This window comes from Paenibacillus algorifonticola, from assembly GCF_000971975.1.
Lineage (GTDB): Bacteria > Bacillota > Bacilli > Paenibacillales > Paenibacillaceae > Pristimantibacillus > Pristimantibacillus algorifonticola.
Map to the genome: position 1 here is coordinate 1 of NZ_LAQO01000016.1, position 115,343 is coordinate 115,343.

At 48.0% G+C, this 115,343-nt stretch carries 113 protein-coding genes and 1 pseudogene; 88 read left to right on the top strand and 26 right to left on the bottom strand.

Features of this window, described 5'->3' with window-relative positions:
• Nucleotides 1–138: 138 nt before the first annotated feature.
• The 5 genes from WH37_RS20250 to WH37_RS20265 form a co-directional block, all read right to left on the bottom strand.
• Entirely contained in the window at nt 139–1,071 is a 933-nt protein-coding gene (locus WH37_RS20250; RefSeq protein WP_046232457.1) for a prenyltransferase/squalene oxidase repeat-containing protein, read from the bottom strand.
• Between the two features lie 192 nt (nt 1,072–1,263).
• Complete coding sequence (locus WH37_RS20255) at nt 1,264–1,602, bottom strand: VOC family protein (protein ID WP_046232458.1); 339 nt, start codon at nt 1,600–1,602, stop codon at nt 1,264–1,266.
• Nucleotides 1,603–1,738: 136 nt separating this feature from the next.
• Nucleotides 1,739–1,879 (bottom strand): hypothetical protein, encoded by a 141-nt coding sequence (locus WH37_RS35670; protein WP_156182345.1) that lies wholly within the window; start codon nt 1,877–1,879, stop codon nt 1,739–1,741.
• Nucleotides 1,872–2,420 (bottom strand): methylated-DNA--[protein]-cysteine S-methyltransferase, encoded by a 549-nt coding sequence (locus WH37_RS20260; protein ID WP_046232459.1) that lies wholly within the window; start codon nt 2,418–2,420, stop codon nt 1,872–1,874. Before WH37_RS20260 ends, WH37_RS35670 begins: the two co-directional genes overlap by 8 nt.
• On the bottom strand, nt 2,417–3,076 hold the full coding sequence (locus WH37_RS20265) for a bifunctional transcriptional activator/DNA repair enzyme AdaA (protein WP_082110925.1): 660 nt from the start codon (nt 3,074–3,076) through the stop codon (nt 2,417–2,419). The genes WH37_RS20260 and WH37_RS20265 overlap by 4 nt, the downstream gene beginning before the upstream one ends.
• Before the next feature lie 266 nt (nt 3,077–3,342).
• On the opposite strand from WH37_RS20265, the gene WH37_RS20270 reads away from it, so the two are divergent.
• The 13 genes from WH37_RS20270 to WH37_RS20335 all read left to right on the top strand — a co-directional run bounded on the left by WH37_RS20270 (nt 3,343) and on the right by WH37_RS20335 (nt 17,392).
• The gene (locus WH37_RS20270; protein ID WP_046232607.1) at nt 3,343–5,319 is read left to right on the top strand and encodes an AraC family transcriptional regulator; all 1,977 of its coding nucleotides are present in this window, start codon (nt 3,343–3,345) and stop codon (nt 5,317–5,319) included.
• A gap of 252 nt (nt 5,320–5,571) precedes the next feature.
• On the top strand, nt 5,572–7,128 hold the full coding sequence (locus WH37_RS20275; RefSeq protein WP_046232460.1) for an ABC-F family ATP-binding cassette domain-containing protein: 1,557 nt from the start codon (nt 5,572–5,574) through the stop codon (nt 7,126–7,128).
• 110 nt (nt 7,129–7,238) lie between these two features.
• The gene (locus tag WH37_RS20280; protein ID WP_046232608.1) at nt 7,239–7,697 is read left to right on the top strand and encodes an OsmC family protein; all 459 of its coding nucleotides are present in this window, start codon (nt 7,239–7,241) and stop codon (nt 7,695–7,697) included.
• Between the two features lie 133 nt (nt 7,698–7,830).
• Nucleotides 7,831–8,247 (top strand): RrF2 family transcriptional regulator, encoded by a 417-nt coding sequence (locus WH37_RS20285; RefSeq protein WP_046232461.1) that lies wholly within the window; start codon nt 7,831–7,833, stop codon nt 8,245–8,247.
• Nucleotides 8,248–8,349: 102 nt separating this feature from the next.
• On the top strand, nt 8,350–9,219 hold the full coding sequence (locus tag WH37_RS20290) for an aldo/keto reductase (RefSeq protein WP_046232462.1): 870 nt from the start codon (nt 8,350–8,352) through the stop codon (nt 9,217–9,219).
• A 129-nt stretch (nt 9,220–9,348) separates the two neighbouring features.
• Nucleotides 9,349–11,295, top strand: a complete 1,947-nt coding sequence (locus tag WH37_RS20295) for an AraC family transcriptional regulator (protein WP_046232463.1) — start codon at nt 9,349–9,351, stop codon at nt 11,293–11,295.
• Between the two features lie 237 nt (nt 11,296–11,532).
• On the top strand, nt 11,533–11,949 hold the full coding sequence (locus tag WH37_RS20300; RefSeq protein WP_046232464.1) for a GNAT family N-acetyltransferase: 417 nt from the start codon (nt 11,533–11,535) through the stop codon (nt 11,947–11,949).
• 204 nt (nt 11,950–12,153) lie between these two features.
• The gene (locus WH37_RS20305; RefSeq protein WP_052737103.1) at nt 12,154–13,215 is read left to right on the top strand and encodes an HD-GYP domain-containing protein; all 1,062 of its coding nucleotides are present in this window, start codon (nt 12,154–12,156) and stop codon (nt 13,213–13,215) included.
• Between the two features lie 117 nt (nt 13,216–13,332).
• Nucleotides 13,333–14,217 (top strand): GNAT family N-acetyltransferase, encoded by an 885-nt coding sequence (locus WH37_RS37270; protein WP_331458066.1) that lies wholly within the window; start codon nt 13,333–13,335, stop codon nt 14,215–14,217.
• Between the two features lie 100 nt (nt 14,218–14,317).
• Nucleotides 14,318–15,007, top strand: coding sequence for a response regulator transcription factor (locus WH37_RS20320; RefSeq protein WP_046232465.1), 690 nt, complete (start codon nt 14,318–14,320; stop codon nt 15,005–15,007).
• A 254-nt stretch (nt 15,008–15,261) separates the two neighbouring features.
• Nucleotides 15,262–16,230 carry an ETX/MTX2 family pore-forming toxin gene (locus WH37_RS20325; protein ID WP_046232466.1) on the top strand — a complete coding sequence of 323 codons (969 nt, stop codon included), beginning with the start codon at nt 15,262–15,264 and terminating at the stop codon, nt 16,228–16,230.
• A gap of 171 nt (nt 16,231–16,401) precedes the next feature.
• Nucleotides 16,402–16,743, top strand: coding sequence for a hypothetical protein (locus WH37_RS20330; protein WP_046232467.1), 342 nt, complete (start codon nt 16,402–16,404; stop codon nt 16,741–16,743).
• 88 nt (nt 16,744–16,831) lie between these two features.
• A complete protein-coding gene (locus WH37_RS20335; protein WP_046232468.1) occupies nt 16,832–17,392 on the top strand; it encodes a GNAT family N-acetyltransferase in 561 nt (186 codons plus the stop codon).
• Nucleotides 17,393–17,528: 136 nt separating this feature from the next.
• Here the strand turns inward: WH37_RS20335 and WH37_RS20340 are convergent, their stop codons facing one another.
• On the bottom strand, nt 17,529–18,551 hold the full coding sequence (locus WH37_RS20340) for an alpha/beta hydrolase (RefSeq protein WP_082110927.1): 1,023 nt from the start codon (nt 18,549–18,551) through the stop codon (nt 17,529–17,531).
• Nucleotides 18,552–18,641: 90 nt separating this feature from the next.
• On the opposite strand from WH37_RS20340, the gene WH37_RS20345 reads away from it, so the two are divergent.
• Both WH37_RS20345 and WH37_RS20350 read left to right on the top strand, forming a co-directional pair.
• Complete coding sequence (locus tag WH37_RS20345) at nt 18,642–19,247, top strand: TetR/AcrR family transcriptional regulator (protein ID WP_046232469.1); 606 nt, start codon at nt 18,642–18,644, stop codon at nt 19,245–19,247.
• A gap of 14 nt (nt 19,248–19,261) precedes the next feature.
• Nucleotides 19,262–20,038 carry a uracil-DNA glycosylase family protein gene (locus WH37_RS20350; RefSeq protein WP_046232470.1) on the top strand — a complete coding sequence of 259 codons (777 nt, stop codon included), beginning with the start codon at nt 19,262–19,264 and terminating at the stop codon, nt 20,036–20,038.
• On the opposite strand, the gene WH37_RS20355 is transcribed toward WH37_RS20350, so the two are convergent.
• The gene (locus WH37_RS20355) at nt 20,035–20,808 is read right to left on the bottom strand and encodes a hypothetical protein (protein WP_046232471.1); all 774 of its coding nucleotides are present in this window, start codon (nt 20,806–20,808) and stop codon (nt 20,035–20,037) included. The two genes, WH37_RS20350 and WH37_RS20355, sit on opposite strands and share 4 nt — an antisense overlap.
• Nucleotides 20,809–21,038: 230 nt before the next feature.
• Here WH37_RS20355 and WH37_RS20360 point away from each other — a divergent pair, with 230 nt between their 5' ends.
• The 3 genes from WH37_RS20360 to WH37_RS20370 all read left to right on the top strand — a co-directional run bounded on the left by WH37_RS20360 (nt 21,039) and on the right by WH37_RS20370 (nt 23,389).
• Nucleotides 21,039–21,647: a DUF2087 domain-containing protein gene (locus WH37_RS20360; RefSeq protein ID WP_046232472.1), complete on the top strand. Its 609-nt coding sequence runs from the start codon at nt 21,039–21,041 to the stop codon at nt 21,645–21,647.
• A gap of 103 nt (nt 21,648–21,750) precedes the next feature.
• Nucleotides 21,751–22,203, top strand: coding sequence for a GNAT family N-acetyltransferase (locus tag WH37_RS20365; RefSeq protein ID WP_046232473.1), 453 nt, complete (start codon nt 21,751–21,753; stop codon nt 22,201–22,203).
• Nucleotides 22,204–22,252: 49 nt separating this feature from the next.
• Complete coding sequence (locus WH37_RS20370) at nt 22,253–23,389, top strand: SGNH/GDSL hydrolase family protein (RefSeq protein ID WP_046232474.1); 1,137 nt, start codon at nt 22,253–22,255, stop codon at nt 23,387–23,389.
• Here WH37_RS20370 and WH37_RS20375 read toward each other — a convergent pair.
• The 6 genes from WH37_RS20375 to WH37_RS20400 form a co-directional block, all read right to left on the bottom strand.
• Entirely contained in the window at nt 23,379–24,473 is a 1,095-nt protein-coding gene (locus WH37_RS20375; protein ID WP_046232475.1) for a GerAB/ArcD/ProY family transporter, read from the bottom strand. The two genes, WH37_RS20370 and WH37_RS20375, sit on opposite strands and share 11 nt — an antisense overlap.
• A 91-nt stretch (nt 24,474–24,564) precedes the next feature.
• Entirely contained in the window at nt 24,565–25,659 is a 1,095-nt protein-coding gene (locus tag WH37_RS20380) for a GerAB/ArcD/ProY family transporter (protein ID WP_046232476.1), read from the bottom strand.
• Nucleotides 25,660–25,687: 28 nt separating this feature from the next.
• Nucleotides 25,688–25,933, bottom strand: coding sequence for a hypothetical protein (locus WH37_RS20385; protein ID WP_046232477.1), 246 nt, complete (start codon nt 25,931–25,933; stop codon nt 25,688–25,690).
• Nucleotides 25,934–25,955: 22 nt separating this feature from the next.
• Nucleotides 25,956–27,119, bottom strand: coding sequence for a Ger(x)C family spore germination protein (locus WH37_RS20390; RefSeq protein WP_052737104.1), 1,164 nt, complete (start codon nt 27,117–27,119; stop codon nt 25,956–25,958).
• A gap of 53 nt (nt 27,120–27,172) precedes the next feature.
• On the bottom strand, nt 27,173–28,726 hold the full coding sequence (locus tag WH37_RS20395; RefSeq protein WP_231594300.1) for a spore germination protein: 1,554 nt from the start codon (nt 28,724–28,726) through the stop codon (nt 27,173–27,175).
• Between the two features lie 82 nt (nt 28,727–28,808).
• A complete protein-coding gene (locus WH37_RS20400; protein WP_046232478.1) occupies nt 28,809–29,753 on the bottom strand; it encodes a serine hydrolase domain-containing protein in 945 nt (314 codons plus the stop codon).
• A gap of 313 nt (nt 29,754–30,066) precedes the next feature.
• Here WH37_RS20400 and WH37_RS20410 point away from each other — a divergent pair, with 313 nt between their 5' ends.
• Together WH37_RS20410 and WH37_RS20415 are read left to right on the top strand one after the other, a co-directional pair.
• Nucleotides 30,067–30,588 carry a PadR family transcriptional regulator gene (locus WH37_RS20410; protein ID WP_052737105.1) on the top strand — a complete coding sequence of 174 codons (522 nt, stop codon included), beginning with the start codon at nt 30,067–30,069 and terminating at the stop codon, nt 30,586–30,588.
• A 16-nt stretch (nt 30,589–30,604) separates the two neighbouring features.
• The gene (locus tag WH37_RS20415) at nt 30,605–32,122 is read left to right on the top strand and encodes a DHA2 family efflux MFS transporter permease subunit (protein ID WP_046232480.1); all 1,518 of its coding nucleotides are present in this window, start codon (nt 30,605–30,607) and stop codon (nt 32,120–32,122) included.
• Between the two features lie 177 nt (nt 32,123–32,299).
• On the opposite strand, the gene WH37_RS20420 is transcribed toward WH37_RS20415, so the two are convergent.
• Nucleotides 32,300–32,851 (bottom strand): hypothetical protein, encoded by a 552-nt coding sequence (locus tag WH37_RS20420; protein WP_046232481.1) that lies wholly within the window; start codon nt 32,849–32,851, stop codon nt 32,300–32,302.
• A gap of 815 nt (nt 32,852–33,666) precedes the next feature.
• Between WH37_RS20420 and WH37_RS20425 the strand changes: the two genes are divergently transcribed.
• The 12 genes from WH37_RS20425 to WH37_RS20480 all read left to right on the top strand — a co-directional run bounded on the left by WH37_RS20425 (nt 33,667) and on the right by WH37_RS20480 (nt 46,799).
• The gene (locus WH37_RS20425) at nt 33,667–35,262 is read left to right on the top strand and encodes a M4 family metallopeptidase (protein ID WP_046232482.1); all 1,596 of its coding nucleotides are present in this window, start codon (nt 33,667–33,669) and stop codon (nt 35,260–35,262) included.
• Nucleotides 35,263–35,458: 196 nt separating this feature from the next.
• Nucleotides 35,459–36,256 carry a glutamate racemase gene (gene murI, locus WH37_RS20430; protein WP_046232483.1) on the top strand — a complete coding sequence of 266 codons (798 nt, stop codon included), beginning with the start codon at nt 35,459–35,461 and terminating at the stop codon, nt 36,254–36,256.
• A gap of 85 nt (nt 36,257–36,341) precedes the next feature.
• Nucleotides 36,342–37,211: a LysR family transcriptional regulator gene (locus WH37_RS20435; RefSeq protein ID WP_046232484.1), complete on the top strand. Its 870-nt coding sequence runs from the start codon at nt 36,342–36,344 to the stop codon at nt 37,209–37,211.
• A 181-nt stretch (nt 37,212–37,392) separates the two neighbouring features.
• The gene (locus WH37_RS20440; protein WP_046232485.1) at nt 37,393–37,926 is read left to right on the top strand and encodes an OsmC family protein; all 534 of its coding nucleotides are present in this window, start codon (nt 37,393–37,395) and stop codon (nt 37,924–37,926) included.
• Between the two features lie 17 nt (nt 37,927–37,943).
• A complete protein-coding gene (locus tag WH37_RS20445; RefSeq protein WP_046232486.1) occupies nt 37,944–38,864 on the top strand; it encodes an ABC transporter permease in 921 nt (306 codons plus the stop codon).
• Between the two features lie 98 nt (nt 38,865–38,962).
• Nucleotides 38,963–40,510: an ABC transporter substrate-binding protein gene (locus WH37_RS20450; protein ID WP_052737106.1), complete on the top strand. Its 1,548-nt coding sequence runs from the start codon at nt 38,963–38,965 to the stop codon at nt 40,508–40,510.
• A 29-nt stretch (nt 40,511–40,539) separates the two neighbouring features.
• On the top strand, nt 40,540–41,397 hold the full coding sequence (locus WH37_RS20455; protein ID WP_046232488.1) for an ABC transporter permease: 858 nt from the start codon (nt 40,540–40,542) through the stop codon (nt 41,395–41,397).
• Between the two features lie 43 nt (nt 41,398–41,440).
• Entirely contained in the window at nt 41,441–42,430 is a 990-nt protein-coding gene (locus WH37_RS20460) for an ABC transporter ATP-binding protein (protein WP_046232489.1), read from the top strand.
• Nucleotides 42,427–43,413 (top strand): ABC transporter ATP-binding protein, encoded by a 987-nt coding sequence (locus WH37_RS20465; RefSeq protein ID WP_046232490.1) that lies wholly within the window; start codon nt 42,427–42,429, stop codon nt 43,411–43,413. Before WH37_RS20460 ends, WH37_RS20465 begins: the two co-directional genes overlap by 4 nt.
• A gap of 61 nt (nt 43,414–43,474) precedes the next feature.
• Nucleotides 43,475–44,830: an LLM class flavin-dependent oxidoreductase gene (locus WH37_RS20470; RefSeq protein WP_046232491.1), complete on the top strand. Its 1,356-nt coding sequence runs from the start codon at nt 43,475–43,477 to the stop codon at nt 44,828–44,830.
• Entirely contained in the window at nt 44,827–46,143 is a 1,317-nt protein-coding gene (locus WH37_RS20475; RefSeq protein WP_046232492.1) for an LLM class flavin-dependent oxidoreductase, read from the top strand. The genes WH37_RS20470 and WH37_RS20475 overlap by 4 nt, the downstream gene beginning before the upstream one ends.
• A 29-nt stretch (nt 46,144–46,172) precedes the next feature.
• Nucleotides 46,173–46,799 (top strand): RraA family protein, encoded by a 627-nt coding sequence (locus WH37_RS20480; protein ID WP_046232616.1) that lies wholly within the window; start codon nt 46,173–46,175, stop codon nt 46,797–46,799.
• 186 nt (nt 46,800–46,985) lie between these two features.
• On the opposite strand, the gene WH37_RS20485 is transcribed toward WH37_RS20480, so the two are convergent.
• Together WH37_RS20485 and WH37_RS36585 are read right to left on the bottom strand one after the other, a co-directional pair.
• Nucleotides 46,986–47,333: a hypothetical protein gene (locus tag WH37_RS20485; protein WP_046232493.1), complete on the bottom strand. Its 348-nt coding sequence runs from the start codon at nt 47,331–47,333 to the stop codon at nt 46,986–46,988.
• A 146-nt stretch (nt 47,334–47,479) separates the two neighbouring features.
• Nucleotides 47,480–47,617 (bottom strand): hypothetical protein, encoded by a 138-nt coding sequence (locus WH37_RS36585; RefSeq protein WP_218158228.1) that lies wholly within the window; start codon nt 47,615–47,617, stop codon nt 47,480–47,482.
• A gap of 94 nt (nt 47,618–47,711) precedes the next feature.
• Between WH37_RS36585 and WH37_RS20495 the strand changes: the two genes are divergently transcribed.
• Nucleotides 47,712–48,026 carry an ArsR/SmtB family transcription factor gene (locus tag WH37_RS20495; protein WP_046232618.1) on the top strand — a complete coding sequence of 105 codons (315 nt, stop codon included), beginning with the start codon at nt 47,712–47,714 and terminating at the stop codon, nt 48,024–48,026.
• 55 nt (nt 48,027–48,081) lie between these two features.
• Here the strand turns inward: WH37_RS20495 and WH37_RS20500 are convergent, their stop codons facing one another.
• Nucleotides 48,082–48,870, bottom strand: coding sequence for a M15 family metallopeptidase (locus WH37_RS20500; RefSeq protein WP_082110928.1), 789 nt, complete (start codon nt 48,868–48,870; stop codon nt 48,082–48,084).
• A 200-nt stretch (nt 48,871–49,070) separates the two neighbouring features.
• Here WH37_RS20500 and WH37_RS20505 point away from each other — a divergent pair, with 200 nt between their 5' ends.
• A complete protein-coding gene (locus tag WH37_RS20505; protein WP_046232494.1) occupies nt 49,071–50,213 on the top strand; it encodes a winged helix DNA-binding domain-containing protein in 1,143 nt (380 codons plus the stop codon).
• A 194-nt stretch (nt 50,214–50,407) separates the two neighbouring features.
• Here WH37_RS20505 and WH37_RS20510 read toward each other — a convergent pair whose 3' ends face one another.
• Nucleotides 50,408–52,324 carry a glycosyl hydrolase family 18 protein gene (locus tag WH37_RS20510; RefSeq protein ID WP_046232495.1) on the bottom strand — a complete coding sequence of 639 codons (1,917 nt, stop codon included), beginning with the start codon at nt 52,322–52,324 and terminating at the stop codon, nt 50,408–50,410.
• A 178-nt stretch (nt 52,325–52,502) separates the two neighbouring features.
• On the opposite strand from WH37_RS20510, the gene WH37_RS20515 reads away from it, so the two are divergent.
• From WH37_RS20515 to WH37_RS20555, 9 genes are all read left to right on the top strand, one after another.
• Nucleotides 52,503–53,318: a methyltransferase domain-containing protein gene (locus tag WH37_RS20515; protein ID WP_046232496.1), complete on the top strand. Its 816-nt coding sequence runs from the start codon at nt 52,503–52,505 to the stop codon at nt 53,316–53,318.
• Nucleotides 53,311–54,621 carry an NAD(P)/FAD-dependent oxidoreductase gene (locus WH37_RS33830; RefSeq protein WP_052737107.1) on the top strand — a complete coding sequence of 437 codons (1,311 nt, stop codon included), beginning with the start codon at nt 53,311–53,313 and terminating at the stop codon, nt 54,619–54,621. Before WH37_RS20515 ends, WH37_RS33830 begins: the two co-directional genes overlap by 8 nt.
• A 28-nt stretch (nt 54,622–54,649) precedes the next feature.
• Nucleotides 54,650–55,267 (top strand): SRPBCC family protein, encoded by a 618-nt coding sequence (locus tag WH37_RS20525; protein WP_046232497.1) that lies wholly within the window; start codon nt 54,650–54,652, stop codon nt 55,265–55,267.
• Nucleotides 55,260–56,495 carry a beta-ketoacyl-[acyl-carrier-protein] synthase family protein gene (locus tag WH37_RS20530; RefSeq protein WP_046232498.1) on the top strand — a complete coding sequence of 412 codons (1,236 nt, stop codon included), beginning with the start codon at nt 55,260–55,262 and terminating at the stop codon, nt 56,493–56,495. The genes WH37_RS20525 and WH37_RS20530 overlap by 8 nt, the downstream gene beginning before the upstream one ends.
• 154 nt (nt 56,496–56,649) lie before the next feature.
• Entirely contained in the window at nt 56,650–57,876 is a 1,227-nt protein-coding gene (locus tag WH37_RS20535; RefSeq protein ID WP_046232499.1) for a M20 metallopeptidase family protein, read from the top strand.
• 166 nt (nt 57,877–58,042) lie between these two features.
• Nucleotides 58,043–58,312 carry a 30S ribosomal protein S14 gene (gene rpsN, locus WH37_RS20540; RefSeq protein WP_046232500.1) on the top strand — a complete coding sequence of 90 codons (270 nt, stop codon included), beginning with the start codon at nt 58,043–58,045 and terminating at the stop codon, nt 58,310–58,312.
• A 54-nt stretch (nt 58,313–58,366) separates the two neighbouring features.
• Nucleotides 58,367–58,699, top strand: a complete 333-nt coding sequence (locus WH37_RS20545) for a DUF3024 domain-containing protein (RefSeq protein ID WP_046232501.1) — start codon at nt 58,367–58,369, stop codon at nt 58,697–58,699.
• Between the two features lie 84 nt (nt 58,700–58,783).
• Entirely contained in the window at nt 58,784–59,596 is an 813-nt protein-coding gene (locus tag WH37_RS20550) for an AAA family ATPase (RefSeq protein ID WP_046232502.1), read from the top strand.
• Nucleotides 59,597–59,669: 73 nt separating this feature from the next.
• Nucleotides 59,670–60,161, top strand: coding sequence for a hypothetical protein (locus tag WH37_RS20555; protein ID WP_231594301.1), 492 nt, complete (start codon nt 59,670–59,672; stop codon nt 60,159–60,161).
• Nucleotides 60,162–60,283: 122 nt separating this feature from the next.
• Here WH37_RS20555 and msrA read toward each other — a convergent pair whose 3' ends face one another.
• Together msrA and WH37_RS34890 are read right to left on the bottom strand one after the other, a co-directional pair.
• Complete coding sequence (msrA, locus tag WH37_RS20560) at nt 60,284–60,799, bottom strand: peptide-methionine (S)-S-oxide reductase MsrA (RefSeq protein ID WP_046232503.1); 516 nt, start codon at nt 60,797–60,799, stop codon at nt 60,284–60,286.
• Between the two features lie 103 nt (nt 60,800–60,902).
• A pseudogene (locus WH37_RS34890) lies at nt 60,903–61,091 on the bottom strand (2-thiouracil desulfurase family protein); the annotation flags it as partial.
• Between the two features lie 142 nt (nt 61,092–61,233).
• On the opposite strand from WH37_RS34890, the gene nikA reads away from it, so the two are divergent.
• The 4 genes from nikA to WH37_RS20585 are packed head-to-tail and all read left to right on the top strand — an operon-like array spanning nt 61,234 to nt 66,111.
• On the top strand, nt 61,234–62,763 hold the full coding sequence (gene nikA / locus WH37_RS20570) for a nickel ABC transporter substrate-binding protein (RefSeq protein ID WP_046232623.1): 1,530 nt from the start codon (nt 61,234–61,236) through the stop codon (nt 62,761–62,763).
• Nucleotides 62,760–63,698, top strand: coding sequence for a nickel ABC transporter permease (gene nikB, locus WH37_RS20575; protein ID WP_046232504.1), 939 nt, complete (start codon nt 62,760–62,762; stop codon nt 63,696–63,698). Before nikA ends, nikB begins: the two co-directional genes overlap by 4 nt.
• Complete coding sequence (gene nikC, locus WH37_RS20580) at nt 63,695–64,498, top strand: nickel transporter permease (protein WP_046232505.1); 804 nt, start codon at nt 63,695–63,697, stop codon at nt 64,496–64,498. Before nikB ends, nikC begins: the two co-directional genes overlap by 4 nt.
• A 14-nt stretch (nt 64,499–64,512) precedes the next feature.
• Nucleotides 64,513–66,111 (top strand): ATP-binding cassette domain-containing protein, encoded by a 1,599-nt coding sequence (locus WH37_RS20585; protein WP_052737108.1) that lies wholly within the window; start codon nt 64,513–64,515, stop codon nt 66,109–66,111.
• 200 nt (nt 66,112–66,311) lie between these two features.
• Here WH37_RS20585 and WH37_RS20590 read toward each other — a convergent pair whose 3' ends face one another.
• Nucleotides 66,312–68,078, bottom strand: coding sequence for an Imm51 family immunity protein (locus tag WH37_RS20590; RefSeq protein WP_046232506.1), 1,767 nt, complete (start codon nt 68,076–68,078; stop codon nt 66,312–66,314).
• A 160-nt stretch (nt 68,079–68,238) separates the two neighbouring features.
• On the opposite strand from WH37_RS20590, the gene WH37_RS20595 reads away from it, so the two are divergent.
• From WH37_RS20595 to WH37_RS20645, 11 genes are all read left to right on the top strand, one after another.
• Nucleotides 68,239–69,711 (top strand): protein adenylyltransferase SelO, encoded by a 1,473-nt coding sequence (locus tag WH37_RS20595; RefSeq protein WP_046232507.1) that lies wholly within the window; start codon nt 68,239–68,241, stop codon nt 69,709–69,711.
• A gap of 118 nt (nt 69,712–69,829) precedes the next feature.
• Complete coding sequence (locus WH37_RS20600; protein WP_244898590.1) at nt 69,830–70,177, top strand: DUF1801 domain-containing protein; 348 nt, start codon at nt 69,830–69,832, stop codon at nt 70,175–70,177.
• Between the two features lie 161 nt (nt 70,178–70,338).
• Entirely contained in the window at nt 70,339–70,761 is a 423-nt protein-coding gene (locus WH37_RS20605) for a hypothetical protein (protein WP_046232508.1), read from the top strand.
• On the top strand, nt 70,758–71,375 hold the full coding sequence (locus tag WH37_RS20610) for an immunity protein Imm33 domain-containing protein (RefSeq protein WP_063838032.1): 618 nt from the start codon (nt 70,758–70,760) through the stop codon (nt 71,373–71,375). Before WH37_RS20605 ends, WH37_RS20610 begins: the two co-directional genes overlap by 4 nt.
• Before the next feature lie 154 nt (nt 71,376–71,529).
• On the top strand, nt 71,530–72,618 hold the full coding sequence (gene tnpB, locus WH37_RS20615) for an IS200/IS605 family element RNA-guided endonuclease TnpB (RefSeq protein WP_052737109.1): 1,089 nt from the start codon (nt 71,530–71,532) through the stop codon (nt 72,616–72,618).
• 284 nt (nt 72,619–72,902) lie between these two features.
• Nucleotides 72,903–73,859: an ATP-binding protein gene (locus tag WH37_RS20620; RefSeq protein ID WP_046232510.1), complete on the top strand. Its 957-nt coding sequence runs from the start codon at nt 72,903–72,905 to the stop codon at nt 73,857–73,859.
• A 22-nt stretch (nt 73,860–73,881) separates the two neighbouring features.
• Nucleotides 73,882–74,760 carry a tetratricopeptide repeat protein gene (locus tag WH37_RS20625; protein WP_046232511.1) on the top strand — a complete coding sequence of 293 codons (879 nt, stop codon included), beginning with the start codon at nt 73,882–73,884 and terminating at the stop codon, nt 74,758–74,760.
• Between the two features lie 134 nt (nt 74,761–74,894).
• Nucleotides 74,895–76,490 carry an AraC family transcriptional regulator gene (locus WH37_RS20630; RefSeq protein WP_046232512.1) on the top strand — a complete coding sequence of 532 codons (1,596 nt, stop codon included), beginning with the start codon at nt 74,895–74,897 and terminating at the stop codon, nt 76,488–76,490.
• Between the two features lie 105 nt (nt 76,491–76,595).
• The gene (locus WH37_RS20635) at nt 76,596–77,570 is read left to right on the top strand and encodes an ABC transporter substrate-binding protein (protein WP_046232513.1); all 975 of its coding nucleotides are present in this window, start codon (nt 76,596–76,598) and stop codon (nt 77,568–77,570) included.
• A 4-nt stretch (nt 77,571–77,574) separates the two neighbouring features.
• Entirely contained in the window at nt 77,575–78,375 is an 801-nt protein-coding gene (locus tag WH37_RS20640; RefSeq protein ID WP_046232514.1) for a hypothetical protein, read from the top strand.
• Nucleotides 78,376–78,644: 269 nt separating this feature from the next.
• A complete protein-coding gene (locus tag WH37_RS20645) occupies nt 78,645–79,202 on the top strand; it encodes a DUF309 domain-containing protein (RefSeq protein WP_231594302.1) in 558 nt (185 codons plus the stop codon).
• A gap of 95 nt (nt 79,203–79,297) precedes the next feature.
• Here WH37_RS20645 and WH37_RS20650 read toward each other — a convergent pair whose 3' ends face one another.
• A complete protein-coding gene (locus WH37_RS20650) occupies nt 79,298–79,873 on the bottom strand; it encodes a beta-class carbonic anhydrase (RefSeq protein WP_046232516.1) in 576 nt (191 codons plus the stop codon).
• Nucleotides 79,874–79,952: 79 nt separating this feature from the next.
• On the bottom strand, nt 79,953–80,273 hold the full coding sequence (locus WH37_RS20655) for an iron-sulfur cluster biosynthesis family protein (protein WP_046232517.1): 321 nt from the start codon (nt 80,271–80,273) through the stop codon (nt 79,953–79,955).
• A 196-nt stretch (nt 80,274–80,469) separates the two neighbouring features.
• Between WH37_RS20655 and WH37_RS20660 the strand changes: the two genes are divergently transcribed.
• From WH37_RS20660 to glnA, 25 genes are all read left to right on the top strand, one after another.
• Nucleotides 80,470–81,984, top strand: coding sequence for a carboxypeptidase M32 (locus tag WH37_RS20660; protein ID WP_046232518.1), 1,515 nt, complete (start codon nt 80,470–80,472; stop codon nt 81,982–81,984).
• A 178-nt stretch (nt 81,985–82,162) separates the two neighbouring features.
• Entirely contained in the window at nt 82,163–82,483 is a 321-nt protein-coding gene (locus WH37_RS20665) for a hypothetical protein (RefSeq protein ID WP_046232519.1), read from the top strand.
• Nucleotides 82,468–83,019: a hypothetical protein gene (locus WH37_RS20670; RefSeq protein ID WP_143088462.1), complete on the top strand. Its 552-nt coding sequence runs from the start codon at nt 82,468–82,470 to the stop codon at nt 83,017–83,019. The genes WH37_RS20665 and WH37_RS20670 overlap by 16 nt, the downstream gene beginning before the upstream one ends.
• 40 nt (nt 83,020–83,059) lie before the next feature.
• Nucleotides 83,060–83,569 carry a hypothetical protein gene (locus WH37_RS20675; protein ID WP_046232521.1) on the top strand — a complete coding sequence of 170 codons (510 nt, stop codon included), beginning with the start codon at nt 83,060–83,062 and terminating at the stop codon, nt 83,567–83,569.
• A gap of 201 nt (nt 83,570–83,770) precedes the next feature.
• Nucleotides 83,771–84,121, top strand: a complete 351-nt coding sequence (locus WH37_RS20680) for a nucleotidyltransferase domain-containing protein (RefSeq protein ID WP_046232522.1) — start codon at nt 83,771–83,773, stop codon at nt 84,119–84,121.
• Between the two features lie 15 nt (nt 84,122–84,136).
• A complete protein-coding gene (locus WH37_RS20685; protein WP_046232523.1) occupies nt 84,137–84,514 on the top strand; it encodes a hypothetical protein in 378 nt (125 codons plus the stop codon).
• Nucleotides 84,515–85,385: 871 nt separating this feature from the next.
• A complete protein-coding gene (locus tag WH37_RS20690; RefSeq protein WP_046232524.1) occupies nt 85,386–86,390 on the top strand; it encodes an ABC transporter substrate-binding protein in 1,005 nt (334 codons plus the stop codon).
• A 24-nt stretch (nt 86,391–86,414) separates the two neighbouring features.
• Nucleotides 86,415–87,227 (top strand): ABC transporter ATP-binding protein, encoded by an 813-nt coding sequence (locus tag WH37_RS20695; RefSeq protein WP_046232525.1) that lies wholly within the window; start codon nt 86,415–86,417, stop codon nt 87,225–87,227.
• A 133-nt stretch (nt 87,228–87,360) separates the two neighbouring features.
• Nucleotides 87,361–88,134: an ABC transporter permease gene (locus WH37_RS20700; protein ID WP_231594305.1), complete on the top strand. Its 774-nt coding sequence runs from the start codon at nt 87,361–87,363 to the stop codon at nt 88,132–88,134.
• Nucleotides 88,135–88,526: 392 nt separating this feature from the next.
• Nucleotides 88,527–89,090, top strand: a complete 564-nt coding sequence (locus WH37_RS20705) for an outer spore coat protein CotE (protein WP_046232526.1) — start codon at nt 88,527–88,529, stop codon at nt 89,088–89,090.
• 279 nt (nt 89,091–89,369) lie between these two features.
• The gene (locus WH37_RS20710; protein ID WP_052737110.1) at nt 89,370–90,929 is read left to right on the top strand and encodes a putative amidoligase domain-containing protein; all 1,560 of its coding nucleotides are present in this window, start codon (nt 89,370–89,372) and stop codon (nt 90,927–90,929) included.
• A 516-nt stretch (nt 90,930–91,445) separates the two neighbouring features.
• Nucleotides 91,446–94,247, top strand: coding sequence for a DNA mismatch repair protein MutS (mutS, locus tag WH37_RS20720; protein ID WP_143088460.1), 2,802 nt, complete (start codon nt 91,446–91,448; stop codon nt 94,245–94,247).
• 36 nt (nt 94,248–94,283) lie between these two features.
• Nucleotides 94,284–96,443 (top strand): DNA mismatch repair endonuclease MutL, encoded by a 2,160-nt coding sequence (gene mutL / locus WH37_RS20725; RefSeq protein WP_046232528.1) that lies wholly within the window; start codon nt 94,284–94,286, stop codon nt 96,441–96,443.
• Complete coding sequence (locus tag WH37_RS20730) at nt 96,440–97,231, top strand: class I SAM-dependent methyltransferase (RefSeq protein WP_046232529.1); 792 nt, start codon at nt 96,440–96,442, stop codon at nt 97,229–97,231. Before mutL ends, WH37_RS20730 begins: the two co-directional genes overlap by 4 nt.
• Nucleotides 97,212–98,231 (top strand): tRNA (adenosine(37)-N6)-dimethylallyltransferase MiaA, encoded by a 1,020-nt coding sequence (gene miaA / locus WH37_RS20735; RefSeq protein ID WP_231594303.1) that lies wholly within the window; start codon nt 97,212–97,214, stop codon nt 98,229–98,231. The genes WH37_RS20730 and miaA overlap by 20 nt, the downstream gene beginning before the upstream one ends.
• A complete protein-coding gene (hfq, locus tag WH37_RS20740) occupies nt 98,228–98,470 on the top strand; it encodes an RNA chaperone Hfq (protein ID WP_046232530.1) in 243 nt (80 codons plus the stop codon). The genes miaA and hfq overlap by 4 nt, the downstream gene beginning before the upstream one ends.
• Nucleotides 98,471–98,629: 159 nt before the next feature.
• Entirely contained in the window at nt 98,630–101,161 is a 2,532-nt protein-coding gene (locus WH37_RS20745) for a PBP1A family penicillin-binding protein (protein WP_052737111.1), read from the top strand.
• 33 nt (nt 101,162–101,194) lie between these two features.
• Complete coding sequence (locus WH37_RS20750; RefSeq protein ID WP_046232531.1) at nt 101,195–101,848, top strand: peptidylprolyl isomerase; 654 nt, start codon at nt 101,195–101,197, stop codon at nt 101,846–101,848.
• A gap of 182 nt (nt 101,849–102,030) precedes the next feature.
• Nucleotides 102,031–102,588, top strand: coding sequence for a ribonuclease FAU-1 family protein (locus tag WH37_RS20755; RefSeq protein WP_046232532.1), 558 nt, complete (start codon nt 102,031–102,033; stop codon nt 102,586–102,588).
• Entirely contained in the window at nt 102,585–103,238 is a 654-nt protein-coding gene (locus tag WH37_RS20760; RefSeq protein WP_046232533.1) for a YdcF family protein, read from the top strand. Before WH37_RS20755 ends, WH37_RS20760 begins: the two co-directional genes overlap by 4 nt.
• 182 nt (nt 103,239–103,420) lie before the next feature.
• Nucleotides 103,421–104,404: an AAA family ATPase gene (locus tag WH37_RS20765; RefSeq protein WP_046232534.1), complete on the top strand. Its 984-nt coding sequence runs from the start codon at nt 103,421–103,423 to the stop codon at nt 104,402–104,404.
• A 34-nt stretch (nt 104,405–104,438) separates the two neighbouring features.
• Complete coding sequence (gene hflX / locus WH37_RS20770) at nt 104,439–105,731, top strand: GTPase HflX (protein WP_046232535.1); 1,293 nt, start codon at nt 104,439–104,441, stop codon at nt 105,729–105,731.
• A gap of 45 nt (nt 105,732–105,776) precedes the next feature.
• Nucleotides 105,777–107,096, top strand: a complete 1,320-nt coding sequence (locus tag WH37_RS20775; RefSeq protein WP_052737112.1) for a methionine gamma-lyase family protein — start codon at nt 105,777–105,779, stop codon at nt 107,094–107,096.
• Nucleotides 107,097–107,155: 59 nt separating this feature from the next.
• A complete protein-coding gene (locus WH37_RS20780) occupies nt 107,156–107,566 on the top strand; it encodes a MerR family transcriptional regulator (RefSeq protein WP_046232536.1) in 411 nt (136 codons plus the stop codon).
• Nucleotides 107,567–107,613: 47 nt separating this feature from the next.
• Complete coding sequence (gene glnA, locus WH37_RS20785; protein ID WP_046232537.1) at nt 107,614–108,942, top strand: type I glutamate--ammonia ligase; 1,329 nt, start codon at nt 107,614–107,616, stop codon at nt 108,940–108,942.
• Nucleotides 108,943–109,028: 86 nt separating this feature from the next.
• On the opposite strand, the gene WH37_RS20790 is transcribed toward glnA, so the two are convergent.
• Together WH37_RS20790 and ku are read right to left on the bottom strand one after the other, a co-directional pair.
• Nucleotides 109,029–109,910 carry an ATP-dependent DNA ligase gene (locus WH37_RS20790; protein WP_052737113.1) on the bottom strand — a complete coding sequence of 294 codons (882 nt, stop codon included), beginning with the start codon at nt 109,908–109,910 and terminating at the stop codon, nt 109,029–109,031.
• Entirely contained in the window at nt 109,907–110,752 is an 846-nt protein-coding gene (ku, locus tag WH37_RS20795; protein ID WP_046232538.1) for a non-homologous end joining protein Ku, read from the bottom strand. The genes WH37_RS20790 and ku overlap by 4 nt, the downstream gene beginning before the upstream one ends.
• 179 nt (nt 110,753–110,931) lie before the next feature.
• Between ku and WH37_RS36065 the strand changes: the two genes are divergently transcribed.
• The 4 genes from WH37_RS36065 to WH37_RS20815 all read left to right on the top strand — a co-directional run bounded on the left by WH37_RS36065 (nt 110,932) and on the right by WH37_RS20815 (nt 113,960).
• Nucleotides 110,932–111,651 carry a hypothetical protein gene (locus tag WH37_RS36065; RefSeq protein ID WP_046232539.1) on the top strand — a complete coding sequence of 240 codons (720 nt, stop codon included), beginning with the start codon at nt 110,932–110,934 and terminating at the stop codon, nt 111,649–111,651.
• Nucleotides 111,596–112,105: an accessory gene regulator B family protein gene (locus WH37_RS20805; protein WP_177217937.1), complete on the top strand. Its 510-nt coding sequence runs from the start codon at nt 111,596–111,598 to the stop codon at nt 112,103–112,105. The genes WH37_RS36065 and WH37_RS20805 overlap by 56 nt, the downstream gene beginning before the upstream one ends.
• A gap of 115 nt (nt 112,106–112,220) precedes the next feature.
• The gene (locus tag WH37_RS20810; protein ID WP_046232541.1) at nt 112,221–112,592 is read left to right on the top strand and encodes a LytTR family transcriptional regulator DNA-binding domain-containing protein; all 372 of its coding nucleotides are present in this window, start codon (nt 112,221–112,223) and stop codon (nt 112,590–112,592) included.
• A gap of 618 nt (nt 112,593–113,210) precedes the next feature.
• The gene (locus tag WH37_RS20815) at nt 113,211–113,960 is read left to right on the top strand and encodes a restriction endonuclease (protein ID WP_046232542.1); all 750 of its coding nucleotides are present in this window, start codon (nt 113,211–113,213) and stop codon (nt 113,958–113,960) included.
• 119 nt (nt 113,961–114,079) lie between these two features.
• Here WH37_RS20815 and lexA read toward each other — a convergent pair whose 3' ends face one another.
• On the bottom strand, nt 114,080–114,700 hold the full coding sequence (lexA, locus tag WH37_RS20820; protein WP_046232543.1) for a transcriptional repressor LexA: 621 nt from the start codon (nt 114,698–114,700) through the stop codon (nt 114,080–114,082).
• A 235-nt stretch (nt 114,701–114,935) separates the two neighbouring features.
• Here lexA and WH37_RS20825 point away from each other — a divergent pair, with 235 nt between their 5' ends.
• On the top strand, nt 114,936–115,316 hold the full coding sequence (locus WH37_RS20825) for a LysM peptidoglycan-binding domain-containing protein (protein ID WP_046232544.1): 381 nt from the start codon (nt 114,936–114,938) through the stop codon (nt 115,314–115,316).
• Nucleotides 115,317–115,343: the final 27 nt, after the last annotated feature.

Here is a 115,343-nt window from a genome sequence, read left to right on the forward strand (position 1 = left end):
TCTATTGGAGAGATCCTGCGAATAAGCGAGCATTCGTGAGAAAACTACATTTTACCGAGGGAGCTCAATTAGACAAGTCACTTAAATATTTGAAATTTTTAAGCATTCTTCATCCTGGTTCTTACCCTTTCGACCAGATCACTTTTCTAAAGGAAATCTTGAGGTATATTCCGGGCCCATTCGTTCGAACACTCGATCCAATTGTCTAGTTAGATAAGGCGAAACGACACCAATACCGGCCGTTGCTTCTAACAAGGAAAAGGTTTGTCCACCCCACGGGCCTTGGGGATCAAACACTTGTCTACCGACTTGCAAGCCTTCTGCTGTCATAGATGTATTCAAGCGTTCCAATCCTTCTCTAAACAGCCAGACCGGTAGCAGTTTGTTCCTACGCCGGGACCATTCTGCCAAGAATGACATGCCGCGCAAAATATCATATTCAAAAAACCTTGGAAAGCAAGGCTTCAGCCATTCCATATCGATGACGTCCCCATTTTGTTTAGAACATACAAGACGATGTTCAATTAAATAACGTGCACCTTCGTCTAAGAAAACAGCTTCCTGTTCAGTAAATTCACGGTCAGTATGCCATAAGATAGCTTCAAGCGGAGGCAATGTTGAAACAATAGAGCTTTTTTTAGAATGAGTATAAGCTTCAGGATCGCAGTTCAGTCCACCATCAGGTAGCTGATGCTTTAAGAGCCATTCTCGAATCCAAGGTAGTTCCTTGTCCAAATCACAACCATACGCCATTAGAATCATATAGTACACGGCAAGTTCACAATGGCAGCAATCCATCTTCATCTTATCACTTTCACTTATTGGATGGTCATTGGCGGATATAATGAAAGTTGGCCAGACCTGGGTTTTGAGTAGATGTTTAGCTCTTTCAATAGCGGACCGGGGGATCCGTTTCACCTCTCCCATTTCATAAAGAGCAGCCATATGCCACCAAGCTCCATCCCATTTTCGACGAGTGCACTCGCCGTGAGCCACCGTAAAATGCGGTGCAAATTCAAGAAACTGTATAGTTTCTTCGATTGCCAGTCGAATAGTTTGATTAGTTTCCATCTGGTACCTCCTTTTTAAGTACTTCTACCTCACTCAGTTTAGCAAATACCTCACGTCGTATTCCTTTCCAAGCTTCAACAATCGATATGTTATTAAACTATCCTGCCCGTTAGTTGAACAAAAGCAGCCCATCACGTTGATCGGCTGCCTTCTTGTATTTATTGAGCTATCGTTCCCCGTCAGTGTAATCAATTAACTGAGAACCTCGACAGTAAATCCACCAGGCGCTTGGACATAGAACGTCCAACCGTGCGACCGTTGTGGGGATTCCACATCAAACCCATCATCCTTCATGCGTTGATTGATCTCGTTTACCCGATCCTCGCTTTCTTGAATGAAGCCGATATGAAAGGTATTGGGATAACGGACTTGATCACCTTTCATCAAGGTAAGCACTAACCCACCGTCGTCAAATAGAGCAGCGAATGCATTGCCGCGTGTGTTCCCGATTTGCAATCCGAAATATTTGACCAAGAAATCTACACTAGCTTTAACGTCGGTGACCGTGAGATTGAGATGGTTTAGTTTCAAAGGTTACTCCTCCTCTTTCTTAGTGATTTATTCCTTAAAGTTTCTTACCCTCTAATCATACCAAATTAATGCAAGTGATAATCTTTTGGTTTTTATATATGTTGTTTTCATGTGCAAACCCGTCATATAACTAATTCTAATCACCCTCCAATTTACTGCTCATGCAGGCTGCGGGGCTTAGCAAACGTGGGAGCTTGGCATAGCCGTGCTCATCAAGCGATTGCTGCAGCGCTTCCCAGTCCAGTTCGCTGATGGATGATCCAATCTCACTAGACATGTTGAAGGTTCCCTTTCGCACCGGTGCGGAGACCCTCCAGCTGCAGCAACTTTGTTTTCATATCTATTCCACCCCGATAACCAGTGAGTGTTCCGTTCTTGCCAATCACGCGATGGCAAGGAACGGTAATGAGTACCGGATTTGCGCCAATGGCCGTACCAACTGCTCGAACGGCTGCAGGCTTCTGAATATGTGCGGCAATATCCGAATAGGAGCGGGTTTGTCCGTACGGAATGCTGCATAGGGCTTGCCATACTGCCTCTTGGAAAGGCGTTCCTTGAAATACGGTAGGGACCGTAAAGTTTTCAAGCGTTCCCTGCAAATATTGAGCTAGCTCAGCCTTATACGGAAGCAGCTTTTCATCATCGTGAATCAACGTACAGTGCGAATAACGTGAGTTTGCCCATTTCGCCATCTCTTCAAATGGATGGTTTTGGGAACCTACAAAGCAAAGCCCTTCGTCTGTAGCAGCAACGTGCAGGTTCCAATCTTCATAACTAAACAGTGACCAGTATATGGCCCTGCTAATTGAATTCGTCATTTTGGATGATCTCCTTTATTTGTTGTTATCCCGCCATTGGTATGCCACTGTCGGTAACCTTCTGGTGTATGTCCGGTTTTCTGCTTGAACAAGGTAATAAAATATGGCGTATTGGACAAGCCGACACATTCGCCTACTTCTGCAATTGGTGTAGGTGATGATAGGAGTATCGCCTTAGCCTTTTCGATTCTTAATTGCTGAATATAGTCAACGGGTGTTTTGCCCGTTACTTTTTTGAATGTTCGGTGCAGATGATATGGCGTGCCATGACAAATGGCAGCAAGGGTAGACAGTGTTAACTTCTCTTTGTAGTTTCGTTCTATATATTCGCTCACCATCGCGATCCATTCTTCATCAGGCAACCGTTGCCCTGTCGGCTTGCATCGTTTGCAGGGACGGAATTGGGCAGCCAACGCTTGCTCTACAGTCAGGAAAAAGCCGATATTCTCTCTGTTGGGTGGTCTAGATTTGCAGGACGGCCGGCAAAAGATGCCCGTCGTTTTTACAGCGTAATAAAATTGACCGTCACATGAAGGATCATTGCCTATGATGGCTTGCCATTGTTCATCAGACACAGGTGCAGGCGGGATTGGCTCGTCCATATCGCGCAGACCGTGAGAAATCTGATCCAGATTTGCCTTCCATTCGTCGGACATGCTCATTCACCTCTAAGGTTAGTATAACCGCGAGCGGAGGTTTTGTGCGCAATTTGGAATGTAATAGCAAGATAACGAAATTACAAGGCCTGATTGGGCCATTGCTGCCATACAAGGCGATAGGGGACTTTTTTCGTTTGAACTCAGCCAAATCCATTGAGGTTTGCGGGCAAATGAATTATAATTTTCGATATTGATAATAGTTCTCAATAATTTAAAATTAGACATAAGATTCTACATAAAAAGGGGCTTATCACTTGACTGTCATGATCAATGCGGAAGAGCATATCCAGCTATGGAATGCTGCTGCTATCAAGGTTATTGACGTAAGGCACTTCAGCATGATGCATGGCGAGGAATTGCGGTCGTACCTCTTTCCGTCAAGTGTCTTCCTATATGCCATTCGCGGCGAGGCTCAGGTGCTGCTGGACGGGATCGAACATTCCGCGAAGCGATTCCATCTATGGCATGGTGGAAAAGGAACCTGTCTGGATATTTTCCCAACGGAAGCGGAGTTTGAATATTATTTGATCTTCTATAGAGCAACGATTCCATCGACTGGTCAACGGGAAATCTTGTATCTCATGGAGCGGTATAATCCGTTTCAACTGCAATATGGTTTGGCTCCACTGCGGTCTGCTGTTTTATTTGACAAGGTGGATAATATGCTGAAAGAATGGCAGAGCTCGCGCACGTTAGAAAAATTTCATGTTAAAACGTTGTTTTATCAATTTGTTTATGAACTGCTATGGCAGCTGGAGCATCAGCAAATTGGCATGAAAAGACCTAATCTCGCAGCCCAGGTCATTCGTTATATTCAGGAGCATTACAGAGAGCCTTTAACCCGGGAATCAATTGCGCAGATTTTTCACTACAGCGTCCCCTATGTATCCAGACAATTTAGACAGGAAACGGGCATAAGCATGATTGATTATGTGATAAGAGAGCGTGTTAACAAAGCCATGGAATACCTGTGCAAAACAGATATGACCGTGCAGGAGGCTTCTGCCAGTGTCGGTTATGACGATGTATCCTATTTCACGAGGATTTTCAAAAAATATACCGGAATGACTCCCAAGCAATTCAAGGATCAGCATAAAGCAAAGAAAGCGGGGTTCGATTATCCTATCATTAGGGTTGGATCGTCCCTTTTCCCGCGCAGGCTGCAACGTTATATTATTGGTAGTGGATATGAGAACCATTATCGATATAAAAGAGAGGGAGATTTATCGATGTACAGAAACAAATCAGCTATGGGGGTCACTTTACTATTATGCCTTACGCTGCTACTTAGCGCTTGCTCAGGAGCAGGCAGCTCCAATAATGGATCAGTTGCGTCACCTGCACCAGCAGCAACGGCAGATGGAAACGCTCAAGTGCAGGCCTCAGCATCAAACGGTGGTGCAGCGAGCGCAGCGGAAATGGTGACTTATTCGGCAGTAAATGGCGAAGTTAAAATTCCCAAAAATCCGCAGCGTATCGTTATCATAGCGGGCGCCTTTGTTGGCCATTTGCTGGCACTCGGCATTAAGCCGGTTGGTGCGGGGGAAGAAGCTTTCAACAGCTATACGGAAGGAAAGCTGGATGGGGTCGAAAGTATAGGCGATGGCATCGCGTATGAAAAGATTTTGGAGCTGCAGCCGGACCTCATTATCGTATGGAATGACCCGGCTGTGCTCGAGAAGCTGAACCAGATTGCTCCGACTGTAGTTGTCGATTATGGCGTGCCTGTAAGGCAGCAGCTGCTGGAATTCGGGAAAATGACGGGCCGGGAGGATCAGGCTAATGCCTGGATTACGGCTTGGGATAAAAAGATAGCCGATTACAAACCGAAGGTGCAAGCGGCTGTGGGTGACAAAACCGTTGCTATCTTTGACTCTGGCAGCGCTAAAGAGTTTTATGCTTACGGCAATAAGCTGGGAAGAGGCGGCGAGATTATTTATGGCGAATTCCAGTTGAAGGCGCCACCCATTATTCAGAAGGAAGCGATCGACAGCGGTACAGGCTGGGCGAAGCTGTCTCTGGAGCTGCTGCCCGAATATGCAGGAGATTATATTTTTATAAACGAGTGGACAGGCAAGGACAATCCAGAAGCTATTTTTGAAGGCAGCATGTGGGAGCAGCTGGACGCAGTCAAAAACAATCGCGTTTTCCGCGAAAAAGGCAGAGGCTTTATGTTTAGCGACCCTGTGTCTTTGGACGCGCAGTTGGAGTTTGTTGTGGAGAGTTTTATTGGGGAATAATGGGTGTTTGACGGGTAGAAGCCAGAACCGTGGGTGTGCGGTTCTGGTTTTTTTAAAATATAGGAAAGTATATGATTTTTCCATCCTTTCTCTATATTTCTCGGAATGAAACGGCTTTCGCCGCCAGAGGACGGCGAAAGCCGTTTCACCTTGGCCCAGATTCTTTATTATTTTTAAAATCGGTATGGAGTTGTGGGGCTATAACCTTTATAATTTGACGAGTATACTTTAATAAAGGAATAGGTGTTATTCATGAGCATATTAAATGTAGAGCGGCTGAGTCACGGGTTTGGAGACCGGGCCATTTTCAGCGATGTATCATTCCGCCTTCTAAAGGGCGAACATATCGGTCTGATAGGTGCCAACGGTGAAGGTAAGTCTACCTTTATGAACATCATCACAGGCAAGCTTCAGCCGGACGATGGTAAAGTTGAGTGGGCAAGACGCATGCGGACGGGCTATCTGGATCAGCACGCTGTGCTGTCAAAGGGACAGTCGATGCGCGATGTTCTACGCGGTGCGTTCCAATATCTGTTCGATATGGAGCAGGAAATGAACGACATGTACGGCAGAATGGGTGATGTCTCTCCGGAGGAGCTGGAGCAGCTGCTGGAGGATGTCGGAACGATTCAGGACACGCTAACGAATCAGGATTTTTATATGATCGACGCCAAAATCGATGAAACGGCTCGCGGGCTTGGTCTTACGGATATCGGTTTAGACAAGGATGTTCATGATCTCAGCGGAGGTCAGCGTACCAAAGTACTGCTCGCCAAATTGCTGCTAGAGAAACCGGATATCCTATTGCTTGACGAGCCTACCAACTATCTCGACGAGCAGCATATCGTATGGCTTACCCGATATTTACAGGAATACGAAAATGCCTTTATTTTAATCTCGCATGATATTCCGTTCTTGAACAGCGTCATTAACCTGATTTACCATATGGAAAATCAGTCGCTGTCGCGCTATGTGGGGGATTATGAGTATTTCCAGCAGGTGTACGAGGCGAAAAAGCAACAGCTTGAATCCGCCTTTAAGCGGCAGCAGCAGGAAATTTCAGAATTGAAGGACTTCGTTGCACGCAACAAGGCCAGCGTGGCTACGCGTAATATGGCGATGTCCCGTCAGAAGAAGCTGGATAAGATGGATGTTATTGAACTCGCCAGGGAAAAGCCGAAGCCGCAGTTCAACTTCAAGCCGGCGCGCACTTCCGGCAAGGTGATTTTTGAAACGAAGGATCTCGTAATCGGCTATGATTCACCACTGTCGAAGCCTTTGAATTTAAGCATGGAGCGAGGACAAAAAATAGCGTTGGTCGGTTCGAACGGGATCGGTAAAACAACGCTGCTGCGCAGCATCCTCGGCCAAATACCGGCTATTTCAGGTTCAGCAAGGCTGGGGGATCTGCTGGAAATCGGCTATTTCGAGCAGGAAATGAAGGAAACGAACAACAACACCTGTATTGAAGAGGTTTGGAGCGAGTTCCCATCCTTTACGCAGTTTGAAATTCGCGCGGCTCTTGCCAAATGCGGTCTGACAACGAAGCACATTGAGAGCAAAATCGTGGTGCTAAGCGGCGGAGAGAAAGCCAAAGTCCGCTTGTGCAAGCTAATCAACCACGAGACGAATCTGCTCGTGCTGGACGAGCCGACCAACCATCTCGACGTAGATGCCAAGGATGAGCTGCAGCGTGCGCTTAAAGCGTATAAGGGAAGCATTTTGCTGATTTCCCATGAACCTGAATTTTACCGCGATATTGTGACGGATACGTGGAACTGCGAAAATTGGACGACGAAAGTATTTTAAATGGTAAAACAGGGCTGCCCTCATAGAGGCAGCTTTTTTTTACTGGAGGAATGAACAATCTATACAATGTATCCGAGCTTGAATCGAAGATATCGAAAGGAATGAGGGAGATGAAACACCCTTTTCATCTGAAAGCGGTATGGAATGGTGGACGTAACAGTGAAGGACATATCAATGCCGGCGGGTTAAAAACGATCATTTCGATTCCGCAGGAGATGGGCGGGCCAGGAACAGGTACCAACCCTGACGAAATGCTTCTGGGGGCAGCAGCGACCTGTTATCTGATTACTCTGGCAGCGATGCTCGAGCGTTCGGATATTACACCGCAGGAACTGACTCTGGAGTCTGAAGCGATTGTAGATGTAACGAATAATGTGTTTACATACGAACGGTTAATACACAAACCGCGAATTGTGCTCAAAGCGGATGCATCAGAGGCGGAACGGACGAAGGCCGAGCGGCTGGCATATAGGGCAGAAGAGTCCTGTATGATCTCCAGAGCCGTTGCTGGCAATGTCTCCATAGAGACGCAGCCTACTATTGTGACAATAGGGGGTAACGCGGTGTAATGTGCTGAATATTGGACAACCTGTCATTAAAGATGTTTGCATAAATTAATAGTCTATAGAGTTATTTGTTGCAAACTAAATATAAATGATATATAGTATACTCAGAACAACCAATAGTTAGGATGAGTTAAAAATGTCATACTCCACAGCTCTATCGCAAGGAATTGCCATATTGCTCTATATTCACAGTATTGCGGAGGAGAACTGCTCTAACTTTCTATCTACGAAAGTGATTTCTGAGCAATTAAATATTCCGGTTCCAACAACGGTTAAGGTCATCAGGAATCTGAACAATGCTAAGCTGACGCTTGCTAAAGAAGGAGCGAAGGGAGGCATACTGCTGGCAAGGCCTTTGGCAGAAATTACGTTATTGGATGTTTTTCTAGCAGTTGAACCTGGCAAAGCGCTGTTCAAGCTCCATACCGATACCACACTTCAAGGAAAAGAAGTAGACGCAGTAAAACAAAAGATTGCCACCAGTCTACAAACAGTTGAGATGGCTATGCAGAATCATTTGAAAGAAGTAAGGTTAACCGACTTTTTGAATTAAAAAAACGGTTAACTTCTCTTTTTTGAATAAACTAGATATAATTTATATTCAATATATTTTATATATCTCATTTTGATTTTAACAAACGAAAGGAGCAGTACAATGAATTTTGAAAATAGAGCAGTAAAAGCGATTAATGGGGTTGAAATTCCACAATTGGGGTTTGGGGTATACAAAATAACGAAAGCAAGAGAGTTTGAAACGGCGATCAGCGAAGCTATTCGAATCGGATATCGGCATTTCGATACCGCTAAAATTTATGGCAATGAGGAAGCTTTAGGAAGAGAGATTCAGAAAAGCGGACTGCCGCGCGAGGCGTTTTTTATTACTTCTAAAGTGTGGAATACGGATCATGGCTATGAAGCGACAAAGAAGGCTTTTGAACAAACTTGTAAAAAGATGAATGTAGATTATCTTGATATGTACTTGATTCATTTTGCCGCACCACATTATTTAGAAACGTGGAGGGCTATGGAAGAGCTGTATTCTGAAGGGAAAATCAAAGTGATTGGCGTTGCTAATTTTGAGATTCAGCACCTTGAACGATTAATGAAACATTCTAAAATCCCGCCGATGATCAATCAGATTGAGACGCATCCAGAGTTTGCGCAAATTGACCTGCATAACTTTCTCAATGAACATCAGATTTTGCATGAGGCTTGGGGGCCACTAGGGCAAGGGAATAAGGTGTTATTGGAGCACCCGGAATTAAAAAGAATCGCTGCTTATCATCATAAAACAGTGGCGCAAGTCATTTTACGTTGGCACTTGGAACGAGGCATCATCGTTATTCCAAAATCATCAAGCCCAAAAAGAATGAAAGAAAATAGCCAGATATTTGATTTTGAGCTGACTAGTGATGAAATGGAGCAGATCAACCAGCTGAATATAGGCAAAAGGTATTCGATTAATCCAACGGGTTATATCATTCATCCAATCTATAATAAATTGATGAAGATTTTTATGAAATAATGTAGTCGAATAACAGTATATAAGCGCAGTCTTTGAAAGAGTTGGCGAAACTGATATACTCAGGGCAGGTATGCAAGCCTAAGCCATCCAAGTTAATAAAGCGATTACGGAAGGAGTATTTATCTTAGGATGAAGCAGCAAGAAGAATACAAGGTTTGGAATCACATACATATTGAGCTGGCTGACATCCGTCTGCATACTCTTGGTGCAGGAGAGTTCAGAAGCGGCTACCGTCTGCCTGCCAGTGCTTTTTTATTTCTATATAAGGGCAAAGCAAAGATACGGATGGATGGACTTAATCATCCTGTTGAACATTTTCATTGTCTGCATGGCTGCAAAGGAGTGCGGCTGGATATTGAAGCAGCGGAATATTTGGAATATTATATGGTGCTTTATCGTGGCGAGTTTCCGCTGCGCCGAAGGCATTTTCTGGACAAGGGAGGAATCCCGCCGTTTCAGCAAATATTTGCTTTTGCACCCGCGCAGCCTATAGGGCTTTATCAGATTCTACAGCGGATGGAGGCCGCATGGAATCGATCGACGGAGAAAGAAAAATTTTTAGCAAAAACACTCTTCTTACCATTTATTCTGGAAATGCTTCAGCAAAAGCAGCAGTTAGGAATAGACCCCCTTCCTACAGAGGTAGTTAAGCAAGTAGCTCAGTATATGCATGAGCATGTGGATGAGCCATTGACGCTGGAGCTGCTAGGGAAGAGGTTTGGCTTCAATCCCCAATATCTGGCCCGTAGATTCAAGGAATTGACGATGCACAGTCCGATTGATTATCTAATAGGGCTTCGTATTGAAAAAGCGTGTCATATGCTGCAAAACACAGATGCTTCGATTGGTGACATAGCCCAAAGTGTAGGTTATGAGGATGTGTTTTATTTCAACCGCATTTTCAAAAAGAACGTTGGCCTTTCCCCCAGCCATTTCAAAAAAAAGCTGTCGGATAAGGAGGGTGTTCGGTTTAATCCATATAAAAAGTGGGGATTGTCCATGTCAGAGTCCATCGCTTCATGCTATAGTGATAATGATAATTGTTATCACTATAAAGAAAAGGGAGAGTCTTACATGTACCGAACATCCAGAAAAAATATGATGGCAGCACTTCTTATCTGTATGGCCTTATTGATTACAGCTTGCGGAGGGGGAAATACGAATCTACAGTCCCCATCGGAAACCGCCGCTGCTGGCTCTAATTCTTCAGCACTAACTCAGAAAGCGACACCAATAACAGACACCAAGATCGTGAATACCGCCTTCGGCGAAGTGGAAGTTTCCAAAAAGCCCGAACGCATTGTGGCGATTCAATATTTGAGCAGTCTGCTAGCCGTGAAGGTTAATCCAATCGCCTCTACGACACGCATCATGGATAATCCTTATTTCAACGGTTTAACGGACAATATTGAGATTGTCGGTTCTTCCGGCAGTGATGTTTCTTTTGAAAAGCTGATTGAGCTTAATCCAGATCTGATTGTCGTCATGACCTCGGAGGAGGAAGAATATAAAAAGTACAGTAAAATTGCTCCAACGATTGCCATTCCCTATGGAAACTTCACATCCATTGAGGAGGAAGTTAAGTTCTTTGGAGATCTGCTTGGGCGGGACGAGGAGGCCTCTTCATGGATAGCCGATTATAATGCGCGAATCGCCGCTGCTAGTGCCAAGGTCCAAGCAGTGATACCCGCAGATGCAACCTTTAGTATCATGCAGGAGACAGACAAAACATTAAGTATATATGGCAGTGAGTTTGGCCGTGGCGGAAAAGTTATTTATGAGAATCTAGGACGGATATCGCCCCCATCCTATGATGAAGCAGTTAAGGAAGATAAATACAAGGATATATCAATGGAAGTATTGGAGCAATATGCTGGAGACTATATTATCCTGACTACGGAGAGGTCATTGGAGGAGCTTCGTGAGGATCCAATCTGGGGACGGCTGGAAGCAGTCAAAAATGGCAGACTTTATGCCTGGTCTAACATTCGCTCTTATTTTATTGACCCGCTGTCGATATTGATGCAGACAGAAGAATTGGCTGATTGGCTGACGAATGCACCCCAGAACAAATGATCAAGAATATGGTATTAAAGCTTCTGCCCGTAGTATGAGCAGGAGCTTTTTTCTTTGAACAGACGATTATTATGCATTATATTATTCTTTTTATAGAAAAATTTTATAATATTTCATATAGACTAACGAAGCTAAAAAAATCTAATTGGCTGGAGAGTTTTATTAAATTTCTATGTCCTCTAGGGAAGTGAACAGGTGTATAATAATGTAATTAAATAATGTAGAGGAGTAATTATAATGAGGATTATTGCTGCAAATGATTCGCACTACGAATATATTAGAAAACATGACCATCACATCTTAGAAAACTTAATCTTACCGAAAATTAGGGGGAATGAAATCTACATTCTGCAGAATGAAGAATTTCTTACCGTTGGGTGGATGCGGCACAGCTATTTTTGGGACAACACGCCTTTTATGAATATGATTTGGATCGATGATACCTATCGAAGTAAAGGATTAGGGAAGAAAGCAGTTCTTTTTTGGGAGGATGAAATGAAGAAGCTCGGTTTTAATTTGGTTATGACCTCTACTTTAGCTAATGAAGGGGCTCAGCATTTTTATAGAAAATTAGGTTATCGAGATTCAGGGTGCTTAATACTTGAAGATGAGCCTTTGGAAATCATACTTACTAAGAGGCTTTCTGATTTATGAATCGGGTCTTAATACCTAGAAGGATAAACACGGGTATGATTATAAAGTCATGATCTAACTAATGATTAATTTTAGAAAAATAATCCTTAAAGATCATTTTCATTATTTTTCTAATGTATTCCAGATATAATTCCGAATATTTTTTTATCCTGTGTTCAGGAATCCATATTAGAGAATAGGTAATCCACTTGGGAGGTACTATCATTGTTAGTTAAAGATTATGAACAATTAATCGGTAAAATACTAACGAAAAGCATCCGCGATACAAAGGGAACGCTTTTAATCAGAAAGGGAACTATTCTTCTAAAAAGTCACACCGAGAGACTTGCTAAATTTAAAATCCAAATCGGGGAAGTCACAACTATTGATGCGAATGCTGCTGAGCTGAATCAGGAAGTTTCTGATCATACACCTAAACAAAAGCCATCCATTCGAGAATCATATGAAAAGGCTAAGCAACATTTTAATGATATGGATCAGTTCGTTCGCCAAAACGGGATTGTTCCTATCGAGGAGCTTGAACGAGAAGTTCTTCCCTTTATAAAGGAAATAGCGAAGCGGTATAATCTATTTCAGTTATTTTCCGAGCTAAAGGAACAGGACGATTACAGGTATAGGCAATGCATAGGAACGGCCGTTATTGCAACATCTTTAGGTAAGCGGCTTGGTCTGGAAGAAAACGAATTGGCGTTGCTTACGACTGCGGCGAGTCTTTACGATATTGGGCTGGTCAAGTTGCCCACCGCAATCGTTACCAAACAGTCAAGGTTAGACACTCATGAATATGCGATTATAAAGCAGCACACCATTCTCGGACACGAGCTATTACTCCAATCGGGCGTTGAACCTCGGGTTGCTCTGGTCGCTCTTCAGCATCATGAACGAGAGGACGGCAGCGGTTATCCAAGTGGTCTGAAGGGGGAGGGGCTGGATCGTTTTAGCAAAATTGTAGGTTTGACAGATTTTTATATGGCTATCATCTCAGAAAGACCCTATAGGGCTGCGCTTCAATTTTTTGAAGTCATCGAAGAAATTCATCAACAAATTATTTTAAATCGCTTTGATTCGGTAATTGGGCTCACGTTGCTGGATATGCTTCTCTCCACCCAAATCGGTTGCGAGGTTGTTTTATCAGACAATCGAAGAGGAACTATTTTACTGAACAACTATAACTACCCGACTCGACCATTTATAGCGCTTGAAAACCACGAGTTTATTGATCTTAGTAAGTTTGAAGATATTAAAATCATTGAAATTGTCGGATAAGAGGATTGGCATATAAATTAAGCATTACGCGGGGGGCCAAGAAGGCCCCTTATTTTTTTATGGTTTGTATGTGTTAAAATAGATAGTATTTGAGCTCAATGAAAGGTTTGATTTAACTTGGAAATTAGAATCATAGAGAAGGAGCAAGCTTGGCAATTACGTCATCAGGTCATGTGGCCGGATAAGGATTTCGATTTTATAAAGCTTAAAGAGGACGGCGAGGGCACTCACTATGGACTTTTTGAAGAGGAAGAACTTGTCTCGGTGGTGTCCATCTTTATTCATGGCGTTCATGCTCAGTTTAGAAAATTTGCTACTCTATCCCGTCATCAAAATAAAGGCTATGGAAGCAAACTTCTGAATTACGCACTCAGTGAATCAGAGCGCCTAGGCGTTAAACGAATATATTGCAATGCAAGAATGGATAAAGCAACGTTTTATGAGAAATTCGGGCTTTCTAAAACGGACGCCACCTTCAGTAAAAGCGGCAAAGATTATATTGTGATGGAACGCCACATAAAAGGAGAAATGAATATGAGTCAAGACGAGCTTTTTATGAGAGAAGCAATTAAGCTTTCTAAGCTCGCGGTTGAGCACGGAAACGAACCTTTTGGAGCCATACTCGTTAAAGACGGGGAAATTGTATTTACAAATGAAAATCAAATTTATTCGGCAACCGACCCAACTTTCCATGCAGAGGCTGGGCTGCTGCGGCGATTTTGCGAAGAAACCCACATTACGGATTTGCATGAATACACCTTATATTCGAGCTGTGAGCCTTGTTATATGTGCAGCGGTGCGATGGTTTGGACAAATGTGGGACGGCTGGTTTATAGCGCCAGCAACATGGAGTTGTGCAGTATATTGGGCGAGCAGGGAAGTCCATGCTCTCAAATTGTATTTGAAAATTCTCACCATAAGCCTGATATCACAGCTGGGATATTACGGGAGGAAAGTCTTAGTATATTGGCTGCCTATTTTTCGCACAACACAAAGGGCTGAAACATTCCAGTAAGCTTCGATTGGAGAAACTAACTTCATCCATACGCCAACCCTGCCATTGCTGCCAAAAGAAATCCTACTTCCCCAAGGAGGCCTAACCTTGCAAACGATTATGATCGTCGAAGACGAGCCGGCTATTTCCCGCGTTTTGGCGGCGTATATACGAAAGGCAGGCTTTGCGAGCATTATTTTTGACCGAGGGAAAGAGGCGGTGGAGAAGCTGGCCGTGCTTCAACCCGCGCTTATTTTGCTTGATGTCATGCTGCCGGAAATGGATGGCTGGGAGGTGCTGCGGGAAGTACGGCGGCGCAGCGTCTGTCCGGTCATTATGCTCACAGCTAAAGGGGAGATTGGTGACCGCCTGGCTGGGCTGAACAGCGGCGCGGATGATTACATCACCAAGCCGTTTGAGCCGCAGGAGGTGGTAGCACGGATTCAAGCTGTATTGCGCAGAGGTACGCATGCATTAATTGCGGGAAATCAGATCCAGTACGGCAGTCTGAAAATCAATTTAAACGACAGAAGCGTTTATTTGAATGAAGTATGTCTATCAATAACGCCGAAAGACTTTGCACTGCTGCATTTTTTAATGGAGCATCCTAATCAAATTTTTAATCGGGAGCAAATGATCGAGCAGGTATGGGGAATCGGCTATGATGGGAGTGACCGGGCTGTGGATCATGCCATTAAACGCTTGCGACAGGCGCTGCTGCATTTGCCTCCAGAAGAAGGAGAAATTCGTACCTTGCGGGGAAAGGGGTACCAGTTTTATACCAATCGTGAAAATTAATCACTGACTGCTGCTTTGCACTTCCAGTCACAAAATGTCGGATTTAGCGAGCCAAATCTAATCCCTTATATTTTTTTGCCATACGCCTGACACATTCTACCATTATTCTGTAGTAGCTAGATCCTCTAAGTGATCTACTCCAAGATGTAGCTAATGATAAGAAGTCAAAGAGCTGCGAGCATCCACGATTGCAAACGTTGAATAGATGACTACGGGGAAGCTTTATCAAATCGAGTGGAAGGTGGATGAAGGTTATGGCGGATGCGATTGAATATCAGGTGATTGTTTTAAAGGCGAGGACTTCGGAAAATAAGCTGCTCGTTATTACAGCGGCAAGCAGTGGAGAAGGGGTAACGATTTCGCCACAGGTGTATGGAAATGAACATCAATTGTGGGAAAAAAGAAAGGTGCGCGCTGGAGATGACAATGCCTATGCGCTAGTTAACAAAGCGACGGGAAAATGCATCGGAAGAAAGGACTCCACGCAGGGCTCAAAGATTTATCAGGCGCCCGTTACAGAAGCGGACGTCAATGGTCTCATGGTTTGGCGCGACGACAATGTTGCCGGTACGCACAATGCGATTAACAGCTATGTGGATTGGGAACAGAAGCTGAACATTCCCGGCAATGGGCCTTATAAAGACGGCAACTCGCTTGTCACTTGGGAATGGTCTGGCGGTCAGGTCAATGAATTATGGGTTTTCGTACCCGATCGCAAGAAGATTACGGTCAAGAAAATGGAATTTCAAATGGACAGCTCAATTGTGATTAATAGTGTGCCGATCGTAGCAGCCAAACAGATTGTGACCAATCATTCGAATATCCAGCAAACGCAGCAAGTTACATTGAAATTTTCCAAAAGCCATACGTACAATTTCAAATGGGAGAGAGGACTGAAGGTATCAGAAACGCTTGAATTTAAAGCAGGGCTGCCGCTTGTAGGCGATACGGGTGTGAAAATCTCGGTAGAGGGCTCGCGCAGCTATTCGGAATCCAAAACCCAAGACGAGTCACAGGAGGTTTCGCTGCAGGTCCCCGTTGTTTTGCCAGCGAATACATCCATCGAGGTTTCCGCTATATTATTGCAGGGCGTTATTGATGTGCCTTATACAGTGACATTTGAAGTAGAGTATCCGAATGAGAAAAAAACCGAAATGGCTTCAGGCAAATATACCGGCGTGAACACGTTTACCGTTAATACCGAATATAAAACGATCGTATAGCTTATGTATTCCATGTCATCATAAAATAAAGATGAACGATAGCAGGCAGAAGGAGGCGGTAGCTTCTTTTTGCCTGCTATCGTTTTATTTTCGTTCAGGATGGAAGTAGGTAGTTCATGGATTGAAATTAAGTTAAACTATCTTTAAAAAGAAAACATGAGGTGGATGCCTGTGATCTATGTCGTGGTGTTAAGTTTAATTGCACTGCTCATTTCAAGCTTTGTGCCCACTGGAGCGATTTTAATCTGGAGCATTACTTTTGCTGTTGTAATTTTGAATTATCGCAAAACGCTTCACATCAACAAAAATTTGCAAGAAATTAGAAGCCATTTAGGGCTGATGGGCAAGGAAGAAGCGGAAGATTTTCAGGTTGAGGCGGAGCTAAATAGGGTGAATCAATTAACTGAACAGGAAATGAAAGAAATGAATCAGGAAATTGAACAGCAGTTTGAACAGGAATTTGAAAAGCCGCAGGAAAAGAAAGGCGATATACCGGGCGAAAAGGATAAATAATTTATTCGTCGAATGCCTTATGTTATATTTAAATCCTAGCCTAATTATAAAGGTATGACCCTAAAAATTTCTGCTAACGAGGTGCATGATGGCAAATATCAAAATAATCAATCCGTCCGTTAACGACGACATATATGCTGTTCAAGCTGGTCCCGAGGACGAGGACGCGGTACGCGAGCTGATTTTGGAAACGGCTCGTTGGCTGAACAGCATGGGCTCCATTCAGTGGGGCGGCCTGCTTCAAGGAGAGGATAGCCATGACCTTAAGGGAGCGATTGCTCGTGGCGAGGTTTTTGCATTTCGCAAAGCAGGGGAAGAGGAGCTTGCGGGCGCTGTTATTTTGCAGCAGGAGCCAAGCGAGTGGGATCGTAAGCTTTGGGGCGAAGCGGAGGCTGGCAAGGGAAACGCAGTCTTTTTGCATCGGTTAGTCGTTAATCGTCAGTTTTCCGGCAAAGGACTCGGCGGCGACATTATGGCTTGGGCTGAACGGGGGATCCAATTTGCCGGTAAAGACCGAATGAAGCTGGATTGTATCGCAAACAATGAAAAGCTTAACCGCTTCTATAAGCAATGCGGTTATACCTACAAAGGCGAAGCGGGTGGATGGAGCATTTATGAAAAGCGGCTTCCAGATGTAAGGATCCATTGAACGAACGATATCGCCACTCGGCAAGCATTCCGTATTTTGCGATTCGCAAGTTGCATGTTACATATTGCATTGGAAATGCTGCGCAACGCTTGCCGATTGGCGGCTCCATCATCTATAAGCTAGCAAATCCCAGCCATCAACGGCTGAGCATGCTGCGGATGGTCTGAATGATGAGCTCCGGCTCGTCGTGAATGACCATATGGCCGCTTTTTTCGGCGATAATCAGCTCGCTGTCCGAAGAAATATTCAGCATTTCACGCTGCCCCGCTTGCCAAATATCCTCCAGCTTTTTGCCGCCATCCTCTGAAATGCCGAAACTGGCATAGTCTTGCGGAACACCGCGGGCGATAATTTTCACGGGGAGATTTCCTAATTGTTGTCCGCGAATGGCATCTTCCGTTAAATAGGCCAATTCGGCCTCTGCTTCCTTTGCCTCAAAATAACGGGGAGTTGCAATGACGTTAATAAAAAGCTGCCGATCCTCTGGAGCGACCAAGCCTTCCAGCAGGAAATCGCCAAATAATCGAAAAGCCCCCGAGCTTTTGAGCAGCTTCAGCATCCATACGGGCGGATTGCCGCTAAAATTCTCCTGTTCTAAAATAGGCAATGTCTCCCGCTCATCATTTTCCGGCCTTGCATCAACAAGCACTAATCCAGAAACCTCGTCTGCATAGGTTTGGGCGAATAATCGGGCATACATGCCGCCTAAGGAATGTCCTACCAAGAGATAGGGTCCGCTCATGCCTGCTTCATCAAGCGCAGTATGCAGCTCCTCGACGATCTGTTCCCCGCTCCGCGCCTTCGTAGCGGTTTCACTCCATGTGTAGCCAGCCCGATCATAGCTGACAACGGTTGCGAAAGAGGCAAGCTGCTCGGGAATATCTCGCCAAGATAGGCTGGTTTCTCCGCTTCCCGCTTCGAGAAGAATGGTAGGTGATCCGCTGCCAGCCTTCTTGATATGCAGCTTATGGCCACCGACATCAACCAGTTGACCAGGAGGAGCATATTTTTTGCTAGCTTGCTCAGAAGCTATCCATTCATAGATAAAGCCCGAACTGATTAACAGGAGGAAGACAGCGGATGTGAGGAGGGCTAGCTTTTTCCATCGTTTCCGCCCGGTTGCTTTCTTGCTTGTGGACGTGAGAGGTGTGAGATTCATAAGTGGGAAGCTCCTTTTTTTATTTAATACATTGTACTAAAAAGATTATAGCACGGTGTATTATAAAAGAAAACAAGCTATAATAGGACTATGCCAAAAATAGTAGATCACGATAAGCAAAAACAACTCGTCGCCGAAGCCGCTTTACGGCTTATACAGCAAGCAGGACTTGAGCAAGCGACCGTTCGCAACGTGGCTGTGGAAGCGGGATTGTCTGCCGGTTCCCTGCGCCACTATTTTCATTCACAGGTGGAGCTGTATGCGTTTTGCATGAATATTTTTGTCCAGCGGGTAGAGGAGAGGGTTCAGGCTTTTCGATTTGAGGGGGCCATTTTGCACGATTTGAAGAGGCTGCTCCTGCACCTATTGCCGATGGATGAGGAAAGAACGGTTGAAATGGAGGTATGGTATTCCTTTAACGCCAAAGCACGGATTCATCCTGAGCTTCGCCCGTTAAGCGAGGAGATGCAGGCAAGCTTGTACCGTGTATCTGAGTTTGTTATCCAGTCGCTGCTTGATCATAAGCTGGCAAAACCCGAAATAAATAGTGAACTGGAAGCAGAAAAATTGTATGCGCTGGTGGATGGACTAGCCATTCATCAGTTCATGCAGCCAGGGCGGCTGTCGGCGCAGCGTTTGGAGGAAATTTTAGACCAGCATTTGAACATGTTATGCGGACAATCAGGTGAATTATAGCAGAGAGGGGAAGAATGACATTGTCTTTATCCACTGAATATTTGCATTATGAGCCGTTTATAAGATCGCTGCCGCTGAAGCCGCGATATGAGCCTGCTGATTTGCTCGTTCCGGATTTGCTGATCGACCGGGAAGGGGAGGTTGAAATGTTCTATGCTCCTCACAATGAATACCGGAACAGCTCGGCGAGCCTTTTAATTGTCGGCATCACGCCCGGCTGGACCCAGATGGAGCTGGCCTACCGGACGGCAAAGCTCGCTTTGGAGCAAAATAAACCGGCGGACGAGGTGTGCAAAGCTGCCAAAATCGCCGCCAGATTTTCCGGTGCGATGCGCCGCAACCTGATGCAAATGCTGGACAGCCTGAAGCTGCCGGAGTATTTTGGCCTTCCAGACAGCGAGGCTTTGTTTGCTGAAAATAATCCGCTCCTGCATACGACTTCGCTGCTCAAATATCCGGTATTTGTAGCTGGGAAAAACTACACGGGGCATAAGCCCCCGCTTGCTGGCAATGTTTTTCTGCATAATTATGCACTGAAATTTATTAAGGCTGAGCTAAACCAGTTGCATATGCCGCTTATTATACCTTTAGGCAAAACGGTGGAAACGATGCTTAAAGAGCTTGTTAGCAGCAAGGAACTGGGGGATACGCTAGAGGATAAGCGCTGCTTATGGGGATTTCCCCATCCTTCGGGAGCCAATGGCCACCGACACAAGCAGTTCGCTGATGCGAGAGAGCAGATGGAGGCGAAGGTCGCCGCATTTGCTGTTGAACGAAGTGGGCTGGCTTAGGTGTATTCAAAACAAATGACAGCCTTGCGCAGCTCTTTATCATAGAACAAAAATATATTATCCGCGCCATAAGCCTGAAAATAATACCCGGTTAAGGAGCCGATATAATCAAAGACTTCCCCGTTTGCTTTTTTGGGGACATGAAATAGATTGGTGTTTTCAAACTTGCGGAGCTCTTCTATCGATTCATTATATTTTTGCATAAATGCTTGGGCTTCATCGGACATAAACGCGATATCGTCCCATATGCCATTAATTTCGGGATAGCTTAGTCCCCACCCATCCGCTTGCTTCTTGTTAAAATCCGCTAGCAGTTCCTCAGCAGAGGCGAATTGTTCGCTAAATCGGGAGTAAGGGTAAATCTTCTGATTGTTTTGGTAATATTGCTTGCGGATTTGATAATCCAAATCATTTTGCGCATAGGCAGCCTTCAAATCCTCATCGATTTCACTGTCTGCTGAATGCTTCTGCTGATGCAAGGTGAAGTAATTCCAGTCTGCCTCAAATTTGTATTTCCCATCTATTACATCAAAACCTAGCATATCTTCTTTCGTGAAAAGGGTATGGTAGTTTTTCGTGCTGTCACCCACACAGCCATCATAAATTTCCTTGGCTGATATAATATGCAGCCACTCATCAAGCTCGGGATCGATGCATTTTAAATGAATCGAGCAAAGGGGCAAAAAGTGCTGGCGATGCTTTTCAATATCGTCATAGAAAACATCCTCATAAGCGGGAAACGGCTTAATAAAGGCTTCAGGAATGTTCATCCGGCAGTGTACCTCCGACCTGTTGGTTAATTTGTGGTTATGAAATGGATTCTACTCTTATAGTAAACGATCAGAGCTAAAAGCAAAACAGGCCGCCTAAAAGATTCACATAAATGTCCTAGTCTGTTGACTTTGTGAATCTAATTAGGATATCATCTAATTAGATAATTATTAAATTAGATATGAGCTAAATAAGACGCGTCTGACATTCGGTCTGGAGGTGGAAGTAGATGCAATTGGACAAAGTAGTCGCTTACCATAAAGCGCTTGCAGATCCAACCAGGATCAAACTATTAATTTTGCTATCGGAAGGAGAGCTTAATGGCCAGGTTTTAGCAGAAAAGCTAGGTGTCTCTCCAGCTACGATAACCCATCATGCTGCAAAGCTGCGTGAAGCAAGCTTGATTAATGAGCGAAGAGATAAAAACACGATCTTCTTTTCTTTAAATCACTACTTCATTAAAAGTAGTGCCACTGCTGCTGCAGAGTTAATTTACAAAAACACAAATGCAAAAGGAGGTGTGGATATTTTGGAGGATGACAAAAACAAGCGGCTTCAGCAGTCTGTCGTTAAAAACTTTTTCACATTAGACAATAAATTAAAGCACGTACCCGCGCAGCTTAAGAAAAAGCTGATCGTATTGGAGCACCTAGTGTCTCAACTAGAAACAGGGCGCAAATACAGCGAAAAGGAAATCAATGCGTTCATTAAAAGTTATCATGAAGATTTCGCCACCATACGCAGGGAATTTATCATGCACCAATTCATGTTCAGAGAGAACGAAATTTACGAATTGAACCCGCCTGAGATGTGGGCGAAATGGGAAAATCTAGCGTGAGAATATGCCCCATTTTAAGCTAAAGAAGGTGTAGCAGCTGATTAACTTAAAGTTAGTATCCGATCCACTCTCCACAGAAAGTTTAAAAATTCAAAAGGCGATTATGAATTCACATCCTAAGTTTAATCTTTTAGTGATTGGTAAACAATTCCAAACGGATGAAGATATTAGGGAAGAAAACAAGAAGAACCTCGAATATGGCGAAAAAATGTTTCACTTGAATGAAAATAACGAATGCGTTGGAATTATTACTTATCTTCCGCAAAATCCTAATGATCATCATCCATGGATTGGACTGCTTATTATTCATAAGGAACATGAAAGGGCAGGCATCGGAACACTAGCATTGAAGTTATTGGAAGAAGAATTGGTAGCACAACGTATAGACAAAGTCAGACTTTGTGTTCAGAATGGCAACCATAAAGGGGCTTCATTTTGGAAGAAAAATGGGTTTCATAAAATTAGCGATGGGCTGGATATTCACAATAATCAAATTGATATCTACGAAAAAAACTATTCGTACAGCAAACCATACTCCTTTAAAGCTGTGGAATGAACGAAATAAGAAAATAGTCTTTATTTAAATAAACGAGGAGGAGCATACGATGCAAAATGAGGATCGCTTAAAGGTACAAGCGTTATCGGATATCGCTCATCTAAAGGTTCATGGAAGAACGACAGGCCACCTTTCTCCGCTAACGTTATTTTGGACGGGAAGCTCGGTTGAATTAAATGCTCAAGGGTCTGAGCTTTGGATTGAAGTAGAGGTGAATTACGAGCAGTATGAGCCTTGGATCAGTGTTGTGATCAACGCTGTTCCGGTCAGCAGACAAATGTTAAAGGCGGGCAGGTACTGGGTTTGTATTTTTAGAGGAATGGATAAGGCAGCGATTAAAAATGTTCGTATCGTAAAGGATGTACAGGCGATGAGCGCAGATTCCGGCTGCCTGATGCAGATTCACGCTGTGAAGTTTGACGGCGAATTTACACCGATTGAAGAAAAACCGTATCGCATCGAATTTATAGGCGACAGCATTACTTCTGGAGAAGGGGCCATCGGAGCGAAAGCCGAGACGGACTGGATTCCGATGTGGTTTAGCGCCATAGACAATTATACGGCGATGACAGCGGAAGCGCTGAATGCAGAATACCGTGTCCTTTCTCAAAGCGGATGGGGCGTACTTTCTAGCTGGGATAACAATCCGTTTGCCAATCTTCCTGCGTATTACGAACAGGTTTGCGGCCTTCTTACCGGTGAGAACAATAAAGCATTGGGCGCGCATGAAAAAAATGATTTTGACTCCTGGCAGCCGGATGTCGTAGTGGTGAATTTGGGAACGAATGATGGCGGCGCTTTTCATTCTTCGGAATGGGTGGACACAGTCACCGGCAAAGCTTACAAACAACGGTTAAAGGAAGATGGCACGTATGACGAAGAGGATGTAAAGGCATTTGAGGAGGCGGTTGTGCGTTTTCTTATTAAAATTAGAAAATATAACCCTAACGCGCGTTTGATATGGGCCTACGGCATGCTAGGCCTACCGATGATGCCGGCTATCTACCGTGCTGTAAATGCTTACAACATGCTAACAGGGGATAAGCAGGTATCCGTTTTTCAGCTTCCCAATACGATAGATGAAACATTAGGTGCAAGACAGCATCCAGGCAGATTAGCCCATGAGAAAGCAGCCAGAGAGCTGACGGGTTATATAAAAGAAGTTTTGCGTTCCTCTAAGCCTTAGTTGGCCGAAACTTCGCGACAACGGTCAAAATAAGCAGCGGGGTGAACATGACAAGTCCGTTCCAGATCGGGTGAACACTCGTTATGACGCTGCTCCATTGTGTATGGCTATCATAGTTGACCAGCCCCATCAGAAAGCCGGTCAGGGCAAGCGGCATAATGACCGTGTTATTGTCCTTCAAGCCGCAAAGCTTGGCGACAAATAGGCTGAGTACATACAAGGTAATGGTCGTTTTCATATAGGAGCCGAGAATGAGGGATATGCCGATAATGGATTCGATGCGCTGAACAATTTCCTGAAATTCAATGAGCCGGGCAATGGAGAACAGAATGAACGGCCCGGCTGCCGACACGGGGCCGAAGACCATTAAAGCACATATCGTTACCGTGCAAAGTGCCAGTAAGCTTGCCCCCAATGACAGTGACATCGCCTTAAGCAACTGCTTGTTTGACTGGTCTTCCCCTGTGTATGACAGCAGCATGCCGAATAAGAAAACCTCTGAGAACGGGAAGCCGAATGAATAATAGGTTCCGGCAGCTACTGGGAGCAGCCCTTTAGGCAGCACGGGCAGCAGCTGCTCGGGACGATATTCGGGCAGCACGAGCACGAGTACGATCACGACGAAAAAGGTGGTCAAAGGCATGATGAGAGTGAACATCCTCGCCATGACCTCGATACCCGCGCGTGCCGTTAAGGCGGCAATGAGGAAAATCAGGATGGTGAAGGCATAGATTGGTGTTTCTCGCATCATCGCCCCTATCATAAAAAGCCCGACATCAATCACAATCGCCGCCTGCATTTGGAGTAAAAAGGTGATTGTTAGAAAACCAAAGATGATCGTCAGGAAGCTTCCAATTAGCTTGCGACTGTAGTCGATATAATCCAGACCGGAAAACCGGAAGTTTAAATAGAGCAGCATTATGAGGATAGCGAAGCCAATCGTGCCAGACAGCAGCAGCGATATCCACGCTCCTGCTTCTGCTTTGCCAATTAGTCCGCCAGGAACGAAAATAATCGAGGAACCTGTCATGAAAACGAAAAAGAGAATACTCATTTGAAAAGAACTGATTTTTTGCTTATTCAACTCAAAGTCTCTCCTCTCTTTGGCGTACTTCATTTTGTTCACCTTAGCCAAGCGGCCCACATCGTCTCATTACAATTATCGCGTCTTTTCTCTAAGATTTCCCTAGCCGAGCGACCGCCACGACCGTCAGAATAAGCAGCGGAACAAACAGCGCGAGCCCGGTCCATAGCGGATGTATTCCCGTAACAATGCTGCCCCACTGCGTATTGCTGTCATAGGTGACGAGCCCCATTAGAAAGCCTGTCAGCGCAAGCGGAATAATGAGCGTATTGTTGTCCTTTAATCGGCAAAGCTTTGCGATAAACAAGCTGAGTACGTACAAGGAAAGGGTCGCTTTCATAAAGGAGCCAAGAATGAGGGAGATGCCAATAATGGATTCAATGCGTTGAATGATTTCCTGAAATTCTACGAGCCGGGCGACGGAATACAGAATGAACGGACTAGCGGCCGAAACGGGACCAAATACCATTAAAGCGCATACCGTTACGGTACAAAGCGCAAGCAAATTGGCCCCGAAGGCGAAGGACATCGATTTGAGCAGCTTTTTTCCCGGCTTGTCCCCTGTGACGAAAGGCAGCAGCATGCCAAACAAAAATACCTCGGAGTACGGGAAGCCAAACGTATAATAAGCACCGGAAACTGCGGGCAGCAGACCTTTAGGCAAAATCGGCAGCAATTGCTCCGGCTGGTATTCGGGTATTGCGAGAATCAGCACGATAGCGATAAAAAAGGTCGTTGCGAGCATGATGAGGGTGAACATGCGTGCCATTACCTCAATTCCTGCGCGTGCGGTACAGGCGGCAATGAGAAAAATCAGGGCAGTGAAAGCATACATGGGCGTCTCTCTCATCATGGCGCCAACCATGAACAAGCCTACGCCTACGACGATAGCCGCCTGCATTTGCAATAAATAGGAGATGGTCGCGAGGCCAAAAAACACAGTCAGCACGTTGCCGATTAATGCACGGCTGTAGTCAATATAATCCAGGCCGGGAAAGCGGCGGTTTAAATAAAGCAGCATCATCAGAATGCTAAAGCCAACGGCGCCGGACAGCAGCAACGAGATCCAGGCTCCAGCCCCGGCTTTGCCAATTAGCGGTCCAGGCACGAAAATAACGGAGGAGCCGGTCATGAACACAAAGAAGAGCACGCCCATTTGAAAAGAACTGACCTTTTGCTTATTCAATTCAAATGATCTCCTCTCCTTTTCGTGCTTAATTCGGTCCGCCCAGCATGCTATTGATCTGTTTAGCAGGTCCACCCAAAACTTGTTCGACAACGTCGAAATAATCAAGCCAGTCCTTGTTTACGACATAATCAATTCCCATATATAAGCAACCCGCGGTAATTAAGACATAGAGCCACTTATCCTTCTTAGTCGTTTTCCCGCGCAGCGTGATGCCGTCATAAAGCAGCATTCCCCCAAAAGAAACTGCTACAATTAGCGCTCTTTCCCACATCCCGTTTGTCCTTTCTATTAAGCTAGGAGACTGGCTTGCTGTTTATCGTTCCGCCTGTCACCAGCCTAAATTCCGCTTTAACTTCTATTGGGAGCCGGGCGAACTGCTCATCCCAGTTCTGCTGAAGCTTCTGCCACTCTTTTGGGCTTTGGCGGTACAGCTGGTTGCCGATGCCGATAACCTCAAGCTTGTTTTTTTGCAAAAATTTAAGCGTTCCCGCGGTTTGCCGAAGAATGGCGGCGGAAAATTTCTCTACAAATTTTTGCTCGTCCTTAAACGATACAATTGACGTGCATTTCATCTCGGTAATAGCTAGATCTCCTTTAATTTTAAAGCTCACCTGCGGCTTGCCATTTTGCACCTTCGTTTTCATCGCTGTACGAAGCGACAGCACCTCGGCGGTTTCCTTCTCGCCCTTCATCCCTGAGCATGGAATTTCAAGCACGCCGGAATGATAGTCGTTGCGCAGCATAAGCAGCCCTTCGACTTTATCCGGCGGCATAATTTTTTTCAGCTTTCCCTCCTTAATCAAGGCAAGCCCAGCGGTAGACAACGTCTCCTTCGGGTTGGAATTGTTGTACACATAGGAGAGGATCGCATCGGGATGTGCGCTTTCCCTTTGCAGCAGTAAGCTCAGCAAAGTAGAGTCCATCGTTTTAGCAGCGTTGAGAAAAGAAAATTCCTCTGTCCGCAAAATTTGCTGCGCCGTCGTTTGCTCAATGAGCGGCTGCTTCTCTAACAGCTTATAGGCTGGGCCTTTGGAGATGAGCAGCTTAACGCTGCTGCGCGGCTCATGATCGCGGTAAAAAAGATCCAGCGTTTTGCTCAAATCCTGACTCCTGGCCAGCTTTTCTCCGACAATAATGACCCTTGTGTGGCTCCACTGGGCTTTGCGTCCCAAATGAATCGGAATGTCGCGAACCGCTTCCATCACCGTGTCATCATGTGTTCGAATGCTGACACTCGACTTTTGGGTTGTTGCCGATTTGCCAGTTTCGACCGAGGCGGGCCGATAAATTTGCGTCAGCATTTCGATTTTGCCATCCTTCGTTTCATCCAGCGCTACGCCCATCACAAAACCGCGCTCGGTCAGCTCATATTTGCTCCAGCAGCCCGTAAGCGTCATTGCAATTAGCGTTATAATTAGCGAGGTTGGAAGGGAAAAGACGCCCGTTTGTTTTCTCATATTGATCCATTCTTTTTCATTTTTTTGAGGACTATGCGGTTGGCTGCATGCGTTTATTGGCGATGCATTTTTTGCGGATTTCGCAGCAGCCTTTTAAGCGGGATTCTCATAATGATATCCCGAAGCTCGACCAGCCGAAAAGGAGCGAGCGGAGCCATATAAGGCTGACCAAGCGACCTCAGCTTGCATAGATGCAGCAAAATAAACAGGAAGCAAATCATCATCCCGAACCCGCCGAGCAGCGCTGCGGATAGCATAAGCGGAAATCGTAAAATACGAAGCGCAATGGCGATGCCGTATTGTGGAATGGAGAAAGAGGCGATCCCTGTCAGCGCTACTACGATAACCATGATAGGGGAAGCGATTCCGGCGCTAATGGCTGCATCTCCGATGATAAGTGCCCCGACAATGCTTACGGCGGAGCCGACTGTCCTTGGCAGACGCACGCCAGCCTCACGCATCAGCTCGAAAAAAAATTCCATCAGCAGCGCCTCGAAGAAAGCGGGTAGAGGCAGCCCCTCTCGCGCATTCAGCACGGCGAGCAGCAGGACTGTCGGGATAAGCTCAGGATGAAAGGTCGATAACGCAATATAGATGCTGGGCAGTGACAACGCGATAATAAAGGCAAGTATCCGCAGCCAGCGTATCATCGTGGAAATTACCGTGCGCTGGTAATAATCCTCGCTGGACTGGAAAAACTCGGTGAACAGACCCGGACAAATCAGCATGCCGCCTGTTCCTTGCACCAGCACGACGATTTTGCCGATTATCAGCCCCGCTACAGCCATATCGGTTCTTTCCGTGTAACGATGCTGAGGAAAGGGCGAGTAGCTGGAATCTTCAATAAGCTGTTCGATATAGGAGGTTTCTAAAACATCTACCGTTTTAATGAGCTCCATTCGCTTCTTAAACTCGGCGAGCATCTCGGTATCCACTTTGCCTTCCAAATAACCGAACGCGACGGTTGTGTTTGTATCGCCCCCGCCGCTCATCAGCTCAATTTTGAATTTCGGCGTTTTCAGCCGCAGCCGCAGCAGTCCTAAATTTTTCTGCAAGTTTTCAACGGTGCTTTCCCGGGGCCCCTGCACGACCGATTCATTGACAGGCTCATTGACCTGTCTCGTCTCTACAGACTGGGCTTTAAAGCTAAGTGCCTGATTCCATTCGTCGAATAGAATGAGCATCTGTCCGCTGGAAATGCTGCTTACGACGGCATCTAGATCGCTTACGAGCTGTACTTTTTTGCCGGAAGGGCCATGCTGCTCGAAGAAAAAACGGACGTCCTCGATTCCGATTTCCATGCCAGGTCCGACTTCATGCGTCACAAGATCTTGCAGCGTTATTTTCATATAGTTAATGGTATCGTCTTGAATGAGCGAGCTGTAGTAGATCGAGCATGCTTTATGCTTCATTTCGGGACCGTAATGCCAATGCATAAAGATGATGTCGGAGCTGCGGTCAAAGACAGATTCCAGATAACGGAGATTGTCCTCCAATATGGAGGTGATCGGATGCTCCCCATTGCCACTGCCTACTGGTCCACTTTGTGTTACGGTCGGCATCGTTTCCTGAGTGTTCGCCCCCGTATGGCCATTTTCGGTTGTCATGTGCGCTCACCTAGTTTCCATGTCCTGATTTCTTACATTTACCAGTATGGCTTGCGGCCTGAAAAACTATACGACATAAGCATTACTGCTGCACGAGCAGCGGGGCAATGTGCTGACGGAAAACATCTGCTGGAGGCTTGCCTCTTTTTAGCCTGTCATTGGTGACGACTGCGACGATATTGAGGCTGGGAACAACGGTAATCGTCTGTCCGCCGAATCCTAAAGCATAATAAAAATCGAAAGCAGAAGGCGAAGCGGAGTCTGAAGCTGCTGTAAAAGAATCGACCCACCAATGCCAGCCGTACCGGCCACGGCGAGGAGATTCAGCGGCTATTGCAGGATAGACGGAGCGTTGTACTAAATCTTGAGAGATAAGCTGCCGTCCATTCCATTCGCCCTGCTGCAAATACAGCTGGCCGAGCTTCAGCATATCGGCTGGAAGCAGCCGCAGTCCAAAGCCGCCTGTATGAATGCCCTGCGGATCATGCTCCCATTCATATTGTGAAATGCCTAGAGGCTGGAACAGATAACGTTCGGCAAATGCAGCAGTGGTCATGCCGCTTGCTTGTACGAGAATAGCAGACAGCATTTGTGAAAGACCTGAGTTGTATTCCAGGCGTGAGCCAGGCTCATCCGATAACGGCTGCTCCAAGGCAAATTGTATCCAGTTTGGCGTTTGCGTCATGCGAGGGAAGGAGTTTTGCCCGCCGAACTCCGTCCAGTTGAAGCCAGCAGACATCGTCAATAGATGCTCCAGCGTGATCGCTTTTTTTCGCGGATCAGGATCTTCAGCAAGCTGGGGGAAATATAAAGCGGCTGCCGTCGATGCCTCTGGCAAAAGCTGCTTGTCCATAGCAATACAAATCAGCGCAGAAACGACGCTTTTGGTACAGGAATTAACTTTTGCAATTTCTTCTCTTGTACGATGATTTCGGTAATGCTCTATAATAAGCTTGCCATTATAAGATACTAGGCAGCTCCTTAAGTCCAGCGGCTCAATAGCCGGGAGCAGTGATGACAGGTTCATCTGTATATTCCTACTTTCCTCATCCATATGTTCTTTCGATTATAGGGGGTTCGCGGAAAAGAAACAAATGGAAGAGGCTTGGGGGAAATGAAGCGAAAAACAAGGATAAGCAATCCCTGATCTGGCTGCTGGGTAAAGGCAAGCAGTTGTGTCTATTGTCAGCAGTGGAAAATAAAACTATGTAACTTATGACAGTATGCAGGTATGGGCTACTTTATCGATATATGCTTTTAATTAATATATTGAACTGATATATACTTTGTGTTAATATAGGCTTGCGCAATGATGTTTGCAAAGAAGGTGGGGGAATTTTTTGAACAGCCAGGATGTGATTTTGGGCATTTTAATGGATGAAAATTGTTCGGGCTACGAAATCAAGCACAAATTTGAATCGCTGTTTTCGTATTTTTACAATGCCAGCTATGGAACGATTTATCCGACGCTCGGCAAGATGGAGAAGCAGGGATTGATTACGAAGGAGAGCATTTTGCAGGATGGCAAGCCGAATAAAAACGTATATACGATCACGGAAGCAGGCCGGGAACAGTTTATGCTTTATTTAACAAGCGATATCCAGGCTGTGGAAACGAAATCCGATTTTATGGTGAGGCTTGTTTTTGGAAAATGGGCAGATCAAGGGCAAGTGATCCAGTGGCTGGAGAGAACGATTGCCAAACAGGAGGAAGAGATTGCAAGATTGACGGCTGATTACGCAAATTGGAAACCCAACATGAATGCTACCCAAGAGCTATGTATCACAATCGGTATTGCCAATCAGGAGAGCTCACACCGAATTTTAGTAGAAGGACTGCAAAAGCTGAAAGCTCAATTATAAGGAGAAGGGGTTCAACATGACCAAGGAAAAAACAGGGCTAATCGTATTGGCTATGGCACTCGGCCTGCTAATGTCGTCTCTCGACAACACGATTACCTCTGCGGCACTAAGCCACATCATTAAGGACATTGGCGGATTTGAGCAGGTCAGCTGGGTCTTTACCGCCTATATGCTCGCTTCAACGAGCATGATGCTCGTTTTTGGCAAAATGTCCGATTTATTCGGCCGCAAGCTATTTTATCTCATTGGCATATCGATTTTTCTCATTGGTTCAGCCTTATGCGGCATGGCACAGGATATTACACAATTAATCGTGTTCCGTGCTATTCAAGGAATTGGTGCGGGAGCGCTGCTGCCGATCAGCTTCACGATCATTTATACGGTGTTCGCCGATCCGAAGCAAGCAGCCAAAATGGCCGGCGTTTTTGCCGGTATCTTCGGCTTATCCTCAGTTGCAGGACCGCAAATCGGGACGCTGTTGTCAGAGGCATGGGGCTGGAGATGGTGCTTTTACGTCAATGTTCCGATTGGCATCGTATCCTTCCTAGTATTGCTCGTTGCTCTCAAGGAATCTCGCTCGGAGCGGAAGCCAAAAATCGATTATTTAGGTACGGCTTTCCTCATCATTTGCACCATTTCTCTGATGCTCGCTTTGGAGTGGGGCGGCAAGGACTACGCTTGGACGTCTTGGCAAATTTTATCGCTGTTTGCGGTGTCGCTTATCGTCGGCTTGCTGTTTATATTCGTCGAGCTGCGTGCAGAGGAACCGATATTACCATTAGTTTTGTTCAAAAATCGAATGGTTGTCGGGCTATGCCTCGCCTGTCTCTGTCAGGGAGCAATTATGTTTTCGGCCATTGCTTATTTGCCGATTTTCTCAACCGCTGTATTAGGGCAGGAAAACTCCAACGCTCTGTTGACCCCGATGATGGTTTCGTTAATATCCGGAGCGGTTCTGTTTGGTTTTTTGCAATCCAGATTTGCTTATCGGACGCTTATTGCGTTCACAATGACAGCCGGAGTTGTCGTGAGCTACTTGCTCAGTACGGTTAGCCATGATGCTTCCAAGTGGTATATGATTGGTCTTATGGTACTGCTCGGACTTGGAGCTATCGGCCCTTTGATGAGCATGTCGCAGACAGCTATGGCGGCGAGCGTGGAACGCAAATACATCGGCATTAGCTCGTCCATAGTTGGTTTCTGGCGCAGTATTGGCGGCGTTCTCGGCGCATCGATTATGGCGACGATAGTCAACAACAACTTGAAGACGCTGCTGTCGGATGGAGCGGCTGAGCACCATATTTCACAGGATCAGATTGCTACGCTAGCGAATCCGGAACAACTCGTGCGTGGGGCGGACAATGTCCCGCAAGAAATTGTTGCTTTCGTGCGTGATTCTTTGGGAACTGCGATTAATCATGGATTTATGTTAAGTATGGTATTCGCTGTTCTTGGCATTGTGGCAGCATTCGTTGCAGGTCCGGGTCGGCATGACATTCCGGCTGCACAATCCGCTGCCAAACAGGCTTCATGAGCAGGTTAACTAAGCTGTAAGCTGATCGAGGATCCAAAGGGTTATGGCTACGTCGATATATCTGTCGAAGTGCTGCCGGAGATTTTGAAGCAGTAGGAGAGTGCAAGTGGACGAAAGTCTGAAATTTTAAAATAAGCCTAAGCATTCCAATGTCGAATGCTTAGGCTTATTTTGTTTTTATGAAAAGCTTGGAGCGCTATACATGGCGAATATCCCGGCAAAAATAACGCCACCTACTCCAAGTACCGTCAGAAACAGCGGAGGAGCGGATAAAATGATGCCTGCAATCGCCATGCCTTTGCCGCTTGAGGAGCGTTTTGCTGCCAAGCCAAATATAAATCCAAGCAAGCTGAAAATGAAAATAAGAACAGCAGATATAATGACGCTTGCCATTCCAGCTGTATCATTGGCATAAGGATCTAGCGCCGTTCCAATAAAGCTGAGCAAGCCTCCAACACACAGCAATACGCTAATAATACCAAAAATAAGCGATATAATCGCTAACGCTAGCCTATTTTTTGGCTGTTTTTTGTTCGCGGCTGATGCTGCTTGTGGTGCGGGCTGCGCAGCAGCCGGAGGAACAGATTGACGTGCTGCTGTTGTCGCTTGCGCGGAAGCAACTCGCGGATTGGCGACTGGCCTTTGCGTTTGCGCACTGGTAGGCCGTGCTGCTGTGGGCTGCCCAGGCCTGTAGGGCGACGTTCCTGGTCTTCTAGGTGGTGTTTGCAATAATATGACTCCCATCTATAGTTATATAGTCTCTCTACACCTCTCATCATTCGTCAAAGTTTTCCAAAATCCTTTTTTCAAAACGTTTATTTCCTCTAATTTGTAAAAGAGAAGAAAAATAATTTTAGGGTCCTATTTACGATAAGATAGTCCTGAGCACTCATTAACAACGCCAATGTACTAGCGATGAGCGAGAAGGTGACCAGCCTTGATATGGGAGCTGAAATGGCGGGAAAATTTCTTCGTGGCATTTGGTGCGACGGCTTTGCCGAGCAGCGCAGACTAAACAACGAAAGGGGCTTTGCCTGCTTCTAAGCATCGAAGATGAAAGCTTTAAATAGCGGGTAGTTTCCTTTAACAGCCAGCAGCTAAATACCTAGGCTGCTGTGCAGCCAGACTGGAAAGCAGCAGCATGGCTGCACAGCGTACCGCGATAAAAAGCTTACGCTCTGGATCGGCATTACAGCCTATATTCAGAGCGTGAGCTTTTATTATTGCAAGCGTAAGAAGTAGTCGCATAGTAGAAAGAAAGGCGTAATCTGACATAGAAGGTTAGAAGAAATTTCCAAAAATATCAAAAAAAGCTTCACAAATGATAGAGTCTCGTGTAATATAAAATCAGCTTCAAAAGATTGTAAAAATTTCCTTATTAGGCAGGTGATAGGTTGGAGCTTGGCTGCTAGTAAAGTAAGTTAAATCGTCCGTCGCAACCGTCTCTCATCCCAGATAACAGCTTTGGAATTAGCCAGAATGTAAACTCAACAGGAATTCGCTTGCACTTAAATCCTAGTATTCATATTGGAGGAGTGTTTATTATGAAAAAGAAAGTAGCTTCCATTGTTGCAGGTATGCTGGTATTTGGTTCCTTCGCTTCGCTAGTCGCAGCAGAAGAAAATAGCGATCCAAGCGATCTATTTGCTGATTCCTCGCAAATTTTTATTACGGCACCGGATTGGGTAGCTCCTTTGGCCGTATCGCCTGAGGAAAAGGTGTGGGGCTATTTGGAGAGTGTAAGAGACAGGTTGAATGTGGGAACAGAGGGCGACATTCGTGATCATTTCCGCATTGTAGAGCAGCAGACCAATAGTTTAACCGGGACGATCCATTTTAGGCTGAGTCAATATGCGTCGGGCATTCCTGTATATGGTGCCGATCAAACGCTGCATGTTGACAGTGAGGGACAGGTGACGTCACTGCTTGGAAGCGTTGTTGAAAATGTGCAGGACAAGCTGCCGCAAACGCTCGCTCCGGTAATCCCGATTAGCGAAGCAGACGCGATTGCCGCCGCCGAGGCTGATGTGGCGCAGGAGTACGGCGCGCTTGGCGAGCCGCAAACGACTCCTAAAGCAGATTTGTATTATTTCGTGCAGGACGGCGAACCCGTATTGTCTTACATTACAGAAGTGAACGTGCTAGAGCCCGAACCGCTGCGGTTCAGATATTTTATCGCGGCAGAGACAGGCAGCGTATTGTTTAAATATAATATTTTGCATCATATAACGGGTACGGGAACAGGTGTTAACGGAGATAGCAAAACGTTTGAAACAAGGCTGGTAGGCTCCTCTTATCAGCTGTATGATACAACGCGGGGGAACGGAATCGTAACCTACAATGCAAATAATGGACTGTCGCTTCCAGGAACGATCTTCTCCAGATCAACGAACATTTGGACGGACGGAGCGGCCGTTGATGCTCATGCTTATGCAGCTAAAACCTATGATTATTATTGGCAGAAGTTCGGCCGCAACAGCTTGAACAACAATGGTCTGCAGCTCCGTTCCACGGTCCATTATTATACAAACTATAACAATGCGTTCTGGAATGGCGTGCAAATGGTATACGGCGATGGCGATGGTGTCACCTTTGTGCCGCTGTCTGGCGATTTGGATGTAGTCGGTCACGAGTTTACGCATGGCGTAACGGAATATACGGCTAATCTGGAGTATTACGGCGAATCGGGAGCCATTAATGAATCGATTTCCGATATTATCGGCAACTCCATTGAAGGGGACGGCTGGTTGATTGGGGATGATGTGTATACGCCAGGCATTTCGGGAGATGCGCTCCGCTCGCTAGCAAATCCGACTTTGTATAATCAGCCCGCACATTACAACAACCGCTATACGGGTTCCGCTGACAATGGCGGCGTGCATATAAATAGCGGCATTAACAACAAGGCGTTTTATTTGCTGGCGCAAGGCGGAACGTTCAGCGGGGTGACGGTCACGGGTATTGGCAGGGAACAAGCGGTACAAATTTACTACAATGCGCTTGTGTACTATTTGTCGACATTCTCTAATTTCTCCGCCACACGTGCAGCAGTAATCCAATCGGCAACGGAGCTGTACGGCGCATCTTCGACGCAAGTAGCGTCAGTTAAACAAGCTTATAATGCGGTAGGCGTATATTAAAAGAATAGAAGTAAAATGAAATAGAATATGGAAGAAAGGCCAATCAGGAACTTCTGGTTGGTCCTTTTTTTGAAAAAGAGTTTATAAGTTTCATAGTCGAAAGCTGCTTATTATCTTCTTTGCTGGTATTGCCTATAGCCAGCTATCGCGCTATGCTTGTATAAGTATTTATTACATAAGTTAGGGATCGATAAAAATGAAAATCGGTTTTTTGGATTCGGGCATTGGCGGGCTAACCGTAATGGCTGAGGCGATTCGACGCCTTCCCGCTCAGGATTATCTTTTTATGGCTGATAATTTGCACGTGCCTTATGGAACGAAGTCTAAGGAGGAAGTCAGAGCCTATATTTTGGAGGCTGTTGAGACGATGGTTGGTGAAGGGATGGATGCGCTGGTTGTAGCTTGCAATACGGCTACTAGTATTGCTGTTGCCGAACTGCGAACAAAGTACTCTTTCCCCATTGTTGGTATGGAGCCGGCAGTCAAACCAGCAGTTGAGATGAACCGCAAGACAGGGAAGCGGGTGCTGGTGTTCGCGACACCGTTAACGTTGCAGCAGCCAAAGTATTATGCGCTTGTCTCACGTGTGGATGATGAGGGGATTGTAGATTCCTTACCCCTTCCGGAGCTCGTCGGCTATTGCGAGGACTTGCAGTTCGACAAGAGCATTATGAGCGACTATTTCTACTCCAAGCTTGCTGACTATGATTTGGACCGTTATGGCATGGTCGTGCTGGGCTGTACCCATTATCCCTTCTACAAAGGGCTGCTCCGCGAAATATTGCCGCCGCACATTCAGATTATAGATGGCAATGTGGGAACGGTAAAACGCCTTATGGCGCTGCTAAGCCGTGTTGGCATGGTAGGCGGCGTACGAAGCGGCAGCGTTCGCTTTATGTGTACCGGCAATGATTCTGCCTATATTGAGAAAATACGAACAGCATTTGAATTGATCAGCGAGAGCAACGTACTGAATGAAGAAATCATGAATTAATGAAAAGAATGTCCTAGTGCGGCGGCAGGTTGCGGGTAGAGCAATCTGCAGCTGCAATGGTTGAATGGTCAAGGAGGCTGCTGCAATGGAAGATCGGGATTGGCTGATACTGAATGCGTTATATAAACATAAGAATATTACGAAGACCGCCCAAAGCTTGTTCATGTCGCAGCCAGCATTAACCAGCAGGCTTCAGCAAATAGAGAAGGAATTTGGCGTAACGATGGTTCAAAGGGGCAGACGGGGTGTTGATTTTACGCCTCAAGGGGAATATATGGTCAAAACGGCCGAGGAAATGTTAAAGAAATATCAGAAAATAAAAGATGATTTATTGAATATGGAAAACCGGGTGACAGGGACCCTGAGGCTGGGAGTCGGCTTCTTTTTTACGAAAAACAAGCTCCCTACGGTTTTGAAAATGTTCAAGGAGCAATATCCTGACGTGGAATATAAGGTCATTGCGGGCCAAAGCAAGGCTATTCATCAGCTTATTTTCAATCAGGATGTCCATATCGGTTTTATCAGGGGAGACTATGCCTGGAATGAAGAGAAGCATTTCTTATTTCAGGATACGCTATGCATCGTCTCGAAAAATGAGATTCAATTGGATGAACTGCCCTATAGGCCAAGAATCGATTACAAAACGGATTACGTTTTGAAAGCTTCTATTGATAATTGGTGGGCCGAAAACTATTCGGTGCCTCCGCTCGTCGGGATGGAGGTGGATCAGATCGATGCCTGCCGGGAAATGATAGTAAACGGTTTGGGCTATGCGATTATGCCCAGTATGTATTTTCATGAGAATTTGCTTACAAAGGTGGAAATTAAAAATAAAGAAGGCAAACCTATTATTCGTTATACATGGATGTTTTACCATGAGGAATCGATGCAATTAAACGTGGTAAAGGCTTTCGTGAATTTTGTGAAGCAGCTAGATTTCCAAAAAATATTATAAGGCAGGGATTGTCATAGATATTTGATATGGCGGAGCATCAAAAATTTCGATTTTATCTATGTGAAGATATGCATTACAGTAGTATAAAGATTCAGGCATTATTTTTTTGGTTTAAAACCAATTAAAACGATGTGTAAAGTTGAATAAGTGAAATGATAAAAAAATGGAGGCGGATAAAACAATGAGTACGTTAAATGAATATTTGGTACAAAAGAGAGAGGCGGCTATAGCGCTGCATGAAGCGGCAAAAGCCGATCCCAAGCCGAATACATATTCAGCCAATGTGCGCGCATCAGGCCGCAGCGGGGTACGGGAAATACGCATTCGCGATTTTCAAATCATTAGCGACAGTCCTGAGAACTTTGCTGGATACAGTCTTGGCCCCAGCTCCCCAGAGATTCAGCTGGGTGTACTCGGAAGCTGCCTGACGCATATTACTCTGATTCAGGCTGCCAAGCTCGGTGTGTCTTTAGAGTCGCTAGAGGTAGAGGTGCACGGTGAGCAGCATCCGCTTGCAGGGGAAGAAGGCTTCGAAGAGGTTCCGATTTATCCGCATAACATCAGCTACAAACTGCACATCGTTTCTGAGGAATCGGAGGAAACGATCAAAGGGCTGCACGAGGCTGTCGAGCGCGTATGTCCGATCTATAATCTGCTACGCAATCCCCAGGCCATTACGGGAGAGGTTGTTCACACAGGCGGCAAAAGTGAGTAAGTAGAGGAAGTGGATGAATGGGCATATATATTTATAGAACGTTATTGCAGATCGTACCGGTCCTGTTCATTATTACGTTGATTGTTTTTATTCTTGTTCATGTGACCGGTGATCCGGTAGCGATGATGCTGCCTGATACGGCAAGTGCGGAGGATCGTGAAATATTGACCCAGGCGCTTGGTCTCGATCGGCCGCTGTACGTGCAATATTATATTTTCTTGTCTAATCTGCTGCAGGGGGATTTCGGCAACTCTTTCCGTTATGGCGAAGCTGCGCTGCCTATCGTGCTGGAGCGGCTGCCAGCCAGCTTTGAACTCGCAGCTGCATCAATGCTGGTTGCCTGCTGTATTGCGATTCCTTTTGGCATATGGTCGGCGGTGAAGCGCAACTCGGTTTTTGATCTGTTTATTTCCGGTGTTTCTGTATTAGGCAAAGCGATGCCGAGCTTCTGGGTGGGCATTATGCTGATCTTAATTGTCGCCGTTCAGATGGGCTGGACGCCAGTATCGGGCAGAGGCGGCTTTTCTTATCTTATTTTGCCGGCGATTACGCTTGGGACAGGCATAGCGGCAGAAATGACCCGGTTGGTCCGTTCCAGCATGCTGGAAATTATTGGGCAGGACTATATCCGGACAGCACGCAGCAAAGGGCTTCGGGAAATGATCGTGATCAATAAGCATGCCTTGCGAAATGCACTTATTCCGGTAGTAACCATTACAGGCTTGCAACTGACGAATCTGGTCGGCGGCTCGCTGGTGGTGGAAACTGTGTTTTCCTGGCCAGGCATGGGGCAGCTGATTGTTCAGGCGATCAACAGCCATGATATGGCGATTGTCCAAGCGTCTGTCTTTGTAATAGCGCTTATGGTCATTTTGATTAATCTGGCAACGGACATCGCTTATAGGGCGCTCGATCCGCGTATTAAGTACAATCGATAGCTGCGAAGACGGATTAGCGTTCTTTTTCGGAAATTAAACCAACTAAACAAATCGATTAAATGTGATTTTGGGTAAGGGCAGAGATTGAGAGGAGAGCAATGATGAAGCAATTACGCCATATTTCTATCGTTTGGTTTGCTTTTATTCTGATAGCAACAGGATGCAGCGGCGGTACGTCCGGCAGCAAGGAGGAGGGAGCGCAGCAAGAGAAGGTTCTGACGATCGGCAATACGATTGATAATGTCACATTCGATATTCATAATCACGGCAATACGCAGACGGAATCAATTCATGTCAATATTTTCGAGTATTTGGTCAAGAAGGATGGTGACGATCCCCGGAAGAAGCTTCCAGGTCTAGCTGTCTCTTGGGAACGGACGGATGATCTGACGTGGAGATTCAAATTGAAGGAAGGCGTTAAATTCCACAACGGAGATCCGTTCACAGCCGCCGATGTGAAATTTACGCTGGAGCGGGTGGCTAAGGATAAGTCACTGGTGGACTATTCTTCATATTCCAACATCGATCAGGTCAATGTCATTGATGAGTTCACGGTAGATGTGATTACGAAGGAGCCCGACCCGATTCTGCTCGCGCGCCTTAGCCGGATCAGCTCCGGCATTCTTCCTGCCGCATATTTCGAGAAGGTGGGTGTGAAAGGGTTTATGGACGATCCTGTAGGAACAGGTCCTTACAAGTTCAGCAAATGGATTAAGGATGATCGCATTGAGCTGGTTAAGAATACGGATTATCACGGTGAAAAGCCGAATTGGGACCGGGTAGTGTTCCGAACCATTCCCGAATCTACTACGCGTATATCCGAGCTGCTTACAGGTTCCATAGACATTGCCGTCATCATTCCTCCAGGGGATATTCAGCGAGTAAAGGATAGCGGCTCTACATATTACGTTGATAAGGAAAGCGCGCGTGTACAGAGCCTGCTCGTTCGTCAGACACCGGGAACGGTGACGGAGAATCCGAAGGTGCGGGAAGCTATTGAACTGGCTATTGATAAGAAAGCCGTAATTGACAATGTGCTTGGAGGCGCTGGCGTACCAACACAGGAGGCGATTGGACCAGGCATTCTTGGCCATAGCCCGGAGCTATTCAATACGGATATATATAATGTGGAGCGTGCCAAGCAATTGTTGGCGGAGGCGGGCTACCCGGATGGAGTCGAGCTGACTTTAAGCAGCCCGGCCAGCACGAAGGAAGTGGCTGAGACTTTGGCTGCTTATCTGACGGAAGCGAGCTTTAAGGTTAATCTGGAAATTTTGGAACAAACGCAATACAAGCAGCGGGATAATTCCAATACGTTTAAGGAACTGGCTTTGCAGGGCAAAGGAAACTCGATGTTCGAAGCGCCGCTGCAGCTCGAAATCTTTATAACAGAAAATGCCGCAGGCCAGACGGATTATAGTAATAAAGAGGTGGATGAACTGCTGAAGGCAGCGGCTACCAATCTGAATGATGAAGAAAGAGCAGAGCAGTATGAGCGCGCACAAGCGATTTTGGCACAGGATCGTCCACGGATTTTCTTGTATCAGAACAAGTTTAATTACGGGGTCAATAATCGAATTGACTTTACGCCACGTACGGATGAGATGTTCTATGCCGATGACATCAAGCTGAAGGAAGACGAGTAACGTTTCCTTTATCGAAGGGAGACGCTGATATGCTAAAAGTATTCAAGGCTGGCTTGAAAAATATAACGCAAAGCAAGACAGGTGCTGCGGGGCTGGCGGTTCTTCTCGTTATTATCTGTATTTCCATTGCAGCCCCGCTGATAGCGCCGTATGATCCTGCTCAGGCCAATATTACAAGAAAGCTGGTGCCGCCCTCATGGGCAGCGGGAGGAACGACGGAATTTCTGCTGGGAACGGATAATCTGGGCAGAGATATTTGGAGCAGAATCGTTCATGGCTCCAGAGTCTCGCTCATCGTCGGCTTCTGCTCCGTCGCCGTCTCGGGTTTTATCGGCATTGCGCTTGGATTAATAGCTGGGTATTATGGCCGCTGGATTGATGCTGTCATTATGCGGATTGTGGATGCTTTTCTGGCTATCCCTACAATTCTGTTTATGATGCTGTTCATGTTCGTTCTTGGCGAGGGCATAGGAACGCTTATATTTGTTATTGGCATTACGGGCTGGGTGAGCTATACGAGGATGGTCAGAAGTGAGGTGCTAAGTGTGCGCGAGCGTGATTATGTGCGGGCGGCGAGGGTAGTAGGGGCGAAGGATTCCCGTATTATTCGCTTGCATATTATGCCGAATGTCATCTCCTCCTTCATTGTGATTTCTACCCTCAGCATAGGGCGCGTCATTATTTCCGAGGCCGCGCTCAGCTTCCTTGGGCTTGGCATTCAATCTCCCGCAGTGTCGTGGGGCGGCATGCTGAGCGACGGCCGGCAGTATTTGGCGACGAACTGGTGGGTGGCGACCTTTCCTGGAATCGCCATTACCATAACGGTGCTCGCGATTATATTTGTCGGGGATTGGCTACGGGATTGGCTGGACCCTAAGCTGAATTAAGGGATAGGACAGTTAGTTGCATTATAGAGGGAGGTAGAGTAGCATGCCAGAAGCGCTGCTTCAGGTAAAGGAACTGCAGACCTCGTTCGTCACCAGGGAAGGGACTATTCCGGCGGTTAACCGCGTCTCGTTCAGTGTGGCGAAAGGGGAAACATTATGTATTGTCGGCGAGTCGGGCTCTGGCAAGAGCGTCACCTCGCTCTCTATAATTGGGCTTGTTGATCAGCCGGGCAAGGTGGTAGGCGGTAAAATTGAGCTGGAGGGCCGCAATCTCCTGGCGATGAATAAAAGAGAACTGCGAAAAATTCGCGGCAATGAAATTTCGATGATTTTTCAGGAGCCGATGACCTCATTGAATCCGGTATTCACAGTTGGCAGCCAGCTTTCAGAAGCGATGCAAGTGCATATGGGAGTGAACAGGAAAGAAGCCTGCCGGCGAAGCGTAGAATTGCTAAAGCTGGTCGGCATCCCCCATCCGGATAAAGCGTTGCGTTATTTTCCGCATCAATTGTCAGGCGGTATGAGACAGCGGGTGATGATTGCAATGGCATTAGCCTGCCACCCCAAGCTGCTTATTGCCGATGAGCCGACGACAGCGCTTGATGTGACGATTCAGGCGCAAATCCTGGAGCTGATCAGGCAACTGAGCGCCAAGCTGGGGATGGGCGTTATTTTAATTACACACGATCTGGGAATTGTAGCAGAAATGGCGGATCGCGTAGCTGTGATGTATGCGGGAGAGATTGTCGAGGAAGCGCTCGTGGATGATTTATTCGACCGTCCGCTTCATCCCTATACCATTGGCTTGCTGCGATCATTGCCACAGATCAAGGAGCATCAGGAGGAGCTGTATTCGATTTCCGGTACGGTTCCGCATCTTCTCAAGCTTCCCACGGGCTGCGCGTTTCAAGCACGCTGTCCAGGCGTCACCGAGGAATGCCGCCAGAGGAAGCCTGAGCTGGAGCTTAGAGAACCCGGGCATTCGGTTCGCTGCTTTCACCCGGGTCCGGCAGATAAAGGGGAGGTTGTATGAATTCACTCATTTCCGAGGAAAGGCCGCTGCTTGAGGTCAAGGGGCTGACCAAATATTATCCATTCAAAATAGGGCCGTTTTCCAAAAAAACGGGCTACGTCCGCGCAGTGGACGGACTTAGCTTCTCAGTCCATAAAGGGGAGACGCTTGGTATTGTTGGCGAATCAGGCTGCGGCAAATCTACTGCGGGACAGCTGATTCTGCAGCTGCAGGAGCCGACAGCAGGCGAGGTTTGGTTTGACCAGCGCAAATTGACGGGGCTGGGCGGCAAGGAGCTACGCAAGGTTCGGGCTGATCTGCAAATGATTTTCCAGGACCCTTATGCCTCATTAAATCCGCGAATGAAGATCAAGGATGCGATTGCCGAGCCTCTCCTTATTCATGGTCTAACAGATGGCGCCAAATTAAGGAGCCGGATTATCGAGCTGCTGGAAACCGTAGGGCTAAGCGAGCATCATTTGAACCGCTATCCCCATGAGTTTAGCGGTGGGCAGCGTCAGCGCATAGGCATCGCAAGAGCGCTTGCGCTAAATCCCAAGCTGATTATTTGCGATGAGGCGGTTTCTGCGCTCGATGTTTCCATTCAGGCACAGATCCTGAATCTGCTCAAGAAGCTGCAGAAGGAATATGGACTAACGTATATTTTTATCGCCCATGGCCTGGCATCCGTGAAGTTCGTAAGCGAGAAAATTGCGGTCATGTATTTGGGCAAAATTGTTGAGCTGGCGCAGCGGGATGAATTGTTCGCCCGTCCCAAGCATCCTTACACGAAGTCTCTGCTGTCAGCTATTCCGGTCTCTCATCCGAGAGAAACGAAGGAGCGCATCATCCTTCAAGGCGATCTTCCAAGCCCGGCTAATCCGCCTGGAGGCTGCAGCTTTCATACACGCTGTTCGTTTGTCCAGGATATTTGCAGGAAAGAGGCTCCTGCATTCCAGCAGCATACGGATAAGCATGGCGTTGCCTGCCATTTTCCGCTGTAGAGCCGCAGGCTGGCGTTAAATGAAAGGCAGGAAATAATATTTAGCGATGAGGTGAGCAAGAATGGGCAATAACCGTCAAATGATTTTGAATTTTTTTATGAACAGTACAGGTTTTCATGAAACGGCATGGCGGCATCCTTTGGCGGAGCCGGAGGGTGTTACCAGTCTGGCATTATACAAGAAGATGGCATTGATTGCCGAGCAGGCAAAGTTTCATACGGTGTTTCTGGCGGATGCGTATGAGCTGGGGGAGAAGGTCAAGCATCAGGCGTTAAGCCGGCTTGAGCCCTATACCTTATTGGTCGCTTTAGCAGCGGTAACGGAGCGTATCGGGCTGGTGGCAACGGTATCGACATCCTATACGGAGCCCTTCCATACCGCTCGACTGTTTGCTTCGCTGGACCACTTGAGCGGCGGGCGCGCGGGTTGGAATATCGTTACGACAGGCATTGGCAATACCCATTTGAATTTCAGCAGGGAGCAGAATTTCGAACACACTGAGCGGTATAATCGCGCTCTGGAGTTCGTCGAACTGACGACCAAGCTTTGGGATAGCTGGGAGGATGACGCCCTGCTATTTAATAAGGCTGACGGCTTGTATGCCGACCCGGACAAAATTCATGCAATCAAGCACAAAAGCGACAATTTCTCCGTGGAAGGCCCGCTCAATTTGCCCCGTCCGCCGCAGGGTTATCCAGTATTGGCTCAGGCTGGCTCATCCGAGGATGGAAAGGAATTGGCCGCCCGCACAGGCGAGCTGATCTATACGGCTCAGCAAACGTTGAAGGACGCGCAGACCTTCTATGCTGACGTGAAATCGAGAGTTGCCAAATACGGCCGTGATCCGGAGGAGGTCAAAATTGTGCCGGGATTCAGCTTAATTGTGGGGGCTACGGAGGCTGAGGCAAAAGAGAAGGAGGCTGAGCTGCGCGAGTCGATTATTCCAGAGCTTGGGCTTAAGCGGTTATCGAGCCGGTTGAAGGTAGATCTGTTCTCCTATCCACTGGATGGGCCCGTACCACAGCTGCCTGATCCGGCCACGATTAACGAGAACAGAAGCCGATTCGAGCTGATGAAAAATATGATAGAGTCCGAGCAGCTGACGATTCGTCAGTTGATTGAGCGGGCATCAGGAGGCAATGGACATCGCACCTTTGCAGGAACGGCTGTTCAGGTTGCCGATGAAATGGAGGAATGGTTTACGAAAGCAGCCTGTGACGGCTTCGTAATTAGGCCGCAGCAGCTGCCGACTGGGCTTGAGGATTTTGCACGTCTTGTCGTGCCTGAGCTGCAGCGAAGAGGCTTGTTCCACACGGAATACAAGGGCAGAACATTGAGGGAGAATCTGGGTTTAAGCCGCCCGGTCAATCAGTTTGCCCGCAAAACTTTTGAAGCGGGAGGAATTCATCAGCTATGAGTAAGGGGAGACAGCTGAAGCTAGGTTTGTTTATTCAAGCTGCCGGGCATCATATCGCAGGCTGGCGGCATGCAGATGCGCAATCAGGGAGCGAGAACTTCGAATTAATTAAGGAGCTGGCCCAAACAGCCGAGCGTGCGAAGATGGATATGGTCTTCCTCGCGGATGGCTTGACCACCTCCGCTGACGCTCCGGCGTCCGTCGTGGCACGATTTGAGCCAATTACACTGCTTGCTGCTTTATCTACGGTTACTAGCCGTATTGGGCTTGCGGTTACAGCATCAACGACCTACAATGAGCCCTTCAATATTGCGCGATTGTTGGCGTCTGTTGATCAATTAAGCCACGGACGTGCGGCGTGGAACGTAGTGACGACCTCTACGCTTGCGGCTGCGAAAAACTATTCTGCCAGGGAGCATCTTGATCATAGCCTTCGTTATGAGCGGGCAGCTGAATTTGTCGAAGTTGTAAAAGGACTGTGGGACAGCTGGGAGCAGCAGCCTTATGTTGTGAACAAGGCGACTGGTGAATATATCGCGAAAGAGAAGCTGCATGAGCTGAACCATGAAGGCCGATTTTTCTCCGTGAAGGGACCGCTCAATGTGACACAGAGTCCGCAAGGGCATCCGGTCATTATTCAGGCGGGTTCTTCTGATAGCGGGCAGGATCTGGCTGCGCAGATCGGGGAAGTCGTCTTCACGGCGCAGCAGTCGCTAGAGGATGCACAACAGTTTTATGCCGAGCTGAAAGGCAGATTGCCGCAGTATGGTCGTCTGCCGGAGCATCTTCATATTTTGCCAGGACTGCTTCCGGTCATTGGAGCGACGGAGCGGGAAGCGAAGGAGAAATATGAATATTTGCAAAGCTTTATCGATGACTCCTTCGCTTATGACTCCTTAACGGAGAGATTTCAATATGATATGAGAACCTTCTCGCTGGATGAGCCCGTTCCTGACATTCCTGAATCCAGCGGTCGCAAAAGTCGGCCTCAGCTGCTATTGAAGCTTGCTCGCAAGGAAGGGCTGACGCTCCGCCAGCTTTACAGGGAGGTAGCCGGAGCGCGCGGCCATCGCATAGCAGTCGGTACCCCGCTGCAAATAGCAGATCATATTCAGCAATGGTTTGACGGTTATGCTGCTGACGGGTTTAACATTATGCCCCCTTATGTGACAGGCGGGCTGGATGATTTTGTAGACGGAGTTATTCCGGAGCTTCAAAGCAGGGGACTGTTTCGAACAGAATACGAGGGGAGCACGCTGCGCGAGAATCTGGGGTTGCCTATCCCTGTTAATCGCCATACTCTTGTTCTGTAATATTAAGTGATTAATTGGGGGGTTATTCCATTTTGAATATAAACGAACTATTTAAGGAGCTTCCAACGACCAGCATTTCAGATGTTCTGGGTGGACTAACCAATTTGAATTATAATATTAAACCGATGCAGGAGCAGGACAGAATTGCCGGGAGAGCCTTCACAGTAACGATTCCAGTAGGGGACAATCTGACTGTGCTTCAAGCAATAAGAGAGGCAAGTCCTGGCGATGTTCTCGTTATTGATGCGAAGGGCGATACTACGCGCGCAGTGGCTGGGGATTTTATAGTTGGATTAGCAAGGGCAGTGGGATTGCAGGGTATTGTAGTGGATGGCGTCATTCGCGATGTTGAAGGGATCAGGACACTGAACTTTCCAATATTCACCCGCGGCACGACAATTGCAGCAAGCAGTAAATATGGTGGTGGGAAGACGAATGTTCCAATATCGGCCGGAGGAGTGAGCGTTCATCCGGGCGACGTGATTATCGGTGATGTTGATGGGGTTGTTGTCGTGCCGCAAGGCAGAGAGCAGCAAGTAGCAGAAGAAGCAAGAGGAAAGATCGCTCAGGATCAGCAGCGGGAACTGGATGTATCGGGCAATAAAGAGGCAGCGCTGCGTTATCTAGACAAAGTACTGGGTATCAGTAAGAGCTGATAGGATGCGCGGATAAGGCTAATGAGCAGAGCCGAATCGAAAAATGCAGTAGCGCATGTACTCGAAATAGCACAAGAATTTGTAATGGAAAATTTATAAAAATAAACAGTCTAAAGCTGATGCCTACTGTATCGGGGGCGGCTTTAGGCCGTTTGCTTTTTCCTCCAGTAATGCTTGTGAAAGCGCTCATTTGAGCTTCGTAATCCAGAAGCCCAGCACGACGATGGCGAGTCCGGCAATCGTTTTCCAGTTCGGCATTTCCCGCAAAAACATCATGCCAATGATGACACAAACCAAAATTTCGATGCCTTTCGACAAGGTGAGGGCAAAGGTCAAATTACCAAACCCTTTATACATAAACTTGACGCCAAATCCGATCATTACATTTGCAGCAAAAATGATGGGCAGCAGCTTGAACTGATACCAGATCGTGGCCCAGAAAACGGGGTCAATATGCTTGCTCTGATAAGCAAAGACGGCATTCACCGCGAATAGTCCTCCAAGGAGTAGGGCGACAGCATAAACGAGCAGCATGCTTTTGCAGCTCCTTTCATTCAAATATTCCATTGCGCTTATATGTTGCCCAAGGGAAAGATTTTTTAAAGGAGGCAATTGTGAAATTTATGATGTGGGTCTGGGCTAATTGGTTTGCTTATTCTTATTTTTTAAAAGTGCTTTTGTCATCCTGTACGTTTCGTGCCATTTAAAATAATCTCTACATCAGGTGTGAAGAGAACCAGCAGCTTCTCCGTACGGGAGGCGTCAAAAAGTTGGAAATAATCGTCTAAAACAGCTGTGTGTGTCGTGTTGGTCATCATTATAGCTCCTAATCCTTGTGCATATGGAATGCAAGGAATCCTTTGAATGAAATCGGCATTGAAACATCCCGCAGGATATGGTACGTTGGGCAGTATGAGAATGATGAGAGTACCAGAAGCCAATGAAATGAAGCTCACAACGGTGCTTCACGCGCTGAGCGACCCTGTGCGGCTTAAAATTGTTTTATGTCTCGCCCGGACAGGAGAGAAAAACTGCTCTTCTTTTGAGGTGGAGCATCTGTCCAAATCGACGTTGTCGCATCATGTCAAAATATTGCGTGAAGGAGGAATCATTCAGCCGCGAATTGAAGGCAAGCAGCATTATTATTCGATTCGCCGGGATAACCTCGACTTATGTTTTCCAGGGCTGCTCGATTCCATTCTGGCAACGGACGAGCGGTATATTTGAGAGAATTTGAGGGGGAAATAAAAAAGCGGCCGCTTGGCCGCTTTTTTTAGTCTTATTAGCGCTTCTCGGATACCGGAACCGCACTGTAATATTCATCAAGCGTAATATCGCGCTCGTTCAGCTCTTTAGCAAGCTCCTTGCCGACGTAGCGAATGTGCCAAGGCTCATATTTGTAGCCGGTGATGCTGTCTTTGCCCTCGGGATAACGAATAATGTAGCCATATTCCCATGCATGATCAGCCAGCCAACCTGCTTCTGGCGTAGCCGCAAAACAATCCTCGGCAGCACATTTGCCATCCGCACCCGTAACATCAATCGCAAGGCCGGTCTGGTGCTCACTCGTACCTGGAAAAGCGCTGTACATTCGAGCGGCTTCTTCGCCATCTTTTTTTACATAATTGTCGAACAGTGTTTTCTGGCGATCATAGGAACGATAGCCGGAAACGCCAGCCAGCTGAATGCCATCACCAGATGCTCCGGCGAATAATTGCTCCAAAGCGTCAGCCGCTTCCTTGCGCAGCATGCGCTTGTCTATTTTCTCAGTGAAGGTGAACGCCACATCAGGATATACCAAATCCTGCGGCTCATAGCCTTCCGGCAAGCTGTATTGCTTGTTTACGAGAACGACGGCTGCAGTGGGGTTTGCTACGACAAGCAAATCGTCAATGGTACCGGATGTTTCCTGAACGGCGGTATCTCCCGTTTCTCCAGCATCGTCGGTATTCGTGTTGTTCGTTGGCGATTGGCTTGCTATAGGCGATACGGTTTCCTGTGCGCCAGAGCAGCCAAAGGCAAACAGCAGCAACAGAACCGTCAAAGCCTGTCCTGTTCTTTTCATACTCATGTTTAAAAACGCCTCCTTAAGTGTGATCCCTATGACGAATTATAACGGGCAATTGTTTCGAAAAATATTGAAAATGTATCAAAATTGTAACATTTTTAGCTTTGGAAGGAGGGATTGTTTCCGTCAAGCTGAAACGGCGCTCGTGCCCTGTGATAAAATGAAAGCATAAATGTACATATTTTGTGTAAGAGAGGTGCCGAATGAACATAGACAGGATAGCAGGACTTCGCCTGCAAAATCAAGGGGTATCATCAGTTGAAAGCAATTGGTCGCCTAGTCAGGTTGTCCAGCAGCTCGGTGCTGTGCAGGCTCAGGATTATATGCAGGCGATGTGGGCTATTGGCCTGCGCTCGCCTGGAGCGACGCTGTCCAAGGTTGAGCAGAGCATAAAAGGCCGCGAGATGGTACTGACCTGGACGCAGCGCGGAACGATTCATTTTGTGCCAACAGAGGATGTATTATGGCGATTGTCACTTGCTGCCCCGCGCTTGCTTCAGCAGTCAAAGCGGCGGAGGGAGCAGCTGGAGCTAGATGACTCAACGCTTGAGCGCAGCGAAAGCTTGATTCGCAATATGCTGCAAGGAGGAGCGCAGGTGACCCGCGGAGAATTGCTAGAACAGTTGGAGCGGGCGGGCATACGCACGGATAGCCAGCGGGGTTATCATATTTTATGGCATAGCGCCTATAAAGGACTGATTTGCTTTGGACCGATAAGCGGCAAGCAGCAAACGTTCGTTTTGCTAGATGAATGGGCGACGGATGCACAGAAATTGACGCGTGAAGATGCGCTTGCGAAGCTCGCTTTGCGATATTTTAACGCTCATGGACCTGCTACCGTTCATGATTTTGCTTGGTGGACAGGCATGACGCTTGCGGATGCAAGAGAAGGGCTTGAAGCTATAAAAGGCAAGCTGGATACAGAGCGAATGGACGGCAGCGACTACTGGATGGGGAAGCAGACAGACGGTGCTTGGACGGGGCAGCGGAAAGAGGAGCATTCGAAGGAGGAGCAGCAACAGGGCAAAGCGTCAGCCGTTTATTTGCTGCCGGGCTTTGATGAGTATATTTTAGGTTACAAGGAACGCGGCGCCGTTCTGAAGCCTGAAATTGCACCGCGAATTGTTCCTGGGAATAATGGTGTTTTTCTTCCCATGGTTGTGGTAAATGGACAAGTCGTCGGTACTTGGAAACGAACGGTTAAGAAGAAGGGGATCGATGTCGTCATTCATCCCTTTGAACGGCTTGATGGCTTCGAGGAGGAAATCGAGCAAAGGGCAGAAGCTTGCGCGAAATTCATGGAGCTGCCGCTGACGAAGCTGGTTTTCGAGCAGGCGGTTAAGTAAGTTAAAATGGAGCTTCCTGACAGGCTCATGAGGAAGCTTAGAGGAAGCTTACCGACTGGGACCATTGTTCAAATGAATTTTTTGGGAAAAGAAATAGGAAAAGAAAACAGGCTTGCCAAACGGCAGCCTGTTTTCTTTTCCTATAGAATAAATGATTTATTATAAGTTCTTGATCATACTGTACTTGCAGGCACTTATTTCAAGCGCAGCATCATCGTCCATAGATCGGCGCTTTCGTAGCCAAGGCGCCACGCTGCAACTCCTGCGAGATCATATTTTTTCGCCATATTGATGCGTGCCTGCACGGTAGAAGCGGTCTCTGCCCAGAATACATAGGTAAAACCATCTTTTACATACGTGTATTTCGTTTGACCGGATGCTACATCCGGCGTACCTACAGCGTTCGTATCTTTAATGAGCTGCGGCACTTCCTTCATATAAATCGCGCGATTGCTAATAAGGGCACCAGCACTGTCGAGCTTCCATTCGCGAACGTAGAAAGGAATGCCGAGCATCAGCTTTTTGCGGGGAATGCCGTAGTCGAGAAACTGCTTGACTCCCTCTTCGGCCCACGCCAGGCTGGAAACGGAGCCTGCTTCCGGGCCTGTGCTCCAGTGCTCGTCATACGCCATAATAATAATCGTATCGACGATGCCAGCTAGTGCAGTGTGGTCATATGCCGTTGACTGATTCCAGCTGGCGCTGCCGCGCGGCAGGTCGATGGATACTTTCATTCCTTTGGCATGAACAGCTTTCGTGAGTGCTTTAACAAAAGCAGTATAGCTTGCCCGGTCTGCCCCAGCTACCTCTTCAAAATCAATATTGAGGCCATAAACACGAAGCGACTCCAGCTTGGCGACGAGACTGTTAATGAAAGCTGCCTGCGCTGCCGGATCGGCAAGAAAGGCGCTCGTCATCTTTCTATCAAACTGGTTGTGCAGGAGCGGCATGACGAGAACGCCCTGCGCCTTCAAGGTGCTGGCGGTCGCCGCATCCGACATATCGTTCAGCTTGCCGCTCGCATCGCCTAGCTCGAACCAAGTCGGAGAATCAATATCGAGTCCTTGTGTCCCCGCAACATGCCCCAAAATCGTCTGGCTGTTCGAAGATCCATTCCAGCCCATATAAATCAGCTTCGTCACATTGCTCCATAATGCTCTTCCATCCGCATTTCGAACGGTGGCGTTCGCGTAGCTTTTGGCGAGCGTCACTGCGGATTCTCTGGTGTGTACGCTTTTAATGATTTTATCGCTTTGATAAACGGATAAATAAGGCTTGTTGGTCCACCAGACGACGTTATTGTAAACGACATCGGCGCCCGCATATTTTTTGGCAAATGGTATCGCCGCTTCAATACTAATAAAAGCTTTGACGGTTTTGCCATTTTGCTGCACTTCATAGCTGCGTACGTTTGAGAAGACAACCTTGCCTTTCGCAGTATTGGTCACTTCGCTGCCGGCCTGCTTGGCTGCTGCTTGTACAGCGTCATAGAGGTAAGCGTATGTTTTGGTGCCGGAAATTTGCCCGCCATCCTTTGTTATCGTGTATACGGCTTTGCCTGCACGCTGTTGTTTCTTTTGTGCAGCTGTCACATTGTCCCATACCCACTCATTCGTGGAACGTTTAATAATATGGGCATTGCCCCAATTGGCGGCTTCTTTCTTAGCGGCTGCAAGGGTAGCGAAGCCCCAGCTGCTTTTCGTATTTTCGCCTTGATAGAGCTGGAATTTGGCATAAGATTCGTACACCCAGCCCGGCTGCTGCAAATCTCGAATATGTACTTGACCTAGCTGTTTCGCTGCGGCCTGCGCTTGTTCATAGGTGCGATATTCCCATTTGGGATTGGAGGCGCCGCCTTGATATACCTTATACCTCGGGAAATTGTCCCAAACCCACACCCGGCCTGATATTTGCTCGACATGGCTATAGGTAAAGCTCTGGGCATAGGCAATCGCCTGCTTCTCGGTTACAAATTCCTTGAGCGCCGCATCGTTCTGATATACCCGGTACTTGGTTGCAGAGCTTGCGGCCATGCTGCCTCCCGCCGCAAAAGCCTGGCTCAGCATAAGCAGCACCAGCAAAGCGGTCAGCTTTCTCATTTTGAATTTCATAAGCGTTCTATCACTCTCCTCTATGTTTTCTACTCTATTAGACGCAATAGGCGGCTAGAGGTTGCGAAGGCGGCTATCTTATTCCATGAGGTAAAAAAATGAAATAAATATAAGCTTGGACGGATAAAAAAGGTGGAAAACAATAACAATAAGGACAGCAAAGCAGGAGGTGACCGCTATGAAGCGGCTGTATGCGAAGGAAAAACTCGACGAGGATGAGGTGGAGCTGGAGGAGCTGGAGAGGAGTCTCGCTGAGGTGTGGCAGGTTAACCGCTATTTGGGCGGCAATCCGGTACTGTTCAAGCATTTGGAGCGGCTGCTCAGGCAGACAGCTATCGCGCGGCGGGCACAGGAGCTGGAGCTGAAATTTGAGCAGGACGCCGGACTGGAGCAAGGAGCAGGAGCGGTGCAGGGTACGCAGGGAAAACAGAAGGCAAGGACCGGGACAGGGCAAGGCGATAGGGTGAAAATAAAGCTGCTCGATGTGGCTACAGGGCTAGCGGATATCCCGATCGCATTGGAAAAATGGTGCAGCAGGCGCGGTATGGCGGTAGAAATTGTCGGTGTCGATATCCATCCTAAAATGGTGGAGCTTGCGGCAAAACGAACCGCTCATCAAACCGCCATTCAGGTGCTGCAAGCCGATGGAACTGCTTTGCCCTTCGAGGATAACAGCTTTGACATCGTCTTTAGCAATTTGGCGCTGCATCATTTAGATGACGGGGAAGCGAGCCGCATGCTGGGGGAAATCGACCGGGTAGCGCGGGTCGGCTGGGTTGTAACCGATTTGGAGCGGCACCGGCTTGCCCTGCTGTCCGCGCGGATGCTCGCGAAATTCATCTGGCGCAGCCCGGTGACGAAGCACGATGGGCCAATGTCCGTCCAGCGCTCCTATACAGCGGGCGAAGCGAAGGAACTGCTTGCACAGGCAGGCGTACCCGCCGTTGTGCATCGGCATTTTCCTTTTCGCCTGGCGCTTGTATGCCATGCATGATGTCATCATTGTCGGTGCAGGACCAGCCGGCAGCGTACTGGCAGCACTGCTAGCTGCCCAAGGTGTAAAGGTGCTGCTGCTGGAGCGCGAATTGCTTCCGCGGCGCAAGCCCTGCGGCGAGTCGCTGAATCCTGGTGCAGTCGCCGCGCTTGCGCGTGTGCTGCCTGCCGGTAAATTCGCCGCGATCCGCAGCAGCATGGAGCATTCGCTCATCCATGGCTGGCGGCTGACAAGCGGGAAGGCGGAGCTGCTGGCGTCTTTCCCCGCAGGCCAATTTGGAATGGCCTGCGCCCGCGAAAAGCTGGATTATGCGCTTGCGCTGCATGCTTGCGAGGCTGGTGCGCAAGTCGTTGAACAAATGCGGGTGCAGCGTCTCATTTGGGAGCAGGGCCGAGTGGCAGGCGTTGTGGCTTATTCCGCGTCAGGGCAAGCAGCGGAATTTCGGGCGCGCCTCGTCATTGGCGCGGATGGCATTCGCTCGGCAGTGGCCCGCTGTGCCGGGCTGAGCAGCTTCGGGCCGCTGCGCAAAACAGCGTTCACGGCGCGGGTGAGCGGCGTGCGGGATTTGCAGCCCCGCGTCGAGCTGTTCACCGGGCGCGGCGTCGTTGTTGGGCTTGCGCCGATTGGCGGCGGTGAAGCAAATATGACGCTGGCGCAGCTATCGGGAGGCGGAAGTGCAGCAGCTTTAGCTGCAGACTTTAAAGCGAGCGCAGCTGGTAAGAAAGATGCTAGTCGTACTGATGCAGCAGCTTCGATGCTGGAAGCCGCATCGCTCAACATGGATGCAAAGGAAAGTGCTTCTGCCTCTGCTCCTGCTGCAGCGGATAACAGGGCTCCTTTTGCTGCAAGCAAGGAGGGGCGCGGCGCGTGGCTGCTTGGAAAGGCGGGCGAGCTGCCCGAGCTGGCGGAGCGCTTGCAGAATGCGGCTTGCACAGGCGAGGTGCTCGCCTGCGGACCATTTGATCGACGGGTGCGGGCAACGCAGCAAGCAGGGCTGCTGCTTATAGGCGATGCCGCGGGTTATTACGATCCGCTGACAGGCCAGGGCATTTACCGTGCGCTCAGCAGTGCTGAGCTTGCTGCGCCGCTGCTGCTGCAAGCGCTGCAGATCGGCAGCGATGCGCCTCTCGCTCGCTTTGCAGCGATTCAGCAAAACCGCTTCGTACCAGCTATTCGGCTGCAAAAGCTGATCGAATGGACGAGCAGGCATGAACGGCTGTGGCAATCCGCTTTGCGCGGACTTGGCTCGCTGCCTGCCGCCCGCAGCCGTCTGGCGGCTGCGATTGGCGATTGCTTAAAATAGATGCACTTACAAGGAGGACTGAAAACAAATGCATACCTACAACGAGGTAACGATGCGCTGTGAGCCGCAAACCGCCTTTCAATATGCGCGAAAAATCGAAAATTGGCCGCAGCTGCTCCCGCATTATCGCCAGATCCAGTTTCGCTATGGCGGCAGTGAGCGGGGAGGGCTCGTGAGAATGGCCGCCGTTCGGCCGTTCAAACGGTTTCAGTGGCCGGTCTGGTGGGAAAGTGAAATGGTGGTGAACGAGGAGGAGCTGATCGTTGGTTACCGTCATGTACGCGGTGTGACGAAAGGAATGGAGGTGGAGTGGCGCATTGTACCGGCCGGAGAGAAGGTTTCCGTATCGATTGTGCATCGTTGGAACTCTCCTCCATGGAGCCGCAGGCTTTTCGCCGGTTTTATCGGCAATCGGTTCGTCTATGCCATTGCGGAGAGAACGCTGCAAGGCTTGAAGCAGCAGGCAGAGCTCGAAGCCGCGCTTGCTGCCAAGAAACAAGCCATACAAGAAGAGCTCCCTGATTCCCGGCAATGGACAGACCTGCAATGGGAGGCTCTAAGAGAGCAGTTAGCTGAGCAGTTCGCAAGCGAAGCGGCAGAGCAAGCCATTTTTCAACAAAGAGAGGCAGGTGGGCGAAATGGCTAATGCGATTAAAGCGGTCATAACAGGAATAGGCTGTGTAACGCCAATTGGCACAGGCGTGGAGCAGCTATGGGAAGGGCTAGTGCGGGGGCAAAGCGCGGTGAGAGAAATTGAGCGTTTTGTGCCGGAAGGGCTGCGCAGCCGAATAGCTGCACAGATTCCAGATTTTCAGGCGGAGCTTTATATGGATAAAAAGCGTGCGCATCGCATGGACCGCTATTCGCAGCTTGCCGTTGCCAGCGGCGCGCTGGCGCTGCGCGACGCCGGACTGAATCCCGCCGATCTCGATGCGGATCGTGCGGGCGTATTTATGGGCAGCGCGCTGGGCGGCATCGCTTATGCGGAAGAGCAATGCAGCCGCTACCATCATGGCGGCTTTCGTGCTGTATCGCCGACGCTCGGATTTTCCGTCTTCGGCGGCGCAGCCTCGTGCAATCTTGCCATGGAATTTGGCATGACGGGCTTAAATGAGACGAACGCAATGTCCTGCGCGTCCGGTGCCGTCGCGATTGGCCGGGCGCTGCAAGCGATCCGGCGCGGCGAAGCGGACGTCATTATGGCGGGCGGCTCGGAAGCCCCGCTTGCGCCGCTCTCCTTCGGCGCCTTCGACATGCTGCGGGCGATGTCTACCCGCAATGAGTCGCCCGATGTGGCAAGCCGGCCATTCGACCGCAATCGCGACGGCTTCGTGATGGGGGAGGGCAGCGCCGTGCTCGTCATTGAAGCCGAGCATCATGCAAGGGCGCGAGGCGCGAAAATATATGGCGAGCTGGCAGGCTTCGGGCTAACGAACGATGCCCATCATATGAGCGCACCGCTGCCATGCGGTACACAGGCAGCACGTGCCTTGCGCCAAGCGCTGACGAGCGCGGATATGTCGCCGGAGGACATTAGCTACGTCAATGCTCACGGCTCTTCGACGCTGCTCAATGATGTGACGGAATCGCGGGTTATCCGCCAAGTATTTGGCAACCATCCAGTAGCCGTCAGCGGCACGAAAGGCTTATACGGACATCCGCTTGGTGCATCAGGCGCTATTGAGGCAGCGATTACGCTGCTTGCGCTGCGCAACGGCTGGCTGCCGCCAACTACGAATTTGGACGAGCCAGACCCGGAGGCGCAGCTGGATTTGGTTGTCAAAAACCCGCGTACGGTGAAGTCCGCGGCTGCGGTGTCCAACTCCTACGGCTTCGGCGGAGTCAACGCCGTGCTTGCTTTTCGCCAGTATTAAAATGTACCGGGCATTGACTTATGGCTAGGGTATACCTATTATTGAGATTATAGTTGACCGTACAAGCGGAAACATCCTGAGCCATGGGATGCTTCCGCTTTTTTTGCGTATGTCGATGGGGATGAAAGAGAATTCAAATAAAGGAGGCTATTCTATGAATGCACAAGCTGCGCTTTCCTATGTAGACACGTTGCGGGAGGAATTGATCGCGCTGCGCAGAGATTTTCACAAGCACCCCGAGGTATTATTTGAGGTGGACCGAACAGCAGAGAAGGTAGCGGCCTATTTGTCGGAATTGGGCTTGCAGGTTCAGCAGGATGTCGGCAAGCATTTTGGCAAAGGCGTTGTTGGCGTTCTCACCAGCGACAAGCCGGGACCTACGATCGTGCTGCGAGCAGATATGGACGCTCTGGCGATTGCAGAGGGAAATACGTTCGCCTATCGTTCCTCGAGCGAAGGGGCTATGCATGCCTGTGGGCATGATGCCCATATGACGATGCTGCTTGGAGCAGCAAAGGCGCTCAGTCGGCACCGAGATATATGGTCTGGAACGATCAAGTTTGTGTTTCAGCCTGCGGAGGAAAGTGCGCTTCCAAGTCCAATTGATGGACGGATGATAAGCGGAGGCCGAGATATGATCGAGGCTGGGGTGTTGGAAGGCGTTGACCTTTGCTTTGCAATACATGTATGGCCGGAGCTGCCTACGGGTGTTGTTGGCATTCATCGCAAGGAGGCGATGGCGGCATCCTCGCATTTCCATATCGCTTTTCAAGGAGTGAACGGTCATCACAGCACGCCGCATTTGGCCGTAGACGCGCTGTCGATGGCGGTGCAATTTATTTCCGATGTTAAATTCGCCCTTGCAGCGGAAATTGACCCGTGGGAAACGAAGGTGTTTGCTTTCGGTACTTTGCACGCTGGCACTGCGATCAATGCGATTGCGGGAGAAAGCAAGCTGAGCGGCACATATCGCGTTTTTCACCCGGAGCTGACTTCGCAAATTCATCAGTTGCTGGAAAAGAGAGCGGATGCCGTCGCTAGCACTTATGGAGGCAGCTATACGTCGCAATATCGGCTTGGAACGCCGCTGCTGAATGATGCGTCAGCCGTTCAACTGACCGTTCAGGCCGGGCGAATCGCCTTGGGTGACGATAAGGTTGTTATTTTGGACAAGCCTAGCCTTGCTGGGGAGGACTTTGCGCTGTATGTTCAGGAAGTGCCGGGAGCATTCGCGTTCATTGGCATCGCCAATCCGTCAGCCGAAACGGTGTATCCGCTGCATCATCCCTTATTTGATATGGATGAAGAGGTGCTGACGCAGGGGGCAAAATTGTTCGTGCAATGGGTGCAGCAGGCGGGGGCGGAGTATGTGAGCCAGTAAGGCTTTCATACCCCCTTTCCAAAACAAAGCCTATGCGTTATAATAAATCGTAAAGTTTACGAATAAAATAAGCAGACTAATATGGACCAGTCTGTATCAGACAGCCTCTATCAAAAATGGGAAGCAAACGATTTGCTTCTCCAAATAAGAAAGGAAGACGACAAGGATGGCTAAAAAATCGAAAGTAGTAAGGGAAAGAAAACGACAGGAGACGGTTGCGCGTTATGCCGAGCTTCGCAAGCAGCTGAAGGAAAACAAGGATTATATCGGACTGAGCAAGCTGCCCCGTGATGCTTCGCCAACCCGGCTGCATCACCGCTGCGAGCTGACGGGCAGACCGCATGGCTACTTGCGTAAATTTAAAGTGTCGCGGATCGCCTTTCGCGAGCTTGCCTACAAAGGGCAAATTCCCGGCATCAAAAAAGCAAGCTGGTAACATAGATAAGCCAATAAAAACGGAAATGAAAATTCGTTCGGAAGGGGGGAGGACATGGACCCATTTACGATTCGCAGAATGGAAAAAATATTGGACGGCTACATTCATCGCAAAATCCCCCCGGATGTGCGGTCAGCTGTCCGTTTGACCTATGAGTGGGAAGGCGATCGGCTCACTTTGACGGAGGAGCTTCCGGATTTTGAAAATCGAAAATGGACAGGCGCACCTATTGTCCAGTTCCAATGGAAGCAGAACCAGTGGCATGTATATGCCACAGACAGCAATGGCGGCTGGAAAGCTGCATCCGCGATTGCACCGAACCCTCATTTCGAGCAGCAGCTGGAGCAGGTTGAAATCGATCAGGAGGGCATCTTCTGGATTTCCTAAACGTATGGGCACCATTTAGCACAATGGCCCGACTGACATGTCGGGCTTTTCGCGCGTAACATGAAACGAAGGAGTCTTACCAAAATGAGCAAAAATCAAGGCAATCACCGACTTCCAAGGGCCAAGGGAACAGATATGGCTAGCTTTTATAGCCCGAAAGACTGTGCGAAAAAGGTGAAACGCATCGTGCTGCCGCCGATGAATCGGCAAATCGTAGAAGAATTTTTCACGATTATGGGCATGAAGGAAAAGTTTGAAGAGCATGATGTGCCGATTCCCAACAAAGTTGTCATGTACGGGCCGCCAGGTACAGGGAAAACATTGACCGCCTTCTACATCGCGCAGCGGCTGGACGTTCCGCTTATTTTGGTTAGGCTCGATGCGATTATCCACAGTCATCTAGGGGAGACGGCGAGCAATGTCCGCAAAATATTTGATTATGCCAAAGCGACCCCCTGTGTCCTATTTCTCGATGAGTTCGATGCGATAGCAAGGACCCGTGAAAATAATGATGAAGTGAAGGAAATGGCGCGCGTCGTTAATACGCTGCTGCAGTGCTTGGACGAGTTTGATTGCGACAGTATTTTTATTGCGGCAACCAATTTGGAGGAGGAACTGGACAATGCGATATGGCGGCGCTTCGATACGAAGATGCATTATGGCATGCCGGATGATAGCAGCAGGTACGAATATATATCGTTGTTAATTGGAGATTTTGAACAGCAGGATCATATTTATGATACGGCCGCCAGTCTGCTTGCCGGGTGCAGCTTTGCGGATATGGAGCAAATTGTGCTCAAGGCAAAGCGTAAAGCGATTATTGAGAGCAGCCCGCTGCTCCAGTCTCATATTCAGGAGGCATTGACCGAATATAAACCGAAAATCATCGCGGTGTAGTGGTTAGGTTTTTTGGCGATGGGGAAGGGGAGACTCGGCTTATACGATATGGAGAGAAGGATGGTGAGGAAGAATGTCTTATAAGACAAGTATGAGCATGGCTTGCGAAGCGGAAAAAGTAATAAGCATGCATACTGCGCAGCGCTGGCAGCGGCGTGAGCGGGAACTGCAGAGCTGGCTGGCGCGTGAAAAAATAACCAAGCACCCGAAGCAAACGTTGCTGCTGGGGCATGTCTCGATCGATGCGGAGCTGCTCCCTGCGCTCACGCTGCTCAAGGAGCAGGGCATACCGACGGAATTTTCATGCGCTGGCGTTAGTGTGCTTGATGAGCCGGAGGATCATTCACTGTATGCGTATATTACATTTCCGGCTTGCGAACAGACGGAGCGTTTCATACAGCTTGCGATACAGCGAATGAAGCATCGCCTGCTCGTAACGTTCGAGCCGGCTCGGAACCGCTATGACCTATCCTCTTTTTATATTGGGCATAACCGATCCTTTTGCCTGCTGATGCTGCGCTGTGCTCAAGCTGTGGCTAAAGAGCAGCATCGGCCAAAGAGCTAGCGAGGTAGAGATCTGCATTGCAATATAAAATGTATGATGTGTGGATGTAAACCTGTAAAGCCAAACACCCCGCCAGCAATCGCCTGACGGGGTGTTTGGTATTCTTTCTTCTAAGTTAAGCTTTATTTCCACTTTTGCTCAATAAACTCGTCGCGGCCAGATTGCTCGCGATCCTCTTTGTAATGCTTTGGATTTTTTTTATGGAAGTTTTGATGATACTCCTCCGCCATATAAAACGTATCTGCCGCCCGAATTTCTGTTGCGATCGATTTATCGAAGCGTCCGCTGCTCTCCAGCTCCTGCTTGGAAGCGAGCGCCAGGGCGTGCTGCTCTTCATTATGGTAAAAAATCACCGTGCGGTACTGGCTGCCACGATCTTGAAATTGTCCACCTGCGTCCGTTGGATCAATTTGCGGCCAATATAGCTCAAGCAGACGCTCATAAGGGAACAGCTGCGGATCGAAGGCAATTTGCACAACCTCAGCATGTCCCGTTTCTCCTGCTTTTACCTGCTCATAAGTAGGGTCCTTCAGATGACCACCCATATAGCCAGATACAATACTATGTATGCCTGGGAGCTCCTCGAAAGGGGTAACCATACACCAAAAACAGCCGCCTGCGAATGTTGCATATTGCATAACGTATTCCTCCTTGACGCTTATAAACATTTGATAGGCTAAACGTTAGCCTGTCTTTTTGAAAAAGTCAATTGTGATCGGCCAATGCTGATTGCATTCATGGTCAAGGGAGCAGCAGAGCGTGCAGCCCATCTTCAGATATGACCTTAATGCCATGCTGGCGGAGCAGCGCTGTCGTCACGCCATTTCCCGCTATTTTTTCACCCGAAAATTGTCCATTGTAAATCATTGTACTGCCGCAGGAAGGACTGTTCTCTTTAAGCACGACTACTGTGGCTTCTAATTCGAGCGCTAGCTCTGATTTGGCTTATTATTGTCACATTTTTTGCTGTGCAATAGCTCGATAGGGCTATTACCATTCATGGCTTCTTAAGGTACGATGAGGCAGGTAATCTTGTATCATTTGAAAATATGGAGGTAAGCTTACATTGCATATGCGAAAAATCATCCCCTTATTACTTTTCATAGGCTTGCTGCTGCTCGCGGCGGCCTGCTCCAACGTGTCAAGCACGAACGGTGAACAAGCAAAACCGACCGAGAAGGAGTTGTCTTTTCTTTTTAACTTTGCAAGCCAAACGATTGATCCACATCTGGATTATACCCCGCTTAGAGCAGGCGTCGTTGAAACGCTGGTCAAGCTGGGCGAAGACCTTCAAATCCAGCCTTGGCTTGCGGAAGAGTGGAGCAGCCCGGATGGGCAGCATTGGACGTTTAAAATCCGGGAACAGGTGACGTTCCAAAATGGCAAGACGCTGGATGCAGCTGCCGTCAAGCAATCACTGGAGCGGGCGATGGAGCAAAATCCGGGCGTTAAGCAGGTTTTGAAAATCAAGCAAATGGAAGCGAGCGGACAAAGCCTGCAAATTACGACGGAGCAGCCATTTCCCCAGTTTCCATCGGAGCTAGTTCACCCCAATACAGCGATTATTGACGTGTCTGCACCGGAGCCTGATAAAAAGCCAATCGGAACCGGTCCTTTTCAAGTGGCCGCGTTCGCTTCCGGCAGCTCGCTTAAGCTGGATCGCTACGACCAGTATTGGGATGGGGCAGCAAAGCTCAGTCATGCTACCTTCAGCTTTAATGAAGATGCCAATGCCCGCTTGTCAGCGCTTATGGCTGGGGATGCGGATATTGTGTACCGTCCGCCAGTAGAAAGCATCGAAACGATGAAAAGTGACGCCAGTCTGCATTTGGATTCTGTCGTCAGCCTGCGGACGCATGAGCTTATTTTTAATACAAAGCATGCGGATTTTCAAAACAGCTACGTTCGCAAAGCTTTCGATGCGCTCGTCAACCGCAATGACTTGAAGGACGCCATTATGGGCGGCCAAGCGACGATTGCCAGCGGTCCTTTTTTGCCAGAATTTCCGTTTGTGCCCGCCTATGAACCGAAGGAAATCGGATTGGACGCCGCTCGAAAATGGTTCCAGCAAGCAGGCTATGAGGTCGAGCAGGGCAAGGTAAGCAAGGATGGCCAGCCGCTTTCCTTCAAGCTGGTCACATACGCGTCCCGAGCGGAATTTCCATTGCTGGCCCAAGTGCTGCAATCGCAAGCGAAGGAACTAGGCATTACCATTACGATCGCACAGGTAGATAAATACGAAGATTATTTGCTGGAGAAGGGCGATTGGGATTTAGGCACATACAGCCCGTTAATTGCGCCGCGCGGGGATGCGAGTTATTTTCTAAATGTAGCCTTTAAGCCGGATGGCTCGCTGAATTTCGGTAAAATCAACGATAAAGAGCTGAGCACTTGGATTGATAAGCTGGATCAGACGGTGGACACAGATGAGCGCAATGCTTTAATTAAACAGGCGCTTACCCGTATTGATGAAGAAATGTACTATTCCTACCTCGTGCATCCGAATACGCTCGTTGTGTACCGCGACAAGGTAAAAAACTGGGTGACGAGTAAAAGCGAATATTATATGCTGACGAACCAACTGGATGTGGAAGTGAAGTGAGCATCGTTTGGAAAAGGGGCGTAGAGCTTGTTCTGTTTATTCTGCTGCTTTCCTTCGTCAGCTTCGTCTTCGTCAAGCTTGCCCCTGGAGATGCCGTTAAGCAAATGCTCCGTTCAGATGACGTTGCCGTAACAAGCTCGGAAATCGAACGGCAGAGGGAAGAGCTGGGGCTAAACGAACCGGTATTCATACAATATGGTCATTGGCTTGCAAAATTAGTGCGACTAGATTTGGGCCATTCCTATATGACGAATCGGCCAGTAAGCGAGGAGCTGCTTGGTAAAATGCCAGCGACGCTGCTGCTTACCGGCAGCTCGCTGCTTATTTTATTACTCATTGCATTGCCGCTTGGCGCTTTGTCGGCCCTTTATCCGAATCGTGTCATTGACCGCGCAAGCCGTCTCCTTGCTGTAATGGGTACTTCTATCCCTAGCTTTTGGCTAGGGCTTCTTTTTATAGAAGGGCTGTCCGTACGGGCAGGCTTATTTCCGTCGATGGGAACGGGGACGCTTGCGCATCTCGTGCTGCCATCACTGACACTTGGTCTTACAATGTCTGCTGTTTACGTCCGCTTAATTCGCTCCAGTCTTATGGACAGCTTAACGCAGGATTTTATTCGCGGAGCACGGTCACGCGGCATTGGCAGCGGAAAAATTTTGCTTCTTCATGCTTTTCGCCACGCGCTTACACCCGTTTTGACGATGTTTGGTGTCAGCGTGGGCAGCTTGCTTGGCGGCACGGTTGTCATTGAGGTGCTGTTTGCTTATCCGGGCATGGGCAAGTTCATTGTGGATGCCATTCAGAGCAGGGATTATCCGGTCATTCAAGGTTATATGGTCGTGATGGGAATTGTCGTCACGCTTATTCATTTACTGGTGGATTTGGCGAATCATGCTCTGAACCCGGAAATACGTTTGAAAGGGGAGAACCGATGAAGAAGTTAAGCCCTGCAGGATATATAGTAACTCTGCTTTTCGCAGTGCTTGCTTTCTCGGTTTTCCTCGTTCCGCATGATCCGTATGTGGTGAATCTTAACGTCCGCTTGCTGCCGCCGAGCACACAATATTGGCTGGGTACGGATGGACTGGGCAGAGATCTGTTTTCCCGCCTGTTGATTGGAGGGCGAAATACGATTGGGGCTAGTCTAATCGTGCTTGTAGCAGCGCTAAGCATGGGTATTCCTGTGGGGCTGCTGTCGGGGTATGTGGGCGGCTTTGCGGATCGTCTATTTATGCGTGTGTCGGATTCCTTCCTCGCTTTTCCGGATTTCATGATTGCAATTGTGTTAAGCGGCCTAATGGGGCCGGATGTGTTCAATCTGATCATTGCCATTGCAGCGGTCAAATGGATCGCGTACTCGCGTATTGTACGCAATAGTGTCAGGTCTGAAAAACATAAGGATTATATAGCTATTGCCCGCTTGAACGGGCTAAGCTCGTTTCGAATCGTTATCAAGCATTTGCTGCCGCATGCGTTCAGCAATGTGATCGTTATTGCTTCGCTGGACGTGGGCAAAATCATTTTGATGATTGCGTCGCTTTCCTACATTGGACTTGGCGTTCAGCCGCCGTCGCCAGAATGGGGAGCGATGCTGAACGAAGGCCGCGCCTATTTTCACCAAGCTCCGTATTTGATGATTGCACCGGGACTGGCTATTATGCTTGTCGTACTATTGTTCAACGCTTGGGGTGACCGGATTCGCGATCGGCTGGATGTGAAACGAAGCAGGGAGTAAAGGAGATCACGGCGATGAGCGTATTAAAAATAAAGGGACTTAGCTTAAACGCAGGGCAGCAGCAGCTTGTTTCGGACCTTCATCTATCCATTGAAAAGCAGCAATGGCTCGCTTTAATTGGCGAAAGCGGCAGCGGCAAAACCCTGACTGGCTTAGCGATTGGCGGCTTGCTGCCTCATGCTGTGCGCATGACGACTGGCCAGATTTTTTTGGAGGGACAATCCCTTTCGGAGCTTTCGGCACAACAAATACGCGGCTTGCGAGGCAAAGATATTGCTTATATTTTTCAGGATTATGCGGGGATGTTCAGTCCCTTTATTCGACTGGGGAAGCAGCTGGATGAAACGCTTCAAGCGCATAGTCGCTTAGGACGCAGGGAGCGGAAAAAGCAAATTTTGACTTGCTTAGGAGAGGCGCGTCTGCCAGCAGAGCGCGTATTTAACAGCTATCCATTTGAGCTGAGTGGCGGCCAATTGCAGCGGGTCTCGATTGCAGCAGCGCTGCTGCTTCAGCCGAAGCTGCTTATTGCCGATGAACCGACGACTGCGCTGGATCATGCAACGGGAGAGGAAATACTACGTTTGCTAAAGGAAATGCAGGAGCGAATCGGCTGCGCGATCCTGTTTATTACGCATGACTTAAAGCATGTCAGGCGTTATGCCGATCAAGTGGCGATTATGCGCGAAGGCTGTGTGCTGGAGTCGGGCGATGTGCGGGCAGTGCTGGAGCAGCCCACACATTCCTATACGAAGCAGCTTCTTGCGGCTGAGCCGATTCTATTGTCGTCACTAACATTAACGCCTGAGCGAGAACCGATGCTGCGGCCAGTAGACGCCCATCAATCCATGCTGGAGCAGGAAAAAAGATTTGAGGCCAGCAGAGGGAATCGTATGCTTGCCGCTCAAAATCTAGTCAAAACGTACCCGAAAGGCATCAAGGCGCTGGATCAAGTGACTTTTACGCTGAAAGCAGGGGAGTGTTTAGGGCTGGTCGGTGAGAGCGGCAGCGGTAAAAGCACATTGGCTAGATGCTTGATGCTTATAGAGACACTTGACGAAGGCCAACTTATATTCCAGCAAACGTCGCTGCATAAACGGAAAACTCAGGCACAGTCGTTCATAAGCGGACGTATTCAAACGGTATTTCAAAATCCAGCAGCCAGTTTGAACCCGAGGCTAACGATTGTAGATTCGTTAATGGAGCCGCTGGATGTATTCAAGGACAAATCGCCTGCGTTTTTAGGCGATTGCCGATATAAACGGAATGAAGCCGCTGCTCTTTTGCTCGATATGGTAGGGCTTCCGGCTAGCGTGATGCGGCAATATCCCCATGAGCTGAGCGGGGGCCAGAAGCAGCGGGTATGTATCGCCAGGGCGATCAGCATTGCGCCTGACTTTATTATATTGGATGAGCCGACCGCAAGCCTGGATATGATCATTCAGGCCCAGATTTTAAAGCTATTGCAGCAATTACAGCAGCAGCTTGGTTTTGCCTGCTTGTTTATTTCGCATGATTTGGCAGCCGTGCAGCTCATGTGCAGGCGTATTATGGTGCTGCAGCATGGGAAAATCATAAGCGAATATGAACGATTTCCTGCTTCATCAATTCAATAAAGCGTTGTGCCGCTTTGGTCAAATAACGGTCCTTTAGCCAGATGAGTCCGGTGGCAAAATGTAGTTCATAAGCCTTACTTATCTAGCCAGAAGAAATGCCCGAAGGCTCCTTTGAAGGGGACTTCGGGCATTTTTTGATCAACGATTATGAAAATAAGGAAGTAAGCGACGCTTAATCCATGTAAGGTGTTACATGAAAATTAATCCAGCTCAGCGCGTGTGAAGAGATCGCTGATTAAATCATGATCCTCACAGGCTGCTTTGAAGGCTAATGCAAATTTCACCAGAGCTTCCCGATTGCTGGAGTACACGCAGAACATGCCGGCCTCCGGGTCGAAGTGGATATGCTGGGCAAGCTCCGGCATTTTTTCCTCCAAAAATACAGCGGCAAGCGAGCTCCAGTCATAGCCGCTGCCTTCAAAGCCTTCATACGCCCTCGTATCAAACAGCGCCTGCTTGTAGGTACCGGCATTTAGAATGACAGACCAGGATTTATTGTCGTGGTCAATAAAGATAAAGGGCTGCAGTTGTGCTGTGATTCCGTCAGCATCCGAATGAAGCAATGCTTTGTTGGCAGGGGCTGCATAGGCGTTTAACTGCTCAATCACCTGCTTAATAGCTTCATTCGTCATGGAGAGGGTACGATCCGTTACAGTGATTTTTCCCAGCTGAATGCGATTATCGAGCCAGTCCGTAATAAAGGCTGGAGCATAGCCGCCTGTGCTAAACTCACCGTCACTGCATGCGATCATCGTATCGTAGTCATCGACATATTTTTTCTTCGTTGGATATGGATAAGTTTTAGTATAGAGCCAAAATTGCAAATCATACATCAAGGTTGATAATTCATCGGCGTGAAAGACGAAATGCCCTTTTTCCTCGGTAATTTTAGTGCAGATCGAACGAATTTTTCCTTCTAGATTATCCGTTTCCGTAACAGCAGTACATAGCTCAGTCAGTAGAGGGGAAAACTCGCCTTCTGCTACCTTTTTCAAATCAGCTTCTTTATCCTCAGCCGAGGTGTCATATTCATCATCATGAACGAGCCCTTTAATAAAAGCTTCAAAGCTGCATGCCAAATAAGTAATGTTGTATTCGTCCTCTTGATCGACGTGAACGACGGACGGTTCACCTTCTGGGCCGCTGAAGCGGTAATCCAGCATAATGACATCATGGCCTGCAGATGGACAGTCGCAAATGACAATCCCAAGGTCAGGATATCCCCATTCTTCTATCATAAACCGGCTCCCCAAATCGCCGCCAAGCGTGTAGGATTTATTGCGTCCAATGCCCATAATGCCTGTAATCGCGACGTGATCCTCTGACCATGAGGTCGGTTCCTCCGTTGGAAAACGGCAATTGACGGGAACCCCGCCGTTTTGGGTGTTCATTAAGGCGATGTAGGAAGCTGGTAGCTTGTAGCCAAGCTCCTGCTCAATGGAGGCGATAAGTTCAGCGGTTGGATGCGGCATCACATAAGACTTGCGGGCATAGTCGCTGTCCTCCCAAAAGCTCTGTAAATCGAACGAGGCGAAGGGCACGTCTTTCCCGGTGCCGCGATTTTGCCCGGCTGCTTCGCTTTCTGCTACATAGCGCTTATTCTGGAGCACCATTTTTTCGGCGAGCGGCTTGGTCCACTCCAAAAACTCCAAGGTTGATACCGATTGGGGGTCCAAGCGACGGGACAGCTCAAAAGCCTGTAAGGCGTCCACATAACGAGCTAGAGAATAGTAAGCATAGCCTTGGCGAAAATGCCATAAAGGATCGTTTTTACCTTGCTCGGAGATTAATGAAAGCTGATGAAGCGCATCGCGATAACGCTCTGTATTGTTAAGGGCCCTGGCAAGCTGGATAATGATCTCATAATTTCTGTCGGCTTCAGGGATTTCCTGCAATCGATCAACGATGTTCTCGAACGCTTCTTCCTCATGCCAAAGGTTGATTTGTGCCAAAAGCTGCTGATCCATAAGTGCGCTTCACTCCTCATATGAAATAGCCATATCTTTTATGATATATTGTTAATTATATCCTGAAACGAAGGCGGCTGGCTAATCCTTAAGCGGCTAAGCGGGAACGCAGGGTATAATAAAAGAGTCAGCAAATTGATGAAAAAGTAGGCGATCGAAGATGAGCGAGAAGCAAGCCAATATAAATACCGGATGGAACTTTGACAACAGCTACGCCCGTTTGCCAGACGGATTGTTTACAGCAACAAACCCAACGCCTGTACGCTCGCCAGATCTGATTATTTGCAATGATCCGCTAGCTGCATCTTTAGGGCTGGATGCCGAGACGCTGAAGAGCGAGGAAGGCGCAGCTATGCTTGCTGGAAATCAGATTCCCGAAGGCGCTTTGCCGCTTGCCCAAGCTTATGCGGGGCATCAGTTTGGCCATTTTAACCGCTTGGGGGACGGACGAGCTTTGCTGCTGGGCGAACAAATAGCACCCTCAGGCGAACGAGTCGATATTCAGTTAAAAGGCGCAGGTCGAACGCCATATTCTCGCGGTGGCGATGGCCGTGCGGGGGTTGGGCCAATGCTGCGTGAATACATCATTAGCGAAGCGATGCATGGGCTGGGCATTCCCACTACCCGCAGCTTGGCCGTCGTTAAAACAGGTGAGCCTATTTTCCGTGAGGATACGCAGCAGGGGGCGATTCTGACCCGGGTAGCTGCGAGCCATATCCGTGTCGGAACGTTTCAATTTGCTGCTCAATGGGGAGCAGCGGAGGAGCTGCGAGCACTGGCGGTCTACACCGTGCAAAGACATTTTTCACCTATTGCTGCTGATGCAAATCGCTATCTTTCCTTGCTTCAGGAAGTGATTAAGCGCCAAGCATCGCTCATTGCCAAATGGCAGCTTGTTGGTTTTATTCATGGCGTAATGAACACGGACAACATGGCGCTTAGTGGCGAAACGATTGATTACGGCCCATGTGCCTTTATGGATGCTTATAACCCAGCGACGGTATTCAGCTCCATCGATAGTCAAGGTCGTTATGCCTATGGAAATCAGCCTTACATCGCGGTCTGGAATTTGGCAAGATTAGCCGAATCGATATTGTCGCTCCTGCATGACGATGAGGAGCAGGCGCTAAAGCTTGCCGAGCAAGCTTTAGCGGATTTTACAGAGCAATACCACCGTCAATGGCTCACGGGCATGCGTGGAAAGCTGGGGATTTTCAATGAGGAGGAGCAGGACGACGAGCTAATGAAAGACCTGCTCACTTTGATGGAAAAGCATAGCGAGGATTACACGAATACGTTTGTCGCGTTGACCTTTAACAAGCCGGATGACTCTGCTCTGTTTAACAGCGAGGAGTATACAGAGTGGCATGAGCGGTGGCAGAACAGGCTGGGCAGACAGGAGCAATCGAGCAAAGAAGTCGAACAACTCATGCGCAGCAGCAATCCAGCGATCATTCCGCGCAATCATCGGGTGGAAGAGGCGCTGGAGGCGGCGGTAAAAGGGGATTACAGTGTGATGGAGCGGCTGCTCGAGGCGCTTGCCGATCCGTATGCGCATTCTCCAAAGCAGGCTGATTATGCGGCATTGCCTGAGCCGTCAGACTGTGCTTACCGCACTTATTGCGGAACGTAAATGCACGAATATGGACATTACTTCCATAATCCTGCATAATACACTCAAGAACGACAACTGAAAATAAGCTTGTAAACTATTGTCGAAATTCATGCGATATGCGAGAGGTGGAATCGTTTTGTCGAAAACGGAAGAAATCACCGCTTTTATAGAAGCGCTGGATGTGCCATGGCAGGTCGAAGTATCGAATCAGCTGCGCAGCCTGATACATGAGGTCATTCCAGACGTTCAGGAGCGACTGCAATATAAGAAGCCTCATTTTTTGAAAAATGGAAAGTACGCGGCGGTCATTTCGCCTTCTAAAAAAGCGGTTTCCTTCACCATATTCCATACGACGGGTCTGGATTTACCAGCTGAGCTGTTTGAAGGCCCGAAGGAGCGGAAAACGATTAAAATTCAGGAAAAGGATACCCCTGACTATTCGCAATTGACGGAGTATCTGGAGCAGGCGTCCAAAGAGCTTTAAGCCTTTCCTGCTTGCCCGAAACCTATAAAGCTGTCCAAGCACAAGAATGGAACTGAGAGGCTGCTGCAGCTCACAGCACAACTTTCTGATTTGTGCGGGGACAGCTTTTTTATTAATACGCTTCTGTTTTAGCTCAAAGCTTGAAGGTAAAGGAGAGGCCGATGAATAGGGAAGAGGCTTTACTATTATTAGAATGTCATGCCTTTGCGTTTGAAGATATCGAGCATGAGAAGATGACGAACGGTTTTCTCGGCATGCTTCGCCCATTTGGCGGTCAGCTCGTGGAAGAGAATTTTCATGAGGTAATGACAATCCTTGATGTGCTGTCGCCCGAATTAACGAATAAAACGGTAAGCAGTGAGATGATGGCCTGTTTATGGAGCATTTGCCATTTGGGCAGAGCCTGGGCGGTAGAGCCGGATGGCATGCTGCGGAGCAACGGCCTCATTACGGCAGTGCAAACGAAGCAGATGGAGGAGTGGCTGAGCATCATCTCTTACGCAGTGATGATCCTGCTGGAGGACGGCGGAGCAGAGGAAGCGTTCTGGGGATATGAAGAATATAAGAGAGAGAGGAATAAATGATGGAATGGACGCTTGAAGATGTAGAACAGACCAGCAAGCTGTATCCAGACAGCTTCTTTATCCCGCCTGCGAAGGAGCGGCGGGCGCAAGAAGTAGGACGACGGGTCAGATTGCATTTTACACTGGCAAGCCCAGGGGAAAATGAGCCGAGAGCCGAACGGATGTGGGTGGAGATTACAGATTTTAACCAAGCGACTGAGCAATACACGGGGGTGTTGACGAACCAGCCGGTCTATTTGAAAAGCTTGAAGCTAGGAGACAGCCTGGTGTTCGAGCCGCAGCATATTGCCAGAACGATTCTGCGGGAAGGCGATGAGAGATGGCTTGCGGATGGCGAAAAAATGGCACTCGTATCTAGACGCTGCTTGGAGCAGGGCGATGCCGTGTGCTGGATGTACCGTGAAGCTGGCGACAATGAGCACGATAGTGGCTGGCGTTTGTTCGCGGGCGATGAGGAAGACAGCTATATTAACGCCGATAATATTTTCAGAGTGCAAGTTTATGAAATGGTAGACCGGGACGCTAGTTTATTGGCGCCCTTTAAGGGAGCACATGGCTCGTCGGTTGAAAGGCAAGGAAGAGAAGCTGCCTGGGAAGAGGTAGTGGAGGAATAGTAGAATGACCCACTTCCCTTGCAAACGACAATTTATCAATAAAAGCTGAGAAGACTCCTTCCTCTTTAGGGAGGAGATGAATAGGTAGTTTTTTTATTTTACACGAACAGATGTGCTATAATCATAACAACATATATGGAAGGAGGTGGGTGGCGTGTTGGTGCATAAAGCTTATAAATATCGGATCTATCCGAATGAAAAACAACAAACTCTGATTCATCAGATGTTTGGCTGTTGCCGTTTTGTATACAATCATTTCTTGGGCTTATGGAATGATACCTATACGGCAACAGGCAAAGGATTATCCTACAACACTTGTGCCACCCAACTTCCTGCCTTAAAACAAGAACATGAGTGGTTGAATCTTGTCGATAGTATTGCGTTGCAATCGGCAGTTCGAAACGTGGCGGATAGCTTTAATCGATTCTTTAAGAAACAAAATCAAGCTCCACGTTTCAAGAGCCGTAAGCTTCCTGTTCAAAGCTACACCACCAAATACACGAATGGCAATATAGCTATCGAAGGGGATCAACTCAAGATTCCAAAATTGGGCTGGCTTCGCTTTGCCAACTCCAAGTCGACAGAAGGACGCATTCTATCTGCAACGGTTAGGCGGAATGCGGCAGGAAAGTATTTCGCATCTATCGTCTGTGAAGTCGAGGTTCAACCTTTGCCGCAAACCGACAAACATATCGGTATTGACTTAGGACTCAAAGCGTTTGCTGTATGCTCCGATGGCATGCGGGTTGCCAATCCTAAAGCGTTTCGAAAGCACGAAAACAGATTGGCGATGTGGCAACGCCGCATGGCTCGTCGCTCAAAAGGCGGCTCTAATTGGCAAAAAGCTAAAAATAAAGCAGCTCAAATTCATGAAAAAATTGCAAATGTTCGTCATGATTTTTTGCATCAACTCACAACGAAGCTGATTCGTGAAAACCAAACAATCAGTATCGAGGACTTAAAAGTGACAAATATGCTTAAAAACCATAAGTTAGCCAAATCCATTAGCGATGCGTCTTGGGGTGAATTCGAACGACAGTTATCGTATAAATCGCAGTGGTACGGACGCACGGTGAAGTTCGCAGACACATTTGCTCCGACGAGCCAAACGTGTCATGTGTGTGGACTCATTCATAAAGAAGTGAGAAACCTTAGTGTGCGAAAGTGGGTATGCCCTTCATGTGGTGCAGTTCATGATCGGGATGAAAATGCCGCACAAAATATAAAAGACGTTGCAGTGTAAACTACAACGCCATGAACTGTGGGAACTGCAATAGCAGATTTCCTGCGAAAACTGCGGGAACCGCAGGGATCGCTTGGTTAATTTTGCTTCGTTTAGAAGCAACTACCCGAGAATCCCCCCACTTCAAGCGTTAGCTAAGTGATGGGAGCGTTCAATCTGGATAAATAGCGTAATTTCAGCATGCTATATAAGTTGAACTAAAGAAAGCAATGAGAGTAGTTACGACCTGTGCTCTCATACAAATCAATCTTTCAACTATATAGATTAGTAGAGGAGAGAGCCTAATGTCTGATTTTGATGATCTCGCAGCGCAAAGGCGCAAAAATCTAAAGCTTATTCAATTTAATCAAGAGGATCAATCGCTTGTCGAGTCGGATAAGCCAGCGGAAACGTTCGATGATGTAGGTGGACTGGAAGATGTTAAAAAGAAAATTCGCATGAACTTCATTTTGCCGCTAAAGCAGCCGGAATTGTTCGCAGCCTATGGCAAATCAGCAGGAGGAAGCCTGCTGCTGTTTGGGCCTCCGGGGTGTGGCAAAACGTTTCTGGCGCGAGCAGTGGCGGGCGAAATTGAAGCTAATTTTATCCATATTGAGCTGCAGGCGATTCTTTCGATGTATACGGGGCAGAGCGAGCATAACTTGCATGATTTTTTTGAAAAAGCGCGCCAGTGCAGGCCTTGTGTCATTTTCATAGACGAGCTTGATGCAATGGGCGGCAGCCGGAACCAAATGCGTCAGCATCACGATCGCATGCTGGTCAACCAACTGCTGTTAGAGCTGGACGGCCTGCAAGCGGAGAACGAGAACGTATTTGTAATTGGCGCAACCAATACGCCATGGTATTTGGATTCCGCGCTCAGACGTCCTGGACGCTTTAACCATCTTGTATTTGTACCGCCGCCAGAGGAAGCGGAGCGCCAAACGATTTTGGGGCTGAAGCTGAAAGGCAAGCCCGTGGATTCGCTGAATTTGGAGCGGATTGCTGCCGAGACGAAATATTTTTCAGGAGCTGATTTGGAGCAGGTCGTTAGCGATGCGGTGGAATCGGCGATGGAACGCATGCTGGAGACAGGTGAAGTGCAGCCGATTTCCCAAAATGATGTGAAAGCCGCAGTGAAATCCCGCAAAGCGACAACGCTGGAGTGGTTTTCGACCGCGAAAAACTATGCGACCTTCAGTGATGTAAACCGTGACTATCAGGTTGTTCTGGATTATATGAAGAAGCACGGCATTAAGTAGCAGGAAGGAGCAGGGAAAAGCTTTGGCGGAAGATAGAGATTTTGAGCAAAATACTTATGCTGCTGTATACCAGTTGATTGAGTGGAACCGGTATAAGGAAGCTCTGGTGCAAGCGGAGCAGATTTTGCGCCATAACCCGGAAGATACAGATGCTTTGGCACTTATAGCACGGATTTATTTACTAATGGAGGATTACGAAAAAAGCTTATATTGGTCCGGTGAAGTGTTAAAGCGCGAGCCGGACCATACAGATGCTTGGTATGTGCGGGTTGTCACCTATTACGAGACGGATGATGAGAAGGCCTTTCTGGAAGCTGCATATGAAGCTTTGCGAATTGAGCCATACAGCGCCCACTACCACTATCTGCTTGCTAGCCAAATGAACAAAATAGGGAAATTCAAGGAAGCGAAGGAGCATCTCCTGCAAGCGCTCCAGCTGAATGCGGAATCGCCGCTTTATTTGGCTGTACTGAGCTATACGGAAGCGCTGCTGGGTCATTTTGAGCAATCGGAGCAATTGGACAGGCAGGCTATTCAGGCAGAAGCGGAAAATCCAGGTGTGCTGCTGCATCTCGCTTGGGCGGCAGGCCACCGCGGCGACTATACGCTGCAGGAAAAGTATATGCAAAGCGCCGTCAGGCTCAATCCAGAGGATAAGCAGTATCAGGATGAATATTTGAATGCTTTGCAAAATAGCCATAAGCTGTATCGTCTTTTTTTAGCACCGATGAAGATCATAAGGCGCATGAAACGCTGGCAGATTTTTGTCAGCTGGTTAGCGGCTGCGATCTTTTTTAGACCGCTCCTTATTCTGTTTATTGTGCTCTATATTATGTCCTATTGGATGACGAAGGCGATCGTGCATGTTCGCGTTTTTGGCTGGCGGCGTCGTGGATCTTGAATCATCCTTTTGCAGCTAAAAAGATTCGAAGCGGGGCGATAAGCTGTTTCCGGTACTTTATCGGAGGCAGCTTATTAGTTTATATTGCGACTGAATAGGCAACAGGAATGAAGGCTCTAGGAAGGGGGGCGGTCATGCAAAATCTAGCAAACTTGATGAAGAGACTTATCTTTACTTCGGTTCACTGCTATTCTTTCCGGGGTCAAGCGGACGATCAATTAACCCCGAAAATGCTCCATACCTATGCCATAGGCTATGTAACCGCTGGCAAGGGCTTACTAAAAATGAACGGTACTGCAACTCAAGTCAAGCCAGGTGATTTGTTTTTTCTACAGCCTGAAATGATGGTTGAAGGGCATTCTGATTCCACGGATCCGATTCAGTATTCACTGATTCTTTTCTCCTGTATGCAGTTGAGCAAGCCTGTTGAAGGCTGGTCAGTCAAGCGGCCTATTTTTCCATTGCAGGGGAAGATTGCGCTAGTTGAAGATCGTTCTTCTGTCGAGGGGCTAATCCAGCAGTTATTTGAATTAAGCCAGCATTTCCTTGTACTGGAGAGACATACGATTCATTATGTTCTCTCAAGTCTGTTGCTAATTATAATGGGCAGAAATATACCTGCGAAGCAGCAGACCGTGGGCATGGAGCATGTGCTGGCCTATATGAATGAAAATTACACGAAGGATTTGCAGGTGAGCCAGTTAGCGGAGATGGCGGGCTTCAGCACGAATCATTTTACGAAAACGTTTAAAAATCAAATGAGCATCACACCTTCAGAGTATCTTTTGAAACAACGGATTATAAAAGCAAAGCAATTATTGGTTTCCTCGATGAAAGCTAAGCGTGTAGCTGAGCAGGTCGGTTACAAGGATGAGCATTATTTCAGCAGAGTTTTCAAAAAAGCCGAAGGCGTTGCTCCTACCTTATATATTAAAAACAAATGCCATCGCATTGCCGCATTATATTATGGGCTGGATGACCATCTGATTACACTTGGATATAAGCCAGTTGCTGCACTATCCTATACGGAACGGGTCTCCTCTACCTATACCATCCCCATGCTAAATGAGTACAGCAAGGAAAGCTTTATGCTCCAAGGCGGCCAGACGAATTACGATAAGCTGCTGAGGACAAAGCCGGATCTGATGCTGACAAGTGATCGACTGGAGCAGGATGAAAGGTTAAATCAGATTGCGCCCACTGCCGTGCTTAAGCATTCGAACAAATACGGACAGACGTTGGAGCAACTTGCAGGCCTATTAGGTAGAGAGCAGCAGGCCGCGGTATGGATAAGCAGGTATGGCGAGAGAAAGGAAAGACTGAAAGAACGAATGAAGGCGCACTGGGGGGAACAAAGTGTTTATTTTATAAGGGTGAGCCAGAACTTCTATCGGGTATACGGAAAAAGAAATCAAACAGGCAGTCTTTTTTATGATGATCTGGGATTATCGCTTCCGGGTGGGTTCCCTGCTCACGAATGGGCGCTCGATATCCAGTTGAACGATCTGCCGTTGTTGAACCCACAGCATATTTTTCTTATGGCTGACCCAACTAATGGCTCGAAAATGCGCCTGCAGCATTTACTTCAATCGGAAGAGTGGCAAGCCCTTGATGCGGTACGTCGCCATCATGTATATGACGCTAGCGATTTATTTTTCAAAGCGCTGGGCCCTTCCGGGAGAATGTGGGCGATGAATTATGCGGCATTTAAGCTGGGCATAACAGAATGAAAAGATCCACCATAATAGCATGGAATAATCCATGGTTAATGGAAGGGCCTTTCTTTATGATTAGTGATAATGATTATTATTACTATAAAGAGAGGGTTAAAACAAATGAATAAGCACCGAATGATGTACCTCGTATTTTTGGCTATGCTGCTGCTTGCAGTGACGGCTTGCGGTAAAGGAGAAGGTCAAGCGAGTGAACCCGAACAAACGAATCAATCTGTGGAGAAAGCGACTCGTACCGTTACCCACCTGAAAGGGGAAGCCGTCGTTCCCGCGAAGATCGACAAAATAGTTGTGCTCTCCGCTGCCTATATTGATCATCTGCTCACAATCGGCGAAAAACCAGTTGGTGTGAATGTGGAGACCCGCTATGGTGGAGACTACCTTCCTTATTTAGCAAGCGAGCTGGAAGGTGTAGAGCTGGTAGGCTCTGCGGATAGTCCCAATTTGGAAGCGATTGTTCAACTGGAACCTGATGTCATTCTCATAGAGAGCCGAACTGCGGAAAATACGTATGCACAGCTGGAGAAGATCGCACCAACGCTTGTGCTTGGTACGGAGTGGCTGGAGTATGGCGATGATACGGCCTACTGGACTGCGGATTTATTGAAGGTGGCCGAGTTGTACGACAAAGTGGATTTGGCTAAAGAGAAAATTGCCGAGCTTGATGAAAAGACTAAGCAAGCCAGTGAGAAGATAAAGGCGCTCGACAACCATAACCTTGCCTATTTAAGAGTCAGAGAGAAGAACCTGCAAATTTACGCTGAAAAAGGCCATCCTACGAGTACGCTGCTGTATCATGATCTCGGCTTTTCGAAAACTTCATCGACGCCTGAGGAGCAGCGCGGCGAGCTGTCATTAGAAGTGATTTCCGGTTTAGATGCACATTATATCGTGCTTGAAGTTGATCCTAATGGACGGGATAATTTGAAGAGCATCAACGAAAGCTCATTTTGGAATAAGGTTTCTGCGGTGCAAAATAATGAGGTGTATGAAACAGACTCGTTTTGGCTGTTTAAAGGCTGGGGCGTCATTGGCCGTGGACAAATTATAGATGAAGTATTGAAAATGATGGAATAAGAAGATGGGGGAGCATTCTCAGCAGGAACAGGCGGTTAACTTTTTACAAGAGAATTTTCATATTTCCATAGGGGAGTTGGAGGAAGAAGCCTATCCATTCGCAGCTGTAGAGCTTCTAGATCATGCCAGATGTTCTCACATTATGAAGCTCCAATCCAGACAACTGGAAGATCCGGGCGATATCGTAGTGGGAACCTTGTTTGCAAAACGTTACTCTGTATTTTTTATGGGGCTGGTGTCTGCTGTTAGTTTATTTGATTGTCCACTGGAAACATCACCAGCAAGTGTGCGATTTCGGATAACTAATTTCGCAGCAATGGAATATCAAGCAACGTTTGTGGCTCGTCCATGGCTGCCCGTTTTAGAGCTGGAACAGCGCAAAGTAGAGGTTAACGATTGGACGGATCGATTGCTGCGGCATACGGAAAGGATTTTGACAGCGGTATCCTCACATACAGGAGTAAAGGTTAACGTCATGTGGTCGCTGATTTCGCATTATGTTCAAAATAGTTATGCCCGTCTGGAGCAGAATACTGGCGTTTGGCAAACGGAACAGCGATTGCAGCTTATTATGGCCGATCGGAATAATTTGTTTGAACAAAGGAAGAGCAATCCGCTGGCTGTTTCATTTCGCGAATTTGATCATCCTCAATATGGAGGGGCTCCGTTTCTTTTACGCCGTTATTGCTGCTTGGCATACCAGCTGCGGCGTGAGGGACAGCAGGTGCATGGGTATTGCAGTACTTGCCCGAAAATCAGCGAAGAGGAAAGGCTCGATCTACTGATAAATGGAACAAATACTTAGCTGATAACGAATAGAATAGGTGTGTTTTTAGAGAAGCTCCTGCGGCGTAAGCTGTTGGGAGTTTCTTTTTTATGGGAAGTAAGTTAGCGATAATGGTGAAAAAAATTTAAAAAAACGTACGAAGAGACACGTAATAAGACAATCGATAGCGTCACTAAAACAGTCAGTGATTCTGTAAAATAATCCATTCCTTGTGGCCAGGATGGTCAGTTGCACACCTGCAGCGCAAAACGCTACAATGAGGAGAAAGGCAGAAGGGGTAGATGGGAATGAAATATCCAGATCATTATGTATCGTATTTAGTTGAGTTTCATGCAACGAGAGATTTTTTCGAATGCCATGAGCTGTTGGAGGAGTATTGGAAGGAGCATCCCGCAGATGAACGGGCGCTGATCTGGGTAGGTCTGATTCAGCTGGCTGTCGGCCAATATCATGAGCGGCGAGGCAATCTTGCAGGCGCAGCAAAAATGTATGCGCAAGCGCTCGGCAAGCTGACCGCTGAATCACTGGACAGCCTCGGGCTAGATGGTGCCAAGGCAGTAGTGGAACTGGAAGCCGCACTCGCAAGGGCAGAAAAGCTAGAAGATGCCATTTCGTCCGCTTATAAAGATATTAATCTCGTTATTGTCGATGCCCAGCTGCAAGTGTTATGCGAGCAGGAATGCGCAGAAAGAGGATTGGCACAGTCGAAGTGGGGATTGCCAAGCGAAATGGCAGATGAAGCGCTTATCCATCGTCATACCTTGCGGGACCGTAGCGATGTCATTGCCGCGAGAGCAGAAGCGATTGCCGCGAGAAAAAAGAAGCCGTCCACGCACAATCGTTGAACGGTTCTGCGCAAGCAGCTAACGGTTCAGCTTCCCTTTTGTGCGGGAACGGCTTCTTTTTCAAATAAATAGGTTTATGTAGGAAAGGCTCACGGTTATTCTTGCTTCAGCTTGTCATATCCGTTGACAATCAGATCGAGTTGGCCAGTTTCCGGCTCTATCGTCATGCCGTGAACGGGAACGTTTGGCGGAAGCAAAGGGTGGTTGCGGATAATGCCTACGCTTTTCTCCACGCTTTCTTTCACATTGTCGAATCCAGTCAGCCAGCGCATAAAATTGAGCCCGGAATGCCTCAGCGTTTCAACCGTCTGCTGGGGTACGCCGCGATCCGTCATGTGCTGGACGATGACCTCAGGATTAAGTCCAGTCATGCCGCAGCCATGATGCCCGACGACAAACACTTCATCGGCTTGCAGTTCATAGATGGCGATTAATACGCTCCTCATAATATTGCCGAACGGCTGGGTGACGATGCCGCCGGCGTTTTTGATGATTTTGGCGTCTCCGTTGCGCAGGTTCATCGCTTTCGGCAGCATTTCAGTCAGCCGCGTGTCCATGCAGGTGACGATGACCATTTTGCGGTCGGGAAAACGGCTCGTTATGTACTGCTCATAATCTTTGCGCTCGACAAAAGCTTTATTGTCGTTCATGATTTGATCAACGTTGTTCATAGGCTCCTCCTATATCTGGTGTTGCAGGTTAAGCTTAGTTGAATGTTCATAATACACAGTTGTACATAGGCTGGAGCCGTCAGGCCGTCAGAAATCGCAAATTAAGGGAATAAATTTGTCCGTCGCTTTTTAAACTGAATGTTCCACGTTCTGTATCATAACCGATGCGCAGTTGAGGTTCAAAAAAAACTTCATGACGAGGCTCATACAAAAAGTTGAAGGGCTGACCTTGTGTTAACCGATCGTCTGCACTAGGTTCCTTTACAAGCTGGAGGGCAGGGACACCGCTGACGACGCAGCCGCAGCCTTCTGTATCATGCAGAAGCTTAAGCTGGTGAACGCCGCCTTCTAAAAAAGGAGAAAGCTGCTCAACTGCAGATGGCGAAAAAGTTATAAACATAGGTGATGCCTCTCTTCCATTTCAATTCGCTCTTTAATGATGTTTAGATTAAAGTTGATTATACGTACAGTAATCGGTAAGATCAAGTTAAGATCAGATGAAATATTAACGAATGATGTTATCCATAGGTAGCACTCGCTCGTTTTATATGTTGAAATAGGCTGATCTTCTATTTATTTGGAAAGGGTGATGAGAAATGACCGTACATAACTCGAAGGCGCTAGCTCCATTTCTGGAAACGGTGAAAAAATTGAAAGCTTACGGCGAGGCGCTTGGCGTGCTTTATTGGGACCTGCGCACCGGCGCTCCGCGCAAAGGCATGGATATGCGTTCGGAGGTCATCGGATCTTTGTCTGGCGACATGTTCAAGCTTTCCACATCGCCTGAATTGGGTGAATGGCTGAGTGAGCTGGAACAGCCGGAAACGTTTAGCGGACTAAGCGAAATAGAGCGCAAGCTTGTAACGGATACAAGGGAAGAATATGATCGCAGCGTCAAAATTCCTCCGAAGCTTTATGAGGAGCATGTCGTTATTTGCTCCCAGGCTGAATCCAAATGGGAAGAAGCGAAGGCAGCTAACGATTACGAGGGCTTCCAGCCTTATTTGGAAAAAGTAATCGACTATACGCAGCAGTTTATCGACCTATGGGGGCCGAAAGAAACCCGCTATGACACGCTGCTTGACCAATATGAGCCAGGCATGACCGTGAAGGAGCTGGACAAAGTGTTTGGAGGCTTGCGCGAGCAACTGGTTCCACTGGCGGCAGCGATTGCGGCTTCCAAGCACCAGCCGGATACATCATTCCTGCGCCAAAATTATGACAAACAAGCTCAAAAAGCGTTCAGCCTACGGATTTTGAAGCAGATGGGCTATGATTTTGAAGCGGGCAGACTTGATGAAAGCACGCATCCATTCGCAACGGGACTGAACACAGGTGACGTGCGAATTACGACACGTTATTTAGAAGATGATGTGACGAGCGCCTTGTTCGGTACGATTCATGAGGGCGGTCATGCGCTGTATGAGCAAAATATTATGGCCGAGCTGGATGGAACGACGCTAAGCACGGGTACATCAATGGGCATCCATGAATCGCAATCGCGTTTTTGGGAAAATGTTATTGGCCGCAGCAAGCCGTTTTGGCAGCATAATTTTGCAGCTTTACAGCAGCAGTTTCCGGGTCAGCTGGATGTGACGCTTGATCAGTTTTATCGGGGTAATAACATCGTGCAGCCGTCTCTTATTCGCATTGAAGCCGATGAGCTGACGTACAATCTTCATATTATTATCCGCTATGAAATTGAGAAAATGATCTTTAATGAAGGCGCGAAGGCCGCAGATCTTCCAGCCATTTGGAATGATAAATATAAGGAATACCTGGGTATTGAACCGCCGACAAATGCAGAAGGCGTCCTGCAGGATGTGCACTGGTCCGGTGGCGCATTCGGCTACTTCCCGTCGTATTCTCTCGGCAACATGTATGCGGCGCAATTCGCCGATACGCTGGAGCGCGAGCTGCCGAACTTCTGGGAGCTTGTAAGTGCAGGGGATCTGCTGCCGATTAAAGAATGGCTCAGCGAGCGTATCTACAAATATGGCAAGCTCAGAACACCTTCTGAGTTGATCCAAAATGTAACCGGAAAGCCGCTGGACCCGCAATATTTGGTGAAATATTTGGAGAAGAAATATAGCGAGATTTATAAGCTGTAGTTGTGGAAGTTTGAGAAGTAGGTTAAGAGTGTGGTGGGCTTTTGGTTTGAGGCGTTTTTACTACAAATGCTTTATACAATTCTAAGCGCATCACAATAAAAAATAATATAAAATGAGTCTTAGAATCTCTTCTAAGGCTCTTTTTATTTATGGACAGTGCTATTTGGACTTATAAAACATGGATTCACGTCTTACGAAGGCGATTGGTAGCAAGATTGCAAATGCGAAAATTGTTAAATCCTTGGGCAACGCATTTGGCGATTCGCTGAATAAAATGACGGGCTGGATTGGAAAGGCCGTAGATGTGGTTAAAGCGAAACTGATACGTGATGCATTGGAAATCAAGGATGCAGCAGCTGCGGGCTGGAAGAAGCTTCAGAATGCCTTGACGATTAAGAAGATGGGTGACGATCTTGTTCCCGCAGGTCCTGGAGGAAATGTTAAACTCCATGATAGTCCTGATCCGAAGCGGGTAAGAAGGAATTGGCTGATCGTTTGAAGAATGATGCTGAGGGGACGGGTAAAGTTGTTATCAAACTTGAGCCAAGAGGTAACCCGATCAATGTTCCAATAGAGGTACGACAAGACCAAATTGCTCTTCAAACATATGAGAAGTTGAGATCGACAGGTTTAGATATGCAAGAAATTCAGACATTTGCTAAAAATACAGGATTAAGTCTCGAAAAAGCAAAAGCTTTAAAGGAACATATGATTCTAACAAAACATGAAAACCTTGTTAATCAGTATGAGGGAACGTATTATTCTGACTATTTCCATCCTGTTTGGGATGTTGCGTACGGTTGGGAGCGTGCTTTAAAGGGAGAACTACCAGCAGACGAAAAAGCGTACTTTAAACAATTAGCTGATCATGAATTAGCGGAGTCACGATTAATGCAACAAAGTGTACCTTATAGAGATGTAGGCGGAATTGAAAATCAAAGATTTACAGGCGATCCTCCGGGTGCTCATGAACTGGCACCACCTCAACCTGATAACTATCCTAATTTTAGACCTGATATGCGTGATCCAAAATAAAACGGATTTTAAATATGCAATAAAGAAAGAAGGGGAAACGTTGGAAAGGTTTGAAAAAGCAGTACAAAGAATTAAAAATATTGATTGGAGCGTCAGGAAGCAAGACCTACCTTCACATGCATTACTTGTAACTGAATTTATTAATAGGGGAAACGTTTTTAGGGATGTTTATTGTCCTGAAAATAAAATGCGTAAACCCATATACAGTGCAGCTCAGATCATAGGTGTTGAAGAAAAAATACTACTTGATATTCAAAAAAAAGTTGAGGAATTAGATTTATTAAAACAAGGTTGGACGGTAGAGTTCTTGTGCAAATATTTTTTAGAATGGGAGTGGGCAATTAGCGTTGGAGAAAAGATAGATGTACGTTTTGAAGATCTTTATGAACCTATAATATTGTTGTTTGAGAGGGGGGGGAGAGTTAGTTACCATCATAATGAGCTTGTTTGTGGAAAATATGGATGGCCTCAGAATGTTTATCCTTTTCCAAGAACAGAGTTTAATGAATTAAACATGGAGAGACTAGATGAAATTGATGGAGTAGAATGATTTATACAATAATTTTATATAAATTACCCTGTATGAACAGTATATATCGTACAATACAAGCATTAGCGCCACAATGCGAGCTATCCGCTCGTGCTGTGGTTTTCTTTTTATTTGCCGATTTAAAATACAACTTAGGGGACGGGAAAAGGTCTTAAAACACCACAAGACTTAACACAAGAACAATTTGAAAAGATTTCAGCAATGATTCGGGAAAAAGTTGGACACTTGAGTGACGATATTGTTGTTCAAGGTAGTAGAGCAAAAGGAGCAGCTAAGCCTACCTCAGATATTGATTTTGCGATACGTGTTTCACCAGAAAAGTTTAACGAGCTAATAAAGGATTCATTTAGTAAAGTCAAAGCTCCGAATCCAGGTTCTGCTAAAGAAAAAACAATGCTACATGCCATTGAAACGGGAAAAATTCAATCTGGTGAAGCTAAACTGAGTAAGTTTAGGGAACTACTGCAACAGGAGCTAGGCATGGATGTGGACATTTCTATAATTAAAATAAGTGGACCGTTTGACGATCCTCCGTTTACCCCGATTAAATAATGCGAGGTGCTTTTAGTGGAATCTCAATATGATTTGTTTACAAAGATATTTTTGGATACCGATCAGGAGAAAACATCAGTTGTAGAGACAGTATCAATGATTGCTAAGGGTTCTGTTACAGGTTCGACCATTTTAACTGAACAAGCTGAAATATTTATTTTTAATAATGGGGATTTTTTTGAAGAGAAAAGAAACCAAGGAAGTGATGAATTTTTATATTACAGATATTATCTCGATATAGAACCAATCGAGGATGTCGACGAAAAGGTTTATATCGCAGAAATTTCAAAACTGTTGGCAAAGTTATGGGACTCAGGATTCAAAGCGATAGCCTCATGTGACTTTGAAGACGAGTTCCCAAGAAAAGGCGGTTATAATTTTGAAGAGCGTTAAGATTTTAGGTTTGTGTGAGGGGAAACCATTATAGGGTTTACATCATAACAGCAAGATCGTACAGCACAACCAACAAAGTCACTATATGAGATCGACGCCCATATTGTGGTCTTTGGTGTCATTATCCTCAGATCGTTGATTAATGAGTAGACTCCACCCAGTGCCGAATAAGTCGGGCGGCTAAGTCCAAGTAGACTTAACTCAAGTAATACCCGTATAAAGATTTCGTCATTTCATTTGTACACACATTAATGCTTTAGTTTTATAACCTAAATAACGCTATTCCGTTACATTAGACAGGTCGATTATGGTCAGATACCACCATGATTGACCTGTTTTTTGTTATCTTCGTTTTCTCACCGTTTTTTCAAATTTTTTTGCAACTGTAGGATATACCGCCCCGATGGATATAGTGCTAGAGACAAGTGACGACCAGTTGACATATAACAGGCAGAATAACGTTTAAAGGCTAGCCACCTTCCTTCTAAATAAAGCCCGAAATTCATGAAAAAAATTCGGGAGGGGCGGCAACTCTAACAGAGCGTCAAGCAAGCTGATATAATGGTGGTAATTGGTAAAACAGTTACCACCTTTCCTTTAGTAGCTAGCGGCTGGAAGAGTTTTATGAGTAATACAGAGCTGAAGTTCATCGTTCAAAATATGATGCTGCTAAGCGGAAGTATGCTTGGTGAGTGGATTGTTCGGTTACGATTATTGTTTTAGCGAGTCTTTTAGAGTCGTTATTCCGCGACATGTGGAATAACGGCTTTTTTATGCCCAAAAAGCCGTTAGCGGCAATCACCGCCGAGGGTACGCACGCATAGGCTGGAGTACAACACGCAAGCTGTAAATAGCGGGAGGAGAAAAAAGGATGAGGAGAAGATGGACAACGTTGCTGCTAGTTGTCACGCTGGTTGCAACCGCTGCGCTGGCAGGCTGCGGCGGAAAAAGTGAGAAAACAACGCTGAAAGTCGGTGAGGTCACGCGCTCCCTCTTTTATGCGCCACAATATGTAGCGCTGGAGAAGGGCTTTTTTGCAGACGAGGGGCTGAACATTGAACTGACGACAACGGCTGGCGGGGACAAAACGATGACGGCGCTCCTGTCGGGCGTAATCGATGTGGCGCTTGTCGGCTCGGAGACGTCGATTTATGTGTACCAGCAGGGAGCGGAGGACCCGGTCATCAATTTTGCCCAATTGACTCAGACCGATGGTACGTTTCTAGTCGCTCGTCAACCTGAGCCTACCTTTGACTGGCAGTCATTGAAAGGGAAAACCTTTTTGGGACAGCGGAAGGGCGGCATGCCGCAGATGGCTGGAGAATTTACGCTGAAAAAATTTGGAATTGATCCGCAGAAGGATTTGGAGCTGATCCAAAATGTCGATTTCGCCAATATTTCGGCAGCTTATGCTTCAGGGACAGGCGATTTTGTACAGCTTTTTGAGCCGACGGCTTCTATTTTTGAGAAAGAAGGTCGTGGCAAGGTTGTAGCCTCCTTCGGGGCAGAGAGCGGGCATTTGCCGTACACCGTTTATATGGCGAAGCAAAGCTTTACAAACAAAAACAAGGCGGCGCTGCAATCTTTCACCAATGCGATTCATCGGGCTCAATTATGGGTGGCTGAAAATAGTGCCGAAACGATTGCGGATGTTGTGCTGCCTTATTTTGAAAATGTAGATCGTGGTATATTGATTAGCTCGATCGATCGTTATAAGCAGCAAGGCTCTTTTGCGGCCGACCCGATCATTGATCAGGAGGAATGGAACAATTTGCTGGACGTCATGACCTCCGCTGGCGAGCTGAAGGCGCGAACCGAGCATGATGCCATCGTAAACACGGCCTTTGCGGAAGCTGCGATTGAAGCCGTGAAGTAGCGATGGTTGCGAGGAGGGAAAAAGATGGCGAATAGTGACCCCGCGCTTACACTGCGGCAAGTAACTCATGTATATGTGAATGACAAGGGCGCCTCGCTTGCTGTTGAGGATCTGAACTTGACCGTTCAGCGCGGCGAGTTCGTCAGTCTGGTTGGACCGAGCGGATGCGGCAAAACGACGGTGCTCAGCATGCTGGCTGGCTTATTTCTGCCGACACGCGGCGAAGTGCTCCTGAACAATCGCCAGGTTAAACAACCGTCTACCCTTGTCGGTTATATGCTCCAGCAGGATTATTTATTTCCATGGCGGACGATTTTGGATAATGCGGCGCTGGGGCTGGAATTAACGGGCAGCAAGACACGCGCAGCGGTTGAAAAAGCAGCTGATTTGCTAGCTGAGCTTGGCCTGCCGGGATCGGGAGCCCGCTATCCGCATGAGCTGTCGGGCGGTATGAGGCAGCGTGTCGCATTGGCGCGGACGCTGGCAACTGAGCCGGAAGTATTGCTGCTGGATGAGCCTTTCTCTGCACTGGATTTGCACATTAAGCTGCAATTGGAGGATTTGGTGAAGGAGACGCTGCGAAGGCTTGGGAAAACGGCACTGCTCGTTACGCATGATTTATCTGAAGCTGTTGCGATGAGTGACCGTGTTATTGTACTGGCGGCCAATCCGGGAAGAATTCGCTGCGAGCTGACTATACCGGATTCAATCCGGCAGGCATCGCCGATGAAAGCCCGCCAGCTGCCGGAATTTCAGCCGCTGTTCGATCAATTATGGGCGGAGCTTGACGCTGCGGAGAAGGCTGGCTGGGAAGGGAGCGAGAGCGATGAAGGATGACGGGGATTGGTTTCAGCAAAGGGAACAGCTCGCAGATAAAGAGCCGGAACGAGTTGGGCAGGAACAGCGGTCATCGCCTTCTGATGTGGAAGAGGTCAGATCAGCATGGCTAGACTGGCTGCACCGAGCTTATATGCGACGGGCAAAAAGGACGACTGCGCTAGTTGGCGTGACGCAGGTCATTATTTTAGTGCTGTTTGTTGGGTTATGGGAGGCCGCAGGACGAAATCGGTGGATTGATCCGCTGCTGTTCAGCTACCCAACGAAGATGTTCCGCCAATTGTGGGCGACGATGTCGGACGGCTCACTTTGGCCTCATATCGGGGTGACCGTATCGGAAACCATTGTCGGCTTTGTGTTAGGCACACTGCTGGGTACGCTGCTTGCAGCGCTGCTATGGTGGTTTCCTTTTGTATCGCGGGTTGCGGACCCTTATTTGGTTGTGCTGAACAGCATGCCGAAGGTGGCGCTAGGGCCCATCTTTATCGTTTGTCTTGGACCCGGCTTCCTTTCTATTGTAGCGGTCACCTTGTCGGTAACGGTTATTATTACAACCTTGAACATTTATAACCAGTTTCGTGAGGTGGACGCAGGCTACATTAAAGTCGTCCGGCTGTTCGGTGCGGGGCGGTCGCAGCTTTTTCGCAGCGTGATTTTGCCAGCTTCGTTTCCGGTTATTATTTCGACGCTGAAAGTGAACGTAGGCTTGGCATGGATCGGGGTTATTGTAGGTGAGTTTCTCGTTGCGAAGCTTGGGCTGGGCTACCTTATTATTTATGGCTTCCAAGTGTTCAACTTTACGCTCGTACTCTCCAGCCTGCTTGTCATTGCGGCGGTTGCTACGGTTATGTACAAAGCTGTTTCTGCACTGGAACGCAAGCTGATGACGGGTTGGCGTGAGCAGTAGAACACATAACGCTGCGATTTTTATGTAAGCTTTTGAGTTAGTGCGTGGTTAACAATAGGTACAAATACAGGCTTTGGCATAATGGCTGGGGCGGCTTCATAACTATTAGTATAGTTCGATTTTAGCTGGCGCTTTCGTAATAGGAGCGGGAGCTGCAAGGGTGAAAAAAGGATTTTGCGGCGAGCCTCCCGCAAGCTGCTCATATATAGCGGCCAACTAAAGGCGGGGAAATGGGGAGCGAAGGTCTTGGGGAAACGTGGATTTACGTTTTGCAGCAGGTTTTGTGGGTGTTTTTTTAAAACAATCTCTCTTTGTCTGCATTCGTTTTATCAACATTCGCCCACGTCCTGCATACACTTTAAGTGAATGATTGCATGGAGGAGGTTAAATCAATGGCTAATGCAGATAAACAGCTACAGTACAGAGAAATTATTACCAAAGCTGTCTGCGGCAAAGGTCGTAAGTTTTCCACTGTAACCCATACCGTTACGCCGCCTCAACATCCGACCAGTATATTGGGCGCATGGATTATCAACCATCAATATGAAGCGGTTCGTTCGGGCGATGGGATTGAGGTCATCGGTACTTACGACATTAACATCTGGTACTCGTACAGCAAAAACTCGCAAACCGAAGTTGCGAAGGAATCCGTTCATTATGTAGAAAATGTTCCGCTTTCGTTTGTCGATCCGAAGCATCGTGCCACGACCGTGGAAGTTTCAGCAGACGCGCTTCAGGAGCCGAATTGCATCGAAGCGAATGTTTCATCGAGCGGCTCCGGCGTTGTCATCCGGGTTGAACGCGAATTTTCGGTAGAGCTGGTCGCCGAGACGAAAGTGACGGTTGCTTGTATTCCCGGAGGTTTGGACGGCCTCGATGCCAAGGAATACGAGTACGATCTCGGCGATGACGACTACGAAGATCTTGATCCGGATTTGCTCGACGACGAGCTTTAATCTGGCAGCCTGACGGCCATATCGCTTGCGTGGATTGAAACTTCCCGGGACGGAAGCTTAAATCCTCTCCACGTAAGTTTAACTCCATTGTGCCTCGGCTTCTGTAAGGTATAATATGCGGCGATGTCCGCAAACTTGAGGGCGAAAGCCCTCTTTTTGTTGGTATTGAACATATTCGGGCGTTTGCCCTAGTGCCGGATTTGAGAAGTGTGGAGGTTTTGGGTAGGGAATGGTGCACAACAGTTTATGGTGAGTGGGCTAGCAGAAAGGAGCAATGAGATGGCGGCAGTATGGCTGTGGAACAGCAGTACCGGGCGGTTGGAGCTGGCAGGTAAAGAGACTGCTGCCGCTGGATCAGCTTCTAATGCAAGCCTGCTTGAGGAGGTTAGGGCTGGCGATGCGGTTATCGTGAGCGGCTGTGTTTCTGAAAAAAAGGCGGCTTATGAATCAAGGCAGGGACAGAAAGGTCATCAAAGCGGGAGTGGGCAAGAGCAAGGCGTGTGGGAACAACAGGGTGGGGACAAAAAGCAGGGACTTCCTGCTTTGCCGAGCGGCAGCTGGCTGCTGAATGAGGGGGAGATTGGCTTTGCGGCGATGTCTGCCGCCGATCAGCAGCAAAGGCTGCGCCGGGCAGGCTTGCTCCGGCGGCAGGAACTGGGAGATAGCGACCGATTGTATAAGGTCGCTATTGCGCATTTGGAGCCGATCGAGCTGCAGCGCCTCGATCGGTGGGGCAGGCCCGCAGCGGGGCAGCCGCTGCTGCGGGCGGAGCCAAGCGGCCATGCGGCAGCGCCATGGCCGCGGGATGCGGCTCTGCGGCGGGTTATCCGCGCCGCAGTCGCCGCTCTGTATGCACTCGGCCTCGATATGGGCGAGGCCGAGGTTGTGCTGGGCGAAGGCGGGCGGGCCGCCGTCCGCGCAGCGGGGGTTCTGCGCGATGCGAAGCTGCGCGCAGTGGGCTTGGCGCGAATGGCCGCCTGGTATGAGGCGGCTGCAGCGCCTGCGCTGGGAACGGCGCCCAAGCTGCTGCTGGGCGCCGACCCGGAGTTTGCGTTGGTGCGGCCGGATGGGCGGATCGTGCCCGCTTCGCGCTTTTTTGGCGATGGCGCCCAGGGGGCAGCGGGCAGCGACGCCATGCTCATTGGGCGACGGATCGTCTATCCCGTCGCCGAGCTGCGGCCCGAGCCGGCCGAAAGCCCGGCCGCGCTGGCCGCGCATCTCCGGCGGCTGCTGCTGCGCGCCGCCGAACGCATCAGCGACCCCAGCGTCTGCTGGGTCGCCGGAGCAATGCCCGTGCCGGGGCTGCCGCTCGGCGGGCACATCCATCTCAGCGGCACGCCGCTATCCAGCCGATTGCTGCGGCTGCTCGACAGCTACGCGGCGTTCCCGCTCGCTCTCGTCGAAGACCCGGCCGGCCGGAGCAGACGCCCCCGTTACGGCGCCCTTGGCGAATACCGCCAGCAGCCGCATGGCGGCTTCGAATACCGCACGCTGCCGAGCTGGCTCATCTCGCCAGCAGCGGCAAAAGCCTCGCTCGCGCTCGCGCTGCTATGCGCGCGCGAGACTAGAGCGCTCACCGACATACCGGCGCTTGACGAGCGGTACGTCGAAGCCTTCTACTCCGGCGACCGCGCGGAGCTGGCCGGATGCCTGAACCCGCTTGCCGCAGCGATGGCGGCGACGCCAAGTTATGCCGCGCTTGCAGCTGACATCGAGCCTTTGCTCGATGCGGCGCGGCGCGGCATAACATGGGATGAGCGGGCTGACATCCGCCACAAATGGCGCATCCCCATGCCAGCTCCTGCTTCTAACAGGTCGTCTAACAAAAAGACGACATAATGTTTAATCCTTAATCCTTAATCCTTAATCTTAAAAATGTTTAATATCTAATGCTTGCTTCGTCTCCGTTCAATAATGGAAGCTAACGAAGCTGACATTAAATCCAGCCTACGCGCTGCCAGTTAACGTAGCGTCAAAGCGCTGGCAGCTCTTTAGCAACGCGTAGTTCCTCCAAGCACACGAGGCGCATTCACTATTTTTCACATGGCGCTCTATTTTCCATACGTATTCAATAAAAGGGCTGCTCTGTACTTTCAACCCCGCTTGTTTTCCAATCAAACAGGCCATTTTTCCCTCTTTCCTTCTTTCTTTTTTCGCGAATTTCCCCGTTTTTCTCCCGTAATGAACACCCGGAAAAATAGACAAGTTGGCGCATCCAGCCAACGCTTGATATAATAGTAGAAAGTTGCTTTGTTAGAATTTCGGAGATTTGGCGGAATTTGCGGCTCTGATGATACGATAAACATAGACTGCGAACGCTCGCGTTCGCTTACCAAAAATAAAGGAGGGGCAACAGTGGCAAGCTATACCCCGATGATTATGCAATACCTTGCGATTAAAGAAGAAGCGAAGGATGCGTTTCTTTTTTTTCGTCTGGGCGATTTCTATGAAATGTTTTTTGAAGATGCGATTGCGGCCTCGCGCGAGCTTGAAATTACACTAACCGGAAGAGAAGGGGGCGGCACGGAAAAAATTCCGATGTGCGGCGTACCCTACCATTCTGCACAAAACTATATCGCAAGACTCGTTGAAAAAGGCTTCAAGGTTGCCATTTGCGAGCAGGTCGAGGACCCATCTGCGGCCAAGGGCGTCGTACGACGTGAAATTGTCCAGGTCATTACGCCGGGAACGGTCATGGAGTCGAAGGCTCTCTCCGATAAAACGAATAATTTTATTTCAGCGGTTGCCCTTTTAAACGGGAAAGTATCGATTTCCTCATGCGACTTATCCACTGGAGAGCTGTACGTCACTTCGTTCCCGCTTCAGATGGAAGCGCTAATTGATGAAATTAACGTCTATCAGCCCGCTGAAATTGTTGGTGATGAGGAATTGCTGGACAAGCTTCAAGCTTCAGCTGCTTGGAATCGCCCGATATTGCTGACGAAGCGCGAGCTTGTGCCTGAGCAAAAGCTGCTCGACCAGTTCGGCAGGCAGGAGCTTGTACAGCTGAATGAAGCAAGTTTGCGTGCGGTGAATCTGCTTATTGGCTATTTGGATGATACGCAAAAGCGTTCGCTTGGCCATGTTCGCGCTATTCGCAGTTATGAGCCGGGTCAATATATGATTCTTGATCATTATACCCGCCGAAACCTGGAGCTGACTGAGACTGTGCGCGACCGCTCGAAGAAAGGCTCGCTGCTCTGGCTGCTCGACCGCAGCCAAACCTCAATGGGCGCAAGGCTGATGCGCCGCTGGATCGACAAGCCTCTGCTGTCGCGCACCGCGATTGAAGCAAGGCTGGATGCGGTTGATACCTTGTACCGGAATTTGATTTTGCGCGATGATATTCGCTCTGAGCTGCATGATATTTATGATTTGGAGCGTTTGGTCGGCAGAGTGGCGTTTGGCAGTGCCAACGGACGCGACATGAATGCCCTCAAAACGTCCATTCAGCGCGTTCCTCAGCTAGTGGAGCTGTGCAAAGCCTCGGGATCGGAACGGCTGCAAAAGCTGGTCGACGGACTGGACGACTGCGCTGATTTGGCAGACATGATTGCGACGGTCGTTGTAGACGAGCCGCCAGTCTCGATTCGCGAAGGCGGACTTATTCGTGCCGGCTACGATGATTATTTGGATCAACTTAAGGAAGCCAGCACGGGCGGTAAAAAATGGCTCGCTGAGCTGGAACGTGCGGAACGCGAAGCAACCGGCATTCGCTCGCTCAAAATCGGCTACAATAAAATATTCGGCTATTATCTCGAAGTTTCCAAAGCCAATCTCGCGATGCTGCCGGAAGGCCGCTATGAAAGAAAACAGACGCTTTCCAATGCCGAGCGGTTCGTAACGCCTGAGTTGAAGGAGAAGGAGCGTCTTATTCTTGAAGCCGAGGAGAAAATGGTCGATCTCGAATATGAACGATTTCTGGAGCTGCGCGAGCATTTAGCAGGGCAGCTTCACCGTTTGCAGCTGCTTGCCGAGGTCATAGCCGAGCTTGATGTGTATCAGGCATTTGCGACGGTCAGCGCAGAGCGCAGATTTACCCGCCCATCGATTACCGATTCGTTCGATATGGTCATCGAAGAAGGCAGGCATCCTGTTGTTGAGGCAGTGATGGAAAATGGGGCAGCGTTCATCGCAAATGCGACGCAGCTTCATAAAGAACATAACACGATGCTGCTCATTACCGGGCCTAATATGGCGGGCAAAAGCACCTACATGCGCCAAGTCGCATTGATTGGCATTATGGCGCAAATCGGCTGCTTTGTTCCGGCAAAATCGGCCCAAATTCCACTGACCGACCGGATTTTTACGCGGATTGGCGCGGCGGATGACCTGATTGGCGGACAAAGTACGTTCATGGTGGAGATGAAGGATATTCAAATTATGACCGAGAAGGCGACAGAGAACAGCCTTGTCATTATTGACGAGCTGGGACGCGGCACTTCTACGGGCGAAGGCATGGCCATTGCCCAAGCGGTTATTGAATATGTGCATCATCAAATTCGCTGCAAAGCGCTCGTATCGACCCATTTTCATGAGCTATCGCATTTGGAGGATTCTTTGCCGCTGCTTACGAATGCATGCATGGCGGTACAGGAAAGCGGCGATCATGTTACCTTTTTGCGCAAGCTGATACCCGGCGCAGCAGGGACGAGCTACGGCATTTATTGCGCGAAGCTGGCAGGCTTGCCGGAGTCCATTATTTCCCGCTCCTATGAGCTATTGGAAGTTTCGGAAGCATTGGTTGAAACGGATGCAAGCATCAAGGTGAGTACAGCTGCTGCCGCTGGAGCAGATAGTCGCGCTGCTGAGCAGCAAGCTCCTTCTGATGAACATAAACAGGTTAATTTGTACGAAGCTTTACAGTCTGGCGCTGCTTTATCCAATGCTCCTGAACATGCATATAGCAGCAATTCCTCCGAAACAGATCATTCGGCCAGTCAAGCATCGAATGCTGGCGTACGCGAAACTGCGGCAGCCATACAGCTGTCCATTTGGGATGAGCCAGCTGCCGCGCAGGCTGATTCGGGTCGCCGTAAAGGAAGCGCCAAATCCGAGCAGCTTGCTGATCAGCTGCGCAAGCTCGACCTGTTTAATATGACGCCGATGCAGGCAATGCAGTGGCTGGGTGATATGAAACGCAAAATGAACGACTAGAAGCGGCATGTCCGCGTGGGAAGGAGGAAAACACATATGGGTAAAATTCTTGTGCTGGACGAGCAGCTCGCTAACCAGATTGCCGCAGGCGAAGTGGTGGAAAGACCTGCTTCTGTCATTAAGGAGCTGGTCGAAAATGCTGTCGATGCCGGCAGCTCCACGATAGACATCACGGTAGAAGAAGGCGGCCTGAACCTCATTCGCGTTACCGACAATGGCTCTGGCATTCCCGCCGAAGAAATCGAAACGGCATTCCAGCGCCATGCCACGAGCAAGATTTCAACGAGCAGCGACTTGTTCCGCATCGCAAGCTTAGGCTTTCGCGGTGAGGCGCTGCCAAGTATCGCGGCCGTTTCTCGGCTGGAATGTTTGTCTTCTACCGGACATACCGGCTTAGGGCATAAGCTGTCCATCGAAGGCGGAACGATTACGGCTAGTATTCCGGCTGCTACTCCACAAGGTACGGATATGACGGTTCGCGACTTATTTTACAATACGCCTGCCCGGTTGAAATATATGAAGGCGGTGCAAACCGAGCTTGGGCATATTTCAGATTATATTTACCGGATTGCGCTTGCGCATCCCGGCATTGCTTTTACACTAAAACACAATGGCAATACGCTGCTGCGAACGCTCGGTACAGGCGACCGTCTGCAGGTTATTGCTGCTATTTACGGCTCCAACACCGCTAAGGCGATGATGGCGATACAAGGAGAAAGCCCGGATTATGAGCTGTTAGGCTATATTTCCAAGCCTGAGCTGACACGGTCGAATCGCAATGGCATAACCGTCATTGTGAATGGGCGGTATATTCGCAGCCATGCGGTCAATCAGGCGTTGCTTCAGGCTTACCATACGCTGCTGCCGATCAATCGGTTTCCACTTGCGATTATTGAAATTGGCATGCATCCGAGCTTGCTTGATGTAAACGTGCATCCTTCCAAAATGGAGGTTCGCTTCAGCAAGGAGGCAGAGCTGCGGACGCTCGTTGAGTCTGCTATTCAGGCTGCACTTGGCAAGGAACGTCATATTCCAGGCCCGGATTCTATACATAATCAGAAAAGGTCAGGTCCTGTATTCGTTCAGGGCGCCATGTCCTTTCATCGTCCGGAGCCCAAAACACCGCCTGTACCAGAGAAGGACAGCAAAGGGGAGAGGTCGATAGCACAAGCACCTTATTCCCCATTTGGCCAAGGTGCTTCCAGAGAATTTGTGCCAAAGGATGCGGCTGAACGTTTGTACAAGCCTGCCCAGGCTGGAAATGGTTTGGCGCGTGAAGCAAGCGCAGCATGGGGGAACTTTACCTCTGAGACTGTGCAGCCCCATGGACGTGCAGCGGCGGATAGTTCTCCGTCGCAAAGCCAAGACGCTCCACTTCCGTCCGAGCCTTCATGGATTCGTCAAGACGCAGCTAGCACGGCTAGCTCACAGACTATGGCAAACGGAAGCGAGCCTGGCAACGGATTGGAAGGCACAGGGGCAGCAATTGCCGATTTAAGCAGTGAAGTTGCTGCTTCTGTTAATACGGCCGCCTTGCCCGACATTAATCTCGTACAAGGCGGCCAAGCGCCAGCTGCTCCAGAGCAGCCTTCAGCAGCGAATGAGGCGGGCTTTCCCGAGCTGCATTGGATTGGCCAGCTGCATGGCACGTATATTGTGGCGCAATCCGAGGAAGGACTGTATTTAATTGATCAGCATGCGGCACATGAGCGAATCAATTATGAATATTATTACGCCAAGTTTGGGATGCCGGAGGTGGCCAGCCAGCAGCTCTTAGTGCCGCTTACGCTGGAGTTTACGCCGGGTGAGGCGGAGCAGCTTCGCGGCTTGCTGCCGCTGTTTAATGAGGCGGGCGTGGAGCTGGAGTCATTCGGCGCCCAAACGTTTCTTGTTCGGGCCTATCCGCAGTGGCTGCCGGATGGCGAGGAGCAGGACATTATTGAAGAAATGGCTGATCTGCTGCTTACCGAGCGCAAATCGATCAATATTGCCAAGCTGCGCGAGAAGGCTGCTATTATGTGTTCGTGCAAAGCATCGATTAAAGCCAATGACAGGCTTACGCGGGAAGAGGGCGAAGCGCTGCTCTCTAGGCTTGGAGCGTGCCATCAACCGTATACCTGTCCGCATGGACGGCCGATTGTTGTGCATATGTCTACGTACCAGCTTGAAAAAATGTTTAAGCGGGTGATGTCATGATCGTAACGACCGCCGACCGTCCGTCTGAGGCGACGGTAGCCAAAGCGAGAAGGATTGCAGGTGAGCTGTCCGTTCCCTATAAGACGAGGGGCAGAATGACGCTGCGGCAAATCGGCGCCGAGATGGCCGAGATTCGCCTGTTTGTTGTGACGGACCGCGAAGTCCGGTATTATGAAGGACAGACGGATACGCCGTTATTTTTTCACCCCAGCATGGCTTTTGTAAGGGTCAAGCGGCTTCGAAGGGGAGAAACAGATCCGCTCATTATGGTCTCCAGCTGCGAGGAAGGCGACACGATTGTCGATTGTACAGCTGGGCTCGCCTCTGATTCACTCGTATTCGCTTATGCGGCGGGTACATCCGGACAAGTAACCGCAATTGAAAGTGAGCGGGTGCTATGCGCCTTGGTGCGCGAAGGGCTTGCCGTCTATGAATCGGGGCTTGCTGATGTGGATGCGGCGATGCGCAGAATTCAAATGGTCAGCATGAACCATCTAGACTACTTGCGGCAGCTGCCTGATCAAAGCGTCGACGTCGTGTATTTTGACCCGATGTTCCGGCAGCCTATTCATGAGTCGAGCTCGATTCAGCCACTGCGCCAATTGGTCAATGACAGCGCCTTGTCTCCTGAGGCAGTGGCAGAAGCGCTGCGAGTGGCGCGCAAAACCGTCGTGCTTAAGGAGCATCGCCATAGCGAGGAGTTTGCAAGACTTGGCTTTGAGCGTCGGCATTTACATTCTTCAAAAATTGCTTATGGAGTGATAGAGGTTGCCAGAACAAGAGAATAAGCGGGTAACGCCTAACAAAAAGCAGCCTTTGCTCGTATTAATTGGCCCTACGGCAGTAGGCAAAACAAATTTAAGCCTGGAGCTTGCCAAAGCTTGGCAGGCGGAAATCATTTCGGGCGATTCGATGCAGGTTTATCGTGGCATGGACATCGGAACAGCGAAGCTTCCTCTGGAGGAGCGAGAGGGCATCCCGCATCATTTAATTGATATTCGCGACCCGGATGACCCGTATTCGGTGGCAGACTTTCAGGCAGGCTGCGGAAGCAGCATTGAAGAGATTGCTGCTAGGGGGAAGCTGCCCTTCCTCGTTGGTGGCACAGGCCTATATGTGGAAGCCGTGTGCTACGGCTTTGAATTTTCAGAGAGCGGCTCCGATGAGGCCTTTCGCCAGGAGCAGGAGCAGTTCGCTCTGACGCACGGCGCTGAGGCGCTGCATGCGAAGCTCGCGCTCGTTGATCCGAAGTCCGCTGAGCGTCTGCATCCGAATGATCAAAGGCGCGTCATACGCGCGCTTGAAGTGTTTCATTTAACTGGAATTAAGCAATCGGAGCAGCTCGAGGGTCAGAAAAAAGAATCCCCGTACGAATTGTGTATCGTCGGGCTGACGATGGATCGGGCGGAGCTGTACCGCCGGATTGAGCTGAGAATTGACCAGATGCTGGAGCAGGGGCTGGTCGAGGAAGTGAAGGCGCTGCTGTCGCGCGGCGTTCCGCCTCATGCTGTAGCTATGCAGGGACTCGGCTATAAGGAAATAGCGTCATTTTTACGGGGAGAATGTACGCTTGAGGCCGCGGTAACTTTGCTGAAACGGGACACGAGACGCTTTGCCAAACGCCAATTGTCATGGTTTCGTCACATGAAAGATATCGAATGGATCGATATGGGGGAAAATTTTCACAACAATTTACATCGGATTCATGGTATAATAGCAGGAAAGTTTCAAGTCCATCTTGAATATACTTCTAATCAATCTTTTGTAGACGGAGGTAACGTCCAATGAACAAATCCATCAACATTCAAGATACGTTCTTGAACCAATTGCGTAAAGATAACATTCCCGTTACAGTCTTCCTGATGAACGGGTTCCAAATCCGGGGCGTTATTAAAGCGTTTGACAACTTCACCATTATTATTGACAGCGAAGGCCGTCAACAAATGGTGTACAAGCATGCCATTTCGACGTTTACTCCGCAGCGAAATGTATCTCTCATGCAGGACAACAACAGCTCTGACTCGTAAGGCGCACGTTATTAGTGAAACTTTCTAATAGTGATTTGCGTTTAACTAGATAGCGGAAGGAAAGGGCAGCCCGCTTTAATAGGGGTTGTCCTTTTCATTCTGGGGATATAAATAAGAAGACAGACAGCTTCTAGAAAGAAGCGCAGGAGGGGAGTCACAATGGCTGATCGCAGGCAAAGAACACAACCTGAGAAGAAAACGGGGCCTAAGAAGAGAAGAAGAATGTCGGGGAAAACATGGTTTTTCCTGTTATTTTTCACTGTAGTTATTGCTATCGTGTGCGGTATCATCGGGTATTCGCTTATTATTTTGAACGGTGAGCGAATGTTGAAGGAAAGAGCCGATATGATGGTTATGGGCGAAGCATCCATTGTTTATGATGCGAATGGGAATGAAATTTCACGATTGTCCACAGCAGAAGAAAATCGTGAAATTGCCGAATACGATGAAATTCCGAAGGAAATGATGAATGCCGTTGTGGCGACGGAGGATCAGCGTTTTTACGAGCATGCCGGCATCGACTTTTTTGCGATTGGACGGGCACTCGTCAAGGACGTTATCGCTCGCAGCGCGGTTGAGGGCGGAAGTACGATTACTCAGCAGCTAGCTAAAAATATGTTTTTATCCTCGGATAAAACGTTGTTCCGGAAAGCGACGGAAGCCTCCATTGCCGTAGCATTGGAAAACAACAAGACGAAGGAAGAAATATTAACGCTTTATTTAAATCGGATTTACTTCGGTAAAGGGGTTTACGGCGTCAAGGGAGCTGCAAAATATTATTTCAACAGCGAGTTGAAAGACTTGAAGCTATGGCAAATGGCTACGCTTGCCGGAATGCCGAAAGCGCCAAGCCGCTACAATCCGGTAAATGATGCGGAAGGCTCCAAGGTGCGCCGCGGAGTTGTACTTCAGTTGATGTATGATCAGGGCTACATTACGAAGGATGAAATGGATGAGGCGAAGGCCGTCGATTATGTGACTCCGCCTACAGTAGAACAAAGCAAGGACGAGCCTTATAAAGCATTCGTAGACTACGCAGTAGAAGAAGCATTGAGAGTTATGCCGGATATGACCGAAACGGACCTGCGTATTGGCGGATACCGGATCTATACGACGCTCAATCCAACAGCGCAAACTGTTGTTGAAAAAGAATTTGCTGACGATTCCAACTTCGAGGAAAGCGTTGACGACAAGAAGGTTCAGGGTGCAATGGTCATTATCGACCATCGGGACGGGGCCATCCAGGCAATCGCAGGCGGCCGCGATTACGAACGCAAAGGCTTGAACCGCGTCGAATTGCCGCGGCAGCCGGGATCAGCGTTCAAGCCGATTACTTCTTACGGTCCGGCACTGGAAACCGGCCAATATTTTCCATGGACGGTTCTGAAAAATGATAAAACCTGCTTCGGCAACTACTGTCCTAAAGATTCAAGAGGCGCAACGCCGATTACGATGCAGGAGGCGGTTAAGCATTCCCGCAACTTGCCTGCCGTATGGATGCTGAATGAAATTGGCGTTAGCAATGGCGTGAAATTTGCGACAAAACTTGGTTTTGAACTGAGCGACCAGGATCGCAATCTTGCGATTGCGCTTGGCGGATTGACGGAAGGTGTTACACCGCTACAGATGGCGTCAGCTTACAGTACTTTTGCCAATAGTGGACAAACCGTTGATTCCCATACCATTAGAGAAATTACGACGAGCAGCAATACGGCTGTCTATACGTACAAAGCTCCATCAGCGGAGCAAGTTATGAATGCTGATACCGCTTGGTATATGACCGAAATGCTGCAGACGGTTGTCCAATCCGGAGGTACGGGAACAGGTGCGGCAATAGATCGCCCAGTTGCCGGCAAGACGGGTACGACTCAGCACGGTATTCCCGGCTTTAACTCCAGCGCAAACCGTGACGCTTGGTTTGTAGGCTATACACCGGAGTGGACAGCCGCTGTATGGATGGGTTACGATCGAACAGATGAGCAGCATGTGCTCAAGAAGAGCAGCGCCCAGTCGGCTGCCATGTTCTCCAAGGTGATGAAGCAGGCGATGGCAGACATGCCGAAGTCCAGCTTTAAGAAGCCGCAGGGCGTGAAAGAGCCGGTTAAAGATGTAGGTGCAGTAACGAATTTTAATGCTGTATTTGTTCCAGAGCAAATGAAAGTTGCTTTGTCCTGGCAAGGTGCAGCAAGCAGCAACATTTCGTATAAAGTTTATCGCAAAGCGATGGATCAAACGGATTTCAGCTTGTTTGTTGATTCTGCTGGAACAACGGTTGATGATATGTCAGTCGCACCAGGCATGACGTATGACTATTATGTCGTAGCGATCGATGCGGAAAATAATCTGACTAGCAAGCAGTCCGAGACTCTATCCGTACAAATTCCCGAAACGGTCATTGAAGTTCCAGACGTCCCGATGGATTCCATTGATCCTGACGAAGGGGGTATTGAACTGCCATCCTTTAGTCCTGACAGCGGTATGACGCCAACCCCGACGCCTGGCACGGAGACGCCTCCGGTTGAAACCATTGACCCAGGGACGACAGTTAGTCCCGAGCCAACGGATATCATTGCTAGCCCTCCGATTGAAGAGGGCGAGCAAGATGGGGGCAATGCAGATGGAGGGGATAACCCGGTGAATGCAACGCCGGACCCCGCCCAAGGGGATGGAACGACTAACGAAGCCGGGTAGCAGGCGGCAATACGTAAGGAGCTGGTTACAGGAATGAGCAGGAAACAGTGGACGGTATGCAGTGCTTTTCTAATGGCACTCCTCATAATGACATTGCTTGCCGGCTGTGGAGCGAAAGGAAGCTTGACCAGTAAAGGAACTACGGCGGAATCCGGCAATGCCGAGAAGGTGATGCGCTGGGAGCGCATGCCGGAGATGGATTTGGATCTCAATAAATCGTATTCCGCCGTATTTACAACGAATAAAGGGAATTTTACTGTGAAGCTGTACGCGAACGAAGCACCAATAACGGTAAATAACTTTGTTTTTCTGGCGCGCCATGGCTTCTATGACGGTTTGACGTTTCATCGCATTATTGAATCGTTTATGATTCAGGGCGGTGATCCGCAAGGCAATGGCGTTGGGACACCTGGTTATTCGATTCCCGACGAGCTGGATACGGAAATTAAATACGAGCCTGGTATTGTTGCGATGGCGAATGCAGGAAAGCCGAACACAGGCGGCAGCCAATTTTTCATTTGCACAGGCTCTGGCTCCGAGAACTTGAATCAGAACCCGAACTATTCGATTTTCGGCAAAGTCGTAAGCGGCATGGAGACGGTGCTTGATATAGCCAAGACACCGGTTGACAATAACGAGCCGCTTGAAGATATGATTATTCAAAAAGTAGTCATCGAGGAAAAATAGCTCTGCTATCGCCGTTCCGTTACCGGGGCGGCGATTTTGCAGTCTGGAGAAGGCGAAGCTTGGTTTATTTTGCAAGTCGGGTGGAGATGCGCGGCTGGTTATGGTAAGCTTTTTACAAAGCTATCCTTTACCATCGAAAGCCGTTACTTTGGGGCTTATCTCAACGGAAAGGTACGTTCCGTATGAAACGAAAATTTTCTGACCGTGCGAACTGGCGTCGCATTTTGCGCAAGAGCTACTCTTGCATCACGCTGGACAATGATGAGTTCCGAGGCTTGGTAACCTTTTACCGCATTCACGAATTGCGTGAGCCGCTTTGGAAAGAATACAACGGACGCCGGCTGTGTCTGGCAGATCGAGGCTACTTGTGGATGCAGCATTTTCCTCGTGGCGAGCATTTCGTCGTGACGACGATGTTTGATGACAAGGGCCGTGTTGTGCAGTGGTACATTGACATTTGCAAGACACAGGGACTGACGGATCAACAGGTTCCTTGGTTTGATGATCTGTTTCTTGATGTGGTTGTGCTGCCAAGCGGCGAAGTATTTCTGCTCGATGAGGATGAGCTTGAGGATGCGGTGCGTCAAGGCGATGTAACAGGCAAGGAGGCTGCCATGGCGCGCAAAACAGCTGGCAGACTGCTTTCCAACATTCGCAATGGGCGTTTCCGTTATTTTACGCTAAGCTTGAAGCATCGCAAAAGCTTGGCAGAGAAGACAGGAGAGTTAAGCGAGTCATGAAGCAAATGCTAAGGACAGGGAGCAGCCGGCGCAAGCGGCGGACGAATAAGCGTCCGGGGCTGCTCCTGTTTCGTATGCTGGCATGGTGCACCGTTGCAGGAGTGTTCTGGTGTGGTTATGTATTATGGGTCATTAACAGCTATGATGTTGCTAAAGAGAGCGAGAAAGCAGATGTCGGTATTGTGCTCGGCGCCGCGCTTTGGGATAATGTGCCAAGTCCGGCGCTTAAAGAGCGTCTGAACTTCGCCTATAAGCTGTATGAGCAGGGCAAGGTGGACAAGCTCATTATGAGCGGCGGTCTTGATGCAGGAGGCGCAGTTGTAACTGAGGCGGCAGGAATGAAGACGTATTTGGTCAACAAGGGCATTCCAGAGGACAAGGTGCTGCTGGAGGACCAATCGACGAGCACGTATGAGAATCTGCTGTTCAGCAAAACCATTATGGAGCGCGAGGGTTTTGCGAGCGCTTTAATTATTACCCATCAATTCCATGCGCCTAGAGCATTGGAAATAGCTCAATTTTTAAATTATACGTCGGTTGAAGCTGCGGGTACACCTTCACAGGTGTTGAAGCCGTGGAACGCTGAGGGACGCGAGGTTCTGGCTTACACGAAGTGGAAGCTTGACGCCTTGATGCTCTGGCTAGGCTGATGATATAACGGCTATAGTTATAAAATCTGTTAATAGGACCGTTTCTGCCTGAATACACTTGTAGAGCGGAACAATGCCCAAGCAGCGATGCTGCTGCATGGGAATGGTTTTTGCTTGAATGCGGCGCCAATGCTTATGCGCTCATTCCTAATGACAAGTGCGAAGGATAGGTGATGCGTCAGATGAGCGGACATGTCAAATCGGGCACAAATAGCGGACCCAGGCCTTCAAGGCAAATTAACGTTATTCTCAGAAGCCATGAGACGTATGCAGTTGCAGCCTCTGCGCCCCTGACTGAAAGCGAGTCTTTGTCAGCGGTGAAGCCTTTGCCTGCAAGCGACCATTTTGCTGAAATTCAGAAAGAGCTTGAGCCAATGGTCGGGATGGAAAATGTGAAAACGCTGATTTATGAAATTTATGCACTTCTCTATATAAGCCGTATGAGGACGGAAGCAGGTCTTTTTGGCGGCTCGCATGTGTATCATATGATTTTCAAAGGCAATCCCGGCACCGGCAAAACGACGATTGCACGCATCGTCGCCAAGCTGTTTCAGAAAATGGGCGTGCTGTCGAAAGGCCATCTGATTGAAGTAGAGCGTGCCGATCTTGTAGGCGAATACATTGGCCATACGGCGCAGAAGACGCGCGATTTGGTTCGCAAGGCCATGGGCGGCGTGTTGTTTGTCGATGAGGCTTATAGTCTTGCCAGAGGCGGGGAAAAAGATTTTGGCAAGGAAGCGATTGATACGCTTGTGAAGTGCATGGAAGACCGGCGCAATGATTTCGTGCTGATTCTTGCCGGCTACCCGGCCGAGATTGAGCATTTTTTACTGACGAATCCCGGCTTGCCTTCACGGTTCCCGATTCAGATTGATTTTCCTGACTATTCGGTGGACCAATTAATCCAAATTTCTGAGCTAATGTCCAAGGATCGTGATTATCATTTGGCGCAGCAGTCCATATTTAAGTTAAGGCAGCATTTAATGACGGAGAAACAAAGTGACATTTTTTCCTTCAGCAATGCGAGATACGTTAGAAACATATTGGAAAAGGCGATTCGCCATCAGGCGGTGCGGCTGCTAAATCATTATGCAAGCGGTGTACCGCCAAAACAGGAGCTAATGACCATCAGGCCGGAGGATTTCAAATGGGAGCCGAAAGCTTGATGAAGGCACAATGAACGATTGAGAGGGCAAACATATGCGAGAAAAAACGCACGATACACAAACCGACATCCAGGACCGAGCTATATTGGTCACTTTGGTCACACAACAAGTTAAACGCGGCTCCAGTGATCCGGAGCATTCGCTTCAGGAATTGGTGAAGCTTGCTGAAACGGCAGGCGTTGAGGTGCTCGCCACATTAACACAAAACCGTGAAAAGCCCGATACAAAATGGTTTATTGGCAAAGGCAAGGCGGAGGAGCTTCGTCTTGTCGCCGATGAATTGGGCGCTACGACTGCTATTTTCGACCAAGAGCTTTCAGGAGCTCAAGTGCGCAATCTGGAGGAAATGCTGGATGTGAAAATCGTGGACCGCACACAGCTTATTTTGGATATTTTCGCCCAGCGTGCGGGAACGCGTGAAGGGATTATACAGGTTGAGCTGGCACAGCACAGCTATTTGCTGCCTCGCCTGTCGGGACATGGAAAAAATCTGTCGCGTCTCGGCGGCGGTATCGGCACACGCGGACCAGGGGAGTCAAAGCTGGAAACAGATAGAAGGCATATCCGGGGCCGGATTTCCGACTTGAAGGAGCAGCTTGATGAAGTGGTTCGTCATCGGCATCTGCACCGCGAGCGCAGAAAGAAGTCTGGCGTCATCCAGGTAGCGCTGGTCGGCTATACGAATGCGGGCAAGTCGACGCTGCTGCGCCAGCTGACGAATGCCGATGTCTACGTGGAAAATCAGCTATTCGCCACACTGGACCCGACTTCACGCACGCTGGAGCTTCCTAACGGCCGTGAAGTCATTTTGACCGATACGGTAGGCTTTATTCAAAATCTTCCTCATGATCTCGTTGCCGCTTTCCGCGCGACGCTTGAGGAAGTGAATGAGGCAGATTTGGTGCTGCATGTCGTGGACAGCAGCTCGCCAATGCGTGATGAGCAAATGGCTGTTGTTGAGCGCATTTTAAACGAGCTGGGGGCATCGGGCAAACCGACGCTGACGATCTATAATAAAATCGATCTTTGCTCGCCTGAGGAAGCCTACACGCTTCGTTCCGGTGGAGATTCTCTAATCATTAACGCGTACAAGGAAGCCGATTTGAAGCAGCTATGCGATACGATTCAGGAAAAGCTTATGGGAGATACAATTGTGTTTGCGCTGCCAGCCGCCAGAGGCGATTTAATCGCGCTTGCTTATCGTACTGGTGAAGTGATTGATCAGGAAGTGGATGGCGATGAGGGAGAACTGCTTCGTTTGACGATTCAATTAAGCAAACAGGATTATGAAGTGAATGGGCACCGCCTACATCCTTATATCGTATAAGAATGTCCAGGAGCCGATGAACAAGAGGGAGAGACTACAGCAGCAATGAACGGGAATAGCAGAATTGACAATGGACTGAGTGGCAATGAAAACGATGTGGTATGGAAACAGCTTGAGGGGCTTGCTGAGGAAGCTGAGGAGCTTGCAGTTGATCGATTGAAGGCGGTTGACCGCATTGCAGAACGCAATCAGTGGAAGGTCATTCAGGCTTTCCAGAAGCATCGGGTAAGCGACTACCATTTTAGCGGCTCCACCGGCTATGGCTATAATGACCGCGGGCGTGAAGTGCTTGATTTGGTATATGCCGATATATTCGGTGCAGAGGCGGCACTCGTTCGCCCGCATTTTGTATCTGGTACACATACGATTAGCTGCGCCTTATTTGGGGTATTAAGACCAGGAGACGAACTTTTGTACGTTACGGGCAAGCCTTATGATACGCTGCATAAAGTCATCGGCAAGCCGGGCGACGGCAAAGGCTCCTTGCAGGATTTTGGCATCCAATACAATGAGGTGGCGCTGCTGGAAGATGGCGGCCTTGACTGGGCAGGAATTGAAGCAGCCATTACAGCGCAAACTAAAGTAATTGGCATCCAGCGCTCTCGCGGCTATAGCTGGCGTGCTTCTTTTACTGTGCAGCAAATTGGTGAAATAACGAGCCGCGTCAAGCAGATCAAGCCTGATGTGCTGGTGTTCGTGGACAATTGCTATGGTGAATTTACCGAGCTTTGGGAGCCAACCCAGGTTGGCGTTGATATAATGGCAGGTTCATTGATTAAAAATCCTGGAGGCGGTCTTGCCTCGACTGGGGGCTATATTGCCGGTACATCGGCGGCGGTTGAAGCGGCAGCTTACCGCTTGACAGCTCCAGGCATAGGCGGCGAGGTAGGTGCTATGCTTGGGACGCTGCGTTCGATTTACCAAGGGCTGTTTCTGGCCCCTCATTTAGTGGGACAAGCGGTTAAAGGCAGCGTGCTCGCTTCTGCATTATTCACGCAGCTTGGATTTGATACGCAGCCTCACTGGGATACACCGCGTACGGATTTAATTCAAGCAGTCAAATTTGGCAGCGCGGAGCACCTGATTGCTTTTGTACAGGGCATTCAGCAGGCAGCGGCTGTTGACTCCCATGTTACACCGGAGCCGTGGGACATGCCAGGTTATGAACATCCTGTCATCATGGCGGCAGGAACGTTTATTCAAGGCGGTAGCCTCGAGTTATCTGCGGATGCGCCAATTCGCGAGCCCTATATCGCTTATATGCAGGGTGGGCTTACGTTTGCCCATGCGAAATACGGTATTTTAACGGCATTGAAGCGTCTCGTTGCCGAAGGATTAATTGTAATTAAACCTCACACGACTTGACACTTCCTTGGTAGGACGTTAAAATAGATGTAAATGAGCGACTGGAAGGTTGATGTGATATGGCTGACGAGATACGTAGAAATATGGCCTTATTTCCAATAGGCATTGTAATGAAGCTAACTGATTTAACAGCCCGCCAAATCCGCTATTACGAGCAGCATGAGCTGATCGTACCGGCGAGAACGGCTGGTAACCAACGGCTTTTTTCCTTTAATGATGTGGAACGGCTGTTGGAGATTAAATCGTTGATTGAGAAGGGTGTCAATATTGCCGGCATCAAGCAGGTAATGAATCCGGTTTCCAAAGAATCCGATGATGCAACTATTGTTAGCGAACAGTCAGAGGTTACGCGCAAAGAACTGTCTGATGCCCAGCTTCACCGCATGCTCAAGCAGCAGCTATTGGAGAAACGGCCTGGTCAGGCCTCGCTTATACAGGGTCAGCTGTCACGTTTCTTGCACAAGCGCTAGATGCAATCGTACGATTATAATCAAGCAAACAAGGGAGATGACTTTTAGTGAGCTATACTAAAGAGGATATCAAGAAAATCGCCGAGGAACAGAACGTAAGATTCATTCGCCTTCAATTTACAGATTTGCTGGGAACGATTAAAAACGTTGAAATTCCAATGAGTCAATTAGATAAAGCGCTTGATAATAAAATGATGTTTGACGGTTCTTCCATCGAAGGTTACGTACGTATCGAAGAATCTGACATGTACCTCTACCCGGATTTAGATACATGGGTCGTATTCCCATGGGTTGCACAAGATCGTGTAGCTCGTCTGATCTGTGATATTTATATGCCTGACGGCACGCCATTCGCAGGAGACCCGCGCGGTATTCTGAAACGTGCGCTGAAGGAAGCGGAAGAAATGGGTTATACGGCGATGAACGTCGGTCCCGAACCGGAATTTTTCCTATTCAAAACTGATGAGCGCGGCGAGCCAACATTGGAATTGAACGACCAAGGCGGTTACTTTGACCTTGCTCCAATGGATTTGGGTGAAAACTGTCGCCGTGAAATCGTGCTGACGCTTGAGGAAATGGGCTTTGAAATCGAAGCTTCCCACCATGAGGTTGCTCCAGGCCAGCACGAAATCGACTTTAAATATGCAGACGCTATTAAAGCGGCTGACCAAATTCAAACGTTCAAGCTTGTTGTTAAAACGATTGCTAGAGAGCATGGTTTGCATGCTACATTCATGCCTAAGCCGTTGTTCGGCGTTAACGGCTCGGGTATGCACTGTCACCAATCGTTGTTCCAAGGCAGCACCAACGTATTTTATGATGAGAGTGACAAGCTGGGCCTTAGTGCAACAGCTCGTTATTATATGGCAGGTATTCTGGAGCATGCTCGCGCAATGGCTGCTATTACGAATCCAACAATTAACTCGTACAAGCGTCTTGTCCCTGGTTATGAAGCGCCTTGCTATGTGGCATGGTCCGCAAGCAACCGCTCGCCAATGATCCGTATTCCGGCTTCAAGAGGACTGAGCACGCGCGTTGAAGTTCGTAACCCAGACCCTGCAGCTAATCCATATTTGGCACTTGCCGTTATGCTGAAAGCTGGCCTGGATGGCATCAAGAACAAAACGACTCTTCCAGCTCCAACAGACCGCAACATTTATATCATGACTGAGGAAGAGCGTATTGAATCCGGCGTGCCAAGCTTGCCGGTTGATCTTAAAGAGGCGTTGGACGAGCTGCTCCGCAGCGATGTCATCTGCAGCGCGCTCGGTGAGCACGCTCTGGCTCACTTCTACGAGCTGAAAGAAATCGAATGGGATATGTACAAGACGCAAGTCCATCAGTGGGAAAGAGATCAATATTTGACATTGTACTAAAGGCTGAAACCCTTGGCGCTATAAGCGCTGAGGGTTTTTTCTTTTTGTGGGCGTTTTTCAGTCGAAATATCTGGGGTATTTAGTTATTATTTGTCTCCAAAACTGAGTAGTTTAGGCTGTCGAAGTAGACCGGAATCAGTAAACTCCAGAGCTGTAACACGAGCTGGGAATGGGACTGAAAGCCACGCAACATCTGATTTGACCATGCCAGGAGTGAGTTCTTTAAATGGGCACTCACCAGAATGATCAACCATAAACTGTTGAAGTACCTGCTTGGATGCATTATCTAAGCCCGACACGTGCCCTATGTAACGATTTTCATATCGCAGTACAAGGCTTGAAACCCGTCCATCACGGAGTTTAATGCCGACGACGTCTGCAACTATCCGTATTTCTTTTCGCTTTTTAAACCAATAATTATGTTTCTTTCCTTCCATATAAGGGCTATCTAATCTTTTAGAGATAATTCCTTCCCATTCACGATCATTTAGCCAATTCCAAAGTGTTAATCCATCGGAATGCAAATCGGTTACAAAGAGTTGAGGCGTTTTCTCTGGAAAGGAGGCTTGCAACTTCTCAAAACGTTCTTTAAAAGGAAGCTTACGAATATCTTTGCCATTTGAATTGAGCATGTCAAACATTACAAAAATCAGCCCATCATCATGGGCGCGTTTTCGGACCCCCAACTTGGCCCTCTGAAAATTCGGACGCACTCCATCGAAATAAGCTATCTCGCCATCCAAGATACAAGGACCAACGCGTATCGGCTCTAATAAGGCCACTATTTCCGGGAAAGTGTGATTACGCGGCTCCAAACGCCGTCCGAATATTTCCACACCTCCCAAACCATCTAAGCGGACCAATGTGCGCACACCGTCCCATTTAATCTGATAGCCCCATTCGGGGCCTTCAGGAATGTTAGAGGAGGTTATAGGAGCCATAGGAATAGAAGGGAGCTTCATGGTCATGACACGTTACCCTTTGCTTTCGATGTTCTCTTTTTCTTGGGTGCAGGGGCACTTGGAGGCGTAGCGGCTTTAGTTGCATCCAAACTTGCCTGCAAGGCAGCCATGAGATCAATGACATTATTCCGTCCTTTGGCTTCCGGAGCGGCAACGATGTCCACGCTCTGCCCAGCAATTTTTTGCTGGATCAATTCTGTTAAAGCGATGCGGTAATCATCCGTGTATTTTGCTGGATCAAACGGTTCGCTAAGCTGCTCCACAAGCATCTTTGCCATATCAAGCTCCTTTTCGTTAACCGTTGTTTGAACAGGGATGTTCGGAACTTGGGATAACGCTCTAATTTCGTCAGGAAAGAACATTGTCTCTAGGCATAAGCAGTTGCCCACGACTCTGACGGCAGCTAGGCTGCTTTTAGAACGGATGGATATTTTGGCAATGCCTATTTTGCCAGTCTGCTTGATTGCTTCCAGCAGCAAACTGTACGCCCCAGCTCCGGCCATATCCGGGGAGAGGTAATAGGCCTTTTGATAATAGACCGGGTCGATTTCGGATAAGTCCACAAAATCAAGAATTTGAATGCTCTTGGCGGACTCAGGTTTAATGGCATCAAGTTCTTCTTCTTTAACAATTACAAATTTCCCAGCCTCATATTCAAATCCCTTCACAATTTCATCTGGCCCAATCTCTTTGTTGCAATGCCGGCATGTTTTTGCATAATTGATCGGCATGCCACACTCTTTATGCAGACTGCGAAATGATATATCCTTGTCCTCTGTTGCTGAGTGCATCTTTACCGGAACATGGACGAGTCCAAAGCTTATAGCGCCTTTCCAGACGGTATGCATTATAATTCACACTCCCTTTTTTATTTAAGGTTGCGCTGTTTTTGGAAAGATATTCATGATAATGTACATTCGTTTTGTATTGAAATTCTGTCTTGCCAATAGAGTTGATGTCATGCAATGATGAAAGTAATAAAATCGAAATTCAAAATAAAATAAAATAAAAGATGGTGGCGCCATAAATGGAGACAACGAGTTATCTGTTTTTTAGCATATTGGATGCAATTGCGATGGTTGTATTGATGATTAAATCGTACAGGCAGCCGCTGGCCGCATATAAATGGAATATCCTTTTCATTTGTATTGGGATCGCTTGTTGGTCATATGCCGCCCGGGTTGTTGTTGGGTTATCTCCATACATAGATATATTGGGGCAATTTTTAATCTTCGCAGCTTTTTTTCGGTATTTTCTTAAAATTAGACTTGTTTATTCTGGTTTGATGGTAGCGGTGGGCTATGCCGCCTATGTATGCATTCAGTTTCCGATATATTTTGTCGTGACGGCATTAGGTGTTAGCGATGTTGTTGCTCAGAACACGGGAGGGAACGAGGTTATTGTGATTCAATTTTTCACAGATGCCGCTTCGTTGGTAGTCGGATGGCTGATTACATTATTTAATTACGGATTTACTTTCATAGTCATTCCTCCGCATGACTTAAGCCGCAAGGAAAGACTATTCACCGGAACGAATGGAATGCTTGCACTATCAACATTGGCTACTGTGGCAATGATCACGACATCCTTATATTTGACCGTTCATTACGACGCAGCCTTGTATGCTTACCCCTTGGTTTTATGGATACTTGGCACCCTTTATTTCCTCTCTAGAAGGAGGGAATCAGAAGATGATAGAATTTATATCACAAAGAATGGCGCTATTCATAAAAAGATTAGATCCTGAGGGTGGCGTATCTGTAGAAGTGATGGCCTTTTCTTTAGGCAATCGGATTTGTTCTGCCATTATAATCTTTGTCACATTGATTATTGGGATTGTAACAGAATCTTTTATACCTTCATTAATCGGTCTTGTGGCTTTTTGGACGCTGAGAAAATTTACTGGAGGCTTTCATTTCAAGTCTTTAACAACGTGTGCGATCGTCTCAACTTTTCTTTTATCTATAATTCCACATATTGTCTTAAGTGGTACGGTCATGATAATATTAATGATGTTGAGTTCAACGTTATTGATTTACTGGAGTAGGGGTAGTGAAAGGAATATACCTTTGTTACTCATCTTGTCAAATATATTTTTCCAATCAGATGTTGTTGCGTTAGCTTTCTTCGTGCAGATGGTATTGGTTTTAATTCATCAAAGGGACGGAGGTGTTGAATATGATGCAAAAACTAGCGCGTAAAATTGCAGAAAAACTGCAAAAAGACGCTGAACGTTCCGTCGCAAGTGGAAACCGGAAAGGGTTCATTGGGGCTCAACCAATCCCGAAAGAACTCCGTAAGTAGAGTGGCTATCATATGGATCTAACGACTGAGATTCTAGGACAGCGAATTTACGATGGGGAAATCGATGGAGATCAATTTGATACATTCAAATTAGGTGAAGTTTTTTTTGTGGATATATTCCAGCCCAAAAAAAACTATCACATTCCAAGATTCCACACCACTAAGGGACTTTTTACATTTATAACGACACTTGAAGCATGTAAACAGATATTTTTGCCACTGGGATTTGTTGCGCTGGATAGTAACAACCTCGTAAACGTACAGCATATTCGAGAGGTTACTAAAACATTTTACGCAATAACTGCGCATTTCGAAGGTGGTTATACAGCAAATGTAGCTAAAGGAAAATTACCTTTAGTGGAACACTTACTAAAAAAGAGCTAAATCCAGAAGTGGATCAGCTCTTTTTTAATACACATTTTCATTATTATGTCAATAAAAATCGATACTAGTATCGAATGTATAAATATTTCGACAAAAAACGACAAAACACAATAGAAACCTGTGTTATATTAAAAATGTAAAACAGAGGGAAACAAATATCATTATAGAGACAGACAGATATTAAAGCAGGGAAGATCGAGTTCCAGACAGCGGGGAGATAAAGCCACATTAATTTTTGTCTCACAGTTCAGCGGACAGGAACTGTTTTTACTTCGCTATACTGTTGAATACGGGATTTTTGAGCACTTCCTCGCTGGATTCGATCAGATTCATGACATCGAATGAATGATGAAACAATAGCATAAGTAGCGGTAGTTGAATGTAAAGCTGGATCGGGGCCGACACGAACATTATTGATGCAGATATCAATAGTGCTTTGTGTCGGCCTTTTGTATCGTGTTAGTATTTGAATAAATGGATGCTATTGACTATGATGAAACAAAGTTAAGTTAAATGAGTAGACTAAGAAGTTTATATAGATTTTTTTATAATAAGGTACAAATTCCTATTATATTTGCCGATATAAGGTATATTATGTTGAGCAAAGGGGAGCTAAGTATGGCAAAACGTAAAAGGAAGAAGGAGGAATTGGACCCGATAAAAGCATTAGTGCTACTTCTTATGCTTGGTGCAGGTTTTGGTTCTTACAAGCTTACAAGTTCTTTTATTTTAGCTGGCGTGGCATTTGGTGCAGTTATGATGATATATGCAATTGTAGTTATTTCAATCACCCGCAAGCGTAATGAACGACTGAAGCGCTCCGGTATAGCTGACATCGATAAGATGGAGGGCAGACAATTCGAGAAGTATCTGGGACATCTTTTAGAGGCTCATGGCTACAGTGTAACTGTGACACAGGCGGCAGGTGATTTCGGAGCTGATCTAGTTTTAGCTAAAGGGACACAAAGAGTGGTTGTTCAAGCTAAACGGTACAGTAAGAATGTAGGAATTAAGGCGGTTCAAGAAGCACAGGCTTCTATCGCGCATTATTCGGCAAGCGAGGCATGGGTAATTTCCAATAGTGGCTATACAGAAGCAGCTGTCACATTAGCAAAATCAAATGCTGTTCGGCTTATTGATCGAGCGGAGCTCATTGAAATGATTTTGAAAGTTAATGCCAATTCTTCGATCCCAACAGCAGGTGCCGAAACAGAACAACACAATACAGAGAAAATGATTACAAAGCAAATAAGAAAAGAAGTAGCATGTGCAAAATGTGGCCAGCCATTAGTTCGTCGAAAAAGTGCTCGTGGAGAATTTTTGGGTTGTTCAAGCTACCCTAAGTGTCGTCATACCGAAGCAGTCTGAGTAGGAATCTCGAAAGCTAGAAAAAATCAGCTGCACAATTAAAAAGCTGCATCCAGCCCGTTTTTTGTACGGGAAAGGATGCAGCTTTCTTCATGTATGAAGAGAATGAAATTCAACGATTAATGGAAATCCCGGAACAAGCCGATGACTTTGCCTAAAATCGTAACATTCTTCAGGCGAATAGGTTCCATTGTTACGTTCTCAGGTTGGAGACGAATATGATCCTTCTCGCGGTAAAAGGTTTTGACCGTTGCTTCATCGTGCTCAGTCATGGCAACAACAATATCGCCGTTAGTAGCGGTTTGCTGCTGGCGCACAATAACGTAGTCGCCGTTATGTATGCCAGCTTCAATCATGCTCTCTCCAATGACATTAAGAATGAATACATCATCATCACCTACATAATGGGAAGAGATTGGAAAATATTCTTCAATATTCTCTGTAGCGGTAATCGGCACACCTGCAGTAACTTTACCGACGATCGGTACATGGGTTACAGCAGGGCGGATAATTCCGTCGACATCTTCCTGATCCAAAATCTCGATAGCACGTGGCTTAGTTGGATCGCGGCGGATGAGCCCTTTCTTCTCCAGGCGATCCAGATGACCATGTACGGTCGAGCTGGAAGCAAGTCCAACTGCTTCTCCAATTTCACGTACGGAAGGCGGATAACCCTTCTCGCGAACTTCGTTCTTTATAAATTCCAGAATCGACTGCTGGCGATTGGAAGCTTTGGACAACACGATCACTCCAGTTCACGCACTCCATGATGAGTGCGACATGATTTTTGATTGAAACTTTGATCCATGGACTTCATTCGAAGTGCAATATGAGTATTTATTTCTCAAATTATAACATGGAACCGCCGTTCGTACAAACATAAGTTCCTAAAAACAAAAGTTCGCATTGTCTGTTGACTGCAAACAAATGTTCGTGCTAATATCAAAACAGAACAAACGTTTGGGAGTGAGGGCAATGATCATTTATCCAGAATCCTATCAATCTATTTTTTCAGAGAAAGCGCCTGTTAAGACGGCGAAGATGGAATGGCAAATCAGCATGGCCGCATTTAGCAGTAATGCTTTGAAGTTGGCAGTGTGTCTGGCTTTGTTTATTGTTTTGTTTTCTGGTTTTTTATTGGTGCGTACAGAAGCTTCAGTGAGTCATGTTGCACCAGCGGTTGTTGGAGAGCAGACAGTAGTGGTCGCGCAAGGCGATACGCTATGGGAGATTGCACGTAAATACTCGGACAGTTCTGATGATATACGCTGGTCCGTCTATCAAATACGGGAGCGCAATCAACTGTCGTCACCAGATATATGGCCTGGGCAGAAGCTGGTCATTCCATCGCCATAACGTCATTTAGCATTATGGCTCAATTTT

Excerpts from the sequence above, each read along its gene's own strand:
- WH37_RS20250 (WP_046232457.1), bottom strand. The coding sequence starts at position 1,071 with ATGGAAACTAATCAAACTATTCGACTGGCAATCGAAGAAACTATACAG.
- WH37_RS35670 (WP_156182345.1), bottom strand. The coding sequence starts at position 1,879 with ATGTCTAGTGAGATTGGATCATCCATCAGCGAACTGGACTGGGAAGCG.
- WH37_RS20260 (WP_046232459.1), bottom strand. The coding sequence starts at position 2,420 with ATGACGAATTCAATTAGCAGGGCCATATACTGGTCACTGTTTAGTTAT.
- WH37_RS20265 (WP_082110925.1), bottom strand. The coding sequence starts at position 3,076 with ATGTCCGACGAATGGAAGGCAAATCTGGATCAGATTTCTCACGGTCTG.
- WH37_RS20270 (WP_046232607.1), top strand. The coding sequence starts at position 3,343 with ATGATCAATGCGGAAGAGCATATCCAGCTATGGAATGCTGCTGCTATC.
- WH37_RS20275 (WP_046232460.1), top strand. The coding sequence starts at position 5,572 with ATGAGCATATTAAATGTAGAGCGGCTGAGTCACGGGTTTGGAGACCGG.
- WH37_RS20280 (WP_046232608.1), top strand. The coding sequence starts at position 7,239 with ATGAAACACCCTTTTCATCTGAAAGCGGTATGGAATGGTGGACGTAAC.
- WH37_RS20285 (WP_046232461.1), top strand. The coding sequence starts at position 7,831 with ATGTCATACTCCACAGCTCTATCGCAAGGAATTGCCATATTGCTCTAT.
- WH37_RS20290 (WP_046232462.1), top strand. The coding sequence starts at position 8,350 with ATGAATTTTGAAAATAGAGCAGTAAAAGCGATTAATGGGGTTGAAATT.
- WH37_RS20295 (WP_046232463.1), top strand. The coding sequence starts at position 9,349 with ATGAAGCAGCAAGAAGAATACAAGGTTTGGAATCACATACATATTGAG.
- WH37_RS20300 (WP_046232464.1), top strand. The coding sequence starts at position 11,533 with ATGAGGATTATTGCTGCAAATGATTCGCACTACGAATATATTAGAAAA.
- WH37_RS20325 (WP_046232466.1), top strand. The coding sequence starts at position 15,262 with ATGGCGGATGCGATTGAATATCAGGTGATTGTTTTAAAGGCGAGGACT.
- WH37_RS20335 (WP_046232468.1), top strand. The coding sequence starts at position 16,832 with ATGGCAAATATCAAAATAATCAATCCGTCCGTTAACGACGACATATAT.
- WH37_RS20340 (WP_082110927.1), bottom strand. The coding sequence starts at position 18,551 with ATGAATCTCACACCTCTCACGTCCACAAGCAAGAAAGCAACCGGGCGG.
- WH37_RS20345 (WP_046232469.1), top strand. The coding sequence starts at position 18,642 with ATGCCAAAAATAGTAGATCACGATAAGCAAAAACAACTCGTCGCCGAA.
- WH37_RS20350 (WP_046232470.1), top strand. The coding sequence starts at position 19,262 with ATGACATTGTCTTTATCCACTGAATATTTGCATTATGAGCCGTTTATA.
- WH37_RS20355 (WP_046232471.1), bottom strand. The coding sequence starts at position 20,808 with ATGAACATTCCTGAAGCCTTTATTAAGCCGTTTCCCGCTTATGAGGAT.
- WH37_RS20360 (WP_046232472.1), top strand. The coding sequence starts at position 21,039 with ATGCAATTGGACAAAGTAGTCGCTTACCATAAAGCGCTTGCAGATCCA.
- WH37_RS20365 (WP_046232473.1), top strand. The coding sequence starts at position 21,751 with ATGAATTCACATCCTAAGTTTAATCTTTTAGTGATTGGTAAACAATTC.
- WH37_RS20370 (WP_046232474.1), top strand. The coding sequence starts at position 22,253 with ATGCAAAATGAGGATCGCTTAAAGGTACAAGCGTTATCGGATATCGCT.
- WH37_RS20385 (WP_046232477.1), bottom strand. The coding sequence starts at position 25,933 with ATGTGGGAAAGAGCGCTAATTGTAGCAGTTTCTTTTGGGGGAATGCTG.
- WH37_RS20390 (WP_052737104.1), bottom strand. The coding sequence starts at position 27,119 with ATGAGAAAACAAACGGGCGTCTTTTCCCTTCCAACCTCGCTAATTATA.
- WH37_RS20395 (WP_231594300.1), bottom strand. The coding sequence starts at position 28,726 with ATGACAACCGAAAATGGCCATACGGGGGCGAACACTCAGGAAACGATG.
- WH37_RS20400 (WP_046232478.1), bottom strand. The coding sequence starts at position 29,753 with ATGAACCTGTCATCACTGCTCCCGGCTATTGAGCCGCTGGACTTAAGG.
- WH37_RS20415 (WP_046232480.1), top strand. The coding sequence starts at position 30,605 with ATGACCAAGGAAAAAACAGGGCTAATCGTATTGGCTATGGCACTCGGC.
- WH37_RS20425 (WP_046232482.1), top strand. The coding sequence starts at position 33,667 with ATGAAAAAGAAAGTAGCTTCCATTGTTGCAGGTATGCTGGTATTTGGT.
- murI (WP_046232483.1), top strand. The coding sequence starts at position 35,459 with ATGAAAATCGGTTTTTTGGATTCGGGCATTGGCGGGCTAACCGTAATG.
- WH37_RS20435 (WP_046232484.1), top strand. The coding sequence starts at position 36,342 with ATGGAAGATCGGGATTGGCTGATACTGAATGCGTTATATAAACATAAG.
- WH37_RS20440 (WP_046232485.1), top strand. The coding sequence starts at position 37,393 with ATGAGTACGTTAAATGAATATTTGGTACAAAAGAGAGAGGCGGCTATA.
- WH37_RS20445 (WP_046232486.1), top strand. The coding sequence starts at position 37,944 with ATGGGCATATATATTTATAGAACGTTATTGCAGATCGTACCGGTCCTG.
- WH37_RS20450 (WP_052737106.1), top strand. The coding sequence starts at position 38,963 with ATGATGAAGCAATTACGCCATATTTCTATCGTTTGGTTTGCTTTTATT.
- WH37_RS20455 (WP_046232488.1), top strand. The coding sequence starts at position 40,540 with ATGCTAAAAGTATTCAAGGCTGGCTTGAAAAATATAACGCAAAGCAAG.
- WH37_RS20460 (WP_046232489.1), top strand. The coding sequence starts at position 41,441 with ATGCCAGAAGCGCTGCTTCAGGTAAAGGAACTGCAGACCTCGTTCGTC.
- WH37_RS20465 (WP_046232490.1), top strand. The coding sequence starts at position 42,427 with ATGAATTCACTCATTTCCGAGGAAAGGCCGCTGCTTGAGGTCAAGGGG.
- WH37_RS20470 (WP_046232491.1), top strand. The coding sequence starts at position 43,475 with ATGGGCAATAACCGTCAAATGATTTTGAATTTTTTTATGAACAGTACA.
- WH37_RS20475 (WP_046232492.1), top strand. The coding sequence starts at position 44,827 with ATGAGTAAGGGGAGACAGCTGAAGCTAGGTTTGTTTATTCAAGCTGCC.
- WH37_RS20485 (WP_046232493.1), bottom strand. The coding sequence starts at position 47,333 with ATGCTGCTCGTTTATGCTGTCGCCCTACTCCTTGGAGGACTATTCGCG.
- WH37_RS36585 (WP_218158228.1), bottom strand. The coding sequence starts at position 47,617 with ATGATGACCAACACGACACACACAGCTGTTTTAGACGATTATTTCCAA.
- WH37_RS20495 (WP_046232618.1), top strand. The coding sequence starts at position 47,712 with ATGAGAATGATGAGAGTACCAGAAGCCAATGAAATGAAGCTCACAACG.
- WH37_RS20500 (WP_082110928.1), bottom strand. The coding sequence starts at position 48,870 with ATGAGTATGAAAAGAACAGGACAGGCTTTGACGGTTCTGTTGCTGCTG.
- WH37_RS20505 (WP_046232494.1), top strand. The coding sequence starts at position 49,071 with ATGAACATAGACAGGATAGCAGGACTTCGCCTGCAAAATCAAGGGGTA.
- WH37_RS20510 (WP_046232495.1), bottom strand. The coding sequence starts at position 52,324 with ATGAAATTCAAAATGAGAAAGCTGACCGCTTTGCTGGTGCTGCTTATG.
- WH37_RS20515 (WP_046232496.1), top strand. The coding sequence starts at position 52,503 with ATGAAGCGGCTGTATGCGAAGGAAAAACTCGACGAGGATGAGGTGGAG.
- WH37_RS33830 (WP_052737107.1), top strand. The coding sequence starts at position 53,311 with ATGCATGATGTCATCATTGTCGGTGCAGGACCAGCCGGCAGCGTACTG.
- WH37_RS20525 (WP_046232497.1), top strand. The coding sequence starts at position 54,650 with ATGCATACCTACAACGAGGTAACGATGCGCTGTGAGCCGCAAACCGCC.
- WH37_RS20530 (WP_046232498.1), top strand. The coding sequence starts at position 55,260 with ATGGCTAATGCGATTAAAGCGGTCATAACAGGAATAGGCTGTGTAACG.
- WH37_RS20535 (WP_046232499.1), top strand. The coding sequence starts at position 56,650 with ATGAATGCACAAGCTGCGCTTTCCTATGTAGACACGTTGCGGGAGGAA.
- rpsN (WP_046232500.1), top strand. The coding sequence starts at position 58,043 with ATGGCTAAAAAATCGAAAGTAGTAAGGGAAAGAAAACGACAGGAGACG.
- WH37_RS20545 (WP_046232501.1), top strand. The coding sequence starts at position 58,367 with ATGGACCCATTTACGATTCGCAGAATGGAAAAAATATTGGACGGCTAC.
- WH37_RS20550 (WP_046232502.1), top strand. The coding sequence starts at position 58,784 with ATGAGCAAAAATCAAGGCAATCACCGACTTCCAAGGGCCAAGGGAACA.
- WH37_RS20555 (WP_231594301.1), top strand. The coding sequence starts at position 59,670 with ATGTCTTATAAGACAAGTATGAGCATGGCTTGCGAAGCGGAAAAAGTA.
- msrA (WP_046232503.1), bottom strand. The coding sequence starts at position 60,799 with ATGCAATATGCAACATTCGCAGGCGGCTGTTTTTGGTGTATGGTTACC.
- nikA (WP_046232623.1), top strand. The coding sequence starts at position 61,234 with ATGCGAAAAATCATCCCCTTATTACTTTTCATAGGCTTGCTGCTGCTC.
- nikC (WP_046232505.1), top strand. The coding sequence starts at position 63,695 with ATGAAGAAGTTAAGCCCTGCAGGATATATAGTAACTCTGCTTTTCGCA.
- WH37_RS20585 (WP_052737108.1), top strand. The coding sequence starts at position 64,513 with ATGAGCGTATTAAAAATAAAGGGACTTAGCTTAAACGCAGGGCAGCAG.
- WH37_RS20590 (WP_046232506.1), bottom strand. The coding sequence starts at position 68,078 with ATGGATCAGCAGCTTTTGGCACAAATCAACCTTTGGCATGAGGAAGAA.
- WH37_RS20595 (WP_046232507.1), top strand. The coding sequence starts at position 68,239 with ATGAGCGAGAAGCAAGCCAATATAAATACCGGATGGAACTTTGACAAC.
- WH37_RS20605 (WP_046232508.1), top strand. The coding sequence starts at position 70,339 with ATGAATAGGGAAGAGGCTTTACTATTATTAGAATGTCATGCCTTTGCG.
- WH37_RS20610 (WP_063838032.1), top strand. The coding sequence starts at position 70,758 with ATGATGGAATGGACGCTTGAAGATGTAGAACAGACCAGCAAGCTGTAT.
- WH37_RS20620 (WP_046232510.1), top strand. The coding sequence starts at position 72,903 with ATGTCTGATTTTGATGATCTCGCAGCGCAAAGGCGCAAAAATCTAAAG.
- WH37_RS20630 (WP_046232512.1), top strand. The coding sequence starts at position 74,895 with ATGCAAAATCTAGCAAACTTGATGAAGAGACTTATCTTTACTTCGGTT.
- WH37_RS20635 (WP_046232513.1), top strand. The coding sequence starts at position 76,596 with ATGAATAAGCACCGAATGATGTACCTCGTATTTTTGGCTATGCTGCTG.
- WH37_RS20640 (WP_046232514.1), top strand. The coding sequence starts at position 77,575 with ATGGGGGAGCATTCTCAGCAGGAACAGGCGGTTAACTTTTTACAAGAG.
- WH37_RS20645 (WP_231594302.1), top strand. The coding sequence starts at position 78,645 with ATGAAATATCCAGATCATTATGTATCGTATTTAGTTGAGTTTCATGCA.
- WH37_RS20650 (WP_046232516.1), bottom strand. The coding sequence starts at position 79,873 with ATGAACAACGTTGATCAAATCATGAACGACAATAAAGCTTTTGTCGAG.
- WH37_RS20655 (WP_046232517.1), bottom strand. The coding sequence starts at position 80,273 with ATGTTTATAACTTTTTCGCCATCTGCAGTTGAGCAGCTTTCTCCTTTT.
- WH37_RS20660 (WP_046232518.1), top strand. The coding sequence starts at position 80,470 with ATGACCGTACATAACTCGAAGGCGCTAGCTCCATTTCTGGAAACGGTG.
- WH37_RS20665 (WP_046232519.1), top strand. The coding sequence starts at position 82,163 with ATGGATTCACGTCTTACGAAGGCGATTGGTAGCAAGATTGCAAATGCG.
- WH37_RS20680 (WP_046232522.1), top strand. The coding sequence starts at position 83,771 with ATGATTCGGGAAAAAGTTGGACACTTGAGTGACGATATTGTTGTTCAA.
- WH37_RS20690 (WP_046232524.1), top strand. The coding sequence starts at position 85,386 with ATGAGGAGAAGATGGACAACGTTGCTGCTAGTTGTCACGCTGGTTGCA.
- WH37_RS20695 (WP_046232525.1), top strand. The coding sequence starts at position 86,415 with ATGGCGAATAGTGACCCCGCGCTTACACTGCGGCAAGTAACTCATGTA.
- WH37_RS20700 (WP_231594305.1), top strand. The coding sequence starts at position 87,361 with ATGCGACGGGCAAAAAGGACGACTGCGCTAGTTGGCGTGACGCAGGTC.
- WH37_RS20705 (WP_046232526.1), top strand. The coding sequence starts at position 88,527 with ATGGCTAATGCAGATAAACAGCTACAGTACAGAGAAATTATTACCAAA.
- WH37_RS20710 (WP_052737110.1), top strand. The coding sequence starts at position 89,370 with ATGGCGGCAGTATGGCTGTGGAACAGCAGTACCGGGCGGTTGGAGCTG.
- mutL (WP_046232528.1), top strand. The coding sequence starts at position 94,284 with ATGGGTAAAATTCTTGTGCTGGACGAGCAGCTCGCTAACCAGATTGCC.
- WH37_RS20730 (WP_046232529.1), top strand. The coding sequence starts at position 96,440 with ATGATCGTAACGACCGCCGACCGTCCGTCTGAGGCGACGGTAGCCAAA.
- hfq (WP_046232530.1), top strand. The coding sequence starts at position 98,228 with ATGAACAAATCCATCAACATTCAAGATACGTTCTTGAACCAATTGCGT.
- WH37_RS20745 (WP_052737111.1), top strand. The coding sequence starts at position 98,630 with ATGGCTGATCGCAGGCAAAGAACACAACCTGAGAAGAAAACGGGGCCT.
- WH37_RS20750 (WP_046232531.1), top strand. The coding sequence starts at position 101,195 with ATGAGCAGGAAACAGTGGACGGTATGCAGTGCTTTTCTAATGGCACTC.
- WH37_RS20755 (WP_046232532.1), top strand. The coding sequence starts at position 102,031 with ATGAAACGAAAATTTTCTGACCGTGCGAACTGGCGTCGCATTTTGCGC.
- WH37_RS20760 (WP_046232533.1), top strand. The coding sequence starts at position 102,585 with ATGAAGCAAATGCTAAGGACAGGGAGCAGCCGGCGCAAGCGGCGGACG.
- WH37_RS20765 (WP_046232534.1), top strand. The coding sequence starts at position 103,421 with ATGAGCGGACATGTCAAATCGGGCACAAATAGCGGACCCAGGCCTTCA.
- hflX (WP_046232535.1), top strand. The coding sequence starts at position 104,439 with ATGCGAGAAAAAACGCACGATACACAAACCGACATCCAGGACCGAGCT.
- WH37_RS20775 (WP_052737112.1), top strand. The coding sequence starts at position 105,777 with ATGAACGGGAATAGCAGAATTGACAATGGACTGAGTGGCAATGAAAAC.
- WH37_RS20780 (WP_046232536.1), top strand. The coding sequence starts at position 107,156 with ATGGCTGACGAGATACGTAGAAATATGGCCTTATTTCCAATAGGCATT.
- WH37_RS20790 (WP_052737113.1), bottom strand. The coding sequence starts at position 109,910 with ATGACCATGAAGCTCCCTTCTATTCCTATGGCTCCTATAACCTCCTCT.
- ku (WP_046232538.1), bottom strand. The coding sequence starts at position 110,752 with ATGCATACCGTCTGGAAAGGCGCTATAAGCTTTGGACTCGTCCATGTT.
- WH37_RS36065 (WP_046232539.1), top strand. The coding sequence starts at position 110,932 with ATGGAGACAACGAGTTATCTGTTTTTTAGCATATTGGATGCAATTGCG.
- WH37_RS20805 (WP_177217937.1), top strand. The coding sequence starts at position 111,596 with ATGATAGAATTTATATCACAAAGAATGGCGCTATTCATAAAAAGATTA.
- WH37_RS20810 (WP_046232541.1), top strand. The coding sequence starts at position 112,221 with ATGGATCTAACGACTGAGATTCTAGGACAGCGAATTTACGATGGGGAA.
- WH37_RS20815 (WP_046232542.1), top strand. The coding sequence starts at position 113,211 with ATGGCAAAACGTAAAAGGAAGAAGGAGGAATTGGACCCGATAAAAGCA.
- WH37_RS20825 (WP_046232544.1), top strand. The coding sequence starts at position 114,936 with ATGATCATTTATCCAGAATCCTATCAATCTATTTTTTCAGAGAAAGCG.